At 68.0% G+C, this 109,191-nt stretch carries 117 protein-coding genes, 1 tRNA gene, 1 pseudogene and 1 riboswitch (1 of these 120 only partly in view); of the genes and pseudogenes, 54 read left to right on the forward strand and 65 right to left on the reverse strand.

Features of this window, described 5'->3' with window-relative positions:
- Positions 1-1,399, reverse strand: a 1,399-nt coding sequence (locus tag OCGS_RS08065; protein WP_052026155.1) for an ATP-binding protein, incomplete at its 3' end; no start/stop codon positions are given.
- 2 nt (positions 1,400-1,401) lie between these two features.
- Entirely contained in the window at positions 1,402-2,103 is a 702-nt protein-coding gene (locus tag OCGS_RS08070; protein ID WP_007426740.1) for a response regulator transcription factor, read from the reverse strand.
- Between the two features lie 249 nt (positions 2,104-2,352).
- On the opposite strand from OCGS_RS08070, the gene OCGS_RS08075 reads away from it, so the two are divergent.
- A complete protein-coding gene (locus OCGS_RS08075) occupies positions 2,353-3,951 on the forward strand; it encodes a phosphoenolpyruvate carboxykinase (protein ID WP_007426741.1) in 1,599 nt (532 codons plus the stop codon).
- Between the two features lie 3 nt (positions 3,952-3,954).
- Here OCGS_RS08075 and OCGS_RS08080 read toward each other — a convergent pair whose 3' ends face one another.
- On the reverse strand, positions 3,955-4,725 hold the full coding sequence (locus tag OCGS_RS08080) for a sulfite exporter TauE/SafE family protein (protein ID WP_007426742.1): 771 nt from the start codon (positions 4,723-4,725) through the stop codon (positions 3,955-3,957).
- 148 nt (positions 4,726-4,873) lie between these two features.
- Here OCGS_RS08080 and OCGS_RS08085 point away from each other — a divergent pair, with 148 nt between their 5' ends.
- Positions 4,874-6,559: an acyl-CoA dehydrogenase family protein gene (locus OCGS_RS08085; RefSeq protein WP_007426743.1), complete on the forward strand. Its 1,686-nt coding sequence runs from the start codon at positions 4,874-4,876 to the stop codon at positions 6,557-6,559.
- Positions 6,556-6,960, forward strand: a complete 405-nt coding sequence (locus OCGS_RS08090; protein ID WP_007426744.1) for an META domain-containing protein — start codon at positions 6,556-6,558, stop codon at positions 6,958-6,960. Before OCGS_RS08085 ends, OCGS_RS08090 begins: the two co-directional genes overlap by 4 nt.
- Here OCGS_RS08090 and recO read toward each other — a convergent pair.
- The 14 genes from recO to folK all read right to left on the reverse strand — a co-directional run bounded on the left by recO (position 6,945) and on the right by folK (position 16,970).
- Entirely contained in the window at positions 6,945-7,676 is a 732-nt protein-coding gene (recO, locus tag OCGS_RS08095; protein ID WP_007426745.1) for a DNA repair protein RecO, read from the reverse strand. The genes OCGS_RS08090 and recO overlap by 16 nt on opposite strands.
- 8 nt (positions 7,677-7,684) lie before the next feature.
- The gene (locus OCGS_RS08100; RefSeq protein ID WP_007426746.1) at positions 7,685-8,011 is read right to left on the reverse strand and encodes a DUF1491 family protein; all 327 of its coding nucleotides are present in this window, start codon (positions 8,009-8,011) and stop codon (positions 7,685-7,687) included.
- A gap of 12 nt (positions 8,012-8,023) precedes the next feature.
- Positions 8,024-8,932: a GTPase Era gene (gene era, locus OCGS_RS08105; RefSeq protein ID WP_007426747.1), complete on the reverse strand. Its 909-nt coding sequence runs from the start codon at positions 8,930-8,932 to the stop codon at positions 8,024-8,026.
- Entirely contained in the window at positions 8,929-9,612 is a 684-nt protein-coding gene (rnc, locus tag OCGS_RS08110) for a ribonuclease III (protein ID WP_007426748.1), read from the reverse strand. The genes era and rnc overlap by 4 nt, the downstream gene beginning before the upstream one ends.
- Entirely contained in the window at positions 9,609-10,397 is a 789-nt protein-coding gene (gene lepB / locus OCGS_RS08115; protein ID WP_007426749.1) for a signal peptidase I, read from the reverse strand. The genes rnc and lepB overlap by 4 nt, the downstream gene beginning before the upstream one ends.
- A gap of 67 nt (positions 10,398-10,464) precedes the next feature.
- Positions 10,465-10,938: a nucleoside deaminase gene (locus tag OCGS_RS08120; protein WP_007426750.1), complete on the reverse strand. Its 474-nt coding sequence runs from the start codon at positions 10,936-10,938 to the stop codon at positions 10,465-10,467.
- Positions 10,939-10,977: 39 nt separating this feature from the next.
- Complete coding sequence (acpS, locus tag OCGS_RS08125) at positions 10,978-11,391, reverse strand: holo-ACP synthase (protein ID WP_007426751.1); 414 nt, start codon at positions 11,389-11,391, stop codon at positions 10,978-10,980.
- A gap of 93 nt (positions 11,392-11,484) precedes the next feature.
- On the reverse strand, positions 11,485-11,922 hold the full coding sequence (locus tag OCGS_RS08130; RefSeq protein WP_007426752.1) for a PA2169 family four-helix-bundle protein: 438 nt from the start codon (positions 11,920-11,922) through the stop codon (positions 11,485-11,487).
- A gap of 68 nt (positions 11,923-11,990) precedes the next feature.
- Positions 11,991-12,323: a DMT family transporter gene (locus OCGS_RS08135; protein ID WP_007426753.1), complete on the reverse strand. Its 333-nt coding sequence runs from the start codon at positions 12,321-12,323 to the stop codon at positions 11,991-11,993.
- A gap of 9 nt (positions 12,324-12,332) precedes the next feature.
- Positions 12,333-13,079, reverse strand: coding sequence for a pyridoxine 5'-phosphate synthase (locus OCGS_RS08140; protein WP_007426754.1), 747 nt, complete (start codon positions 13,077-13,079; stop codon positions 12,333-12,335).
- Positions 13,076-13,732, reverse strand: a complete 657-nt coding sequence (locus tag OCGS_RS08145) for a DUF2062 domain-containing protein (RefSeq protein ID WP_007426755.1) — start codon at positions 13,730-13,732, stop codon at positions 13,076-13,078. The genes OCGS_RS08140 and OCGS_RS08145 overlap by 4 nt, the downstream gene beginning before the upstream one ends.
- A 46-nt stretch (positions 13,733-13,778) precedes the next feature.
- Entirely contained in the window at positions 13,779-15,923 is a 2,145-nt protein-coding gene (locus tag OCGS_RS08150; RefSeq protein ID WP_007426756.1) for a RelA/SpoT family protein, read from the reverse strand.
- A gap of 16 nt (positions 15,924-15,939) precedes the next feature.
- Entirely contained in the window at positions 15,940-16,290 is a 351-nt protein-coding gene (gene rpoZ / locus OCGS_RS08155; RefSeq protein WP_007426757.1) for a DNA-directed RNA polymerase subunit omega, read from the reverse strand.
- A gap of 122 nt (positions 16,291-16,412) precedes the next feature.
- The gene (gene folK / locus OCGS_RS08160; protein ID WP_007426758.1) at positions 16,413-16,970 is read right to left on the reverse strand and encodes a 2-amino-4-hydroxy-6-hydroxymethyldihydropteridine diphosphokinase; all 558 of its coding nucleotides are present in this window, start codon (positions 16,968-16,970) and stop codon (positions 16,413-16,415) included.
- Positions 16,971-17,110: 140 nt separating this feature from the next.
- On the opposite strand from folK, the gene OCGS_RS08165 reads away from it, so the two are divergent.
- On the forward strand, positions 17,111-17,680 hold the full coding sequence (locus OCGS_RS08165) for a LabA-like NYN domain-containing protein (RefSeq protein WP_007426759.1): 570 nt from the start codon (positions 17,111-17,113) through the stop codon (positions 17,678-17,680).
- An 18-nt stretch (positions 17,681-17,698) separates the two neighbouring features.
- Here the strand turns inward: OCGS_RS08165 and OCGS_RS08170 are convergent, their stop codons facing one another.
- Positions 17,699-18,151, reverse strand: a complete 453-nt coding sequence (locus OCGS_RS08170; protein WP_007426760.1) for a c-type cytochrome — start codon at positions 18,149-18,151, stop codon at positions 17,699-17,701.
- Positions 18,152-18,287: 136 nt separating this feature from the next.
- Here OCGS_RS08170 and ispH point away from each other — a divergent pair, with 136 nt between their 5' ends.
- From ispH to rnhA, 4 genes are all read left to right on the forward strand, one after another.
- Positions 18,288-19,238: a 4-hydroxy-3-methylbut-2-enyl diphosphate reductase gene (gene ispH / locus OCGS_RS08175; RefSeq protein WP_007426761.1), complete on the forward strand. Its 951-nt coding sequence runs from the start codon at positions 18,288-18,290 to the stop codon at positions 19,236-19,238.
- Positions 19,239-19,313: 75 nt separating this feature from the next.
- Positions 19,314-19,769 carry a DUF3429 family protein gene (locus tag OCGS_RS08180; protein ID WP_156801013.1) on the forward strand — a complete coding sequence of 152 codons (456 nt, stop codon included), beginning with the start codon at positions 19,314-19,316 and terminating at the stop codon, positions 19,767-19,769.
- Positions 19,766-20,368 (forward strand): class I SAM-dependent methyltransferase, encoded by a 603-nt coding sequence (locus OCGS_RS08185; RefSeq protein WP_007426763.1) that lies wholly within the window; start codon positions 19,766-19,768, stop codon positions 20,366-20,368. Before OCGS_RS08180 ends, OCGS_RS08185 begins: the two co-directional genes overlap by 4 nt.
- A complete protein-coding gene (gene rnhA / locus OCGS_RS08190) occupies positions 20,361-20,822 on the forward strand; it encodes a ribonuclease HI (protein WP_007426764.1) in 462 nt (153 codons plus the stop codon). Before OCGS_RS08185 ends, rnhA begins: the two co-directional genes overlap by 8 nt.
- Before the next feature lie 3 nt (positions 20,823-20,825).
- Here rnhA and fmt read toward each other — a convergent pair whose 3' ends face one another.
- The 4 genes from fmt to def (OCGS_RS08210) are packed head-to-tail and all read right to left on the reverse strand — an operon-like array spanning position 20,826 to position 23,183.
- Complete coding sequence (gene fmt, locus OCGS_RS08195; protein WP_007426765.1) at positions 20,826-21,725, reverse strand: methionyl-tRNA formyltransferase; 900 nt, start codon at positions 21,723-21,725, stop codon at positions 20,826-20,828.
- A complete protein-coding gene (def, locus tag OCGS_RS08200; RefSeq protein ID WP_007426766.1) occupies positions 21,725-22,225 on the reverse strand; it encodes a peptide deformylase in 501 nt (166 codons plus the stop codon). The genes fmt and def (OCGS_RS08200) overlap by 1 nt, the downstream gene beginning before the upstream one ends.
- A complete protein-coding gene (locus OCGS_RS08205; RefSeq protein ID WP_007426767.1) occupies positions 22,222-22,656 on the reverse strand; it encodes a hypothetical protein in 435 nt (144 codons plus the stop codon). The genes def (OCGS_RS08200) and OCGS_RS08205 overlap by 4 nt, the downstream gene beginning before the upstream one ends.
- Positions 22,653-23,183 carry a peptide deformylase gene (def, locus tag OCGS_RS08210; protein ID WP_040610830.1) on the reverse strand — a complete coding sequence of 177 codons (531 nt, stop codon included), beginning with the start codon at positions 23,181-23,183 and terminating at the stop codon, positions 22,653-22,655. Before def (OCGS_RS08210) ends, OCGS_RS08205 begins: the two co-directional genes overlap by 4 nt.
- Positions 23,184-23,280: 97 nt before the next feature.
- On the opposite strand from def (OCGS_RS08210), the gene OCGS_RS08215 reads away from it, so the two are divergent.
- Entirely contained in the window at positions 23,281-24,450 is a 1,170-nt protein-coding gene (locus OCGS_RS08215; RefSeq protein ID WP_007426769.1) for a MalY/PatB family protein, read from the forward strand.
- Between the two features lie 97 nt (positions 24,451-24,547).
- Here the strand turns inward: OCGS_RS08215 and OCGS_RS15075 are convergent, their stop codons facing one another.
- Positions 24,548-25,165 (reverse strand): hypothetical protein, encoded by a 618-nt coding sequence (locus OCGS_RS15075; protein WP_156801014.1) that lies wholly within the window; start codon positions 25,163-25,165, stop codon positions 24,548-24,550.
- A 154-nt stretch (positions 25,166-25,319) separates the two neighbouring features.
- A complete protein-coding gene (mbfA, locus tag OCGS_RS08220; RefSeq protein WP_007426770.1) occupies positions 25,320-26,297 on the reverse strand; it encodes an iron exporter MbfA in 978 nt (325 codons plus the stop codon).
- Between the two features lie 120 nt (positions 26,298-26,417).
- On the opposite strand from mbfA, the gene OCGS_RS08225 reads away from it, so the two are divergent.
- Complete coding sequence (locus OCGS_RS08225) at positions 26,418-27,035, forward strand: TetR/AcrR family transcriptional regulator (protein WP_007426771.1); 618 nt, start codon at positions 26,418-26,420, stop codon at positions 27,033-27,035.
- Between the two features lie 3 nt (positions 27,036-27,038).
- Here OCGS_RS08225 and OCGS_RS08230 read toward each other — a convergent pair whose 3' ends face one another.
- The 3 genes from OCGS_RS08230 to OCGS_RS08240 are packed head-to-tail and all read right to left on the reverse strand — an operon-like array spanning position 27,039 to position 29,406.
- On the reverse strand, positions 27,039-27,794 hold the full coding sequence (locus OCGS_RS08230) for an NYN domain-containing protein (RefSeq protein WP_007426772.1): 756 nt from the start codon (positions 27,792-27,794) through the stop codon (positions 27,039-27,041).
- Between the two features lie 11 nt (positions 27,795-27,805).
- Positions 27,806-28,279 carry a GNAT family N-acetyltransferase gene (locus OCGS_RS08235; RefSeq protein ID WP_007426773.1) on the reverse strand — a complete coding sequence of 158 codons (474 nt, stop codon included), beginning with the start codon at positions 28,277-28,279 and terminating at the stop codon, positions 27,806-27,808.
- Positions 28,276-29,406 carry an S-(hydroxymethyl)glutathione dehydrogenase/class III alcohol dehydrogenase gene (locus OCGS_RS08240; protein WP_007426774.1) on the reverse strand — a complete coding sequence of 377 codons (1,131 nt, stop codon included), beginning with the start codon at positions 29,404-29,406 and terminating at the stop codon, positions 28,276-28,278. Before OCGS_RS08240 ends, OCGS_RS08235 begins: the two co-directional genes overlap by 4 nt.
- A gap of 51 nt (positions 29,407-29,457) precedes the next feature.
- Here OCGS_RS08240 and OCGS_RS08245 point away from each other — a divergent pair, with 51 nt between their 5' ends.
- From OCGS_RS08245 to OCGS_RS08255, 3 genes are all read left to right on the forward strand, one after another.
- Positions 29,458-29,730 carry an I78 family peptidase inhibitor gene (locus OCGS_RS08245; RefSeq protein ID WP_007426775.1) on the forward strand — a complete coding sequence of 91 codons (273 nt, stop codon included), beginning with the start codon at positions 29,458-29,460 and terminating at the stop codon, positions 29,728-29,730.
- On the forward strand, positions 29,727-30,383 hold the full coding sequence (locus OCGS_RS08250; RefSeq protein ID WP_007426776.1) for a hypothetical protein: 657 nt from the start codon (positions 29,727-29,729) through the stop codon (positions 30,381-30,383). Before OCGS_RS08245 ends, OCGS_RS08250 begins: the two co-directional genes overlap by 4 nt.
- 184 nt (positions 30,384-30,567) lie before the next feature.
- Complete coding sequence (locus OCGS_RS08255; protein WP_420798912.1) at positions 30,568-30,894, forward strand: DUF2794 domain-containing protein; 327 nt, start codon at positions 30,568-30,570, stop codon at positions 30,892-30,894.
- On the opposite strand, the gene OCGS_RS08260 is transcribed toward OCGS_RS08255, so the two are convergent.
- From OCGS_RS08260 to OCGS_RS08270, 3 genes are all read right to left on the reverse strand, one after another.
- Positions 30,875-31,726, reverse strand: a complete 852-nt coding sequence (locus tag OCGS_RS08260) for a C40 family peptidase (RefSeq protein ID WP_007426778.1) — start codon at positions 31,724-31,726, stop codon at positions 30,875-30,877. The genes OCGS_RS08255 and OCGS_RS08260 overlap by 20 nt on opposite strands.
- Entirely contained in the window at positions 31,723-33,105 is a 1,383-nt protein-coding gene (locus OCGS_RS08265) for a leucyl aminopeptidase family protein (RefSeq protein WP_007426779.1), read from the reverse strand. Before OCGS_RS08265 ends, OCGS_RS08260 begins: the two co-directional genes overlap by 4 nt.
- A 124-nt stretch (positions 33,106-33,229) precedes the next feature.
- Positions 33,230-33,574 carry a hypothetical protein gene (locus tag OCGS_RS08270; protein WP_007426780.1) on the reverse strand — a complete coding sequence of 115 codons (345 nt, stop codon included), beginning with the start codon at positions 33,572-33,574 and terminating at the stop codon, positions 33,230-33,232.
- A 129-nt stretch (positions 33,575-33,703) separates the two neighbouring features.
- Between OCGS_RS08270 and OCGS_RS08275 the strand changes: the two genes are divergently transcribed.
- Positions 33,704-34,351: a carbonic anhydrase gene (locus OCGS_RS08275; RefSeq protein WP_007426781.1), complete on the forward strand. Its 648-nt coding sequence runs from the start codon at positions 33,704-33,706 to the stop codon at positions 34,349-34,351.
- Positions 34,352-34,583: 232 nt separating this feature from the next.
- Here OCGS_RS08275 and OCGS_RS08280 read toward each other — a convergent pair whose 3' ends face one another.
- From OCGS_RS08280 to argH, 4 genes are all read right to left on the reverse strand, one after another.
- Positions 34,584-35,606, reverse strand: coding sequence for an aspartate-semialdehyde dehydrogenase (locus tag OCGS_RS08280; protein ID WP_007426782.1), 1,023 nt, complete (start codon positions 35,604-35,606; stop codon positions 34,584-34,586).
- 75 nt (positions 35,607-35,681) lie between these two features.
- The gene (locus OCGS_RS15315) at positions 35,682-35,825 is read right to left on the reverse strand and encodes a hypothetical protein (RefSeq protein WP_007426783.1); all 144 of its coding nucleotides are present in this window, start codon (positions 35,823-35,825) and stop codon (positions 35,682-35,684) included.
- Positions 35,822-35,989 (reverse strand): hypothetical protein, encoded by a 168-nt coding sequence (locus OCGS_RS15080; protein WP_007426784.1) that lies wholly within the window; start codon positions 35,987-35,989, stop codon positions 35,822-35,824. Before OCGS_RS15080 ends, OCGS_RS15315 begins: the two co-directional genes overlap by 4 nt.
- A complete protein-coding gene (argH, locus tag OCGS_RS08285) occupies positions 35,986-37,386 on the reverse strand; it encodes an argininosuccinate lyase (RefSeq protein ID WP_040610811.1) in 1,401 nt (466 codons plus the stop codon). Before argH ends, OCGS_RS15080 begins: the two co-directional genes overlap by 4 nt.
- A gap of 20 nt (positions 37,387-37,406) precedes the next feature.
- Here argH and OCGS_RS08290 point away from each other — a divergent pair, with 20 nt between their 5' ends.
- From OCGS_RS08290 to phbB, 5 genes are all read left to right on the forward strand, one after another.
- Positions 37,407-37,955 carry a TlpA family protein disulfide reductase gene (locus OCGS_RS08290; RefSeq protein ID WP_007426786.1) on the forward strand — a complete coding sequence of 183 codons (549 nt, stop codon included), beginning with the start codon at positions 37,407-37,409 and terminating at the stop codon, positions 37,953-37,955.
- Between the two features lie 89 nt (positions 37,956-38,044).
- The gene (locus OCGS_RS08295) at positions 38,045-38,866 is read left to right on the forward strand and encodes an EAL domain-containing protein (RefSeq protein WP_007426787.1); all 822 of its coding nucleotides are present in this window, start codon (positions 38,045-38,047) and stop codon (positions 38,864-38,866) included.
- Positions 38,867-38,959: 93 nt separating this feature from the next.
- Entirely contained in the window at positions 38,960-40,135 is a 1,176-nt protein-coding gene (locus OCGS_RS08300) for an acetyl-CoA C-acetyltransferase (protein WP_007426788.1), read from the forward strand.
- Positions 40,136-40,164: 29 nt separating this feature from the next.
- On the forward strand, positions 40,165-41,004 hold the full coding sequence (locus tag OCGS_RS08305; protein WP_007426789.1) for a patatin-like phospholipase family protein: 840 nt from the start codon (positions 40,165-40,167) through the stop codon (positions 41,002-41,004).
- A 22-nt stretch (positions 41,005-41,026) separates the two neighbouring features.
- Positions 41,027-41,752: an acetoacetyl-CoA reductase gene (gene phbB, locus OCGS_RS08310; RefSeq protein WP_007426790.1), complete on the forward strand. Its 726-nt coding sequence runs from the start codon at positions 41,027-41,029 to the stop codon at positions 41,750-41,752.
- An 80-nt stretch (positions 41,753-41,832) separates the two neighbouring features.
- Here phbB and OCGS_RS14825 read toward each other — a convergent pair whose 3' ends face one another.
- From OCGS_RS14825 to OCGS_RS08320, 3 genes are all read right to left on the reverse strand, one after another.
- The gene (locus OCGS_RS14825) at positions 41,833-41,997 is read right to left on the reverse strand and encodes a YdcH family protein (protein WP_007426791.1); all 165 of its coding nucleotides are present in this window, start codon (positions 41,995-41,997) and stop codon (positions 41,833-41,835) included.
- A gap of 108 nt (positions 41,998-42,105) precedes the next feature.
- Positions 42,106-42,870: a tRNA1(Val) (adenine(37)-N6)-methyltransferase gene (locus OCGS_RS08315; protein WP_007426792.1), complete on the reverse strand. Its 765-nt coding sequence runs from the start codon at positions 42,868-42,870 to the stop codon at positions 42,106-42,108.
- Complete coding sequence (locus tag OCGS_RS08320; protein ID WP_040610812.1) at positions 42,851-43,063, reverse strand: putative signal transducing protein; 213 nt, start codon at positions 43,061-43,063, stop codon at positions 42,851-42,853. The genes OCGS_RS08315 and OCGS_RS08320 overlap by 20 nt, the downstream gene beginning before the upstream one ends.
- Before the next feature lie 53 nt (positions 43,064-43,116).
- On the opposite strand from OCGS_RS08320, the gene OCGS_RS08325 reads away from it, so the two are divergent.
- Complete coding sequence (locus OCGS_RS08325) at positions 43,117-44,109, forward strand: polyprenyl synthetase family protein (RefSeq protein WP_007426794.1); 993 nt, start codon at positions 43,117-43,119, stop codon at positions 44,107-44,109.
- Here the strand turns inward: OCGS_RS08325 and OCGS_RS08330 are convergent.
- From OCGS_RS08330 to OCGS_RS08340, 3 genes are all read right to left on the reverse strand, one after another.
- On the reverse strand, positions 44,106-44,927 hold the full coding sequence (locus OCGS_RS08330; protein WP_007426795.1) for a 4-(cytidine 5'-diphospho)-2-C-methyl-D-erythritol kinase: 822 nt from the start codon (positions 44,925-44,927) through the stop codon (positions 44,106-44,108). The two genes, OCGS_RS08325 and OCGS_RS08330, sit on opposite strands and share 4 nt — an antisense overlap.
- Complete coding sequence (locus tag OCGS_RS08335) at positions 44,917-46,608, reverse strand: tetratricopeptide repeat protein (protein WP_007426796.1); 1,692 nt, start codon at positions 46,606-46,608, stop codon at positions 44,917-44,919. Before OCGS_RS08335 ends, OCGS_RS08330 begins: the two co-directional genes overlap by 11 nt.
- Before the next feature lie 71 nt (positions 46,609-46,679).
- Positions 46,680-48,329 carry an electron transfer flavoprotein-ubiquinone oxidoreductase gene (locus OCGS_RS08340; RefSeq protein ID WP_007426797.1) on the reverse strand — a complete coding sequence of 550 codons (1,650 nt, stop codon included), beginning with the start codon at positions 48,327-48,329 and terminating at the stop codon, positions 46,680-46,682.
- 179 nt (positions 48,330-48,508) lie between these two features.
- Between OCGS_RS08340 and greA the strand changes: the two genes are divergently transcribed.
- Both greA and OCGS_RS08350 read left to right on the forward strand, forming a co-directional pair.
- Positions 48,509-48,979, forward strand: coding sequence for a transcription elongation factor GreA (greA, locus tag OCGS_RS08345; protein WP_007426798.1), 471 nt, complete (start codon positions 48,509-48,511; stop codon positions 48,977-48,979).
- Positions 48,980-48,994: 15 nt separating this feature from the next.
- Positions 48,995-49,984: a hypothetical protein gene (locus tag OCGS_RS08350; protein ID WP_007426799.1), complete on the forward strand. Its 990-nt coding sequence runs from the start codon at positions 48,995-48,997 to the stop codon at positions 49,982-49,984.
- A 3-nt stretch (positions 49,985-49,987) separates the two neighbouring features.
- On the opposite strand, the gene OCGS_RS08355 is transcribed toward OCGS_RS08350, so the two are convergent.
- Both OCGS_RS08355 and lysA read right to left on the reverse strand, forming a co-directional pair.
- Positions 49,988-52,510: a TIGR02302 family protein gene (locus tag OCGS_RS08355; RefSeq protein WP_007426800.1), complete on the reverse strand. Its 2,523-nt coding sequence runs from the start codon at positions 52,508-52,510 to the stop codon at positions 49,988-49,990.
- 51 nt (positions 52,511-52,561) lie between these two features.
- Positions 52,562-53,827 carry a diaminopimelate decarboxylase gene (gene lysA / locus OCGS_RS08360; RefSeq protein WP_007426801.1) on the reverse strand — a complete coding sequence of 422 codons (1,266 nt, stop codon included), beginning with the start codon at positions 53,825-53,827 and terminating at the stop codon, positions 52,562-52,564.
- Positions 53,828-53,891: 64 nt separating this feature from the next.
- On the opposite strand from lysA, the gene OCGS_RS08365 reads away from it, so the two are divergent.
- Positions 53,892-54,758 carry a DMT family transporter gene (locus tag OCGS_RS08365; protein WP_238538240.1) on the forward strand — a complete coding sequence of 289 codons (867 nt, stop codon included), beginning with the start codon at positions 53,892-53,894 and terminating at the stop codon, positions 54,756-54,758.
- Between the two features lie 9 nt (positions 54,759-54,767).
- Positions 54,768-55,454: an alpha/beta fold hydrolase gene (locus OCGS_RS08370; protein WP_007426803.1), complete on the forward strand. Its 687-nt coding sequence runs from the start codon at positions 54,768-54,770 to the stop codon at positions 55,452-55,454.
- 13 nt (positions 55,455-55,467) lie between these two features.
- Here OCGS_RS08370 and OCGS_RS08375 read toward each other — a convergent pair whose 3' ends face one another.
- Genes OCGS_RS08375 through OCGS_RS08385 form a run of 3 tightly spaced genes read right to left on the reverse strand, consistent with a single transcriptional unit; the run spans position 55,468 to position 57,251 of the window.
- On the reverse strand, positions 55,468-56,520 hold the full coding sequence (locus OCGS_RS08375) for a 5-(carboxyamino)imidazole ribonucleotide synthase (protein ID WP_007426804.1): 1,053 nt from the start codon (positions 56,518-56,520) through the stop codon (positions 55,468-55,470).
- Complete coding sequence (gene purE, locus OCGS_RS08380; RefSeq protein WP_007426805.1) at positions 56,513-57,016, reverse strand: 5-(carboxyamino)imidazole ribonucleotide mutase; 504 nt, start codon at positions 57,014-57,016, stop codon at positions 56,513-56,515. Before purE ends, OCGS_RS08375 begins: the two co-directional genes overlap by 8 nt.
- Position 57,017: 1 nt before the next feature.
- Positions 57,018-57,251, reverse strand: coding sequence for a YdcH family protein (locus tag OCGS_RS08385; protein WP_040610813.1), 234 nt, complete (start codon positions 57,249-57,251; stop codon positions 57,018-57,020).
- A gap of 140 nt (positions 57,252-57,391) precedes the next feature.
- Between OCGS_RS08385 and OCGS_RS08390 the strand changes: the two genes are divergently transcribed.
- Entirely contained in the window at positions 57,392-57,829 is a 438-nt protein-coding gene (locus OCGS_RS08390) for an Hsp20 family protein (RefSeq protein ID WP_007426807.1), read from the forward strand.
- A complete protein-coding gene (locus OCGS_RS08395; protein WP_007426808.1) occupies positions 57,826-58,053 on the forward strand; it encodes a DUF1150 family protein in 228 nt (75 codons plus the stop codon). The genes OCGS_RS08390 and OCGS_RS08395 overlap by 4 nt, the downstream gene beginning before the upstream one ends.
- A gap of 33 nt (positions 58,054-58,086) precedes the next feature.
- Here OCGS_RS08395 and OCGS_RS08400 read toward each other — a convergent pair whose 3' ends face one another.
- The gene (locus OCGS_RS08400) at positions 58,087-58,596 is read right to left on the reverse strand and encodes an SH3 domain-containing protein (protein ID WP_007426809.1); all 510 of its coding nucleotides are present in this window, start codon (positions 58,594-58,596) and stop codon (positions 58,087-58,089) included.
- A 117-nt stretch (positions 58,597-58,713) separates the two neighbouring features.
- On the opposite strand from OCGS_RS08400, the gene OCGS_RS08405 reads away from it, so the two are divergent.
- Positions 58,714-59,697 (forward strand): 2-hydroxyacid dehydrogenase, encoded by a 984-nt coding sequence (locus OCGS_RS08405; RefSeq protein ID WP_007426810.1) that lies wholly within the window; start codon positions 58,714-58,716, stop codon positions 59,695-59,697.
- An 11-nt stretch (positions 59,698-59,708) separates the two neighbouring features.
- Here OCGS_RS08405 and OCGS_RS08410 read toward each other — a convergent pair whose 3' ends face one another.
- Positions 59,709-60,407: a PAS domain-containing protein gene (locus OCGS_RS08410; RefSeq protein WP_007426811.1), complete on the reverse strand. Its 699-nt coding sequence runs from the start codon at positions 60,405-60,407 to the stop codon at positions 59,709-59,711.
- Positions 60,408-60,806: 399 nt separating this feature from the next.
- Between OCGS_RS08410 and rpsD the strand changes: the two genes are divergently transcribed.
- The 3 genes from rpsD (at position 60,807) to OCGS_RS08425 (ending at position 63,605) form a co-directional block, all read left to right on the forward strand.
- A complete protein-coding gene (gene rpsD / locus OCGS_RS08415) occupies positions 60,807-61,427 on the forward strand; it encodes a 30S ribosomal protein S4 (protein ID WP_007426812.1) in 621 nt (206 codons plus the stop codon).
- 178 nt (positions 61,428-61,605) lie between these two features.
- Entirely contained in the window at positions 61,606-62,694 is a 1,089-nt protein-coding gene (gene hisC / locus OCGS_RS08420) for a histidinol-phosphate transaminase (protein ID WP_007426813.1), read from the forward strand.
- Complete coding sequence (locus OCGS_RS08425) at positions 62,691-63,605, forward strand: prephenate/arogenate dehydrogenase family protein (protein ID WP_007426814.1); 915 nt, start codon at positions 62,691-62,693, stop codon at positions 63,603-63,605. The genes hisC and OCGS_RS08425 overlap by 4 nt, the downstream gene beginning before the upstream one ends.
- Before the next feature lie 42 nt (positions 63,606-63,647).
- On the opposite strand, the gene OCGS_RS08430 is transcribed toward OCGS_RS08425, so the two are convergent.
- Together OCGS_RS08430 and OCGS_RS08435 are read right to left on the reverse strand one after the other, a co-directional pair.
- Positions 63,648-65,552 carry a propionyl-CoA synthetase gene (locus OCGS_RS08430; RefSeq protein ID WP_007426815.1) on the reverse strand — a complete coding sequence of 635 codons (1,905 nt, stop codon included), beginning with the start codon at positions 65,550-65,552 and terminating at the stop codon, positions 63,648-63,650.
- A 576-nt stretch (positions 65,553-66,128) separates the two neighbouring features.
- Positions 66,129-67,394, reverse strand: coding sequence for a DNA polymerase IV (locus OCGS_RS08435; RefSeq protein ID WP_007426816.1), 1,266 nt, complete (start codon positions 67,392-67,394; stop codon positions 66,129-66,131).
- A gap of 102 nt (positions 67,395-67,496) precedes the next feature.
- Here OCGS_RS08435 and OCGS_RS08440 point away from each other — a divergent pair, with 102 nt between their 5' ends.
- The 4 genes from OCGS_RS08440 to OCGS_RS08455 all read left to right on the forward strand — a co-directional run bounded on the left by OCGS_RS08440 (position 67,497) and on the right by OCGS_RS08455 (position 70,897).
- On the forward strand, positions 67,497-68,369 hold the full coding sequence (locus OCGS_RS08440) for a TIGR01459 family HAD-type hydrolase (RefSeq protein ID WP_007426817.1): 873 nt from the start codon (positions 67,497-67,499) through the stop codon (positions 68,367-68,369).
- Between the two features lie 70 nt (positions 68,370-68,439).
- Positions 68,440-69,378: a bifunctional riboflavin kinase/FAD synthetase gene (locus tag OCGS_RS08445; RefSeq protein WP_007426818.1), complete on the forward strand. Its 939-nt coding sequence runs from the start codon at positions 68,440-68,442 to the stop codon at positions 69,376-69,378.
- On the forward strand, positions 69,375-69,854 hold the full coding sequence (locus OCGS_RS08450; RefSeq protein ID WP_007426819.1) for a YcgN family cysteine cluster protein: 480 nt from the start codon (positions 69,375-69,377) through the stop codon (positions 69,852-69,854). Before OCGS_RS08445 ends, OCGS_RS08450 begins: the two co-directional genes overlap by 4 nt.
- A complete protein-coding gene (locus OCGS_RS08455) occupies positions 69,854-70,897 on the forward strand; it encodes a threonine aldolase family protein (RefSeq protein ID WP_007426820.1) in 1,044 nt (347 codons plus the stop codon). Before OCGS_RS08450 ends, OCGS_RS08455 begins: the two co-directional genes overlap by 1 nt.
- On the opposite strand, the gene OCGS_RS08460 is transcribed toward OCGS_RS08455, so the two are convergent.
- Together OCGS_RS08460 and OCGS_RS08465 are read right to left on the reverse strand one after the other, a co-directional pair.
- Positions 70,887-71,675 carry an alpha/beta fold hydrolase gene (locus OCGS_RS08460; protein WP_007426821.1) on the reverse strand — a complete coding sequence of 263 codons (789 nt, stop codon included), beginning with the start codon at positions 71,673-71,675 and terminating at the stop codon, positions 70,887-70,889. The two genes, OCGS_RS08455 and OCGS_RS08460, sit on opposite strands and share 11 nt — an antisense overlap.
- A complete protein-coding gene (locus OCGS_RS08465) occupies positions 71,675-72,274 on the reverse strand; it encodes a 2-hydroxychromene-2-carboxylate isomerase (protein ID WP_007426822.1) in 600 nt (199 codons plus the stop codon). The genes OCGS_RS08460 and OCGS_RS08465 overlap by 1 nt, the downstream gene beginning before the upstream one ends.
- Before the next feature lie 103 nt (positions 72,275-72,377).
- Here OCGS_RS08465 and OCGS_RS08470 point away from each other — a divergent pair, with 103 nt between their 5' ends.
- Positions 72,378-73,397: a ribose-phosphate pyrophosphokinase gene (locus OCGS_RS08470; RefSeq protein ID WP_007426823.1), complete on the forward strand. Its 1,020-nt coding sequence runs from the start codon at positions 72,378-72,380 to the stop codon at positions 73,395-73,397.
- Positions 73,398-73,400: 3 nt separating this feature from the next.
- Here OCGS_RS08470 and mdoH read toward each other — a convergent pair whose 3' ends face one another.
- The 4 genes and pseudogenes from mdoH to OCGS_RS08490 all read right to left on the reverse strand — a co-directional run bounded on the left by mdoH (position 73,401) and on the right by OCGS_RS08490 (position 79,323).
- Positions 73,401-75,284, reverse strand: coding sequence for a glucans biosynthesis glucosyltransferase MdoH (gene mdoH, locus OCGS_RS08475; protein WP_007426824.1), 1,884 nt, complete (start codon positions 75,282-75,284; stop codon positions 73,401-73,403).
- Positions 75,272-76,804 (reverse strand): OpgD/OpgG family glucan biosynthesis protein, encoded by a 1,533-nt coding sequence (locus OCGS_RS08480; RefSeq protein ID WP_007426825.1) that lies wholly within the window; start codon positions 76,802-76,804, stop codon positions 75,272-75,274. The genes mdoH and OCGS_RS08480 overlap by 13 nt, the downstream gene beginning before the upstream one ends.
- Positions 76,801-78,012: pseudogene (locus tag OCGS_RS08485) on the reverse strand (OpgC family protein). Before OCGS_RS08485 ends, OCGS_RS08480 begins: the two are co-directional and overlap by 4 nt.
- 117 nt (positions 78,013-78,129) lie before the next feature.
- Positions 78,130-79,323 carry a CaiB/BaiF CoA transferase family protein gene (locus tag OCGS_RS08490; RefSeq protein WP_007426828.1) on the reverse strand — a complete coding sequence of 398 codons (1,194 nt, stop codon included), beginning with the start codon at positions 79,321-79,323 and terminating at the stop codon, positions 78,130-78,132.
- 196 nt (positions 79,324-79,519) lie between these two features.
- Between OCGS_RS08490 and rffA the strand changes: the two genes are divergently transcribed.
- The 13 genes from rffA to ggt all read left to right on the forward strand — a co-directional run bounded on the left by rffA (position 79,520) and on the right by ggt (position 93,178).
- Positions 79,520-80,659: a dTDP-4-amino-4,6-dideoxygalactose transaminase gene (gene rffA, locus OCGS_RS08495; RefSeq protein ID WP_007426829.1), complete on the forward strand. Its 1,140-nt coding sequence runs from the start codon at positions 79,520-79,522 to the stop codon at positions 80,657-80,659.
- The gene (locus OCGS_RS08500; RefSeq protein WP_052026158.1) at positions 80,656-81,612 is read left to right on the forward strand and encodes a glycosyltransferase family 2 protein; all 957 of its coding nucleotides are present in this window, start codon (positions 80,656-80,658) and stop codon (positions 81,610-81,612) included. Before rffA ends, OCGS_RS08500 begins: the two co-directional genes overlap by 4 nt.
- Complete coding sequence (locus tag OCGS_RS15220) at positions 81,609-81,998, forward strand: GtrA family protein (protein ID WP_007426831.1); 390 nt, start codon at positions 81,609-81,611, stop codon at positions 81,996-81,998. Before OCGS_RS08500 ends, OCGS_RS15220 begins: the two co-directional genes overlap by 4 nt.
- Positions 81,988-82,710 (forward strand): GNAT family N-acetyltransferase, encoded by a 723-nt coding sequence (locus OCGS_RS08510; RefSeq protein ID WP_007426832.1) that lies wholly within the window; start codon positions 81,988-81,990, stop codon positions 82,708-82,710. The genes OCGS_RS15220 and OCGS_RS08510 overlap by 11 nt, the downstream gene beginning before the upstream one ends.
- Positions 82,710-84,266, forward strand: a complete 1,557-nt coding sequence (locus tag OCGS_RS08515; protein WP_007426833.1) for a hypothetical protein — start codon at positions 82,710-82,712, stop codon at positions 84,264-84,266. Before OCGS_RS08510 ends, OCGS_RS08515 begins: the two co-directional genes overlap by 1 nt.
- A gap of 407 nt (positions 84,267-84,673) precedes the next feature.
- Complete coding sequence (locus OCGS_RS08520; protein WP_156801015.1) at positions 84,674-87,613, forward strand: calcium-binding protein; 2,940 nt, start codon at positions 84,674-84,676, stop codon at positions 87,611-87,613.
- 107 nt (positions 87,614-87,720) lie between these two features.
- Positions 87,721-88,134: a Fur family transcriptional regulator gene (locus OCGS_RS08525; RefSeq protein WP_007426835.1), complete on the forward strand. Its 414-nt coding sequence runs from the start codon at positions 87,721-87,723 to the stop codon at positions 88,132-88,134.
- Positions 88,135-88,137: 3 nt separating this feature from the next.
- Positions 88,138-89,037, forward strand: a complete 900-nt coding sequence (locus OCGS_RS08530) for a DMT family transporter (RefSeq protein WP_007426836.1) — start codon at positions 88,138-88,140, stop codon at positions 89,035-89,037.
- 31 nt (positions 89,038-89,068) lie between these two features.
- Positions 89,069-90,346: a phosphopyruvate hydratase gene (eno, locus tag OCGS_RS08535; RefSeq protein WP_007426837.1), complete on the forward strand. Its 1,278-nt coding sequence runs from the start codon at positions 89,069-89,071 to the stop codon at positions 90,344-90,346.
- Complete coding sequence (locus OCGS_RS08540; protein WP_007426838.1) at positions 90,346-90,933, forward strand: GNAT family N-acetyltransferase; 588 nt, start codon at positions 90,346-90,348, stop codon at positions 90,931-90,933. The genes eno and OCGS_RS08540 overlap by 1 nt, the downstream gene beginning before the upstream one ends.
- 106 nt (positions 90,934-91,039) lie before the next feature.
- A complete protein-coding gene (locus OCGS_RS15085) occupies positions 91,040-91,183 on the forward strand; it encodes a hypothetical protein (protein ID WP_007426839.1) in 144 nt (47 codons plus the stop codon).
- A gap of 16 nt (positions 91,184-91,199) precedes the next feature.
- Complete coding sequence (locus tag OCGS_RS08545) at positions 91,200-91,382, forward strand: hypothetical protein (RefSeq protein WP_007426840.1); 183 nt, start codon at positions 91,200-91,202, stop codon at positions 91,380-91,382.
- A gap of 68 nt (positions 91,383-91,450) precedes the next feature.
- Entirely contained in the window at positions 91,451-93,178 is a 1,728-nt protein-coding gene (ggt, locus tag OCGS_RS08550; RefSeq protein WP_007426841.1) for a gamma-glutamyltransferase, read from the forward strand.
- Between the two features lie 45 nt (positions 93,179-93,223).
- On the opposite strand, the gene OCGS_RS08555 is transcribed toward ggt, so the two are convergent.
- The 4 genes from OCGS_RS08555 to pdxH form a co-directional block, all read right to left on the reverse strand.
- Positions 93,224-96,859, reverse strand: coding sequence for a vitamin B12-dependent ribonucleotide reductase (locus tag OCGS_RS08555; RefSeq protein ID WP_040610835.1), 3,636 nt, complete (start codon positions 96,857-96,859; stop codon positions 93,224-93,226).
- A gap of 262 nt (positions 96,860-97,121) precedes the next feature.
- Positions 97,122-97,198 (reverse strand) — tRNA-Pro (locus tag OCGS_RS08560).
- Between the two features lie 40 nt (positions 97,199-97,238).
- Positions 97,239-97,697 carry a DUF192 domain-containing protein gene (locus OCGS_RS08565; RefSeq protein WP_007426843.1) on the reverse strand — a complete coding sequence of 153 codons (459 nt, stop codon included), beginning with the start codon at positions 97,695-97,697 and terminating at the stop codon, positions 97,239-97,241.
- A complete protein-coding gene (gene pdxH, locus OCGS_RS08570; protein WP_007426844.1) occupies positions 97,694-98,287 on the reverse strand; it encodes a pyridoxamine 5'-phosphate oxidase in 594 nt (197 codons plus the stop codon). Before pdxH ends, OCGS_RS08565 begins: the two co-directional genes overlap by 4 nt.
- Positions 98,288-98,377: 90 nt before the next feature.
- On the opposite strand from pdxH, the gene fabI reads away from it, so the two are divergent.
- From fabI to gpt, 3 genes are read left to right on the forward strand one after another with little or no spacing between them, the layout of a single operon-like run.
- Entirely contained in the window at positions 98,378-99,199 is an 822-nt protein-coding gene (fabI, locus tag OCGS_RS08575) for an enoyl-ACP reductase FabI (RefSeq protein ID WP_040610837.1), read from the forward strand.
- On the forward strand, positions 99,196-99,810 hold the full coding sequence (locus OCGS_RS08580; RefSeq protein ID WP_007426846.1) for a LysE family translocator: 615 nt from the start codon (positions 99,196-99,198) through the stop codon (positions 99,808-99,810). The genes fabI and OCGS_RS08580 overlap by 4 nt, the downstream gene beginning before the upstream one ends.
- A gap of 11 nt (positions 99,811-99,821) precedes the next feature.
- Positions 99,822-100,343: a xanthine phosphoribosyltransferase gene (gpt, locus tag OCGS_RS08585; RefSeq protein WP_007426847.1), complete on the forward strand. Its 522-nt coding sequence runs from the start codon at positions 99,822-99,824 to the stop codon at positions 100,341-100,343.
- Between the two features lie 15 nt (positions 100,344-100,358).
- On the opposite strand, the gene aroC is transcribed toward gpt, so the two are convergent.
- On the reverse strand, positions 100,359-101,462 hold the full coding sequence (gene aroC, locus OCGS_RS08590; RefSeq protein WP_007426848.1) for a chorismate synthase: 1,104 nt from the start codon (positions 101,460-101,462) through the stop codon (positions 100,359-100,361).
- Between the two features lie 75 nt (positions 101,463-101,537).
- Positions 101,538-101,636: riboswitch (TPP riboswitch) on the forward strand.
- Positions 101,637-101,665: 29 nt separating this feature from the next.
- On the opposite strand from aroC, the gene thiB reads away from it, so the two are divergent.
- Genes thiB through OCGS_RS08605 form a run of 3 tightly spaced genes read left to right on the forward strand, consistent with a single transcriptional unit; the run spans position 101,666 to position 104,851 of the window.
- Positions 101,666-102,649 (forward strand): thiamine ABC transporter substrate binding subunit, encoded by a 984-nt coding sequence (gene thiB / locus OCGS_RS08595; protein WP_193372857.1) that lies wholly within the window; start codon positions 101,666-101,668, stop codon positions 102,647-102,649.
- Positions 102,625-104,172, forward strand: a complete 1,548-nt coding sequence (locus OCGS_RS08600; RefSeq protein ID WP_007426850.1) for an ABC transporter permease family protein — start codon at positions 102,625-102,627, stop codon at positions 104,170-104,172. The genes thiB and OCGS_RS08600 overlap by 25 nt, the downstream gene beginning before the upstream one ends.
- The gene (locus OCGS_RS08605) at positions 104,159-104,851 is read left to right on the forward strand and encodes a thiamine ABC transporter ATP-binding protein (protein ID WP_007426851.1); all 693 of its coding nucleotides are present in this window, start codon (positions 104,159-104,161) and stop codon (positions 104,849-104,851) included. The genes OCGS_RS08600 and OCGS_RS08605 overlap by 14 nt, the downstream gene beginning before the upstream one ends.
- A 54-nt stretch (positions 104,852-104,905) precedes the next feature.
- Here OCGS_RS08605 and OCGS_RS08610 read toward each other — a convergent pair whose 3' ends face one another.
- The 5 genes from OCGS_RS08610 to mtaB form a co-directional block, all read right to left on the reverse strand.
- A complete protein-coding gene (locus OCGS_RS08610; RefSeq protein WP_007426852.1) occupies positions 104,906-105,712 on the reverse strand; it encodes a cytochrome c1 in 807 nt (268 codons plus the stop codon).
- 11 nt (positions 105,713-105,723) lie between these two features.
- A complete protein-coding gene (gene petB / locus OCGS_RS08615; RefSeq protein ID WP_007426853.1) occupies positions 105,724-107,067 on the reverse strand; it encodes a cytochrome b in 1,344 nt (447 codons plus the stop codon).
- A gap of 11 nt (positions 107,068-107,078) precedes the next feature.
- Complete coding sequence (petA, locus tag OCGS_RS08620; protein ID WP_007426854.1) at positions 107,079-107,639, reverse strand: ubiquinol-cytochrome c reductase iron-sulfur subunit; 561 nt, start codon at positions 107,637-107,639, stop codon at positions 107,079-107,081.
- A 173-nt stretch (positions 107,640-107,812) separates the two neighbouring features.
- Positions 107,813-108,415: a glutathione S-transferase gene (locus OCGS_RS08625; protein WP_040610839.1), complete on the reverse strand. Its 603-nt coding sequence runs from the start codon at positions 108,413-108,415 to the stop codon at positions 107,813-107,815.
- Between the two features lie 297 nt (positions 108,416-108,712).
- Positions 108,713-109,191, reverse strand: the 3' portion of a protein-coding gene (mtaB, locus tag OCGS_RS08630; RefSeq protein ID WP_007426857.1) for a tRNA (N(6)-L-threonylcarbamoyladenosine(37)-C(2))-methylthiotransferase MtaB. Its footprint extends 784 nt past the window's final position; the window shows 479 of its 1,263 coding nt (coding positions 785-1,263); its start codon lies off the right edge, out of view — the gene reads right to left on this strand; its stop codon occupies positions 108,713-108,715.

The following is a 109,191-nucleotide window of genomic DNA, read 5'->3' on the forward strand; positions in this document are numbered from 1 at the left end:
CGGTCGGCTGGATGTTCTCGGCCCAGATGACGCCGCCATGCGCCTCGACGATCTGCTTGGCGATGGACAGACCCAGCCCCGAATTGTTGCCGAACTGCGTCGCAGGGCGTTCCGAATAGAAGCGGTCGAAGATACGCGCCAGCGACTGGCCGGGTATGCCCGGCCCCGTATCCTCGACCACCGCCAGCACCCGGTTGGCCCGGCGGCGGACCCAGACGCGCACGGCATCCCCGTCCTCGCAAAGCGAAACGGCATTCGCGATCAGGTTGACGAAGACCTGCGCCAGCCGGCTTTCCAGCCCGTCGATCACGATGGGGCCCTGCGGCATGTCGGTCACGATTTCCATGCCCCGGTCGCGCGCCTGCCGTTCCATGTGTCCGCAAAGGGCCATCAGCATGGCTACCAGATCGAACGGGCGCTGGTCTTCCTTCACCAGCTCGCTGTCCAGGCGGGACGCGTCGGATATGTCACTGACCAGACGGTCCAGCCGCCGCACATCGTGGTCGATCACGTCGAGCAGAAGATGCCGCTGATCGTCCCGCCGCACCATCCGCAGCGACCCCGCAGCCGAGCGCAGCGAGGCGAGCGGGTTCTTCAGTTCGTGGGCCACATCGGCCGCAAAGCGTTCATTGGCATCGCTGCGATCGTAAAGCGCCGCGACCATCCCGCGCAAGGCACCCGAAAGGCGCCCGATCTCGTCGAGGCGGTCGGTCATGTCGGGGATCGACACCCGCAGCAACCCATCCGGCTGGACCGGCGCGTCGCGCCCGATCTCGGCGGCGTCGGCGAGATCGGACAGTGGCTTGGCGATGGCCGCTGCCAGCGTCAGACCCAGCCAGATCGACACCAGAAGCGTCACCAGCACGACGCCCAGGACGTTGCCGCGCGCGGCGGCGACCAAGCGGTCGATACCCGCCATGTCCGAAGACAGGACGACGACGCCCTGCCGGATCCCGTTCACGTAAATCGGGGCGGAAGCAGACAGGACGTCCGTGGTATCGGCAACGGGCGATCCGCCGGCCGGACCCGCGCCAAATGCCGCGACCGGACGGCCCTGGGCGTCATGGACGAATGCGGCGATGCCCTCGCCAAGAGGCAGCCCGGCAAACATGTCCCCGATCCGTGTCCAGTCGCCCGGCGCTTCGGTCAGGCCGCCGGCGGCGATTCGGGCGATCAGCGCCGCCTCGGCCCGCAGACCGGCCTGGCGCTGTTCGATCAGTGTGCCGCGGAACGGATCGAGCACGACGATCCCCGCCACAAGGACGAGGTTCGCCACAAGGTTGACCGCGATGATCTTTCGCGCCAGCGGCCAGCGCCGCAACCCGATGCCTGCCCGAATGCCGCCGAACGGCCCGACCCAGAGGCTGCGACGGACAGGCGGGACGGCGGTGCAGGTCACGGTCAGCCCTCGTTATACCGATAGCCGATCCCGTAAAGCGTCTCGATCGCCGTGAACGTGTCGTCCACTGCGCGCAGTTTCTTGCGAAGGCGCTTGATATGGCTGTCGATGGTGCGGTCGTCGACATAGACCTGATCGTCATAGGCGACATCCATCAACTGGTCGCGCGACTTGACGAAGCCGGGGCGCTGCGCCAGCGCCTGAAGCAGCAGGAACTCGGTCACGGTCAGCGATACGTCGTGCCCCTTCCATTCGACCGCGTGGCGCGCGGGATCCATCCGCAGATGGCCGCGCTCCAGGATGCGCCCCGTCTCGGCTTCAGACGGGGCGTCACCCGACAGCAATTCCTGCCGCCGCAGCAGCACGCGGATACGCTCGATCAACAGGCGCTGCGAAAACGGCTTGCGCATGTAGTCGTCGGCACCCATCCGCAGGCCCAGCACCTCGTCCACCTCGTCGTCCTTCGAGGTGAGGAAGATCACCGGCAGAGACCCCTTCTGGCGAACCCGCTGAAGCAGGTCCATCCCGTCCATGCGCGGCATCTTGATGTCCAGCACCGCGATGTCGGGCATCCGTCGGCTGAACGCGTCCAGCGCCTGTTGCCCATCGTTATATGTCTCGACATCGAACCCCTCGGCTTCGAGCGTCATGGCGACCGAGGTCAGGATATTTCTGTCGTCGTCAACAAGTGCGATCCGCGACATCGTATGAAGCCCCCAATGCTGATCCTGCGACCCTGGCGCGAATCGGCGCGCCGTCTGTCTCCTCTGACTAGCGCCGGAATGCTTAAGGGCGGCTGAACCCCGCCCAGGCCAACGGCCTGCCTTCGCAAAATGCGTTCTGGTTGCGCTAAAGCCGTGCCCGGCGGCTATCGCTTGGAAATGCGGTCGTGTTAATGACCGCGCGACCGCGCGACCCTTACCGACGCGCCTTTCAGCTCAGGAGCAGCCCCGATGACTCATGGACGCGTCAACCCCGATTGCAGGCTGGACGATCAGGGGATCACCGCCCTCGGCACGGTCCATTACAACCTGATGGAGCCGCAGCTTGTCGAAGCGGCGCTGGCGCGCGGCGAGGGGCAGCTGGGCCGGGGCGGCGCGTTCCTGGTCAGCACCGGCAAGCATACCGGCCGGTCCCCCAAGGACAAGTTCGTGGTCCGCACCCAAGCGGTCGAGGACGATATCTGGTGGGAAAACAACGCGCCGATGACCCCCGACGCGTTCGAGACGCTGCGCGCCGACATGGTCGCGCACATGCAGGGCCGCGACTACTTCGTGCAGGATCTGTTCGGCGGCGCCGATCCCGCGCATCGTCTGGATGTGCGTATCGTCACGGAACTGGCCTGGCACGCGCTGTTCATCCGCCACCTTCTGCGCCGTCCCGAACGGGACGCGCTGGACGGGTTCCGGCCGGATTTCACCATCATCAACTGCCCCACCTTCAAGGCCGATCCGCAGCGGCACGGTTGCCGGTCGGAGACCGTCATCGCGATCAACCTCGATGCGAAAATGATCCTGATCGGCGGCACCGAATATGCGGGCGAGAACAAGAAGTCGGTGTTCACGCTGCTGAATTATCTGCTGCCCGCCAAGGGCGTGATGCCGATGCATTGCTCGGCCAACCACGCGCCGGGCAATCCGGTGGATACGGCCGTGTTCTTCGGGCTGTCGGGCACCGGCAAGACAACGCTGTCGGCCGACCCGTCGCGGGTGCTGATCGGCGACGACGAACACGGCTGGTCAGACCGCGGCACCTTCAATTTCGAAGGCGGCTGCTATGCCAAGACGATCAACCTTTCGCGCGAAGCCGAACCCGAGATCTACGCCACCACCCACCGTTTCGCGACCGTGATCGAAAACATGGTCTATGACGACGAGACCCGCGCGCTGGATTTCGAGGATGACAGCCTGACGGCGAACATGCGCTGCGCCTATCCGCTTCACTATATCTCGAACGCGTCATCGACGGGGCTGGGCGGGCATCCCAAGAACATCATCATGCTGACCTGCGACGCGTTTGGCGTGCTGCCGCCCATCGCCCGGCTGACCCCCGCGCAGGCGATGTATCACTTCCTGTCGGGCTTCACCTCCAAGGTGGCGGGAACCGAGCGCGGCGTGACCGAGCCCGAGCCGACATTCTCGACCTGCTTCGGCGCGCCGTTCATGCCCCGCCGCCCCGAGGTTTACGGCGAATTGCTGAAGGCCAAGATCGCCAAGCACGGCGCGACCTGCTGGCTGGTCAACACGGGCTGGACCGGCGGCGCCTATGGCACCGGCAGCCGCATGCCCATCAAGGCGACGCGCGCGCTTCTGACCGCGGCGCTGGACGGCAGCCTCGCCAAGGCCGATTTCCGCAAGGATCCCAATTTCGGGTTCGAGGTGCCGGTCAGCGTGGACGGCGTGCCCGATCTGCTGCTCAGCCCGCGCCGCACCTGGGACGATCCGGCCTCCTACGACCGTCAGGCCGCCAAGCTGGTCGCGATGTTCGCCGCGAACTTCGCGCAATACGAGGCGCATATCGACGACGACGTGCGTGCGGTGGCCCTGGGCTGACGCCTAGCCCATGACGCCCTTGCGGATCAGGTTCAGCCCCGCCACCGCCAGCACCACCAGCGTGGCGCGGCGGAACCGGGCCTGGTCCATGCGGTCGCTGACCCAGAACCCCGCCCACATTCCCATCGCGGCGGGGATCAGCAGCATGGCCGAGAACGGGATCGTGGCGCGGTTCAGGATCCCCGATTGCAGGTGCCCCGCCAGCAGCGTGACCGATCCCAGGCCGTAGACCACGCCCTGCGCGGCCAGTTGCCGCGCCTTCGGCGTGTTCAGCGCCAGCAGATACAGCACGGTGGGCGGCCCCCATGTGCCCGCCAGCCCCCCCAGCGTCCCGGCCAGCCCGCCCACCAGCAGATCGAAGCGCACGCGTTTGTCGGGCGGCACGCGGAACGTGACGCCGGCAAGCTGGATCATCGACAGCGCGAAGGTCGGCACGCCCAGCACGACATACATGGCCCGCGCCGGGATCATCGTGACGAACTGCGCGGTCGCGAAGATGCAAAGGCAGACGATCAGGATATAGCGCCGAAAGTCGATCAGCGACGCCTTCGCCTCGGCCCAGCCGGCGCGCGCGGTCTGCAATGCGTTCGACATCACGATGGGCAGCACGACGCCCGCGACCACCAGCCGCGGCTCGATCAGGATAGACATGCCCGAGATCATCACCAGTGGCATGGCGAAGCCGACGGCCCCCTTGATGAAACCCGCCATCAGGGTGACGGCGATCGCGAAGATCAGCAGCGGAAGCGGAAGGAGTGTCAGAAGATGGTCCATCCCGGTGCTCTACCGCGTTGCGCGGCGAATGCCATGCGTTTCGGACACATCCTTGCGCCGGGCCGGTCCGCATCGGGGGCAAAACTTCTTGCGGGGAACCGGGGGCACCTTAGTCCCTTTTGCAGATGCAGCATCGAGGAGCGTACCGATGGCCCATGACGGACAGGACAGGATCGCCTTTGCCGACGACGCGTCGGAACTGATCGCAGCCACCGGATCGGCCCTGGCGCCGGTCGATGCGTTGGTCGCCGCGGCGCGGGTCGCCGTCCGCGCGACCGTCGCCGCGGACGGCGGCAAGGTGGATCCCGCCCTGCTGGACCGCCATCAGGCGGCAACGCACGGTCTGGCATGGTTCGCGACCTACGCCCAGTCGCTGCGGCAAATGCAAAGCTGGGCCGAAAAGTTGCACCAGTCGGGCGCGTTCGGCGAGGTCGAGCGGTTGCTGCATGTTATCGCCTTTGGTGAATACCTGTCGCAGATGTCGGGCGGCGTGCCGATCAGCCAGACCGAAATCGTGCGCCCCGCCGATATGGGGCTGGACGAGGCCGAGATCGCCGCCTTCCTGACGCCGCAGGTCAGGCAGTTGACGCGCGCCGGAAACACGCCCGCGAACCGCGCCCGGCTTGTCGATCTGATGGTCGAACGTCAGGCCGAAATCACGGTCGGCCGTTCGGGCCTCGACGACGAGCTTGAGATGATCCGCGAGCAGTTCCGCCGCTTCAGCGCGGAGAAGGTCGAACCCTACGCGCATGAATGGCACCTCAAGGACCAGCTCATCCCGATGGAGGTCATCGACGAGATGGCCGAACTGGGCGTGTTCGGCCTGACCATCCCCGAACAGCTTGGCGGTTTCGGGCTGTCCAAGGCGTCTATGTGCGTCGTCAGCGAAGAATTGTCGCGCGGCTATATCGGCGTCGGCTCTCTCGGCACCCGGTCCGAGATCGCGGCCGAGCTGATCCTGTGCGGCGGCACCGATGCGCAGAAGGAAAGCTGGCTGCCCCGGATCGCCAGCGGCGAAATCCTTCCCACCGCCGTCTTCACCGAACCCAATACCGGATCCGATCTGGGCAGCCTGCGCACCCGCGCCGTCCGCGACGGCGAGGATTGGTCGATCAGCGGCAACAAGACCTGGATCACCCATGCGTCGCGCACCCATGTGATGACGCTGCTGGCCCGCACCGATCCCGCGACCGACAATTATGCCGGGCTGTCGATGTTCCTGGCCGAAAAGACCCCCGGCACCGACGACGATCCCTTCCCGACCCCCGGCATGACCGGCGGCGAGATCGAGGTTCTGGGTTATCGCGGCATGAAGGAATACGAGCTGGCCTTCGACGGCTTCCGTGTCGCGGGCGACAACCTGCTGGGCGGCCAGGAGGGGCGCGGCTTCAAGCAGTTGATGGAGACGTTCGAAAGCGCCCGCATCCAGACCGCCGCCCGCGCGATCGGCGTCGCGCAATCCGCGCTGGACGTGTCGATGCGCTATGCGCAGGATCGCAAACAGTTTGGTCAGCCGCTGATCGCCTTTCCGCGCGTGTCGGACAAGCTGGCGATGATGGCGACCGAGATCATGATCGCCCGTCAGCTAACCTACTATTCCGCCTTCGAAAAGGATGCCGGCCGCCGCTGCGACGTCGAGGCGGGAATGGCCAAACTGCTGGCCGCACGCGTCGCCTGGGCCGCGGCCGACATGGGCGTGCAGATCCACGGCGGCAACGGTTTCGCGCTGGAATACCCGATCAGCCGGATCCTCTGCGACGCCCGGATCCTCAACATCTTCGAGGGTGCGGCGGAGATACAGGCGCAGGTCATCGCGCGAAGGATCCTGGCATGAGGGCGCGAAACGCGGCTTTGTCGACGGCAATCGCCGTGACCGCCCTGTCGGCCTGCGCCCCCGAACCGTCGGTATCGGCGCTGGTCGATCCGGGGATCGCCTATGCGCTGGTCAGCATCGAGGGCCGGCCGTTCCCCGCCACCGCGACGCTGACCTTCCCGGCCTCGGACCGGGTGGCGGGCCAGGGCCCGTGCAATTCGTTCGACGCGCAGCAGACCGCCCCCTATCCCTTCATCGAGATCGGACCACTGCGCACGACACGCATGGCCTGCCCCGATATCGAGGCCGAGATGCTGTATTTCGGCGCGCTCGACGCCGTGACGGTGGTGGAGGCGGCGGGGCCGCAACTGGTGCTGAACGCGCCGGGCGGGCCGCGAATGGTGTTTCAGGCGGAAAACTGACGCGCCATCCGCGCGATCAGTCTGGCACGGGCGGGCGGCAGCGGCCGGTCGCCCAGTGCGGGCACCAGCCGGCCCTCCAGAAAGTGCCCGGTCACGCGCAGCCCGTCCAGCAACTCGCCCGCGCTGGCCGGTCCCTGCCCCGCAAGGCAACCCGGCAGCGGCAACAGTCGATCCGCCCATCGGCCGGCCGCGTCGCGCGCGACCGCCCGCCCGGTCCGGGGCGAAACGAACGCCAGATCGTCGCGCGCGCCCGTGACCGCGCAGCGTTGCAGGTCCAGCCCGAAACCGACGCTGTTCAGCAGCCCCATTTCCCACCGCAGATAGGCAAGCGGCCATTCGTCCTCGTCTTCAAGCAGATCGAGCAGCGCCAGCGTCGCGGCGTAAAGGTGCGGCTGTCCTTCGCGTTCCGGCAGCGCATAGGCCAGCAGCGCCGTCGTGGCATCCAGCGCGGCCAACGCCAGCGGATCGCCCATCAGCCCCGCCCTGCTGCGCACCGCCTCGACCGTGAAGGCACCCAGATGATCCTCCAGCCGGGCGCGCCAGGCGAAAAGAAGCTGCCCGCCCGGCTGCAGCAACGGCGCCAGCCGCCGCCCGCCGCCGCCGCGCACGACCCCCGCATGGCGGCCCCTCTGCGGCGTGAAGGCATCGACGATCGCGTCGTTCTCGCCCAGGCGGCGAACGGACAGCACGATGCCTTCCTCGCGCCACTCGATCATCGACGCTCCTATTCCAGTCCGGGCGCATCCAGCATGTGACGGCCCTCGCGATCCTCGACCTCGATCACCCACAGGTCGGGATCGGTGCGCCTTTGCCCCGCGATGGCCCTGTCCACCTCGGCATCGGTGCCCGCCAGCAGTTCCATCCAGACGCGCGCCCCCGTCATCATGTCGAAACTGCGCTGATAGGCACGCGCCTGCCCGTCCAGTGTGGCGCATTTGACCAGCACCGCGCCCGCCGTCGCATCGCCCCGCGCCACGACGAAGGCCGGGATCCCCTCGGCGGCCAGACGGCGCAGATAGGCGCCGACCCAGAAATCGGCCGTCAGCCTCAAACCTTGCCCCGATCAGGCCCCATCGCCGAAATCCAGCCCGATCTCGCTGTATCTTTCGGCCTCGTCCAGCCAGCCGGGGCGAACCTTGACCTGCAAGAACAGGTGCACCTTGCGGCCCAGAAACGCGGCCATCTCGGCTTGCGCCGCTTCGCGCACGGCCTTGATCGTCTCGCCCTTGCGGCCCAGGACGATGCCCTTGTGACCGTCGCGGATCACATAGATCAACTGGTCGATCCGCGTCGATCCGTCAGCCCGATCCTCCCAGTTCTCGGTCTCCACCGTCAGCTGATAGGGCAGTTCCTGATGCAGCCGCAGCGTCAGCTTTTCGCGCGTCATTTCGGCCGCGATCATGCGCATCGGCAGATCGGCGATCTGGTCCTCGGGATAAAGCCACGGCCCCTCGGGCAGCGACCGGGCCAGCCAATCGCGCAGATCGTCCACGCCATAGCCCTTCTCGGCCGAAATCAGGAACGTCCGCGCGAAGGCGAAGCTGTCGTTCAGCTTCTGCGTCAATCCCAGCAGAACCGGCGCCTCGACACGGTCGATCTTGTTGATCGCCAGCACGACGGGCGCCTTCAGGTCACGGTCGCGCAGGGTGTCGAGGATGGCCACCACACCGTCCGTCAGGCCGCGATGCGCCTCGACCAGCAGGACGACGATATCGGCATCCCCGGCCCCCGCCCAGGCGGCCGCGACCATCGCCCGGTCCAGCCTGCGGCGGGGTGCGAAAAGGCCGGGCGTGTCCACGAAGACGATCTGGCTTTGCCCTTCCATCGCGACGCCGCGAATGCGGGCACGGGTCGTCTGCACCTTGTGGGTGACGATACTGACCTTGGCGCCGACCATCCGGTTCAGCAGCGTGGACTTGCCGGCATTCGGTTCGCCGATCAGGGCGACGAACCCGGCGCGGGTTTCGGTCATTGCGCCTCCAGTGCGGTCAGAAGGGCCCGCGCGGCCGATTGTTCGGCCATGCGCTTGGATTTGGCCGCGGCGCGGGCGGACTGGCCGCTGTCCAGCCGAACCTCGATGGTGAAAAGCGGCGCGTGGTCGGGGCCGTCGCGCGCCACCTCGACATAGGCGGGCGGCGTCTGTCCGCGCGCCTGCGCCCATTCCTGCAATGCGGTCTTCGCGTCGCGCGCGTCGGGTTCGACCGTCGCGATCCGGTCGCCCCAAAGCCGCAGGATCACCGCACGCGCCGCCTCGAACCCCGCATCGAGGTAGACCGCCGCGATGACCGCCTCCATCGCGTCGCCCAGCAACGCCTCCTTGCGGCGACCGCCAGACATCATCTCGGACCGGCCCAGCCGCAGCACATCGCCCAGGCCCGCCTGACGCGCGACGTCGGCACAGGTTTCCTTGCGGACCAGTGCGTTGAAGCGGGGGGCGAGCACGCCCTCGGCCGCGTCGGGGTCGGCAGCCAGCAGCGCCTCGGCCATCACCAGCCCCAAAACCCGGTCGCCCAGAAATTCCAGCCGCTGGTTGTCAGGCCGCGACGCGGTGGCGATGGATCCGTGGGTGACGGCACGGATCAGCAAGTCGGGCTTGCCGAATTCGTGCCCCAACCCGTCGGCGAAGGCCCGCTGTTCGGCGGACAGTTTCACACGATCTTCTCGAAGAAACGGTCTGGCCGCCATGTCCAGAAAAAGAACATCGACCGCCCCGCGGACGAGAAGATGACACGGTCGGCGCGGCCGATCAGGTTCTCGAACGGCACGAACCCCACGCCCATCGCGTTCGGGCTGACGCGGCTGTCGGTGGAATTGTCGCGATTGTCGCCCATGAAGAAATAATGCCCTTCGGGCACGGTGTAGACCGGCGTATCGTCGAGGCGCCCCTCGCGGATGTTCAGGATACTGTGACTGACGCCGTTCGGCAGCGTTTCGATGAACCGTTCCTTCAGGCAATCGCCGCCCAGACCCACGCCGGCATTGGCGCATTGCGGCAGGTTGCCCACAGGCCCCTGCTTCTCGAACGTCTCGACGAAGGTGCCGGCGGGTTCCTGCGGAACCTCCTCGCCGTTGATATAGAGGACGCCGCCCGTCACCTGCACGCGGTCGCCCGGCAACCCTATGAGGCGCTTGATGAAATCGGTGCCGGCGACCGGGTGGCGGAAGACGACCACATCGCCCCGCTCGGGCTCGGATCCCAGCCAGCGCCCGTCGATAAACTTGCACATCGAGAACGGGCACGAATGTTCGGAATAGCCATAGGCCATCTTGTTAACGAACAGGAAGTCGCCGACCAGCAGCGTATCCTTCATCGACCCTGACGGAATCCAGAACGGCTGAAAGAACAGGGTACGGAAAATGCCTGCAATCAGAAGGGCATAAACGATGGTCTTGACGGTTTCGAGCGCGCCGTCCTTGGTTTCCGCCCTGCTTGCCATTCCCGCCCTGCCCGATGCTGCAACCGGCGCTTATTGGGCGGCGCGGGGCATCGTGTCAAGCGACGGGTCATTCCTGTCCGTCGGCGTATAGCGGCAGGACGTCCGCTTCCATCGTGCCGCCGGACCAGCCGAAGGCGTCGTCGCAGGCCTTGGCGAAATCGCCGATTTCGAGGCCCTGGAACATGAAGTATTTCCCGGCGACATTGGCCTTTTGCGCGGCGAAAACCACGCGTTCGATGCCCGCGAAGCGCATGGCGGACAGGCACATCTCGCAGGGTTGCAGGGTCGTGACCAGCGTGGCGCCCTTCAGCGACGTGCGTTCAAGGTGTTCGCAAGCGTTTGTTATTGCGACCATTTCCGCATGGCGTGTCGGATCGTCCTCGGCCAGGACGTGGTTGTCGCCCCATGCGATCACCTCGTCGTCCATGACGATGGCGGCGACAATTCCGACGCGGGTGTCGGATTTCGCAAGGCCGTTGGCGCGGGTTATTGCGCGGGCGAGGGCGGCGGTTTCGGCTTCGGTGGGGGCGATTTGGGGCATGTCGGATCCTTGCTGAGGCGGCGGGAAACGCTTTGGAAGTCAAGGGGTTCCGCCGGTTGCGGGCAGCGCCTCGATGACCACAAAGGCCTGCGCCCAAGGGTGGTCGTCGGTCAGGGTGACATGCACGACCGCCTTGTAACCTTTTGGCGTCATTGAGGAAAGTCGGTCCCCGGCCCAGCCTGTCAGGTGCATGACGGGTTGGCCGGTGGGCAGGTTGGTGACGGCCATGTCGCGCCAGGCGATGCCCATGCGCAGACCGGTGCCCAAAGCCTTGGAGCAGGCTTCCTTGGCGGCCCATCGTTTGGCGTAAGTGCCTGCCACGTAACGCCTTCTTTCGGCGCGCGCCTGTTCTTCGGGGGTGAAGACGCGGTTGCGGAAGCGATCGCCGAAGCGGGCCAGCGTCCGTTCGATCCGCTCGATGTTGCACAGATCCGTGCCGATCCCGAGGATCATCGCACGGCCGAAACGTACAACTTGTACAAGTCAGAGGCCGAAACGTACAAGTCGCGCTGCGTTGCGGGACGGGACACGGATCGTCACACCGATTCAGAGCGCGGCACGGTGTTCGTCCTCCATCCGGTGGATGGCGTCGGTGACGGCGCGGCGCTGTTCCGAGAGCAGGGGCGCATCGGGGCCGGTCTGGGTCGCGGCGAGGGCGGCATCGTATTTTTCCAGCAGGTGCCGTTCGCCGCGCACGATCTCCTCGAGGATGGCGGCGTCGGAGGGGCCGCGCGCCATGTCCTTGAGGTTGAGGAACACGCGGTGCGCCCCGGCGAGGATCGTTCCGTCGTCGTCCATCGCGACGTCGTGGCCGGCAAGGGCGTGGCGGATGTCGGCGGCGAAGCGCGCGCGCTCGGCCTCGAGATCGCGCAACAGGGACTGGATGTGTTCGTCGTTGGCGCGCTGGTGAGCGTCGTGATAGCCGTCGCGGCTGTCGATCAGCGTCTTGTGAAGATCCTTCATGGCGTCGATATGGTCGGTCATCTGCGCGTCCTTCGGATTGGGCGTTCGCGGGTCAACGGGCTGGCGGGGGGCGCGGGTTCCACGCATGGTCAACGCGGCAGCGTATCCGACCACACGTTCAGCACCACGACCCCCGCCACGATCAGCGCCAGACCGACGAAGGCCGCGCCGTCGAGACGCTGGCCCAGCGCCCAGGACAGGGCGGTGACGGCCACGACCCCCAGCCCCGACCAGACCGCATAGACCACGCCCGTGGGCAGCACCCGCAGGGTCAGCGACAGAAGGTAGAACGCCACGCCGTATCCAAGCACGGTGACGGCGGCCGGCCCCTTGCGGGTGAAACCGTCGCTGGCGGCCAGCGCGGTGGTGGCGATCACCTCGGCCAGGATGGCGACGGCAAGCTGGATGTAGGTCGCCCGCATGGCCGCGCCCTAGTGCCTGCGCGCCGTTTCCATGACGCGGCGCATTTCGGCGATGGCGTCGGGCAGGCCGCGAAAGACGGCCTCGCCGATCAGGAAATGGCCGATATTCAGTTCGACGACCTGCGGCAGCGCGGCCACGGGCGGCACGGTGTCGTAGGTCAGCCCGTGGCCGGCATGCACTTCGAGCCCGAGGTCGGCGGCCAGTGCTGCCATCTCGGTCAGCCGCGCCAGTTCGTCCGCGGCATCGTCGGCGCGGCCTTCGGCATGGGCATCGCAATAGGCGCCGGTATGCAGTTCCACGACCTGCGCGCCGATCCGCGACGCGGTTTCGATCTGCGGGCGGTCGGCGGCGATGAACAGGCTGACGCGGCAGCCCGCATCGCGCAGCGGCGCGATGAAGCGGGCAAGCCGATTGTCGTCGCGCGCCACGTCGAGCCCGCCTTCGGTGGTGCATTCCTCGCGCTTTTCGGGGACGATGCAGACCGCGTGGGGCCGGTGATGCAGGGCGATGGCCTGCATTTCGTCGGTCGCCGCCATCTCGAAGTTGAGCGGCACGGTCAGGGTTTCCATCAGCCCTTCGATGTCGGCATCGGTGATGTGGCGGCGATCCTCGCGCAGATGGGCGGTGATGCCGTCGGCGCCGGCCTGAACGGCGATGCGGGCCGCGCGCAGCGGATCGGGCAGCGCCCCGCCGCGCGCGTTGCGCAAGGTGGCGACGTGGTCGATGTTGACGCCGAGGCGGAGGCGGTCGGTCATGGGCTGTTTCCTTCGTTGATCCGGGTCGCGGCCTTCAGCGCGGCCTGCCGGCGGCGCGCGAAGTCCTTTTTCATCCGCGCGATGCGGGCCTTCTGGTAGGCCGATATCACGGGCCGCGTCACGGCATAGGCCACAATCGCCGCGATGGCCCCCGGAATCAGCCCGCCGACCAGATAGGGCAGAAAGACATGGGTGAAAAACCCGTCGAGCTGCGTCCAGCCGACCGGATCGCCGGTAAAGAGGGCGCGCGCGTTCGACCAGAATTCGACCGAGACCTTGGAAAAGGCGGCGAAGGTTTCATGCAGCGGCATGGTGTGCGGCAGGCCCATCATCCAGCTTCCCAGCCGCACGGACAGCCCGGCGATGATCGGGAAGGTCAGCGGATTGCCGACGAAGGTGCCCAGAAGGGCCGCGACGACATTGCCCCCCATAGCCCAGGCCATGCCGCCCGCCAGCAGGAAATGCAGCCCGAAGAAGGGCGTGAAGCTGACGAAGGTGCCGGCCGCCACGCCGCGCGCGATCTTGTGCGCGGGATCGGGCAGGCGGCGCAGGCGGTAGGCCATGTAGAGGACGGCGCGGGGCCAGCCGCCGCGCGGCCACAGCCAGCGGCCGAACGTGGCCAGATAGCTTCGGGGCGTGCGCCGCTTGAACAATTCCGCCTCTCCAACTCGGGCCGTCGGCGATCGGTCTGGCTGCCGGTCAGGGTTTGCGCGACGGATCGCGGACCCGTTCGATGGTGGCCACGTCGCTGTCGGCCTCGAGCGCCAGCCATACGGCATGCATATGCTCTGACGAGCGCAGGTCAATGTCGATGAGGACGCGGAAGAAGTCCTGCTTGCGCTCGATGAAGCGCAGGTCGGAAATGTTAGCCTTCCGCGACCCGATCAGCGTGCAAAGCCGCCCCAGAACGCCCGCGTCGTTGGTGATCGTCATGTCGAAGGTCACGGTATGCACGGCGGGGTGGTTGCCGATGTGCCAGTGCAGGTCGATCCAGCGCTCGGGCTGATCCTCCATCTCGACCAGGACGGGGCAGTCGATGGCGTGGATGCGCACCCCCTGCCCGCGATAGGTGATGCCGACGATGCGTTCGCCCGGCACCGGCTGGCAGCACTGGCCGCGCAGGAAGGCCTGATCCTCCAGCCCGACGATGGCGGCGCGGGCGTCGATCTCGTCGCCCTGACGTTGGGCGAGTTCGGGATAGAGCGTGCCCAGAACGGTGCGCGTGTCGAGTTCGGCCGACCCGATGCGCGCCAGAAGCTCGTCGGCGGACCCGATCCCGAGCTGGCGCGCGGCGGTGCGCAACGCCTTGTCGGAGGCGCGCTTGCCCACGCCGTCGAAGGCGACGCGCGCCAGTTCAAGCCCCAGTCGGATGAAGCGCGCGCGGTCTTCCTCGCGCAGGGCGCGGCGGATGGCGGATTTGGCGCGGCCGGTGACGACCATGTCGATCCAGGTGGGCTGGGGGCGCTGGCCCTCGGCGGTGACGATCTCGCAGCTCTGGCCGTTCTTGAGGCGGGTCCAGAGGGGCACGCGCAGGTTGTCCACCTTGGCGCCGACGCAGCTTTCGCCGATGCGGGTGTGGATCGCATAGGCGAAATCCAGCGGGGTGGCGCCCTTGGGCAGCTTCACGACCTCGCCCTTGGGGGTGAAGCAGAACACCTGGTCCTGATACATCTCGAGCTTGACGGCTTCGAGAAACTCCTCGTGGTCGGAGGCTGATTCGAACTGTTCGGACAGCATCGCCACCCAGCGGGCGGGATCGACGGCGAACGGGTTCTCGACGCGCTGGCCGTCGCGGTAGGACCAGTGCGCGGCGACGCCGGCCTCAGCGACCTCGTGCATCTGGCGGGTGCGGATCTGCACCTCGACCCGCTTGCCGTCGCGGCCCGAAACGGTGGTGTGGATCGAGCGGTAGCCGTTCGATTTGGGCTGGCTGATGTAATCCTTGAAGCGGTCGGGCACGGCGCGCCAGCGCTGGTGGATGACGCCCAGCACGGCATAGCATTCCGACTCGGTCCCGACGATGATGCGGAAGCCGTAGATGTCGGAAAGGCGCGAGAAGCCGATCTTCTTCTCCTCCATCTTGCGCCAGATCGAGAAGGGCTTCTTCGCGCGGCCGTAAACCTCGCCCTCGATGCCGGCGCGGTCCAGTTCAAGGCGGATGTCGGCGGTGATCTTGTCGATCACGTTGCCCGCCTCGCGCTGAAGCTTGATGAAGCGGCGGATGATCGAGTTGCGGCCGTCGGGGTTGAGAACCTTGAAGGCCAGATCCTCCAGCTCCTCGCGCATCCACTGCATGCCCATGCGGCCCGCCAGCGGCGCGAAGATGTCCATCGTTTCGCGCGCCTTGCGCTGCTGGCCCTCGGGGCGCATCGATTCGATGGTGCGCATGTTGTGCAGCCGGTCGGCCAGCTTGACCAGGATGACGCGCAGATCCCGGCTCATCGCGATGAAGAGTTTGCGGAAATTCTCGGCCTGCTTGGACCGGGTGGAGGTGAGCTGAAGCTGCGTCAGCTTGGTGACGCCGTTGACCAGATCGGCGATTTCGGTACCGAACAGCCTTTCCACGTCCTCGTAGCTGGCGCGGGTATCCTCGACCGTGTCGTGCAGCAGCGCGGTGACGATGGTGGCGTCGTCCAGCCGCTGGCGGGCGAGGATGCCGGCAACGGCGACGGGATGGGTGAAATAGGGTTCGCCCGAATGGCGGAACTGCCCTTCGTGCATGCGCGCGCCGTAATGATAGGCGCGCCGCACGAGGTCGAAATCGGCGGTCGGGTGATAGGCGCGGATCCGCGCGATGAGGTCGGTCAGGTCCGCCGGATCGACAAGGGTTGCAACGTCGTCCATCCGGCCGGCCGCGTCCCTACTGGCGCTGCGCTTCCATCAGCGCGCGCAGCAGTTTTTCCTCGGACAGATCGTCCTGCGCGGGCCTGTCGGCCTCGGCCCCCATGAGAAGCGCCATGCGGTCCTCCTCGGGTTCGTCCACCTCGATCTGGGTTTGGTGCGATTCGATCATCCGTTCGCGCAAAGCCTCGGCGGGCTGGGTTTCCTCGGCGATCTCGCGCAGGGAAACGACCGGGTTCTTGTCGTTGTCGCGGGCCACGGTCGGGGGCGACCCGGCGGCGATCTCGCGCGCGCGATGGGCCGCGAGCATCACCAGTTCGAACCGGTTGGGAACCTTGTCGACGCAGTCTTCGACGGTCACGCGGGCCATTGGCATCTCCGGCAGTGGGCCGGACGCGGCGGGCGGACCCGTCGAACGCACGGCAATTTGGACAGAAGATCGTTCGCTAGACCAAAGATAGGCAAATGACAAGGCGATTGCAAACCCCCGCCCTACCAGGGCCGGATCGCGGCCAGATCGGCGGCAGGCAGCGCGTCGCGCATGGCGCGCACCGTCCGGCCCGTGACGGGGTGGCGCCAGTCGGGGGCGATGTCGGCCAAAGGCACCAGCACGAAGGCGCGGTCCTGAAGGCGCGGATGGGGCAGCACCAGGCCGTCGGGCGCCTCGGCCCGCTGGCGGGCGGCGGGCAGATCGTGCCAGCGGCGGAACGTGGCGGCGTCGGGCAGGACGGCATCGCCCGCCGCCAGCAGGTCGAGGTCGATGACCCGCGCGCCCCAGCGCCCGGTTCTGACGCGGCCCATCGCGCGTTCGACCCCGTGCAGGCGATCCAGAAGCGCGGTTGGCGCAAGGTCGGCCTTGCACAGGGCGGCGGCATTGGCGAAATCCGGCCCCGAACCGGGTGGAAAGGCGGGCGTGCGGTAGACGGGGCTGAGGGCGACAAGACGCAGCGGCGCGACATCCAGATGCGCGGCGGCGGCGGCGACCGTATCGCCCGGCGTCCGGCCGCCCATGGGCAGATTCGCGCCGATTGCAATGTAGAAGTCCGGCATGGCACCCCATTCGTCGCATTAAGTATCTTTTATACCACCTGACGCATTGCAGGGCAGGCTGACAGCCCTATCTTGGGTTTACCCCAAATCGCGCCGCCGTTCCTGTGGCCGCCGCGATGGACCGAAGGATACCGATACCGATGTTTTACCGCGACGAACGCCTTGCGTTGTTCATTGACGGAGCGAACCTTTACGCTGCGGCGAAGGCGCTTGGCTTCGACATAGACTACAAGCTGCTGCGGCAGGAATTCATGCGGCGCGGCAAGCTGCTGCGCGCCTTCTATTATACCGCGATGCTGGAGAGCGAGGAGTATTCCCCGATCCGGCCGCTGGTCGATTGGCTGCACTATAACGGCTATTCGATGGTGACGAAGGCCGCCAAGGAATACACCGACAGCCAGGGCCGCCGGAAGGTGAAGGGCAATATGGATGTCGAGCTGTGCGTCGATGCCATGGAACTGGCCCCGCGCCTAGACCACATCGTGCTGTTCTCGGGCGACGGCGATTTCCGCCCCCTGGTCGAGGCGTTGCAGCGCGCCGGGGTGCGCGTGTCGGTGGTATCGACCATCCGCAGCCATCCGCCGATGATCGCCGACGAGCTGCGCCGCCAGGCCGATACCTTCATCGAGCTGGAGGAGCTGCGCGAGGTGATCGGCCGCCCGCCGCGCGAGGATTCGACGCGCGAACCGGCCTCGTCGGCGACGACCTGACGCGGCGTTGCACCGGACCTAGCGCGACATGGCGTCGTGGCGGGCGACGATGTCAGCCGGCCACCGGGCCTTGATATAGGCAAGGACGGCGCGGATGTCGTTCTGGGACAGAACCCCCGCATAGCCGGGCATGTCGCTTTCATATCCCTGCCCCACCACGGCCGCGGTGCCCCGGCGCACGATGTCGATCAGCACCGTGTCGGGATGGTGCCAGGTATGCCCCGTCTCGTCGTGGGGCGGTGCGGGATAGCGCCCGTCCGGCCCCGGCTCGCGCCAGTTCGCCTGCCCTTCCAGATCGGCGCCGTGACAGACGGCGCATTCCGCGGCATAGACCTGCCCGCCGCGCGCGACGGCGTCGGCGTCGCGCCACGGGATCGCCCCCGCCGACGTGGCGGCGGTATCGGGCCAGAGCAAGACCGCGCCGGCCCCGGCGACGATCGGCAGGATTGCGGCGATCCAGATCGGTTTCATGGCGTTCCCCCCAGCTTGACCGGGCGTCTTCTGCCGACCCTCCGGCGCGGGAAGGCCAATCACGTTGCCGTCAGCGGCGCGCCACTGGACGCCGGGGGCCGCGTTGCCTAGTTTCGCCGGCGACAGGAGCCCGCGCATGACCCGACCGCCCCTTACGCTTTACATGGCCGCGCCGCGCGGATTCTGCGCCGGCGTGGACCGCGCCATCAAGATCGTCGAGATCGCGCTGGAAAAGTGGGGCGCGCCGGTCTTCGTGCGTCACGAGATCGTGCATAACCGCTATGTCGTGGACGATCTGCGCGCCAAGGGGGCGGTGTTCGTCGACGAGCTGGACGAGGTGCCCGACGACCGGCCGGTGGTGTTTTCCGCCCACGGCGTGCCGAAATCGGTCCCGGCCGAGGCGGCGCGGCGGCGGATGATCCATGTGGACGCGACCTGCCCGCTGGTCAGCAAGGTGCATATCGAGGCCGCGCGCCATCACGAGAACGGATTGCAGATGGTGATGATCGGCCATGCCGGCCACCCCGAGACGGAAGGCACGATGGGCCAGTTGCCGCCGGGCGAGGTGCTGCTGGTCGAGACGGCGGCGGATGTGGCGGACCTTGCGCCGCGCGACCCCGAGCGGCTGGCCTTCATCACCCAGACGACGCTGAGCGTGGACGACACCGCCGAAATCGTCGCGGCCCTGCGGGCGCGGTTTCCGTCCATCGTCGGGCCGCACAAGGAAGACATCTGCTATGCCACGACGAACCGTCAGGAAGCGGTGAAGGCGATGGCGTTGCATTGCGACGCGCTGCTGGTGGTGGGCGCGCCCAATTCGTCCAATTCGCGCCGCCTGGTCGAGGTGGGGCGCCGGGCGGGCTGCGGCTATGCCCAGCTTGTGCAGCGGGCGGACGACATCGACTGGCGGGCGCTGGACGGCGCGCGCGCCATCGGCATCACCGCCGGGGCCAGCGCGCCCGAGGTGCTGGTGAACGAGGTCGTCGCCGCCTTCCGCGACCGCTATGACGTGCAGATGCGCGAGGTCGAGACGGCGGTGGAGGATGTGGAGTTCAAGGTGCCGCGGATCCTGCGGGTGCCCGCGTGACGGCGGATGCCGCCCGGCGCGGCGGCTGACCGCCGGGTTGCGGCCGCGGCGGATCGGGGGCAGATCGGGACGATGATGCGCGCGACGAACATACCGCCGGCCCCGCTGGCCCTTGGACTGGCCGGATTGCTGCCCTTCGTGTGGGGCGTGCTGACGATGGTGTGGGATCCGGCGGCGGCGCTGACGCTGCGCTGGGTCGGGCCGAGATTCGCCGGGCCTTACGTGCAGCTTGCCTATGGCACGGTGATCCTGTCGTTCATGTCGGGCGTGCTGTGGGGGTTCGCCACCAGGGCGCGGGGCCGGATCGCGGCGACGGGCTATGCGCTGTCGGTGCTGCCGGCGCTTTGGGCGTTCTTCATGGTGGGCGGCGGGCCGGTTTCGGCGGCGATCTATCTGACGGCGGGGTTCGTCGGGCTGCTGGGCCTCGACTGGCTGTTCTGGCGGCAGGGGCTGGCGCCCGAATGGTGGATGCGGCTGCGGGTGCTGCTGACGGGGATCGTGGCGGTGTGCCTGCTGGCGATCGCATGGTGAGCGACCCCGAGACCCTGGCCTGCTATGCGCGGATGGCCGAGGATTACGCCGACCGTTTCAGCCGGGGCGAACCGGATGGCGACCTGTCGGCGTTCATGGATGCGCTGCCGGCGGGCGACGGGCCGGTGCTGGACTGGGGATGCGGGCCGGGCAATTCGGCCGCGATCATGGCGGCGCGCGGCATCCGCGCCGAGGCGACCGATGCCAGCCCGGAAATGGCCGCCATCGCGCGCGATCTGGGCATCGCCGTACGCGTCGAACCGTTCGAGGACCTGGTCTGGAGCGACCCCTATCGCGGGATCTGGGCGAACTTCTCGTTGACCCATGCGCCGCCGGACGACGTGCCGGACCTGATCGCGCTGGCGGCGCGCGCGCTGGCGCCGGGGGGTGTGCTGCATCTGGGGATGAAGACCGGGACCGGCACCGACCGCGACAGGCTGGGCCGGTTCTTCAGCTTCTGGAACGCGGACGATCTGGACCGCATGACGCAAGGTGCGGGGCTGGTGCCCTTCGCGGTGCGGCATGGGCGCGAACGGGGGCTGGACGATGTGGTGATGCCCTTCGTCATCCATCTTTCGCGCAGGCCCGTGGATGGCTGAGCTTTTCGCCTATACGGACGGGGCGTGCAGCGGCAATCCCGGCCCCGGCGGCTGGGGGGCGCTGTTGATCGCGCGCGACGGGGACCGCGTCATCAAGCAGCGCGACCTGAACGGCGGCGAGGCGGTGACGACGAACAACCGCATGGAGTTGCTGGCCGCGATCAGCGCGCTGGAAAGCCTGGCGCGGCCCAGCGACATCACGCTGGTGACCGACAGCCAGTATGTAAAGAACGGCGTGACGAGCTGGATCCACGGCTGGAAGCGCAACGGCTGGAAGACCAGCGCGAAAAAGCCGGTCAAGAACGAGGATCTGTGGCGGCGGCTGGACGAGGCGCAGGCGCGTCACCGGGTGACGTGGGCCTGGGTGAAGGGCCATGCCGGCCATCCCGAGAACGAGCGCGCGGACGAACTGGCGCGCGAAGGGATGGCGCCGTTCAAGCGCGCCAAAGCCTGAGCGTCAGGTCAGCACCTCGGGCAGCGGGCGGCCGCGCAGGATCTCGGCCGCCGGCATCGCGCCGCGGCCTTCGCGCTGGGCCTCGCGCACCTCGATCGCGCCAATGCCGCAGGCGATGCGGAAACCGTCCAGCACCTGCCCCGGCGCGCCCTGCCCCTGCACCGCGCGCGCGCGCAGCAGCTTGAGCCGTTCGTCGCCCGCCATGCACCATGCACCCGGATGCGGCGACATGGCGCGGATCTGGCGGGCCACATCCTGGGCCGGACGGGTCCAGTCGATGCGGGCCTCGGCCTTGTCGATCTTGGCGGCATAGGTCGCGCCCGTCTCGGGCTGGGGCATGTCGGGCAAGGCGCCCATACGGTCGAGCGCCGTCACGATCAGCGTGGCGCCCAGCACCGACAGCCGGTCGTGCAGGTCGCCCGCGGTGTCGTCGGGGCCGATGGGGGTGGTGGCGCGGGTCAGGACCGGGCCGGTATCCAGCCCCGCCTCCATCCGCATGATGCAGATGCCGGTTTCCGCGTCGCCCGCAAGGATCGCGCGCTGGATGGGCGCGGCCCCGCGCCAGCGCGGCAGAAGCGAGGCATGGATGTTCAGGCACCCCATGCGCGGCGCATCGAGGATCGGTTGCGGCAGGATCAGGCCATAGGCGACGACGACGCCGATATCTGCCCCGAGCGCCGCCATGTCGGCCTGCGCGGCGTCGGTTTTCAGCGTGGCGGGGCTGCGGACGGGAAGACCCAGCGCCTCGGCCCGCTGCTGGACGGGCGACGGGCGGTCGCGCTTGCCGCGTCCGGCGGGGCGGGGCGGCTGGGTATAGACGGCGGCGATGTCGTGCCCCGCCTGGACCAGAGCGTCGAGGGCGGGGACGGAAAAGGCGGGCGTGCCCATGAAAACGACGCGCATCAGGCCCCCTGCATCTTGGCGGCACGGCGCAGCAGCATGTCGCGCCGCGTCCGGCTGAGACGGTCGAAGAACATCCGCCCGTCGAGATGGTCGATCTGGTGCTGCACCGAGGTTGCCCAGAGATGGACGAAGTCGCGTTCCCGCACCGCGCCGCTATCGTCCAGATAACGGACGGTGACGGCGCGGGGCCGGTCGATGGCGGCCGAGACGCCGGGCAGGCAGGGGCTGGCTTCCTCGTGCGTGCGGGGCTGGGTGCTGGCGTGCAGGATTTCGGGATTGGCCATGCGGATCGCCTGGCCGCGCGTGTCGGACGCATCGACCACCGCGAGCCGCAGCATCACGCCGATCTGCGGCGCGGCGAGGCCGACGCCCGGCATGGCCTCCATCGTGTCGATCATGTCGGACCAGACGGCGCGGATTGCGTCGTCGATCGCGTCCACCGGGGCGGCGGGAATGCGCAGCCGCCGGTCGGGCCAGCGCAGGATAGGGCGGACCGTCATGCGGCCAGATAGCCCTGCGGATCGGGGTCTTCGCGCATCATGTGGTCGATCCAGCGCGCGCGTTCCTCGATCATCGGGACCATTTCCCAGACGCAGGCGGTCAGCGGACGCGGGGCCACGGGCGCGAAATCGCCGCCTTCGGACAGCGCCAGATGCAGGCAAAGCACGTCGCCATGCGCCCACCAGTGCAGCAGCAGCCACGTGCCCGCGCGGCCCCGGTGCAGCACGACGAAGCCCAGCCCGTGATCGTGGCCTTCGGCGGCCACGGCACCCGGCAGCGCCGCGTCCGCATAGGCGCGGGCCTGCACCAGAAGCGCGTCGGGCGCGGCCTGGCCCTGCACGTCGATCCACCAGACGCGCAGCGCCATGCCGCCGATGCGCCAGGGCGCCAGCGTCTCGGTGCGGCGGGGGGCGTGGACGGGCGGGGTCACGCCGTCGTCTCGCGCGCCTGTTCGCGCTTGAGCTTGACCATCTTGCGGGTGATGAGCTGCCGTTTCAGCGGCGTAAGGTAGTCGATGAAAAGCCTGCCGTTCAAATGGTCGATCTCGTGTTGGACGCAGGTGGCCCAGAGGCCCGAGAAGCGTTCGCGGTGCTGTTGCCCGTCAAGCCCCATCCACGACACATCGACCTCGGCGGGGCGGGTGACGTCGGCGAACTGGTCGGGGATCGACAGGCAGCCTTCCTCGTAGGTGCTGTCCTCGTCCGAGGTCCATTCGATGGCGGGGTTCAGCAGCACCATGGGGCGCGGGGCGGCGTCCTTGTCCTTGATGCAATCCATCACCAGCAGGCGCGCGTTCGATCCGACCTGCGGCGCGGCCAGACCGATGCCGGGCGCGTCGTACATCGTTTCCAGCATGTCGTCGGCCAGACGGCGCAGGTCGTCGTCGATGGCGCGCACCGGGTCGGCGCGCTTTTTCAGGCGGGGATCGGGGTGGATCAGGATGGAACGCAGGGCCATGCAGGCCATGTAGGCCACGGCCCCGCCGCGATCAATCGTCTTGGCAGGGGCCGGACGCGCGGCTAAGCCCGGACCGACCCGGATCAGGAGAACCGCCATGAGCTTCGACGACATCATCGACCGCCGCGGCACGCATTGCGTGAAATGGGACATGATGGAGGCCGCCTATGGCGTGTCGCCCGAGGGCGGCATCGCGATGTGGGTCGCCGACATGGAATTCCGGCCCCCGCAGGCGGTGCAGGACGCGGTGCAGGCGATGGCCGATCACGGGATCTACGGCTATTTCGGCGATGACAGCGGCTATCTGGACGCGATCCGCTGGTGGATGGAGACGCGGCACGGCTGGGCGGTCGATCCGGCCCATGTCTTCACAACGCACGGGCTGGTGAACGGCACGGCGATGTGCGTCGATGCCTTCACGCAGGCGGGCGACGGCGTGGTGCTGTTCACGCCGGTCTATCACGCCTTCGCGCGCGTCATAAAGGCGGCCGGCCGCCGCGTGGCCGAGCTGGAGATGCCGCGCGACGACGGGCGCTATGTGCTGGATTTCGACGCGTTCGACCGGGCGATGACGGGGGACGAGCGGATGCTGGTCTTCTGTTCGCCGCACAATCCGGGCGGCCGCGTCTGGACGCGCGAGGAACTGGAGGGCGTCGCGGCTTTCGCCCGGCGGCACGACCTGATCCTGGTCAGCGACGAGATCCATCACGATCTGGTCATGCCCGGCCGGCGGCACATCCCGATGGCGCTGATCGACGGGATCGCGGACCGGCTGGTGATGATGAGCGCCGCCACCAAGACGTTCAACATCGCGGGCGCGCATGTCGGCAACGTCATCGTCGCCGACGACACCCTGCGCAAGCGGTTCGCGCAGCGCATGGCGGCGATGGGCAATTCGCCCAATTCCTTCGGGCTGCACATGGTGACGGCGGCCTATTCGCCGGACGGCGCCGCCTGGGTGGACGATCTGGTGGCCTATCTGGACGGCAACCGGCGGATCTTCGACGCGGGCATCGACGCGGTTCCCGGCCTGCGGTCGATGCCGCTGGAGGCGACGTATCTGGCCTGGGTCGATTTCGCGGATACCGGCATGGACCGCGCCGAGGCCATCCGCCGGATCGAGCGCGACGCGAAGATCGCCGTCAACCACGGCCCGACCTTCGGCAAGGGCGGCGAAACCTTCGTCCGCTTCAACATCGCCGCCCCCCGCACGCAGGTCGAGGAGGCGGTAGAGCGGGTGCAGCGGGCGTTCGGGGATTTGCAGTAGGGGAAGTAAGGGAAGTAAGCAAGAAGCTGTATTCCGTAAATCGAGATACAAATTTCTCCTAAAAAATGCTTAGAAACTGCTTCAAGACAAACCGAACTCAGAGACCTAACCGTACTAGCTCATTGCGGAGGCGACTAAACCAACTACGCATAACTGCAGCGTCCACACTCAAACGCTCGTAAGATAATTCAGCCTTGCCTAACGCATCGTGAATATCAAGGCGTCCACGAGGAGCCATCGTAGTTGCGACTAATTTAATAAATTCAGCCAATCCAATGTCGATACGATCTACATCATCATGGCAGTCATAGCGAATCTTCCGCTCAACTTTTGAACCGATAGCTCTATTAATTCCTGTTTCGCAAAATTGCATTAGAACCCAAGAGTCTGGCCACATCTCTCGAAGCCGCCTACGAGCAACTACGTGATCAACGTCGTACTCCGCTAGAGTATACTCCCGATCGTCTAATTCTTCTAGCATTAGTTTTGCGTGTCTGCGGTAGTTTGCCTTATCTGCCTTCATCCAAACTTGCGTCAAAGAAGGATATTGGCAAAAGAGAAACCGTGCTTTTGGCAGATTACCCCCTGGCTTCTCAATAGTCGCTCTGTGGTTGTTTGCCCAACTCTCTAACGCATGAACATTTCTAAATGCCGCGGGCATATAGCCAAAAACTTCTAATGCCCCGGGTAGATCCATAAGATGGGTCAGATTCAAGTCGGGTATCTCTTCATATAAAGGACTTCTCGAAGCCAATGTTTTCTTCGCGTTATATTTTAGTCAAGAAAGACGCATGAATGGCAAATTAAATGTCACTGTACTTCTACATGGGCCTTCTGACGACCATCTTGCTATCGTGAACATCTATCCCTCACCCCGACCCGATCAATATCCCCGCCGCCAGCACCAGACCTCCGCCTGCCACCACCTGCAGTGTCGCGCGGAGGAAGGGGGTTTGCATCCAGCGGTTCTGGATCCAGGCGATGGCCCAGAGTTCGATGAAGACGACGACGAGGGCGGTGATCGTCGCGGTCCAGAAATGGGGGATGAGGTAGGGCAGCGCGTGGCCGAGGCCGCCGATCGTCGTCATCACGCCGGACGCGACGCCACGCTTGACCGGGCTGCCGCGGCCCGAGATCGCGCCGTCGTCGCTGGCCGCCTCGGTGAAGCCCATCGAGATACCGGCGCCCACGGAAGCCGCCAGCCCGACCAGAAACGTGTTCCACGTATCGCCCGTGGCGAAGGCCGCGGCGAAGATCGGGGCCAGCGTGCTGACCGATCCGTCCATCAGCCCCGCCAGACCCGGCTGCACCCAGGTCAGCACGAATTGACGGTGGCGGGTGCGTTCCTCGGCGTCGCGGGCATCGTCGCCCAGATGGTCGGCGGTCAGCGTCGCGGCCAGGTCGGAATGGCCCGCCTCGGCCGCCGCCAGATCGCCCAGCAGGCGGCGGGTGGACGCATCGGACGTGCGGGCGGCGGCGCGGGCATAGAAGCGGGCGGCGCCGGCCTCCATCGCCTCGGCCTCGTCGCGGATACGGTCGAGGCCGAGATTCCGCATCAGCCAGACGGGACGGCGGGCGTAGAAGCCCGAGACGTGTTCGCGCCGGATCAGCGGGATGACATCGCCGAAGCGGTCGCGGTGCAGGTCGATCAGGCGGCGGCGATGGGTGTCCTCCTCCTCGGCCATGGCGTCGAAGATCGCGGACGAGGCGGGATAGTCGGCGCGCAGCCGTTCGGCATACCCGCGATAGATGCGGCCGTCATCCTCCTCGGACGAGATGGCGAGCGCGAGGATCTCCTGCTCGGTCAGGTCGTCGAAGCTGCGGCGGGCGGACAGGACAGACAGCATGGCGGCGCCTTTGTTTAGAACGATTCCAGACTAGGACTTCGCGGGCCGGATGCAAGCCATGTCTGGAAGCGGGCGGCGCGCATCCCCATATCGGTCGTGCAACGGCACGAGGGGACAGGCATGGACGATGCGGCGATGACCGTCCGGCGCGGTCGGAAGTTCGATCAGGTGCTGGAAGGCGCGCGCGAGGTGTTCATGGCCGACGGGTTCGAGGGCGCCAGCGTCGATACCATCGCCCGGCGCGCGGGCGTCAGCAAGGCCACGCTTTACAGCTATTTCCCAGACAAGCGGCTGCTGTTCCTGGAGGTCGCGCAGACCGAATGCGCGCGCCAGTCCGCCACCGCCATCGAGGGGCTGGACATGCAGGCGGCGCCCGAAACCGTGCTGCGCGCGGCGGGGCGGCACATGGTGGGGTTCCTTCTGTCGCCCTTCGGACAGCGGGTGTTCCGCATCTGCGTGGCCGAGACCGACCGCTTTCCCGAGCTGGGACAGCGGTTCTGGGACAGCGGGCCGGGGCTGGTCGAACGGACGCTGACCGCCTATCTGCGCTGCGCCGTGGACCGGGGCACGCTGCGCATCGACGATCTGCGGCTGGCCGCGCACCAGTTCGCCGAATTGTGCAAGGCCGATCTGTTCCCCAAGCTGGTCTTCGGGATGCAGACCGAGTTTCGCGGCGACGAGATCGACCGCGTGGTGGACGGCGCGGTCGAGATGTTCATGGCGCGCTACGGCGTCTAGGGGTCAGTCCACCCGGCGCAGGTGAAGCTGGTTGCCGATTTTCTTCGTCTCGAAGCGTTTGAGATCCTGCACCAGATCGCTGAGCTTGCGCTTGCCGTAGGTTCGGGTGTCGAAATCGGGGCTTTCGGCGGTGATATACTGGCCGAGCTGGCCCAGCGCATACCATTCGTCGTCCTGCGCGATCTTGTCCATCGCGCGCAGGATCAGCGGCACGGCCTCGACCGGGGAAAGCTTGCCGGGGCTGGCTTCGGTCTGGGCGGTGGTGCCGGTCGCGGCCTTCTCGATCACCGGCTCGTCCACGATATTCTCGATCAGGATGAAGCGGTTGCAGACGTTGCGCAGGCTTTCGGGGGCCTTGCGCTCGCCGATGCCGATGACGTCGAGGCCCTGTTCGCGGATGCGGTTGGCCAGCGCGGTGAAATCGCTGTCGCTGCTGACCAGAACGAACCCGTCGAAGCGGCCGGTATGCAGGATGTCCATCGCGTCGATGACCAGGCCGATGTCGCTGGCGTTCTTGCCCACGGTGTTGGCGGTTTCCTGATGCGCCACCAGGCCGATGTCGCGCACGGTGCGCGACCAGTTGGCCAGCCGCCCCGACGACCAGTCGCCATAGACGCGGCGCAGCGCCGGTTCGCCAAAGCTGGTGATTTCCTGAAGGATCGGCGCGGCGAACTTGGCGGGGATGTTGTCGGCGTCGATCAGGACGGCGTAAAGCGGGCGGTCGCGATCGGGGCGGTCGCGGTGGGTGGTGGCGGCCATGAACGGACCCTTCAGAGAAAGCGGTGCAGGATCAGGGCGTCGGTCGGCCCCCGCTGCGGATGGCGGAAGGCGTGGGGCACGCGGCCCACGATGTCAAACCCGTAATCCCGCCAGATCGCCAGCGCGCGGACGTTGGACGCGACGACGAAGTTGAACTGCATCGCGGCGAACCCGCGCCCCCGCGCCCGACCGAGCGCATGGTCCAGCATCGCGCGCGCCACCCCCTGTCCGCGCGCGGCGGGCCGGGTGGCGAAGGCCGCGTTGCAGACATGATCGCCGTTGCCGCGCTGGTTGGCGCGCAGGTAGTAGCTGCCCAGATCGCCGCTTGCGATCCAGACCTCGTGCGCCGGATCGCCCCAATAGGCCAGCGCGTCGGCCCGCGTCACGTCGGGCGGCAGCGCATAGGTGTCGCCCGCCCGGATCGCGGGGCGCAGGACGGACCAGAGCGCGTCGCCGTCCCCCGGCCCCGCGCGTTCGATCCTCAATAGACGACGACGGCCCGGATCGAGCGGCCTTCGTGCATCAGGTCGAACCCCTTGTTGATCTCGTCCAGGGTCAGGGTGTGGGTGATCATCGGGTCGATCTCGATCTTGCCGTCCATATACCAATCGACGAATTTCGGCACGTCCGTGCGTCCCCGCGCGCCGCCGAAGGCCGTGCCCTTCCACGTCCGTCCGGTGACGAGCTGGAAGGGACGCGTCGCGATCTCGGCCCCTGCGGGGGCCACGCCGATCACCACCGACACCCCCCAGCCGCGATGGGCGCATTCCAGCGCGTTGCGCATGACCTTGACGTTTCCGGTGCAGTCGAACGTGTAATCCGCCCCGCCGATCTGGTCGTCACCGCGTTTGGTCATCTCGACGATCTGCGACACGACATTGTCGCCCGCCTCTTTCGCGTTGATGAAATGGGTCATGCCGAAGCGTTCGCCCCATTCCTTCTTGTCGTCGTTCAGATCGACGCCGATGATCATGTCGGCGCCGGCCATCTTCAGCCCCTGGATGACGTTCAGGCCGATGCCGCCCAGCCCGAAGACGGCGGCGGTCGATCCGATCTCGACCTTGGCGGTGTTGATGACGGCGCCGATGCCGGTGGTCACGCCGCAGCCGATATAGCAGATCTTGTCGAAGGGCGCGCCCGCGTCGACCTTGGCCAGCGCGATTTCCGGCATCACGGTATGGTTCGCGAAGGTCGAGCAGCCCATGTAATGATGGATCGGCGTGCCGTCGAGCATGTGAAACCGCGTCGTGCCGTCCGGCATCAGCCCCTGGCCCTGGGTCGCGCGGATCGCGGTGCAGAGGTTGGTCTTCTGCGACCGGCAGGACGGACATTCGCGGCATTCGGGCGTATAGAGCGGGATGACGTGATCGCCGGGCTTCAGCGTCGTCACGCCCTCGCCCACCTCCAGCACCACGCCGGCGCCTTCATGGCCGAGAATGACGGGAAACAGCCCTTCGGGATCTTCGCCCGACCGGGTAAATTCGTCGGTATGGCAGATGCCGGTCGCCTTGATCTCGACCAGCACCTCGCCCTTGCGGGGCGCGTCGAGTTCGACTTCCATGACTTCCAGCGGCTGACCAGCGGCAAGGGCGACGGCGGCACGGGTTCTCATCTGCGATCTCCGGTCTATGTTTCGGCGAACCCTGTCTTGAAGGAGCCCGACATGCAACACGTCACCGCCGCCCTTGCGGTCCTGCTGGCCGTCACGGCCTGCACGCCCGTCGCCAACCGGCCCGCCGCCAAGCCCGACCGCAACGCCTGCGGCGCCGATACGCGGCAGGATCTGGTCGGCGCGCCGCTGCCCGCGACCGTGATCGCCAACCCCGAGATCCGCGTCCTGCGGCCCGACAGCGCGATGACGATGGATTTCCGCGGCGAGCGTCTGAACGTCCAGGTGGATGCCGCGGGCGATGTCGTGCGGGTCTTCTGCGGATGAGGACGGGCCGGCGCGCGCGGCTGGCGGCGGTGCTGGCCGCCGCCCTGCCCATCGCAATGCCCGCCGCAATGCCCGTCGCTGCGGCCGAGTTCGACGTGCGGCTGGGCGACCGGGTGCTGGGGCGGATGACGGGGCTTGCCGACCGGCTGGCGATGCGGCTGGACAACACGCCGCTGGGCGTCGGCGACGGCGCGTTCGAGGGCGTGGTGACGCCCGACGGCACCTATGTCGGGCAGGGCGACGACCGGCGCATCACGGTGCTGTTCGAGGACGGCCGCCCGGTGACGACGCAGGTGGTGCCGCAATCCGAGGCGACGCCCGCCTCGGACCCCGCGACGGTGCCGTCCGACGTGCTGGACCCGGTATCGGGGTTCTGGCGGCTGGCCTCGGCGCGCGACTGTCCGGGCGGCTGGCGGATGTATGACGGGCGGCGCGCGGTGCAGGTGACGCCCACCGCCCGAAGCGTCGAGGGCGACAGCCTGGTCTGCGCGATGGATTACGCGGTGACGCACGGGCCGGGGCATCTGTCGCCCTTCCGGTTCAAGTCGATGCGGCTGGTGGCGCGATACGGCCTGTCGGGCGGCGCGGTGACGGGGCTGCGCGATCTGTCGGTCGCCACCGGCCCCTTCGTGGTGACGCTGACCGCGCGCTAGGCGGGCGGGCGGTGGCCCCGATGCCGCGATCTGGTGGGGGCACTGACGTCGCGGCACCGGGGTTATAGCGCTTGTCGCTATGGGCCCTTGATGGCGGGGCATTGCGGCGGCATCGGGGCCAAATCGCAGTCTTTTGCAGGCACTTGCCAAGGCCCGCGCCCTGCCCCACCTTCAGCCCATGACGATGCCCGTGATCCATGCCGCCGAACCCGACCGCGTCACCTTCGACCGCACCGAACTGAACACCATCCTCGGCCTTTACGGGCGGATGGTGGCGGCGGGCGAATGGCGCGATTACGGCCTGTCCTTCCTGCGCGACGTGGCGGTCTTTTCCGTCTTCCGGCGCACGGCGGAACATCCGCTCTACCGGATCGAGAAGCGGCCGAGGCTGCGCGCGCGTCAGGGGCAATACGCGGTGATCGGGATGGACGGCCAGATCCTCAAGCGCGGACACGAATTGCGCGCCGTGCTGCGGGTGCTGGAGCGCAAGCTTATCCGCGCGGTGGAGTGAGCGCGGGCCTGCGCCGGGAAGTCACGTCGCCGTCGCCGGCCCCCGCGATGCGCTGGACCGCCTGCGCGACGGGTTCGTAGCTGACGGCCATCGTATGCGCGTTGGCGTGGATCAGCACGTCGCCATCCACCGCCATCGCGACATGGCCGGGCCAGAACAGCAGATCGCCGCGCCGCAGGGGTTCGGCATCGTCCAGCGGGATGCCGGCGGCGCGCTCCTGCAAATCGGCATCGCCCGGACAGGGCAGCCCGCAAGCCAGCAGCGCCGCCTGGACCAGCCCCGAACAGTCGATCCCGTCCGACGAATTGCCGCCCCAAAGATAGGGCACCCCGAAGAAAAGCTGCGCCGCACCCGCCGGATCGGTCATCGGGCGGTTGGCGGGACGCAGATGGGCGCGGGGCACGAACAGCCCTTCGGCGGTTTCGAAGAACGTGCCGCTGGCCGCGACGATGGACAGGCCCGCGCCGAAAGACAGGCGCGCGACCTCGATCCGCTTCATGTCGGGCGCGGGATAGAGGTGACTGGCCGGTACGCCGACGACATGGCTGACCTGCGACGGCGGGCCGAGGGCCGCGAGCGCCACATAGCCGACATAGCCGTCGCGCGCGGCGGCGACGAAGGCCATGCCGCCGTCGCGGTCATAGACGGTGACGCCGGCGCCCATCAGAAGCTGACGGTCGCGGCGCGTGCCTTCGCGGTCGGCCCAGAGGTCGGTCAGCGGCACGCGCACGGCCGCGGCCTCGCCCCGCACGAACCGCTCGGCCTCGACCCGGCCGCGCAGATGGTCGGCGGCGACGCGGCCGTTGGCGGGCAGAAGCCGGCGGTCGGTCATCGCAGGATCGCCGGCAGCGCCCCGTAAAGCGCCCGCGCGCCCTGCCCCGCGCCGCCCTTGGGCCGGGCCGGGGCCGCGTCGGGCTGCCAGCCGTAGATGTCGAAATGCACATAGCGCACGGCGCCCTCGGCAAAGCGGCGCAGGAACAGGGCGGCGGTGATCGACCCGGCCATCCCGCCCTTGGGCGCGTTGTCGAGGTCGGCGATCCCCGGCTCGATCAGCGATTCGTAAGGATCCCAGAAGGGCAGGCGCCAGACGGGATCGGCCAGATCGCGGCCCGCCTGCGCGATGGCCTGCGCGATCGCGTCGTCGTCGGTGTAGAAGGGCGCCAGATCAGGGCCGACCGCGACGCGCGCGGCCCCGGTCAGCGTCGCCATCGACACCATCAGGTCGGGCGCGTCCGCGGCCCCCAGCGCCAGCGCGTCGGCCAGCACCAGCCGCCCCTCGGCATCGGTATTGTTGATCTCGACCGTCAGCCCCTTGCGCGATGTCAGGATGTCGCCGGGCCGCATCGCGTCGCCCGACACGGCATTCTCGACCGCCGGGATCAGCACGCGAAGCCGCAGCTTCGCGCCTTGCGCCATGATCAGATGCGCCAGCCCCAGCACCGTGGCCGCGCCGCCCATGTCCTTCTTCATCAGCGCCATCGACGCGCCGGGCTTGAGGTTCAGCCCGCCCGTGTCGAAACAGACGCCCTTGCCCACCAGCGTCAACGCCGGGCCGTCGCCGCCCCATGTCATCTCGATCAGGCGCGGGGCGCGGTCGGGGGCGGCGGCGCGGCCGACGGCGTGGATCATCGGGAACCCGTCGCGCAGGGTGTCGCCGCCGGTCACGTCGATCCGCGCGCCGTGCCGGTCGGCCAGATCGCGCGCGGCGGCTTCCAGCTCTGCCGGGCCCATATCCGAGGCGGGGGTGTTGATCAGGTCGCGGGTCAACGCCTCGGCCGCGGCCATCGCCTCGATCAGCGGCGCATCGACGCCTTCGGGCGCGACCAGCCGGGCGGCCGGGGCGGCATTCTTGGCATAGCGGTCGAAGCGATACCCGGCCAGCAGCCAGCCCAAAGCCGCCTCGGCCGCGTCGGCGGGCGCGATGCCGTCCAGCCGCCACGGCCCTTCGGGCAGCGCGGCGCGCGCGGCAGCTATGGCGAAACGCGTGCGGCGGCGCTGGCGCGCGTCCCCAAGACCCACCAGCGCGCCCTGCAGATCGCCCTGCGGTCCGGGGATCGGCACGGTCTGGCCCGCGCGGCCCTCGAACCGGGCGGCGCGGACGATGCGCGCCACGCGGTCGTCCTGTCCGGCCAGCCAGCCTTCGACCGCGTCGGGCGCAAGCGCAGTCAGCGGCAGCGCCGCGTCGGTCGGGGGGGCGAAGGTCAGCGGCATCGTATGCTCCGGGTCGGTCGGTCGCGCGGACCTTACACCGCCCGCCCCCGGACGCAACGCCGGGCGGGGCCGGTCAGCCCCCGGCACACCGCCCGCCCCCGGACGCAACGCCGGGCGGTGCCGGTCAGCCCCCCGCGCTTTCGCCGCCCCAGAACGCGATCAGCGCCGCGTCGCCCAAGCGCGACAGCCGCGCGACATTGGCCGCCAGCGCGGCGGGATCGTCGCGGCCGCACAGCACGCAGATCGTGCAGGCCACCCGCGCCAGCCGGTCCAGCCCCAGCCCCGTCGCGGTGACGGCCAGCGTGCGCGCGCCGGCCGCCACGTCCGCAACGCGGTGCCCCTGCCATGCCATCGTGACGCCGGCGATCTGCACTGCCAGATCGTCGATCGTCCCCTCGCCGCCCGATTCCGGCCCCGGCATGTCGGGCATCCCGCCCTCGACCGGACGCAGCCAGATGATTTCAGCCATTCTTCTTCTCCGCCCCGCCCGATACCTGGCATGGCAGGGCTAAGAAACCGTTGGTGGCGGCGGCAGAAATCCCTCGAATACCTGTCGAAATGCGCCTAGACGTTGACGCGTCACCAACCGGAGGATCCGATGGAGCCCGTGCGCCCGCTGCCGCAATACCTCGCCCAGCGCTATCATGGCTGGTATGCGACCACCTTCGCCGAGAACCGGTCGTGGTATCGACGGCTGGCCGACGAGGGACAGCGCCCGCGCGCCATGGTCGTCTCGTGCTGCGACAGCCGCGTGCACGTCACGTCGATCTTCGGCGCCGAACAGGGCGAATTCTTCATTCACCGCAACATCGCCAACCTTGTGCCGCCCTACGAACCCGACGGCGACCGGCACGGCACCTCGGCGGCGGTCGAATATGCCGTCAGCTATCTGCGCGTCGCGCATATCATCGTTCTGGGCCATTCGCGCTGCGGCGGGGTGCAGGGATGCTATGACATGTGTTCGGGCAAGGCGCCCGAACTGGACGAGAAGACGAGCTTCATCGGCCGCTGGATGGACATCCTGCGCCCCGGATTCGAGCGGTTGCCCGAAGGCGACGAGGCGACGCGCAAGCTGGCGCTGGAACACGAGGCGATCCGCGTGTCGCTGGAAAACCTGATGACGTTTCCGTTCATCCGCGACGCCGTGAAGGACGACCGGCTGAGCCTGCACGGCCTTTATAACGACATCGCCGAAGGCGGGTTGTGGACGCTGGAACCGCGCACGGACGAATTCGTGCCGGTCTGACAACGGCGCAAGGCGGCGGCGACCGCGCGGCGATGGCCGTCGCGCGGATGCCATTTGGCATCGTGAAAGACGTTGGAAAGGGTGCGCCCCAACGTCGCCAGCGCGGCAAGCCGTCCCTGCCGCGCCTTGATCAGCAACAGCGCCATCGCGTCCGCCCCGCATCGCCCCCGCGCGCAGGATGCCAGCCGGATATTGACGGGGCGTGAAGAAAACCCCGCCAATGCGCGCGGTGTCACCCCTTGCGAAGCACCTCGCGGCCCAGAAGCTCGGCGATCTGGATGGCGTTCAGGGCGGCGCCCTTGCGCAGGTTGTCGCTGACGCACCAGATGTTCAGCCCGCTGTCCAGCGTGCTGTCGGCGCGGATGCGGCTGATATAGGTGGCGTATTCGCCCACGCATTCGACGGGGGTGATGTATCCGCCATCCTCGCGCTTGTCGACGACCATGAGGCCCGGCGCCTCGCGCAGGATGTCGCGCGCCTCGTCCTCGTCCAGCGGATCCTCGAACTCGATGTTGATCGCCTCGGAATGGCCGACGAAGACCGGCACGCGCACGCAGGTCGCCGTCAGCTTGATGGCGGGATCGAGGATCTTCTTGGTCTCGGCCACCATCTTCCACTCCTCCTTGGTGTCGCCGCCTTCCAGAAAGACGTCGATATGGGGAATGACGTTGAACGCGATCTGCTTGGTGAATTTCGACGGCGGCTTGTCGTCAACGGGATTGTAGATGCTCTTGGTCTGGTCCCAAAGCTCGTCGATGCCCTCCTTGCCGGCGCCCGACACGGATTGATAGGTGCTGACCACGACGCGGCGGATGCGCGCGCGGTCGTGCAGCGGCTTGAGCGCCACGACCATCTGGGCGGTCGAACAGTTCGGGTTGGCGATGATGTTGCGCTTGGCATAGTCGTGGATCGCCTGCGGATTCACTTCGGGGACGATCAGCGGCACGTCGCGGTCATAGCGATAAAGCGACGAATTGTCGATCACCACGCAGCCCGCCCTGGCCGCGCGGGGGGCATAGGTTTTCGTCGCCTCCGATCCGACCGCGAACAGCGCAATGTCCCAGCCGGTGAAATCGAACTGGTCCAGATCGGCAGTGCGCAGGGTCTTGTCGCCGAAGCTGATCTCGGTGCCCATCGACTTGCGCGACGCCAGCGCCGCGATCTCGTCGACGGGAAACTCCCGCTCGGCAAGGATGTTCAGCATTTCGCGGCCCACATTGCCCGTGGCGCCGACGACGGCGATCCGATAGCCCATTTTGGTTCCTTCCGGTCCAGACGCGGCCTTCTAGCGCAGGCGCATCCGGTGCGAAAGGTCCGTCGCCCCGCGCGTTCAGAACGTGCCGCTGACGCCGATGCTGGCGGTGCCGCTGACCTCGATCCCGGCGGGGCGGATCGCGTCGGGGCGCGGTTCGGGCGGGCCGTCGGCGCCGCAGGCGGCCAGCAGCAGCGCGGCCAGAAGGGCGGCCCCCCTCATGGCGAGATCACCAGACCGACATTGCCGCTTTGCACGCCGATCTGCGGATAGACGCGCACGCCGTCGGGGGTGATGCCCACCCAGGCCCCGGCGCGCGGCTGCGTGTCCTGGCAGGCGGCCAGAAGGGCCGATGCGGCAAGTGTCAGGGCGGCAAGGCGGTTCATCCCAGACGGTCCTTCCAGACGGCGATCTGTTCGCGCACCCGCGCGGGCGCCGTTCCGCCATAGGACATGCGGCTGGCGACGCTGTTTTCAACGCCCAGCACGTCGAACACGCCGGATGTGATCGCGGGATGGACGCCGCGCATGTCGTCGAGCGTCAGGTCGGGCAGGTCGCAGCCCTTCGCCTCGGCCAGCGCCACCAGCGTGCCGGTGACGTGATGCGCGTCGCGGAAGGGCAGGTTCGCCTCGCGCACCAGCCAGTCGGCCAGATCGGTGGCGGTCGAGAAGCCCGCGCCGGCGGCGGCGGCCAAAGCGGCGCGGTCGGCGGTCATGTCGGCGACCATGCCGGTCATCGCCGCCAGCGCCAGCATCAGCGTATCGGCGGCGTCGAAGACCTGTTCCTTGTCTTCCTGCATGTCCTTGGAATAGGCCAGCGGCAGCCCCTTCATCACCGTCAGCAGCGCCACGTTCGCCCCCACGATCCGCCCGATCTTGGCGCGGATCAGCTCGGCCGCGTCGGGGTTCTTCTTCTGCGGCATGATGCTGCTGCCGGTCGAGAAGCGGTCGCTGAGCGTGACGAACCGGAACTGCGCCGACGACCAGATCACCAGCTCTTCGGCCAGCCGCGACAGGTGCATGGCGCAGATGCTGGCGGCGGCCAGGAATTCCAGCGCGAAGTCGCGGTCGGACACGGCATCCAGCGAATTGGCGCAGGGCCGCTCGAACCCCAGCGCGCGCGCCGTCATGTCGCGGTCGATGGCAAAGCCGGTGCCGGCCAGCGCGGCGGCGCCCAGCGGGCATTCGTTCATCCGCGCGCGCGCATCGGCCAGGCGGCCCGCATCGCGGCCCAGCATCTCGACATAGGCCATCATGTGATGACCCCAGGTGACGGGCTGCGCGGTTTGCAGATGGGTGAAGCCCGGCATCACCCAATCCGCCCCGGCCTCGGCCTGATCCAGCAACGCGCGTTGCAGCGCGCGCAGGCCGTCGATGCCCGCATCGCACTGGTCGCGCACCCAGAGGCGGAAATCGGTCGCCACCTGGTCGTTGCGCGACCGCGCCGTGTGCAGCCGCCCCGCCGCGTCGCCGATCAGCGCGCGCAGGCGGTTTTCGACGTTCATGTGGATGTCTTCCAGATCGGCGCGGAACGCGAACGATCCCGCCTCGATCTCTGACAAGACCGTGACCAGACCTTCCCTGATCGCGGCGACATCGCTAGCGTCCAGGATGCCCGTCGCGCCCAGCATCGCGGCGTGCGCCCGCGAGCCTGCGATGTCCTGCGCCGCAAGCCGCCGGTCGAACCCGATCGAGGCGTTGATCGCCTCCATGATTGCGTCCGGCCCGGCGGCGAACCGTCCGCCCCACATCGCGTTCTGTGTCCTGCCCGTGTCCTGCGACATGCGCGCCCCCCGGAGGTCGAATGAAAGGTCTGGTCGCCATCCTCTATCTGTCCGTCGCCATCGCTGCAAACGGGGCGCTGGCCGACGCGGTGCCCGACGCGCTGCGCGTGGGGGACATGAAGAAGCTCAACGTCCATGCCGATCCGAAACCGGCGGGCGACGCGGCTTTCGTCGATGCCGAAGGCGTCGAGCACCGCCTGTCGGACTGGAAGGGCAAGCATGTGCTGGTCAATTTCTGGGCCACCTGGTGCGCCCCCTGCCGCAAGGAGATGCCGGCGCTAAATGCGCTGCAGGCGCAGATGGGCGGCGAGGATTTCGAGGTCGTGACCATCGCCACGGGCCGCAACACCGTCGAGGGAATCGGCCGGTTCTTCGCGGACGAGGGCGTGACGCGACTGCCGGTGCTGCTCGACCCCACCCAGGCGCTGGCGCGGCAGATGTCGGTTCTGGGCCTGCCCGTGACCGTGCTGCTGGACCCCGAGGGCCGCGAGGTCGCGCGCCTGCTGGGCGATGCCGACTGGAACGGGCCCGAGGCGCGCGCGCTGCTGGAAGCGATGACCGGCGGCTGAACCGATTGTCCGCAATTCGAGAGGTTCACTTCTTCTTAGGCCAGACATGCGATCACCCTGCGAATTGGAAGTTCGCCGGGAGGCCCTCGATGAAAGACGTATCCGAAGACCCCGGCACGACCGATCCCGTCCCGTTCGTGTCGGGCCAGCGCGACGACGCGGTGCTGGCGATGGTCGAACGCGCGGTGGCCGACCACAACGTCATGCTGGCCTTCCAGCCCGTCGTTCCGGCCGGCCGCCACGACCGCCCCGCCTTCTACGAAGGGCTGATCCGCATTCTCGACGCGCGGGGCCGGATCATTCCCGCCAAGGACTTCATCCTTCAGGTCGAATGCCTCGAGCTGGGGCGCAGGATCGACTGCCTGTCGCTGGAATGCGGGTTGCGGGTGCTGCGCGAAAATCCCCGGCTGCGGCTGGCCATCAACATGTCGGCGCGGTCCATCGACCATCCCGGCTGGCTGGCGGTGCTGGAGGACGGGCTGCGCGACGACCCGACCATCGGCGAACGCCTGATCCTGGAAATCACCGAAAGCTCGGCCATCCAGATGCCCGACGCGGTTCAGGCATTCATGACCCGTCTTCAGGCCCGCGGCATCAGCTTTGCCATCGACGATTTCGGATCGGGCTATACCTCAATGCGGTATCTCAAGGATCTGCGATTCGACATCCTCAAGATCGACGGCCAGTTCATTCGCGGCATCGCCCGGTCGGCCGACAATCAGGCGCTGGTCAAGGCCATCGTGTCCATCGGGCGGCATTTCGACATGGTGACGATCGCCGAATTCGTCGAGACGGCGGAAGACGCGAAATATCTGGGCCAGATCGGCGTCGATTGCCTTCAGGGCTACTATTTCGGGGCGCCGACGATCCGCCCGCGCTGGGAACCCTGCCGCGAGGAACGCGCCGGCTAGGCTGCGCGCAGGCCGGTTGTGCCTGCGCGCGCGGCATCCTATCGTCGGGGCAACCGGGGCCGATCGCGCCCCATCCCGCAGCAGGAGCCACTGATGACCAATGTCGTAATCGCCTCGGCCGGCCGCACCGCCGTCGGCAGCTTCGCCGGCAGCTTCGCCGCCACCCCCGCCCATGAACTGGGCGCCGCCGTTCTGGAAGGCGTGGTCGAACGGGCGGGCATCGACAAGGCCGATGTCGACGAGACGATCCTGGGCCAGGTGCTGACCGCCGGCCAGGGCCAGAACCCCGCGCGCCAGGCGCATGTCAACGCGGGCCTTCCCATCGCCTCCTCGGCATGGAGCCTCAATCAGGTCTGCGGATCGGGCCTGCGCGCGGTGGCGCTGGGCGCGCAGCACATCCAGCTTGGCGATGCCGACATCATCGTCGCGGGCGGTCAGGAAAACATGTCGCTGTCCCCGCATGTCGCCAACCTGCGCGCCGGGCACAAGATGGGCGACATGAAGTTCATCGACAGCATGATCAAGGACGGTCTCTGGGACGCGTTCAACGGCTATCACATGGGCCAGACCGCCGAGAACGTCGCCGAGAAATACCAGATCGGCCGCGACCAGCAGGACCAGTTCGCCGTCGCCAGCCAGCAGAAGGCCGAGGCGGCGCAGAAGGCCGGCCGCTTTGCCGACGAGATCATCCCCTTCACCGTCAAGACCCGCAAGGGCGACACGGTGGTCGATCAGGACGAATACGTCCGCCACGGCGCCACCATCGAGGCGATGCAGAAACTGCGCCCCGCCTTCGCCAAGGACGGCACCGTCACGGCCGGCAATGCCAGCGGCATTAACGACGGGGCCGCCGCCGTGCTGCTGATGCGCGACGACGAGGCCGAGCGCCGCGGCATCACCCCGCTGGCGCGCATCGTCAGCTATGCGACGGCGGGACTGGACCCGGCGATCATGGGCGTGGGGCCGGTCCATGCCAGCCGCAAGGCGCTGGAAAAGGCCGGCTGGAAGGCGTCCGATCTGGACCTTGTCGAAGCGAACGAGGCGTTCGCGGCGCAGGCCTGCGCGGTCAACAAGGAAATGGGCTGGGATCCCGAGATCGTCAACGTCAACGGCGGCGCCATCGCCATCGGCCATCCCATCGGCGCATCGGGCGCGCGGGTGCTGAACACGCTGCTGTTCGAGATGAAGCGCCGCGATGCCAAGCGCGGGCTTGCGACGCTGTGCATCGGCGGCGGCATGGGCGTCGCCATGTGCGTCGAGCGGCCCTGACGGCGGGGACCGCAGGACGGCAGGCCCCGATGGCGCGGCTGACACCGCCGTATGACCAGCTTGTCTTTTCGGGCGGCGGGACGCGGTGTTTCTGGCAAGGCGGCCTGCTGCATGTGCTGCGCGATGCGATCGGGCTGGACCCGGCGCGCATCGCCGGCGTATCGGGCGGCGCGCTGTCGGCCTGCGGTTTCATCTCGCGGCGCGGGACCGTCGTGCGCGAAACGATGATCGAGGCGTTCAAGGACCAGGACCGCAACCTGCCGCTGCACGAACCCTTCGACGGCGAGCCGGGCAATTCCCCCCACCAGCAAATCTATCGCAAGGTGGTGGAAACGGTGCTGGACGCCGATGCGCAGCGCCGGATCGCCAATGGCCCGGCCTTCGAGATTGTGATCGCGCGGCCGCCCGATTCGAACTGGGCCAAGCTGTCGGCCACCGCCGTCATGGCCGCCTACGAGGCCGATCTGGCCGTCCGGTCCACGCCGCATCTGTCCTGGGCCGAAAAGGCCGGCCTAACGCCCGAACGGGTGGATGCGCGCGCCGCCGCGGCGGAAGGGCGGCTGATCGACCTCGTCTGCGCCGCGGCCACGATCCCGCCTGCTTTCGATCCGCCGCTCTGGGACGGGAAACCGGCCATCGACGCCGGCATGACCGATCAGGCGCCCGTTCCACAGCCGGACGAAGGCACCACGCTGATTCTGCTGACGCGCCGCTTCCGCAACATCCCCGACATTCCCGGCCGCACCTACCTGCAACCGCAGGACGAGGTGCCGGCCGACAAAATCGACTTCACCGATCCCGACAAGCTGCGCCGCACCTGGGCGATGGGCGAGGATGCGGCACGCGCGCTGCTGGCGGACATGGACTAGTTTCAAGAGGAGGAGAGACGACATGGCAAGAACGGCATTGGTCACGGGGGGCACCCGCGGAATCGGGGCGGCGATTTCGGTCGCGCTGCGCGACGCGGGCTATGACGTTGCGGCGAATTACGCCGGCAACGACGAGGCGGCGAAGAAATTCGCGGACGAGACGGGGATCAAGGTCTTCAAGTGGTCGGTCGCCGATTACGACGCCTGCAAGGACGGAATCGCCAAGGTGGCCGAGGCGCTTGGCCCGGTCGAGGTGCTGGTCAACAATGCCGGCATCACCCGCGACGCGATGTTCCACCGCATGACCCCCGACCAGTGGCGCGAGGTGATCGACACCAACCTGACCGGCGTGTTCAACATGACCCATTGCGTCTGGGGCGCCATGCGCGACGCCAAGTTCGGGCGCGTCGTCAACATCAGTTCGATCAACGGCCAGAAGGGCCAGGCCGGTCAGGCGAATTACAGCGCCGCCAAGGCGGGCGATCTGGGCTTCACCAAGGCGCTGGCGCAGGAAGGCGCGCGGGCCGGCATCACCGTGAACGCGATCTGCCCCGGCTATATCGGCACGGAAATGGTGCGCGCCATCGACGAGAAGGTGCTGAACGAACGCATCATCCCGCAGATCCCCGTCGGCCGCCTGGGCGAGCCCGAGGAAATCGCCCGTTGCGTGGTGTTCCTGGCGGGCGAGGATGCGGGCTTCATCACCGGTAGCACGATTTCGGCCAATGGCGGCCAGTATTTCGCCTGAACGAAAAGGACCGGCGCGGTCGATGCCGCGCCGGTCCCCAGTTTGCGGTCAAGTTCGCCTTTCGGGCGAATCGATCCGGATCAGTGGCTAAGACGGTCGATCTGTTCCTTGAGCCGCAACTTCTCGCGTTTCAGTTCGGTGATTCGAAGGGCGTCGGTGCCGGGACTGCGCTGCGCGTCCTCCACCATGTCCGAAAGATTTTGGTGTTTCTTCCGCAATTCCGAGACATGAGCGTCCAATGACATCGCCATCCTCCTTCGTTTCGGGTGCCGTCAGGGTAGTCCATCACATTTAGGTGGGTCTGTCACCAATACCAGTGCACGAATTGGATTCAGTTTGTCCGCTAACTGACGTTACGGCAGCTTTTCGCCACAACGCAGGGCAGAATACACCTTTGGCGTGTAATCCTCGGCATCTTGGCCATGCGTCGGCCCGTAATGCAGGATCAGGGGCGCCGCCAGCCGCAGCGGCGCGCGTCCGCCCTTGCGCCCCTGCACGACGACCAGCGTGGCGTCGCGCCCGGCGCGCGGGCAAAGCGGCCGCACGACGATGCTGCCCAGATCGCCCGCCATCGGCGTCAGCAGGTCGGCCAGCCGGTCGGCGCGCTGAATCACCGTCATCCAGCCCCGCGGTGCCAGACGCCGCGACCCGGCGGCGATCCAGTCGGCCAGCGGCGTATCGCCCGCCAGCGCGGTGTCGCGGCCAGAATCGCGGGCGGCGGTTCCCTGTCGCCGGTCGAAGAACGGCGGGTTGGCAATGACGTGATCGAACCGCCGCTGGCGCAGATCGGGCGGCAGCGCCCGCAGGTCGGCGGTGACGATCCGCGCGGCAATCCCGTTCAGCGCGGCGTTGCCGCGCGCCAATTCGGCATAATGCGGCTGTATCTCGACCCCGGTCAGGTCCAGCCCGCCGACACGCGCGCCGAGGCAGAGCAACGCGGCACCGCCGCCGCAGCCCAGTTCCAGCACGCTGTCGCCGGCCCGCGCCGGAACGAAGGCCGCCAGAAGCACCGGGTCGATCCCCGCGCGATAGCCCCGGCGCGGCTGATCCAGCCGCAGCCTGCCGCCCAGGAACGCGTCGCGCGTCAGGCCGCCGGCATCATCCCAGGGCGATGTCATTGTCGCGCAGCACGGCGCTGGCACGGAAATGATCGCGCGCGGCCACCATCAGCCGTCGGGGCAGGATCCCGATCGACCCTTCCAGGACACTCATATGGACGTCCAGTTCGAACCACTCTATTCCCTCGCCCTGAAGAAGCGCCTTGGCGAAGGCGATGGAGGTCGGGTCGCTGCTGCGCATCAGTTCCTTCATGCCGGCACATAAGGTCGCCGCCCGAGGTTTGTCGAGGCTATGACGGAACGCGCATGACCCAGCAATTGCAGATAACGCCCCTCGACCGTCTGGCGGCGGCGCTGGCCGAGCCGCTGGAAGGGGTGGGCGAAACGATCCGCGCGCGCATGGTCAGCGAACACGCCCCCCGCATCCCCGAAGTGACCGAGCATCTGATCGGCGCGGGCGGCAAGCGCATCCGCCCGATGCTGACGCTGGCCGCGTCGCGCCTGTGCGGCTATCGCGGCATGCACGACGTGCGGCTGGCCGCCACGGTCGAGTTCATCCATACCGCGACGCTGCTGCATGACGACGTGGTCGATCAAAGCGGCCAGCGGCGCGGGCGCCCCACGGCCAACCTGCTTTGGGACAACAAGTCATCGGTGCTGGTGGGCGATTACCTGTTCGCCCGCGCCTTTCAGCTGATGGTCGAGACGGGCAATCTGCGCGTGCTCGACATCCTGTCGAACGCCGCCGCCACCATCGCCGAGGGCGAGGTTCTGCAACTGACCGCCGCCAGCGATCTGGCCACGTCCGAGGCGACCTATCTCAAGATCGTGCGCGGCAAGACCGCCGCGCTGTTTTCGGCGGCGACGGAAACGGGCGGCATCATCGCGGGCGCGGACGACGAGGTGGTCGCCGCGCTGCATGTCTATGGTGACGCGCTGGGGATCGCCTTCCAGATGGTCGACGACCTGCTGGACTGGCAGGGCGACGACATCGGCAAGAATACCGGCGACGATTTCCGCGAACGCAAGATGACGCTGCCGATCATCCGCGCGGTCGCGGGGGCCGAAGGCGACGACTGGGCGTTCTGGGCGCGCACCATCGGCAAGGGCCGGCAGGAAGACGGCGACCTGCATCGCGCGCGCGCCCTGATCGACGCGCAGGGCGCGCTGGAATCGGTGCGCAAGGACGCGCTGGGATGGGCCGACCGGGGGCGCGAGGCGCTGACGCGCTGCCCGCCGGGCGATCTGCGCGACATGCTGGCCGATCTGTCGGATTACGTCGTCGAACGGATCCGCTAGGCCAGGACCGGCGCGGCGGCGACCCACCACCGGGGCTGCCGGGCCCCGATGCGACCGGCCGCGCGCGCGGCATCCGCCTGCGTGGCGTAAAGCCCGAAGCATGTGGCGCCCGACCCCGACATGCGCGCCAGCAGACAATCCTGCGCTGTCAGTTCGGCCAGCGTGTCGCCCACCGCCGAAGCCAGCCGCATCGCCGCCGGTTGCAGGTCGTTGCGGCATCCCGCCAGCCAATCGGCCAGGTCCCGCGCATTGGTCCAGGGCCGCATCCTCGGCAGGGGCGAACCGGCGGCGCCCTGCAACGCGGCGAAAACGGCCGGCGTGGACAGCGCGACGCCGGGATTGACCAGCACCAGATGCGCTTGCGGCAGCGGCGGCACCGCATCCAGCCGCTCGCCAATACCCCGCATGCGCGCGGGCCTGCCCGCCAGGCAGACCGGCACGTCCGCCCCCAGCGCGCCCGCATCCGGCACGGCGCGACCGTCCATCGCCGCCAGCGCCCGCAGCGTGGCGGCGGCATCCGCCGATCCGCCGCCGATGCCGGACGCGACGGGCAGGCGCTTGGTCAGCGTCAGCGCGGCCGCCGGCCCGCCCGTCGCCCGTGCCGCGCGCATCACAAGGTTGTCGTCGCCCGAAGGCACCCCGCCGGTCATCGGCCCCGCGACCGTCAGCGACCAGTCGTCGGCCGGTTCCGCGCGCACGGTGTCGCCGATGCCCGCGAAGACCACCAGCGAATCCAGCAGGTGATAGCCGTCGGCGCGGCGGCCGGTGACATGCAGGCAAAGGTTGATCTTGGCGGGCGCTTCGGCCTCAGCCGTCATTCGCCACCTTCAGCGGATCGGCGCCTTCCTCCTCCAGAACCGCGTCTAGCCCCAGTTCCAGCTTCCGGCGGATGCGGTCGGCGTCGATGTCTTCCTCCGACGCGTTGTCGGCGAAGGACAGCGCGCGCGACCACTGGAACCGCGCCTCCAGATGACGGCCCACCGCCCAATAGATGTCGCCCAGATGATCGTTCAGCACCGGATCAACCGGCGTCAGCTGCACCGCGCGCTCCATCGGCGCGACCGCCTCGTCATAGCGGCCCAGCTTGTAGAAAACCCAGGCCAGGCTGTCGACGATATAGCCGCTGTCGGGCCGCGCGGCGACGGCGCGTTCGATCATGTCCAGCGCCTCGTCCAGCTTCTCGCGCCGCTCGACCAGCGAATAGCCCAGATAGTTCAGAACCTGCGGCTGATCGGGGTTCAGGTCCAGCGCGCGGCGGAAATCGGCCTCGGCCGCGGGCCAGTCGCCGGTGCGTTCGGCGGTGACGGCGCGGGCGAAATAGACCACCCATTGCGACGCCTGCGGGGTGTCGAACAGCGCGACCGCGCGGTCATAGGCATCGCGCGCCTCGGCGAACCTGTCCAGATCGCGCAGCGCGTCGCCAAGTTGAGCCTGCACCACCGCGATATCGGGGCGGTCCTGCGCCAGCCGCCGCAGCACCTCGATCGCGGCATCCTTGCGGTCGGCCTTCAGCATCGCCTCGGCCCGGCCGAGTTCGGCCGCGATATGCGCGGGGCCGTCATTGGGAATGGCGGCATAGGTGGCGATGGCCAGATCGTATTGCCCCATCTCGTCCAGCAGGGCGGCGCTCAGCAGGGCGGCCTCGACGTGATCGGGGCGCAGTTCCTGTGCAGCGCGCGAATAAAGCAGCGTATAGCCGCGCGCCACCTCGTCCGCCAGGGCGGCGGCGATGTCATGCGCGGCCTCGGCCATGCCCGCGCGCGCATCGGGCGCCACGGTGAAATCCAGCGTCTCGCCCGACGCGGCCCGGTCGCGCAGATCGGCCAGCATCGGGTCCAGATCCGGGCCGAACCCTTCCAGCAGCACGCTGACCGCGCGGTCCCCCTGGCCCAATTGCGTCAGGATCTGCGCGCGCGCGATCAGCCCGCGCCGCGTCAGCCGCAGATCCTTTTCCGCCGAAAGCAGCGCCTCGGCCTCGTCGAAGCGGCCCAGCGACGCCAGCGCCAGCGCCTTGTGATAGATGCCGTAAGCCTGCACCGCGCCGTCGCCCGCCAGATCGTCGAACGCGGCCAGCGCGTCGTCGGTCCGTTCGGCCCCCAGCAGCGCCCAGCCCCGCGCCAGCCCGTCGAAAAGCGGCCCGACGCTGCGCCCGGCCTCCAGCTCGTCCAGCAAGTCCGTCCACGCGCCGTCGCGGGCGGCGACCGTCGCCAGCGCCAGGTTGGCGATCTGATTGTCGGCGCCCGTCTCGACATAGCGGCTCGCGGCGGCGGCGGCGCTGTCGAAATCGCCCAGCGACATGTGCGCGCCGATCAGCCCTTCCAGCATCTCGCGGTTGGTGGCGTCCCTGCGCACGCCCTGCGCCAGATAGCGCGCGGCCTCGGCGAAATCGTTGCGGATCTGCGCGTGCCGCCCGGCAAGATAGGCGCCCGCATCCTCGCGCTCGCCCCCGGTGGCGACGGTCGGCAAAAGCAGGGCTAAGGCAAGGGCAAGACGGTGCATCGGCAATCCTTTCGGGCGTCATGGCCAGATGACGCTAGGGGCCGCCCGCGCCGCTGACAATCGCGCAACGATCACATGTTGGGATAGTTCGGCCCGTCCCCGCCCTGCGGCACCGTCCAGACGATGTTCTGGCTGGGATCCTTGATGTCGCAGGTCTTGCAATGCACGCAGTTCTGGAAATTGATGACGAACCGCGTGTCGCGCCCTTCCTCGGTCACGAATTCATAGACCCCGGCCGGGCAATAGCGTTGCGACAGACCGGCATATTTCGGCAGGTTCACCGCGACCGGGATGGCCGGATCCTTCAGCTTCAGATGCGCGGGCTGGCTTTCCTCGTGATTGGTGAACGAAAACGCCACGTTGGTCAGCCGGTCGAAGCTCAGCGTGCCGTCGGGCTTGGGATAGTCCAGTTGCTTGTGGTCGGCGGCGTCGCCGGTGGCCGCGGCATCGGTCTTGCCGTGCTTCAGCGTGCCCAGCAGCGAAAAGCCCGCGGTGTTGCACCACATGTCGAACCCGCCCAGCGCCAGCGACGCGGTCAGCCCGTATTTCGACCAGATCGGCTTGACGTTGCGGACGCGGCGCAGGTCGCGGCCGATGGGCCCGCTGCGCACCGCCGCATCGTAATCGTCCAGCACGTCGCCCGACCGGCCCGCGGCGATGGCCTCGTGCGCGGCCTCGGCGGCGGCCTTGCCCGACAGCATGGCGTTGTGGTTGCCCTTGATGCGCGGCACGTTGACCATCCCGGCGGCGCATCCCAGCAGCGCGCCGCCCTGAAAGGCGACCTTGGGCAGCGATTGCCACCCGCCCTCGCTGATGGCGCGCGCGCCATAGGCCACGCGCTTGCCGCCTTTCAGCAGCTCGGCCACCATCGGATGATGCTTGAATTGCTGGAACGCCAGATAGGGGTTCACGTATGGGTTGGCGTAACCCAGATGCACCACGAACCCGACATAGACCTGGTTGTTGTCGAGGTGATAGATGAACGACCCGCCGCCCGCATCGCTGCCCAGCGGCCATCCCATCGTATGCGTGACCGTGCCGGGGCGGTGCTTTTCCGGGTCGATCTCCCACAGCTCCTTCATGCCCAGGCCGTATTTCTGCACGTCGCTGTCGGCATCCAGACCGTAGCGCGCGATGACCTGCTTGGACAGCGATCCGCGCACCCCCTCGCCCAGCATCACGTATTTGCCGTGCAGCTCCATCCCCGGTTCGTAATTCGGGCCTTCGCTGCCGTCGGGGTTGCGCCCGAATTCGCCCGCGACGACGCCCCTGACCGCGCCCTCGTCGTCGAAGACAAGTTCCGAACAGGACATGCCGGGGAAGATTTCCACCCCCAGCTCCTCGGCCTGCTCGGCCAGCCAGCGGCACACATTGCCCATGCTGACGATATAATTGCCGTGATTGTTCATCAGCGGCGGCATCACGACATTGGGCACCCGCGCCTTGCCGCTTTCGCCCAGAAAGAAGAAATTGTCCTTGGCCACCTTCACCGTCACCGGCGCGCCGCGATCCTTCCAGTCAGGCAGCAGCGCGTCCAGGCCGCAGGGATCCAGCACCGCGCCCGACAGGATATGCGCACCCACCTCGGAACCCTTTTCCAGCAGCACGACGCTGCGTTCTGGATCGAGCTGCTTGAGGCGGATCGCCGCCGACAGGCCCGCCGGCCCCGCGCCGACGATCACCACATCGTATTCCATCGCTTCGCGGGCGGTCTGGGACATTGCGGCTTCCTTGTTGGCGTGTCGTCGTCCGATGTAGGGGCCAGCGCCCCGCCGCGTCAATTGCGACACGGCGTTACGCCCCGGCGCGCGCGGACGGCCCCGCCCTTGACTTTGCGCGTCCCCCCTTGATTAACAAGCCCCAGTCCTTCCGCATTCCCAGCACGAAAACGGCCCCCCACATGGAAAAGATACCGCTGACCCGCGCGGGGCAGACCGCGCTCAATGCCGAGTTGAAGCAACTCAAGTCCGAAGAACGCCCCGCCATCATCGCCGCCATCGCCGAGGCGCGCGAACATGGCGACCTGTCCGAGAATGCCGAATACCATTCCGCCAAGGAGAAGCAGTCCTTCATCGAGGGCCGCATCAAGGAAATCGAAAGCATCCTGTCGCGGGCCGACGTTATCGAGACCGGCAAGATGTCGGGCGCCATCAAGTTCGGCGCCGAAGTGACGCTGCTGGACGAGGATACCGACGAAGAGCGCACCTATCAGATCGTGGGCGAACCCGAGGCGAACCTCGAAGCGGGCAAGTTGAACCTGCGCTCGCCGCTCGCGCGCGCGCTGATCGGCAAGGACGAGGGCGACACCGTCGAAGTGCGCACCCCCGGCGGCGAAAAGTCCTATGAAATCCTGCGCGTCGTCTGGCGCTGAACGCGAAGGCCGCGCATGTCGAACCGCGATCTTCTGGACCGGCTGCGCGGCGTCTGGCGCAGGCGCGCCGGCGCCGACCTGGCGGGCACCGTCGCCGGCGGGCTGGCGGTTCTGTGGGCCGTGGCGGCGGCGATGCTGCTGGTCTGGCCCGGCAATCGCGGGCTTGGCGACACGATCTTCTATGTGACCGTGCCCATCGCGGTCCTGCTGCCGCTAGCGCTGGCCTGGGTCGGCATCACCGTCGGCCGCGCCGCCCGCCACAGCGCGGCCGCGCTGGCGCGTCTGACCCGCACGCTGGACGCCATCGAAAGGCGCGCGGGCGTGGCCCCCGCGCAGCCCGATACGCCCGATCTTTCCGCGCGGCTGGACCGCATCGCCGACACCCAGCGCAAGATCGAGGCGACGCTGGCCCGCCTCGCCGCCACGCGCGCCGACCGGCCTGCCCCCGCCGCTTCTGCCCCTGCCGCCCCGCAGCGCGCGGCCGCCGACACGGCGCAGCCCGCGCTGGGCATCGACGCCCCGCAGGAGGCCCCGGCACTGGGCATCGACGATCTGATTGCCGCGCTGCAATTTCCGGTCGATCCGCAGGACCGCGCCGGGTTCAGGGCGCTGCGCCGCGCCCTTCAGGACCGAAGCGCGGCGCAGGTCGTGACCTCGGCGCAGGACGTGCTGACGCTGCTCAGCCAGGATGGCATCTATATGGACGACCTGCCGCCCGATGCGGTCGATCCCGCGCTCTGGCGTCGTTTCGCACGGGGCGAACGCGGCCCGGCCATCGCCGGCATCGGCGCGATCCGGGAGGAGGCCGCGCTGGACAAGGCGCGGCGGCGGATGCGCGGCGACACGATCTTCCGCGATACCTGCCACCATTTCCTGCGGCTTTTCGACCGCACGCTGGCCGGGATGGAACCGCAGGCCGACGACGCGCAGATCGCCCGGCTGGCCAATACCCGCACGGCGCGCGCGTTCATGCTTCTGGGTCGGGTGGCGGGCACCTTCGACTGACCGTCAGAACCGGTCCAGCAGACGCCGCAGATAGTCGCGCTCGGCCTCGGGGCGGGCGCGTTCGCCCGACCGGCGGCGGATCTCGTCCAGCAATTCCTCGGCCCGGCGATGCACCTCGTCGCGGCCCAGAAGGTCGCTATCCGATCCCATCCGCCCGTCCAGGCCCGCCTCGCGGCCCAGCGGGTCCGAGGCGCGGCCCTGCGGATCGCCGGCCTCGGCCCGGCCCTCGGCCCCCTGGCGGTCCTGCGCCATCGCTTCGCCCAACTGGCGCATCCCCTCGCGCAAAGCCTCCATCGCGTCGGCCTGCCGGTCCAGGGCGCGGGCGGTGTCGCCGTCGCGCAGCGCATCCTCGGCGCCTTCCATCGCCTCGCCCGCCCGACCGAGCTGGTCGCGCGCCGCGTCCCCTTCGGGCGTGCCCGCGCCCGGCAGATTGCCCTGCTGGCGGCCCAGCTCGTCGCGCAGCGCCTGCTGACGCTCGGCCAGCGACCCGCCGCCCTCGCCCTCGCCCTCGCCCGGCTGTCCCTGCCCCGGCTGCCGTCCCTGTCCCTGCTGGCCCGGCTGTTGCCCCGGCTGCTGGCCCTCGCCGAATTGCCGCTGCAAATCGCGGAAGGCGTCGTCGCTCAGCCCCTGCTGGTCGCGCAGGGTCTGTTGCAGATCGTCCATCGCCTGCTGGCCTTCGCCGGGCTGCCCCTGCCCCTGCCCCTGGCCCTGGCCCTGCGTCACCTGCATGTTCTCCATCATGCGGTTCAACTGCTCCAGCAGCGCCTGCGCCTCGGCCATGCGGCCCTGCTCCATCAGCTCCTGGATGCGGTCCATCATCTGCTGAAGCTGGTCCGGCGTGATCTCCTGCATCTCGCCCTGCGCCTGTTGGCTTTCGCCGCCTTCCGACTGCTCGGCCAACTGGCGCATGTAGTCCTGCATCGCCTCGCGCAGTTCCTGCATCAGTTCGGCGATCTCGCTTGGGTCGGCGCCGTTCTCCATCGCCTCGGCCAGACGGTCCTGCGCGCGGCGCAGGCGTTCCAGCGCGTCGGCCAGATCGCCGTGTTCCAGTTCCTGCGCGATGTCCCACAGCGCCTGCGCGATCTCGTCCTGCCGCTCGGGCGTCAGCGGCGTCACGCCCAGCCCCGCCTCAAGCCGCCGGATCGCGACCCGCAACCGCAGATAAAGCGTATGGGACCGGAACACCCCCTCGGGCTGCCACGAAATCGCGCGCAGCACATCGGCCACGCGGCGGGCATTGTCGCGCGACCACAGCAGGTCGCGCCGCTGCTCGATCACCGCCTGCGCCACTGGATCGAAGAACCGCAATCCCGCCAGATCGCCGCGCACCGGATCCGAGGCACCCGTCTGGCCCATCGCATCCGTCACCTCGAACGTCATCGTCACGGGCAGGTTCGCCCAGGGGTGGCGGCTGAAATCCTCGACCAGCGCGCCCTCGAACGCGGCACGGTCGCCGGTGATCGGCAGGGGCAGATCGACCACCAGCGCATCGCGCGGGTCGGGATCGGCGGCAAGGCCGTGGCGGCGGTCGATGGCGGCTTCGTCCAGCGTCACGGTCACGCGCCCGGCGGTCACGCCGTAATCGTCCGACGCGGTGAAGGGCTGGCGGAACTGCCCGCCCTCGATCCGTTCGGCGGGTTCGGTCACGGCGATGGCAGGCGGCGCGTCGGGGATCACGGCCACGTCCCAGGCGCGGCCCCCCGCCCCCTCGATCCGCAGAACGCCGTCCTGCACCACCTCGAAATCGCGCGAGGGCGCGCCGTCCTCGACGGGGGACGCGGTGCCGCCCGACACGGTTTCCACCACATCCAGCGCGCCCACCTCGCCGTAAAGGCGCAGCGTCACGCGGCTGTCCTCGGGCACGTCGATGGCGCGGGAATCGAGATCGGCAAGATAGAGGCTGGGCAGTCCGGTATAGGACGGCGGCTCGATCCAGCCTTCCCAGGCGGGACCGGCGGCCAGCGCGGCACCCGGCCGGCCCGGCGTCATCTCGGCCACCGTGCCGACGCGCAGCACCGACCCCCAGATCGCCGCCACCGCGAACAGCAGCAGCGCGGCATAGCGCAGCGCGAAGGGATCGCGCCCGGCCAACCGCAGATCGGGCCGCACGGCGCGCGCCCGCCACACGCGGTCGGCCATCCGCGCGACATGCGCGTCCCAGACCGCGCGCGACGCGGCATCGTCGCCGCCGATGGCCTGGTGGTCGGTCAGCACCGTGATGGGCCGCCCCGGCAACGACCGGTCCAGCCGGTCCAGCGCGTCGGCATCGGACGGCCAGCGGAACCGCCGCGCGCCATGCCAGACGGCCGCAAGCGCCCCGGCCCCGACCGCCAGCGCGGCCGCCCAGACGGCCTCGACCGGGGCGGCCTCGTGCCAGCCCAGCATCAGCGCGCCCAGCACCGCCAGCCCCAGCGCCCAGAGCGGCCAGAAGGCGCGCGCCGCGCGTTCGGCGGCCATCCCGGCGCGCGTCAGCGTCAGGGGGCGGCGCAATCCGCGCAGGGCGTCGTCGGACAGGGGACGGGACATCGACCTCGACCGGCATCTGCCGTGTGGCGGCCCGATGCGGACCATCCCGCGTTAGAGCCAGGCGGGGATGGTATCGCGTTCGATCATCTCGTCAATCGTCGGACGGGCGCGGATGACGGCGAATTGATCCCTGTCCACCAGCACCTCGGGGATCAGCGGGCGGGAATTGTATTCGGACGCCATCACCGCACCGTAGGCCCCCGCGCTGCGGAACGCCACCAGATCGCCCTCGCCCAGCGGCGGCATCGGCCGCGCCCGCGCGAAGGTGTCGCCGCTTTCGCAGACCGGCCCGACGATATCCACCGCCGCCCGGTCCACCCCCGGCGCGGGCTGCACCAGCGGCACGATGTCGTGATGCGCGCCATACATCGACGGGCGGATCAGGTCGTTCATCGCCGCGTCGAGGATCAGGAAATCGCGGTCCTCGCCCTGCTTGAGATAGATCACCGACGCCACCAGCACGCCCGCGTTCCCGGCGATTAGCCGGCCCGGCTCGATCTCGATCTGGCAGCCCAGATCGCCCAGCGTGCGGCGGATCATCGCGCCGTAATCGGAGGGCAGCGGCGGGGCGGCGTTGTCCTGCACGTAAGGGATGCCCAGCCCGCCGCCCAGATCCAGCCGGTCGATGGCGTGGCCCTGCGACCGCAGCAGCCGCGTCAGCTCGGCGACCTTGGCATAGGCCGCCTCGAACGGGGCGAGGTCGGTCAGCTGGCTGCCGATATGCACGTCGATCCCCACCACCCGCAACCCCGGCATCCGGGCCGCTTTCGCATAGACCTGCGGCGCGCGGGCGATGGGGATGCCGAACTTGTCCTGCCGCCGACCGGTGGCGATCTTCTCGTGCGTGCCGGCATCGACGTCGGGGTTCACGCGCAGCGTGATCGGCGCGACCGTGTCCATCTGCCGCGCCACCCGGTCCAGCGCCTCCAGCTCGGGCTCACTCTCGACGTTGAACTGGCGCACGCCGCCTTGCAGGGCGCGCGCCATCTCGTCCCGCGTCTTGCCCACGCCCGAGAACACGATCCGCTCGCCCGGAATGCCGGCGGCCAGGGCGCGCGCGTATTCGCCGCCCGATACCACATCCATCCCCGCGCCCATGTCGCCCAGCAGCTTCAGCACCGCCTGGTTGCTCAGCGCCTTCATCGCATAGCAGATCAGATGGTCCATCCCGGCCAGCGCCTCTGCGAAGACGGTATAGTGCCGCCGCAGCGTCGCTGTCGAATAGACATAGACCGGCGTGCCGACCGAGGCGGCGATGTCGGCCAGCGCCACGTCCTCGGCCATCAGGATGCCGTCACGATAAAGGAAATGGTCCATGTCATGCCTTGTCCGACCGCGCGCGCCGGGTGATAGCAGGCTGGGGCGGGAACGCAATTCGACGATGACGGGACACGACATGCGCGGCCGCTGGCGCACCACGATGCTGACCGCGCTGGCGATGGTGGCCTTCGCCGCCAATTCGGTGCTGAACCGCGCCGCGCTGGCCGACGCGCTGATCGACCCGATGGCCTTCGCGGCGATCCGGCTGGCGGCGGGGGCCGTCACGCTGGGGGCGCTGGCCACGGCCCTGCGCGGCCGCGCCTGGCTGACGCGCCTGCGCCCCGCGGGCGCGCTGGCGCTGGCGCTTTACGTCACCGGCTTCTCGGCGGCCTATCTGCGGATGGATGCGGGCGCGGGGGCGCTGATCCTGTTCGGCGGCGTGCAGGTGACGATGTTCGCCGGCGCACTGGCTTTGGGCGAATCCGTGCCCGCCCGCCGCTGGATCGGCGCGGCGCTGGCGCTGGCGGGGCTGGCATGGATGCTGCTGCCCGGCGCGGGGTCGGTGCCGCCCGTCTCGGCCGCGCTGATGGCGCTGGCGGCTTTCGGCTGGGGGCTTTATTCGCTCATGGGCCGCGCCGGGACCGACCCGCTTTCGGCCACCGCCGCCGCCTTCGCCGGGGCCGTGCCGCTGGGGCTGGCGGCGTTCTGGGCCGCGCCCGCCGCCCTGCCCGCCCGGCCCGAGGGCATCGCGCTGGCGGTCCTGTCGGGCGCCGTCACCTCGGGGCTGGGCTATGCGCTGTGGTATGCCGTGCTGCCGCGCCTCGGCCCCGCCCGCGCGGCGCTGGCGCAACTGACGGTGCCGGTGATCGCCGTCGCGGGCGGCACGCTGCTGCTGGCGGAAATCCCCGGCCCCCGCCTGGCGCTGGCCTGCGCGCTTGTGATCGGCGGCGTCGCCTTCGGGCTGTCGGGGCGGCGCGGCGCGCGCTAGATTGCCGCCATGCGCGCCCTTCTCGCCCTTGCCCTTCTGCTGCTGCCCCTGCCCGCGCTGGCGGGCGATTGCGTGATCCTGCTGCACGGTCTGGCGCGCACGGCGGCGTCGATGCAGGTCATGGCGGTGGCGCTGGAGCGCGAAGGCTATGACGTCATCAACGTCGATTACCCCTCGACCGACCGCGCCATCGGCCCGCTGGTCGATCGCACGATCCCCGATACCGTGGCGGCCTGCGGCGACCGGCGCGTGCATTTCGTGACCCATTCGATGGGCGGCATCCTCGTGCGCGCCTGGCTGGAGGACAACCGCCCCGCCATCATGGGCCGCGTGGTGATGATGGGACCGCCCAATCACGGCACCGAACTGGTCGATGCCTTCGGCGATCTGGAACCCTTCGCCTGGCTCAACGGCCCGGCGGGGCTGCAACTGGGCACCGGCCCCGACAGCGTGCCGAACCGCCTCGGCCTGCCCCGGTTCGAGCTTGGGGTGATCGCCGGGAACCGCTCGCTCAACCCCGTCTATTCGACGTTGATCGAGGGGCCGGACGACGGCAAGGTCTCGGTCGCGTCGACGCGCATCCAGGGCATGGACGATCACATCGTGCTGCCGGTGACGCATACCTTCATGATGATGAATCCGCTGGTCATCCGGCAGGTGCTGGCCTTCCTGCGCGACGGGCGTTTCGCCCGCTGACGCGACGGTTGATTCACCCGCCGACGCGGCGGTTCACATGCCCCATCTTGCGCCCGGCGCGCATCTCGGCCTTGCCGTAAAGATGCAGCGCGCAGGCCGGGTCGCGGGCCAGATCCGGCACGCGGGACACGTCGTCGCCGATCAGGTTGGTCATCACCATGTCCGAATGCCGCGCGCCGTCGCCAAGGGGCCAGCCCGCCACGGCGCGGACATGCTGCTCGAACTGGCAGATCGTGCATCCGTCCTGCGTCCAGTGGCCCGAATTGTGCACGCGCGGCGCGATCTCGTTCACGATCAGACCGCCTTGCACGACGAAGAATTCCACCCCCAGCACGCCGACGTAATCCAGCGCGTTCAGGATGCGCCCGGTCTGGATCACCGCATCGGTCAGGACGCTGCCCGGCAACCCGGCGGGAACGGTCGTGGTGCGCAGGATGCCGCCCTCGTGGACGTTGCGCCCCGGATCGAAACAGGCGACGCTGCCGTCCGGCCCGCGCGCCCCGATGACCGAGATCTCGGCCTCGAACGGCACCACGCCTTCCAGGATCGCGGGCGCATCGGGCAGGTCGGCCTCGGCGGACGTGACCCGCATCTGCCCCTTGCCGTCATAGCCGAAGCGCCGGGTCTTCAGGATCGCCGGCGCGCCCACCCGCTTCAGCGCCGCCGCGAACGCGGCCCGGTCCGGCACGTCGGCATAGGGCGCGCAGGCCAGCCCCAGCCCGGTCAGCCAGTCCTTTTCCGTCAGCCGGTCCTGCGACACGCGCAGCGCCTCGCGCCCCGGACGGATGGCGCACAGCCCTTCCAGCAGATCCAGCGCGGCGGTCGGGATGTTCTCGAACTCGTAGGTCACGACATCGACGGCCGCGCCGAAGGCGCGCAGCGCCTCGGCATCGTCGAAGGCGGCGCAGGTATGATGCGCCGAAACCTCGGCCGCCGGGGCGTCGGGCGCGGGGTCGAACACATGGCACCGCAGCCCCAGACGCGCCGCCGCCAGCGCCAGCATCCGGCCCAACTGCCCGCCGCCCAGGATCCCGACGACCGCCCCGGGTGCCAGCGGCTCAGCCATCTTCCGGCACCTCGGGGATCGAGGCCGACAAGGCCGCGCGCCAGGCCGCGATTCGTCCGGCCAGCGCCGCATCGCCCAGCGCCAGGATCTGCGCCGCCATCAGCCCGCCATTGGCCGCGCCGCCGATGGCCATGGTGGCGACCGGATAGCCGCGCGGCATCTGCACGATGGAATAGAGGCTATCCAACCCGCCCAGGGCGCGCGTCTGGACCGGAACGCCGATCACCGGCAGGCAGGTCTTGCTGGCCAGCATGCCGGGCAGATGCGCCGCCCCCCCGGCCCCGGCGACGATGACGCGGATGCCGCGCGCATCCGCGTCGCGCGCATAGGACCACAGCCGGTCCGGCGTGCGGTGCGCCGATACGATCCGCGCCTCGTGCGCGACGCCAAGCGCGTCCAGCACATCCGCCGCCGCGCGCATCGTCGGCCAGTCCGACTGGCTGCCCATGACGATGCCGACGATGCCGGCCGCCGCGCCGCTGTCGCCCTGCGCCATGTCAGGCGATGATATCGGGGGTCAGCTGATCCTCCAGCCGCGCGATGGCGTCCTTCAGCATCAGCTTCTTGCGCTTCAGCCGTTGCAGCGTCAGCATGTCGGCCCGTCCGCCTTCCTGCAACGCGCGCACGCTTTCGTCCAGATCGGCGTGTTCGCGGCGCAGCATCTGCAACTTGATGCGCAGCACCTCGTCGGTCTGCATCCGGTGTTCGTGGCGTGGGGGCTCGGCGTTCATGGCGTCATACTGCCCCGTCCCCCCTCCGCGCACAAGCGCGGGTCTTGCGGCGCGCGGGCGCGCTTCCCATATTCACGGACAACGACGGCTGCCGCTTCAGGGGCCGTCGCGCACAGGTCGCTTTCGAAAAGGACGTGCCGATGACGAAGATGGCTTTGGGCTCCCATCCCTTCCTTCTGGGGTTCGAACAGCTCGAACGGCTGGTCGAACGCACCGCCAAGGCGGATGCGGGCGGCTATCCGCCCTACAACATCGAACAGGTGGGCGACGGCGCCTACCGGATCACGCTGGCCGTGGCCGGTTTCGCCGAACGCGACCTGTCGATCACCCTCGAGGACCGCCAGCTCGTCGTCCGTGGCGCCCAGTCCGAGCCCCAGGAAGACCGCCTGTTCCTGCATCGCGGCATCGCCGCACGGCAGTTTCAGCGGACCTTCGTTCTGGCGGACGGCGTTGAGGTGACGGGGGCCGGGTTGGAAAACGGTCTTCTGCATCTCGATCTGAAACACGCCCTTCCCGAACGCACCGTGCGCAGGATCGAGATCACCGACGCCCCCAGGGGGCAGAAAGGCAAGCCATGACCCATCATCAGCAGAGTTTCGCCGAAGGCGCGGACAACATCGTCTATATCCGCCCCGTCAACGTGTCCGAACTGCCGACCGAGGTGCAGCAGCAGGCCGACGGCCTGGAACGCATCTATGCCGTGCACTCGGCCACCGGCGATCGGCTGGCGCTGGTCCGCGACCGCGACCTCGCCTTCATCGTCGCGCGGCAGAACGACATGGCGCCGGTCAGCGTCCACTGACGGTCCGGCCCCGGTCCAGGCCGGGGCCGCCGGTCAGTCCAGCACCTCGTCCGCGCCGACACCCCAAAGCGCGTCCTTGCGCACCCATCCGCGATAGCCGTCGGCGCGCATCTGGCACCAGTCCGGCCCGCATTCCCCCAGCCGCCCGATCACCCCCCGCTGCGCCTTGGCGACGGGCCGTCCACTGGCATCGGGCGATGTCATCAGCGCCACCTCGTCCGCCTCGACCAGCGCCGTGCGCACCCCCGACAGCAGCGAATAGTGGATCCAGCCGCCCACCCCGTCGCGGTCGCGCACGCGCCGCCAGTGCCCGTATTCGGCGGTGATTTCCAGCGGCAGGTCGCGCCGCTTGTAGACCCAGTCGATCCGGTGGCTCAGCGACGGGCCGCGCCGGACGTTCCCCTCGGACGCCTTCAGCGACACGAATCGCGGCAGCGGCAGGTTGGTGACGGGGCCGCGTCCTTCTTCGGCCGCCGTGGCGGGCAGCGCCAGACAGATCGCCAGGGCCGCGCGCAGGCAGCCGCGTAAAATCGAATCGTGCATCTTCCGTCCGCTCGTCGGCACCGTCGCCGCCGGGGTCTTCCGGCCTTGTGCCATGCCCCGTTTGGCGGCACGTTGCGCGCGAGATCGACAAATGAAAAGACCGAAAGGACAGGCACGATGGCGCAGCGGTTGAGTGTGGTCGCGACGCGACGTTTGCCCGCCCCGGTCGAGGCGCGCCTTGCCGAACTGTTCGACCTGCGCCTGCCGGACGAGGACCGCCCCACCACCCGCGACGACCTGCTGCGCGCCGTCGCCGATGCCGATGTCGTGGTGACGACCATCACCGACAAGGTCGATGCGGCGGTGCTGGCACGGGCCGGCGACCGGCTGAAGCTGATCGCGCATTACGGCGCCGGCGTCGATAACATCGACGTCGAATCGGCGCGGCGGCGCGGCATCCTCGTCTCGAACACCCCCGGCGTCACCACCGACGACACCGCCGACATGGCCATCGCCCTGATGATGGCCGTCACCCGCCGCATCCCCGAAGGTCTGTCGGTGATGCAGCAGGGCGCATGGGAAGGCTGGGGGCCGACCGCGTTCCTGGGCCGCCGCATGACCGGGCTTCGGCTGGGCATCCTCGGCATGGGGCGGATCGGCCAGGCCATCGCCCGCCGGGCCCGCGCCTTCGGGATGGAAGTGCATTATCACAACCGCACCCGCCTGCGCCCCGCGACCGAGGAAGGTCTATCGGCGACCTATCACGACAGCCTCGACCGGATGCTGGCGCGCATGGACATCGTCAGCGTCAACTGCCCGCACACGCCCGGCACGTTCCATCTGCTGAACGCCCGGCGGCTGAAACTGCTCAAGCCCGGCGCGGTGGTCATCAACACCTCGCGCGGTCAGGTCATCGACGAAAACGCCCTGGCACGCGGGCTGGAATCGGGCGAAATCGCCGGCGCGGGGCTCGACGTGTTCGAGAACGGGGTCGAAATCAATCCGCGCCTGCGGGATCTGCCGAACGTGGTGCTGCTGCCGCATATGGGCTCGGCCACCATCGAGGGCCGGATCGAGATGGGCGAAAAGGTGATCCTGAACATCAAGACCTTCGCCGACGGCCACCGCCCTCCCGACCTCGTGGTGCCCGGCCTGACCTGAGGCGGCGTCCCTCAGAACGTCTGCGCGCGGCCTTCGTCGGTCACGTCGGTCTTGTAGACCAGCGCGCAGAACCGCAGCCCGGCATTGCACGTCACCGGCTTCATCAGGCAGCGGATCGTGCGCCGGCCCTCGTCCGGCCGTTCGACGGCAAACCGGTATTCCTGCGGAACCCCCGACAGGCAGGCCTGCAAATGGGGCAGCGCGCGGCGCTCGTATTCCTCGGGCCCCAGCACGTCGCGCAGGTGACGGCCGATCATCTGCACCTGCGAACGTTCGTGAAACCGCGCCTCGGACCGGCTGGCGGCAAGATAGCGATGATCGGTCCCGATCGCGAACAGCCGCTCGGATGCCTGCGTGACATAGACCGACAGCCGCCCGCCATCGGCCAGCGCGCCCTCGGGCATCCGTCCCTGGCGCGGCGAACGCCCCGTGGCGGCGGTCTGCAAATGGTCCATCAGCCCCGCCGCGATCTGCATGTCGTGCCGTCCCGCCCCCGTCCGGCCCAGCATCGTCGCCCGGCGCATGAAGAACGCGATCTTCTCGCGGATCTCGGGCAGCCCCTCGGGCTCGTAGCGTTCGACCTGCTGCAAAAGGATGGCCGACCGGCGCAGCAACTCGGCGCGAAGTTCGGGCGCGGTATTGGCCGCCATCGACGCCTGAAGCTGCGCGTCCGTGAACATCAGGTCCGAAATCAGTGAAACGATCTGCATGGTTTTCCTCTGGCTTCGGACGGTTCGGTGGAACGCGGCGGTTTCTTCTAAAACTTTGTATAAGTCGATTACCCCAATCCCCCCGCGCGTTCCCGATTCCCGGTCTGATTGCGGACAATTTGCTTAATATATGAAAGTCTTGGAAACAGTCGGCGCAAAGGTGTCGGATCATGCCGCATGTTGCATCAATGGCTGACACGACGCGGCCTGCCCTGGCTGATTCCCCGCCATTCGGCCGTGGGTCGCTGCCGCGTTGACACGGCCGCCGCAGGGTCTATAAGCCGCGCTTCGTCCCGGTCCTGCCGGACTATTGGTGTTGGCGGCCCCCGCAAGGGGATGCCTGTCGGGGGTTCGCCCCAAAGGACAACGCCCTTTTGAACGCTCGAAAGGAGATCAGCCGTGACCAAACGCACGTCTGCCAAGTACAAGATCGACCGCCGCATGGGCCAGAACATCTGGGGCCGTCCGAAATCCCCGGTGAACCGCCGCGAATACGGCCCCGGCCAGCATGGCCAGCGCCGAAAGGGCAAGGTGTCCGATTTCGGCCTTCAGCTTCGCGCCAAGCAGAAGCTCAAGGGCTATTACGGCGACCTGACCGAAAAGCAGTTCAAGCGCATCTTCGTCGAGGCCGAGCGCGTGCGCGGCGATACCGGCGAGAACCTGATCGGCCTGCTGGAACGCCGTCTGGATGCGGTCGTCTATCGCGCCAAGTTCGTGCCGACCATCTTCGCCGCCCGCCAGTTCGTGAACCACGGCCACGTCACCGTGAACGGCCAGCGCGTCAACATCCCGTCCTATCGCGTCAAGGAAGGCGACGTGGTCGAGGTGCGCGGCAAGTCCAAGCAGCTCGTCTCGGTGCTCGAGGCGGTGGGTCTGGCCGAACGCGACGTGCCCGACTACATCGACGCCGACCATTCCAAGATGACGGCCACTTTCGTGCGCACCCCCGCCTTGGGCGACGTGCCCTATGCCGTCCAGATGGAACCGAACCTGGTCATCGAATACTACGCGCAGAACTGACGGTTCTCTTACGCGAATCTTACGGTTTTCATACGGCCGCTCCGATCCGGGGCGGCCGTTTTCGCATGGCGCATGGCGTCGCCGCACCACATCGCATCCGCCTGCCCACAAGGGCCGGCGCGGCCATTCCCATCGCCCCGGCACGGCCCTATAGGGGCCGGGACTGGAAGGATCGCCCATGACCCACGCAATCGAACCGAAGGCCGGAATCCTGGAAATCGCCCCCTATCAGGGCGGTGCCAGCCACGCCGAAGGCGTCGCCGATGTGGTCAAGCTGTCCTCGAACGAGAACCCTTTCGGCGCCCCCGAAAGCGCCCGCGAGGCGCTGCGCAAGACCGCGCATCTGCTGCACCGCTACCCGCCCACCGACCACCGCGACCTGCGCCGCGCCATCGCCGACGTGCACGGCCTGGACGCCGACCGGATCGTCTGCGGCGCCGGAAGCGACGAACTCATTCATATGCTATGCGTTGCCTATACAGGCCCCGGCACCGAAGTGATCCATACCGAACACGGCTTTGCCATGTACAGGATCAGCGCGCTGGCATCGGGCGCCACACCCATCGAGGTGCCCGAGCACGAGCGCAAGGTCGATATCGACGCGATCCTCGACGCGGTCAGTTTCCGCACCCGGCTGGTCTTCATCGCCAACCCCGCCAACCCCACCGGCACGATGCTTGGCAGCAACGAGATCGGCCGCCTCGCCGCCGAATTGCCCGAACACGTGCTGCTGGTTCTGGACGGCGCCTATGCCGAATACGTCGAAGGTTACGACGGCGGCGCCCGACTTGTGGACAAGCGCGAGAATGTCGTGATGACGCGGACCTTCTCGAAGATCTACGGCCTGGGCGGCCTGCGTGTCGGCTGGGCCTACGGCCCCGCCCCCGTGATCGACGTCCTCAACCGCGTCCGCGGCCCCTTCAACCTCGGCCTCGCCCAACTGGAAGCCGCCGAAGCGGCGGTGCGCGATCAGGATTTCGTCGATCGCTCGCGCCAGGAAAACGCGCGGATGCGGACATGGCTGGCCAAGGCTCTGGCGGAGCTCGGCGTGCCGTCGGACACTTCGACCGCCAACTTCGTGCTGGCCCGGCTGGACAGCGCCGAGGAAGCGGATGCCTGCGAGGCCCATCTGCGCGCCAACGGCCTGCTGGTGCGCAAGGTGGCGGGCTACAAGCTGCCCAATTGCCTGCGCATCACCGTCGGCGACGAAGCGTCGTGCCGCCGCGTCGTCCATGCCATCGCGGGGTTCAAGGGACAGGACGCATGAACGCCCCCTATGACCGCGTCGCGCTGATCGGGCTGGGCCTGATCGCGGGGTCGATGGCGCTGGCCATGCGCCGCGCCGGGATGACCGCCGAGATCGTGGGCACCGCCCGGTCCGCCGAGACCCGCGCGGCCGCCGAACGCCGCAGCTTCTGCGACCGCGTCGTCGTGACCGCGGCCGAGGCTGTGGCGAACGCCGATCTGGTCGTTCTGGCGGTCCCGGTGGGCGCTATGGCCGCCGTCGCCGCCGAAATCGGCCCGCATCTGATGCCCGGCGCAACCGTCACCGATGTCGGGTCGGTCAAGCGCGCGGTGATTGACGACGTGGCCCCGCACATCCCCCCTGGGGTGCATTTCATCCCCGGCCACCCGCTGGCGGGCACCGAACGGTCCGGACCCGATTCGGGCTTTGCCGAACTCTTCGACAACCGGTTCTGCCTGCTGATCGACGAGGGCGCCGATCCGCAGGCCCTGACCCGGCTGGCGGATTTCTGGAAGGCGCTCGGCGCGCAGGTCGAAACGATGGATGCCGATCATCACGACCGCGTGCTGGCCGTCACCAGCCACACGCCGCACCTCATCGCCTATACGATGGTCGGGGTGGCGGACGATCTGCGCCGCGTGACCGACAGCGAAGTCATCCGCTATTCCGCCGCGGGCTTTCGGGACTTTACCCGCATCGCCGCCAGCGATCCGACGATGTGGCGCGACGTGTTCCTGAACAACCGCGAGGCGACGCTGGAAATCCTCGGCCGCTTCACCGAAGAACTGTTCGCCCTCCAACGCGCGATCCGCAAGGGCGACGGCGACCATCTGCATGCCTATTTCACCCGCACCCGCGCCATCCGGCGCGGCATCGTCGAGGCGGGACAGGATACCGACGCACCCGATTTCGGCCGCGGCGGCCGAAGCTGACCCTGCCGCCGCTCAAGGGCGGCGGGGCCGGCATTTCCGCGGTTAATCCGCCGCGCCTTGCCGCGGATAGCCCAGGGGGCGCATCGCGTCGCGGATTTCGTCCAGGATCCTCGGATCGTCGATGGTCGCGGGGGCGGTGAACGTGTCGCCGTCCGCCACCCGCGCCATCGTCGCGCGCAGCGTCTTGCCCGACCGCGTCTTGGGCAGCCGTTCGACCACAACGGCCAGCTTGAACGCCGCCACAGGCCCGATCTGATCGCGGACAAGCTGCACGCATTCGCGCGCAATCTCGTCGTGGTCGCGGTTCCGGCCCCGAACCAGCGTCAGGAACCCCATCGGCAACTGGCCCTTCAGGTCGTCCCGCACCCCGATCACGGCACATTCCGCCACGTCGGGATGGGTGGCGATGACCTCCTCCATCAGGCCGGTCGAGAGGCGGTGCCCGGCGACGTTGATGACATCGTCGGTGCGCGCCATGATCCACAGATAGCCGTCATCGTCCTTCATCCCGGCATCGCCCGTCTCGTAATAGCCGGGAAACGTGGACAGATAGCTTTTGCGGAAACGCTCGTCGGCGTTCCACAGCGTCGGCAGCGTGCCGGGCGGCAGCGGCAGCTTGATGGCGATGGCGCCCAGCTCGCCCGGCTGTTTCTCGGTCCCGTCCTCGGCCAGGATGCGCACGTCATAGCCCGGCATGGCGACGGTGGGCGATCCGATCTTGACGGGCAGCGGTTCGATCCCCGTGGGGTTGGCGGCGATGGCGAATCCCGTCTCGGTCTGCCACCAGTGGTCATAGACCGGCACCCCCATCACCCGGCCTGCCCATTCGATCGTGTCGGGATCGGCGCGTTCGCCCGCCAGATACAGCGCACGCAGGCAGGATATGTCGTAATCCTTCAGCGCCTCGGCATCCAGGTCTTCGCGGCGGATGGCGCGCATGGCGGTGGGCGCGGTGAAAAAGCTGCGCACGTTATGTTCCGAGATCACCCGCCAGTAGGTGCCGGCATCGGGCGTGCCCACCGGCTTGCCCTCGAACACCACCGTCGTGTTGCCGTGGATCAGCGGGGCATAGCAGATATAGCTGTGGCCGACGACCCAGCCCACATCGGACGCGGCCCAGAACACCTCGCCCGGATCGACATTGTAGACGGCCTTCATCGTCCAGTTCAGCGCCACCAGATGCCCGCCCGTCGCGCGCACCACGCCCTTGGGCTGCCCCGTCGTGCCGGAGGTATAAAGGATATAGGCCGGATGATTCGCCTCGACCGGAACGCAGCCGGCGGGGGTCGCGGCGGCGACGGCCTCGGCCCAGTCGTGATCGCGCCCCTCGATCAGATCGGCGCGGCAGGCATCGCGTTGCAGCACGATACAAAAGTCGGGCTTGTGCGTGGCTTCCTCGATGGCGCGGTCCAGCAGCGGCTTGTAGGGCACGGTGCGTCCCGGCTCGATCCCGCAACTGCCGGCCAGCACCGCCTTGGGCCTGCAATCGTCGATGCGCGTGGCCAGTTCGTGCGCCGCGAAGCCGCCGAAGACGACGGAATGGATTGCGCCGATGCGGGTGCAGGCCAGCATCCCGATCAACGCCTCGGGCACCATCGGCATGTAGATGACCACCCGGTCGCCCTTGGTCACGCCCCGTTCGGCCAGGGCGCCCGCCAGCGCCGCGCAGCGCGTTTGCAGCTCGGCATAGCTGATGCGGGCCTTGTTGCCGGTGACGGGGCTGTCCCAGATGATCGCGGTACGGTCGCCGTGACCGTTGGCGACATGGCGGTCCACCGCGTTGTGGCAGGTATTGACCATCCCGTCGGGGAACCATTCGTAGAAAGGTGCGCGGCTGTCGTCCAGGGCGCGGGTCGGGAACCGGTCCCAGTCGATGGCGCGCGCGCGCTCCATCCACCAGCCTTCGGGATCGGCCTGCCAGGCCGCATAGGTTTCTGCGAACGTCATCGGATCCTCCACCCGGTCTTTCGCCAGTGTTACGCCGCGCCGCCGACAGGCCGCAAGATCGCATGCCGAATGTCGGAATCGGACATTTGCGTCGCGAACCGGCTAGCGCGGCGGCGACGGGGCTGGAAAGCTGCGGGCGCGGACCTGGAAGGGGTGCCGCGACAAGGAAACCGGACATGCCGAAACGTAACAAACCGACCGCCAATGCCGCCAAGTCCAGCTGGACCGACAGCGGAACCCCCACCAAGGCCGCCGCGCAGGGTGCCCGCAGACCGCCACGGCGGGGCAAGTGACGGGCGGACCGGCAGGCAGTCGGTTTGCGACATCCCTGCCGGTTTCGGGCGCGACGGCTTGCGTCGCCTTGCCCATCCTCCATCGTGCGGGGCCGTCATGCCGCGATCCCCGCTTCAACAAGGTCATCACGCCATGGGCGACAAGAATCCCAAGAAAAAGATGAAGGCCGCGAAGCCCGCAGCCAAACCCGCTGCGGCCGCCCCCGCGGCGGACAAGGCCAAGACCGCGCCGAAGAAGGGCGCGAAATAACCCGGCGGTCCTGTCCCGCAACGGGCGGGACCGTCAGCGCAGCGCGCGGCCCTTGACGATGGCCGCGTTCCCCCAGCGTGCGCGGATCGCATCCGCCGCGCGTTCGGCACGGGCACGCGCGGCCGCGTGCGGATCCAGCAGATCGCCGGACGCAACTGCCGAATCGGCGGGCTTGAGGTCGGACAGCCCCACCCCCAGCAGCCGGAACGGCCCGCGCGCCGCCACCGGGTCGAACAGCCCGCGCGCGGTGCGATAGATCGTGTCGGCGATCTGCGTGGGCGCGCGCAGCGTCAGGCGGCGCGACAGCAGGCTGTGATCGGCGCGCTTGAGCTTCAGCAGCACGACGCCGCCGACCAGCCCCTTGGCCTTGGCGCGGCCCGAAACCTTTTCCGACAGCCGCCAGATATGACCGTCCAGCACATCGGGATCGCCGGTATTCTCGTTGAACGTCGTCTCGTTGCTGATGCCCTTGACGGGGGTGTGCGCCGACACGCGGCGACGATCCTCGCCGCGCGCCAGATGCCACAGGCGGTCGCCGGTGCCGCCGAACCGCTGGATCAGGTCGCGGCGGTCCCAGCGCAGCAGGTCGGCGAAGGTGCGGATGCCGGCGGCGTCCAGCGACCGCTGCGTGACCTGCCCCACCCCCCAGATCAGGCGCACGGGCTTGTCGCGCAGGAACGCCGCCGTCTCGGCCCGGCCGATGACGGCAAAGCCGCGCGGCTTGTCCAGATCGGACGCGATCTTGGCCAGAAACTTGTTGTGCGACAGCCCGATTGACCCGGTGATGCCGATTTCGGCCTGCATCCGCCGCACCAGCCGCGCCAGCATGATTGCGGGCGGCGCGCCGTGCAGCCGGGCGGTGCCGGTCAGGTCCATGAACGCTTCGTCCAGACTCAGCGGCTCGACCGACGGCGTCAGTTCGTCCATCAGGGCGCGGACGGCGCGACTGGCCTCGGCATAGGCGTCGAAGCGCGGCCGGACGATCACCGCTTCGGGGCACAGCTTCAGCGCCTGGAACATCGGCATGGCGCTGCGCACGCCCTTGATGCGTGCGATATAGCAGGCCGTCGTCACCACGCCGCGCCGCCCGCCGCCCACGATCACCGGCTTGTCGCGCAGGGACGGATCGTCGCGCTTTTCCACGCTGGCATAGAACGCGTCGCAATCCATGTGCGCGATGCCCAGATCGAACAGTTCGGGATGGCGCAGCAGCCGCCTGCCGCCGCAGGCCGGGCAGCGGCGCGCGGCCTCGGGCAGGTCGTCGAACGGCGTCAGGCAATCGCGGCAAAGGCTCGGCATGTCCCATTCTAGCGTGCCGCGCGCCCGGCGCCATCCCGCGATCGGCCTTTGCCCGCGCCGCGATCCGTGGCAAAGCAGCCCGGTTGCCCGAAGGAACCTGCCATGACCCAGATCATCCATCACCTGTCCGAAATCGCGTCGTCCTACGACGCGTTGTTCTGCGATCTGTGGGGATGCTTGCATAACGGCGTCACCGCCTTTCCCGAGGCGGTGGCCGCCTTGCGCGACTTCCGGCAATCCGGCGGCGTCGTCGTGCTGCTGACCAACGCGCCACGGCCCCGCGCCTCGGTGGCCGAACAGATCGCCGGCATGGGCGTGCCCGAGGATTGCTGGGACACCATCGCCACATCGGGCGACAGCGCGCGCGCGGCGATGTTCATGGGGGCCGTCGGCAGCGACATCTTCTTCATCGGCGAGGATCGCGATACCGGCTTTTTCGAACCGATGGCGATCGTTCCCGATCCCGTCCCCATCCGCCGCGTGCCGCTGGAACAGGCCGAGGGGATCGTCTGCACCGGCCCCTTCGACGCGCTGGCCGACCCCGAGGTGCTGCGCCCGCAGCTTCTGTATGCCAAGACCAAGGGGCTGACGATGCTCAACGCCAATCCCGACATCGTGGTGGACAGGGGCGACGTGCGCGAATGGTGCGGCGGGGCCGTCGCCGCGCTTTACGAAAGGATGGGCGGCAAGACGATGTCCTTCGGCAAGCCGCATCCGCCCGTCTATGACCTGGCGCGCCGGCGGCTGGCGGAATTGGGCCGCGACGTGTCCGACGACCGCATCCTGGCCGTGGGCGACGGCATCGCCACCGACATCCAGGGCGCGCAGGGCGAGGGACTCGATTCGCTGTTCGTGACGGGCGGTCTGGCGGCGCTGGAAACCGCGACCGACGTTCATCCCGGCGAGGAAGACCTGCGCCGCTTTTTGTCCGCCAACCCCGTTTCGCCCACCTTCGCCATCGGCAAGCTGCGCTGACGCCATTGCAGGCGGGAACGCGGCGGCCTCACGGCTTGCGCGCCTCCGCCGCGGCGTCTATCGCCCGATCATGCGGATCTTGCGCGACTATACCGGACTGGACGGCGACGACCGGGGCGCCAGCGTCGCCATCGGCAATTTCGACGGTGTGCATACCGGCCACCGGACCGTCATCGCGCTGGCCACCGACAAGGCGGCGCGCCTCGGCGTGCCTTCGGGCGTTCTGACGTTCGAGCCGCATCCGCGCCAGTATTTCGCCCCCGACACGCCGCCTTTCCGGCTGATGAACGCCGAAGCGCGCGCGAACCGGCTGGCCCGCCTGGGGGTGCAGCGACTTTACGAGTTGCCCTTCGACGATGCGCTGGCGGGCCTATCGGCCGAAGCGTTCGCGCATGACGTGCTGCATCGCGGGATCGGGGCGCGACACGTCGTCATCGGCGCCGATTTCCGCTTCGGCAAGGGTCGCGCGGGCGACGCCGCCGCCATGCAGCGCTTCGGCGACGACATGGGCTTCGCCGTCACCATCGCCCGAATGGTCGAAACGAACGGCACGGACGTCTCCTCGACCCGCATCCGCGAGGCGCTGAGCGACGGGCGCCCCGCCGATGCCGCCGCCATGCTGGGCCATCTGCACCGGATCGAGGGGCCGGTCCTGCACGGGGCCAAGCGCGGCCGCGAATTGGGCTATCCGACCGCCAACATGTCCATTGCCGGGCTGCATCCGCCGGCGCACGGCGTCTATGCCGTCACGGTGGAAATCCTCGACGGACCGCAGGCGGGGCATTACGGCGGCGTGGCGTCGCTGGGCGTGCGGCCGATGTTCGGCGTCAACGAAGCCAACATCGAAACCCACATCTTCGACTTCATCGGCGATCTTTACGGCCGCCACCTGTCGGTCGGGCTGGTCGCCTGGCTGCGCGGCGAGGAAAAGTTCGGCTCGCTCGACGCGCTGATCGCGCAGATGCACGACGACAGCGCCCGCGCCCGCCGCATCCTGGCCGCCGCATGAAACCGAAGGCGGACCCGATACGCCGCGACGTGGGCCGTCCCCGTTTCTGGGAAACCGTGCCGCTGGACCGCATGACCCCCGCGGAATGGGAGGCACTTTGCGACGGTTGCGGCAAATGCTGCCTCAACAAGCTGGAGGACGAGGAGACGGGAGAGGTCGCGCTGACCCGCATCGCCTGCCGCCTGCTGGACGATTCCACCTGCCGTTGCGCGCACTACCCGATCCGCAAGCAATTCGTCCCCGAATGCGTCGTGCTGACCCCCAGGACGCTGCCGAGATCGGCCTACTGGATGCCGCGAACCTGCGCCTACCGGCTGCTGCACGAAGGCAAGCCGCTGTTCGACTGGCATCCGCTGCTGACCGGCGATCCCGAGAGCGTGCATCGCGCCGGCATCTCGCTGCGCGACCGCACCATCCCCGAATTCGAAATCCCCGAAGAGGACTGGGAAGATCATATCATAGACGAGCCGACCTGATGCACTTCGCGTCCGACAATTCCGGCCCCGTCCACCCCGCCATCGTCGAGGCGCTGGTCCGCGTCAACGAAGGCCACGCCATGCCCTATGGCGCCGACGCCGCAACGGCCGATGCCGTCGCCCGCATCCGCGACCTGTTCGAGGCGCCCGAGGCGGCCGTTCATCTGGTCGCCACGGGCACGGCCGCGAACGCGCTGCTGCTGGCCACGATGTGCGCGCCGTGGCAGACGATCTTCTGCGCCGACATCGCGCATGTGGCGATGGACGAATGCGGCGCGCCCGAATTCTTCACCGGCGGCGCCAAGCTGTCGCTGGTCCCGACCGAGCATGGCCTGATGACCCCCGATGCGCTGGAAACGCGCATCGCCGCCGCGGCGCAAGGCGTCGTGCACAGCGTGCAGCGCGGCCCGGTCACGATCACCAGCGTCACCGAATGCGGCACGGTCTATTCGCCGGATGCCCTGCGCGACCTGACCGGCGTGGCGCAGGCGCATGGTTGCGCGGTGCATCTGGACGGCGCGCGCCTTGCCAACGCAGCCGCCGCGCTGGGATGCAGCCCGGCCGACATGACGTGGAAGGCGGGCGTCGATGCCGTCAGCTTCGGCGGCACCAAGAACGGGCTGATGGGGGCCGAGGCCGCGATTATCTTCGACCCCGCCCTTGCCTGGCAGTTCGAGCTGCGGCGCAAGCGGGGCGGGCATCTTTTTTCCAAGCACCGCTATCTCGGCGCGCAGATGGCGGCCTATCTGACCGACGATCTGTGGCTGACGATGGCAGGCAGCGCGAACCGCGCGGCGGCGCGTCTGGCGCAAGCCATCGCCGATCTGCCGGATGCGCGGCTGCTGCATCCCTGTCAGGCGAACATGGTCTTCGCCGAATGGCCCCGCGCCGCGCATCGCCGCGCACTGGCGGCGGGTGCCGCCTATTACCCTGCGGGGTCGCTGGATGGCCCCGACGACGAACCCGTGGCGGCAAGGATGGTCTGCGACTGGTCGGCCAGCGACGCGGATACCGACCGCTTTGTGGCCCTTCTCAGGGGCTGAGGAACGCCCGGATCGCCCCCGCGACCGCGTCGGGGTGGGAAATCGGCACCATATGCCCCGCCCCGTCGACCACGACCTCGCGCGTGTCGGGCAGGCGGTGGGCCAGCCGGGCATGGATCGCCGCCATCACCGGCTGCGTCCGCGATCCGCGGATCAGCAAGACGGGCGCGCCGACCGCCTCCAGCCGGCCGGGCGTCAGAACGCCGCCGCTGTCCTCCTCGATGCCGGGGCGCTGCGCCGCGACCATGCCGATGCGCGCGGTCATGTCGTCCCGCTGCGCGTCCGACATCGCGTCCCACGGCGCCCCGCCCCAGACGCCGATGAAGGCGCGCGCCGCCGCCCTGTCGCAGCCTTGAGCCAAGGCCGCCGCGAACGGGGCCATCCGCGCCTCGTGCGCCGCATGTTCGGGCGTGCCGCGGGCCGCGGCGAAGAAGACCGGCTCGATCAAAGTCAGGCTGCGCACGGTCTCGGGCCGCTCGACCGCCAGCCGCAGCGCGACCGTCGCGCCGAAGGAATGGCCGATCAGGTCGGCGGGGCCGTCGCAGAACGTCGCCGCGACTTCGGTTGCGCGGCGCTGGAAATCGGCGCCGTCCCAGTCGCTGCCGCCATGCCCCGGCAGATCGGGCATGGTCATCTGCAACAGATCGTCCAGCCGTGCTGCGACCGGCGCCCAGGCCCGTCCGCGCGCCAGCGAACAATGCAGCAGCAGAGCCGCGCGCGGCCCCTGCCCCGCTACGTCCCAATGCGTGCGCAGCCCGGCGCGCCGCCCCTCGGGCATCAGGCGGCGTCGGACAGGTGCCGGTCCAGCGCGTCCAGCCTGTCCTGCCCCCAGAAACGCTGGCCGTCGCCGGTGATGTAGAAGGGCGCGCCGAAAACGCCCGCGCGCACCGCCTCGTCCAGATTGCGGGCATAGATGTCGGCTCCCGTCATCAGCCCGCGATCCGCAAGGGCCGGATCGAACCCCGCTTCGGCCAGGCAATCGCGGATCACCGCGTCGTCGGCGATGTCGCGGTCGTCCGCCCAGACCGACCGGGTGAACGCCTGCACCAGCGCGCCCAGATCGCCGCCGCCCGCCTGCTGCGCCGCGATCAGCGCATAGGCCGACGGCGCGGCGTTGGTCGGCCAGTGACGCGGTCGCAGGTTCAGCGGCTTGTCCAGCGCGCGGGCGGTCCGTTCCAGATCCTGCAATCGGTATTCCTGCCGCGACGGATGCCGGTCCTTGGGCGGCAGCCCGCCCGTCAGCGCGAAAAGCTGCATGATGTCCAGCGGCTTGTAGGTGACGGTCGCGCCGTGCCGCGCCGCGATTTCCTCGAACCGGGTGCCGGCCAGATAGGTGAAGGGCGACAGCGTCGAAAAGTAGTAGTCGATATGTGTCATCGTCGCCCTCTCGCGGTTTGCCAGAGCCTAGTCGCGTGCTAGGCGGTGTCAACGCGGCGAATCCGGGATGCGGAGGCCGCCATCGCAGCCGCCCGAGGATCCCATGCCCACCAGTTCCGAGCCGAAGCTGATTGCCGGCAACGCCAACCCGACGCTGGCCCGCGCCATCGCCAGGCGGATGTCGATGCACCGGGGCGTCAGCGTCGGGCTGGTCGATGCGCGGGTGGAACGGTTCAACGACCAGGAAATCTTCGTCGAGGTCTACGAGAACGTGCGCGGCGAGGACATGTTCGTCATCCAGCCGACCAGCAATCCGGCCAACGACAACCTGATGGAACTGCTGATCATGGCCGACGCGCTGCGCCGGTCCTCGGCCGCGCGGATCACCGCCGTCATCCCCTATTTCGGCTATGCCCGGCAGGACAGGCGCACCAAGGCCCGCACGCCGATCACCGCCAAGCTGATCGCCAACATGATCGTCGAATCGGGGATCGAAAGGGTGCTGACGATGGATCTGCATGCCGCGCAGATTCAGGGGTTCTTCGACATTCCGGTGGACAACCTCTATGCCTCGCCCGTCTTCGCGCTGGATATTCGCAACGCCTTTCGCGGGCGGATGGACGACCTGATGGTGGTGTCGCCCGATGTCGGCGGCGTGGGGCGCGCGCGCGAACTGGCCCAGCGGATCGGCGTGCCGCTGTCCATCGTGGACAAGCGCCGCGAAAAGGCCGGCGAGGTGGCCGAGATGACCGTCATCGGCGAAGTGGCCGGCAAGACCTGCCTGATCGTGGACGACATCTGCGACACCGCCGGAACGCTGTGCAAGGCGGCCGACACGCTGATGCAGGCCGGCGCGACCGAGGTTCACGCCTATATCACCCACGGCGTGCTCAGCGGGCCCGCCGTCGAACGGATCGGCAATTCGTCGATGAAAAGCCTGGTCGTCACCGACAGCATCGAACCCGCGGGTCCGGTGCGCGCCTGCCCCAACATCCGCATCGTTCCGACCGCGCCGATGTTCGCGCAGGCGATCCTGAACATCTGGAACGGCACCAGCGTCAGCTCGCTGTTCGACCCCAAGGCGCTGGGGCCGATCTACGAAGGGCTCTACGAAGACGCCTGAGCGTCAGGCCGCGATCCGGTCGGGATCGGCGGCGGCGTCGCGCATCCGAGCCCGCCAATGCGTCGCCATCGTCACGATCCGCGGCTCGTGCGTCATCTCGGGCGTGCACAGCAGCCGCGCCGTGCGCGACGACGCCGCGACGTCCCGCCCGCCCAGCCACGACAGCGGCACGGCCAGCAGCAGCGACGCCGCGATGGGCAACAGCCAGACCGAGATCAGACCGGCCCCCAGCCCCGCGACCAGCAGCGCGCCCAGCAGCGTCTCCAGCGCGTGAAAGCGCACAAGCTGCAACCAGCCGATCGGCCCCTGCCCGCGCAGCGGCGTCCAGTCGCCGCCCAGCCCGGTGACGGACCGCAGCACGGCGACAAGCTGCTGGATCATCAGCACCGGCGCGATGGCGACGGCCATCGCGATCTCCAGCGCGAAGGATTGCCAGAACCGCCCGGCCCCGCCCCAGGCGTCGTAACCCGAAGGCTGGCGCGCCAGCGCGAAGGCCGCCATCAGCTTGGGGCTGAGCAGCGCCAGATACATGAAGACCAGCATCCCCAGCCCCTGCTGCCCCGAAATCTCGGGCCAGACGGGCATCGTCGGGTTGGCCGGCGTGAAATAGGCGATGACGTTGGCGTCCTCGCCGTTGCCCAGGATCGCCCAGATCACCAGCAGGGCGAACCATGCAGGCGCCATCAGATAGGCCATCGCCCCCGCGAACAGATGGAACCGCGAAACCGGATGGAAGCCCCGCGCGCATAGCAGCCGCAGATGCTGCAGGTTGCCGTGGCACCAGCGCCGATCCCGCAGCGCGTATTCGACCAGGTTCGCCGGGCTTTCCTCATAGCTGCCGGCGATGCGCGGCAGGAACCTGACCGCCCAGCCGGCGCGGCGCAGCAGACCCGCCTCGACGAAATCGTGGCTGAGGATCAGCTTGCCCTCGCCGCGCAGCGCGCGCAGACGCGGCAGACCCGCGCATTGCGCGAAGGCGCGGGTGCGGATGATGGCGTTGTGGCCCCAGTAATTGCCTTCCTGCCCGGCCCAGCTCGACAATCCCTCGGCCAGAAGCCAGCCATAGGCGCCGCTGGAAAACTGTTGCAGCCGCGCGAAAAGCGTCCGCGCCCGGATCAGGCGCGGCAGCGACTGGATCAGCCCGGCAGACGGATCGGCGGCCATCTCAGCGGCCAGCGTCTCCAGCGCCTCGGCGCTCATCAGGCTGTCGGCGTCCAGAACGATCAACGCGTCGTAACGCCCGCCCCAGCGGCCGATCCAGTCGGCCAGATTGCCGATCTTGCGGTCGGTGTTCAACGTCCGGCGGCGATACCACACCGGCAGCGGCGCATCGCGGCGCAGGCGGGCGAAGGCGCGTTCCTCCTCGGCGATGACGTCGGGGTCGCGGCTGTCGCTCAGCACGAAGAACTCGAAGGCGTGATCGCCCTTCAGACCGGCGATATCCTCCAGCATGGCCGCGGCGTTGCCCATGACGGCCTCGGGCCGCTCGTTATGAACGGGCATCAGCAGCGCGACGCGCAGGGGTTGCGCCAATGGGGGGGCCGCCGCCGGGGCGGATGCCAGGGCGCGCGTCGCCAGCCCCAGCGCTGCCGTGGCCACCCCGAAGCTGATCCAGAAGAAGGTGAAGCCGACCAGGCCGATCAGCGCCCGTTCGATCCAGCCCAGCCCGCCCGCGTCCAGCCAGACGACCAGCGCCGCGACCATGCCCGCCGTCAGTGCCGCCGCCACCGTCAGCACCGTCGCGCGCGGCGCCCAGACCTGCCGCCCCGCTTCCCAGGCCGGCGCGTTCTCGTCGCGGTAGCGGCGGCCGAAATCCTGCCCCCGATGCGCCAGCGGTGCCTCGGGGGGCATGACGCAAAGCGGGGGGATCGCTGTCAGATGGTCCATCGGTAAAGCCATACCTCGGAAATGCGCCGCGATTCCCTGTCGATCTCGGCCCGCATCTCGATCGACTTCAGGTCGGCAGCGTCGAACGTGAATGCAAGACGCGGACCGCCTGTTTCGGGGTTGCGCTGCAACTTCGTCGCCAGCAGCGTCCCGCCGCTCAACGTGACGCGGGTGACGAGGCCCGCCATGTCGGCATCGCTCAGGTCGTCCCCCTGAAAATCGACGGTGACGACATGGCCGCCATTGGGCGACGCACCGATCCGCGTCTGCGTGACGATCAGTTCCGGCCGGTCGCCCTGCGGCGCGGGGTCCGCCCCCCAGTCCAGCCGATAGGCATGGCGATGGGGCACGCCCGGCTCCAGCGGATCCGCAGGCTGCCAGAAGGCGACGATATTATCATACCATTCGCGGTCGGCCGGAATCTCGACCAGCTTGACCGCGCCCTTGCCCCAATCCCCCTCGGGCGTGACCCAAAGGCCCGGACGATCCTGATAATGCGCTTCCAGATCGGCGTAATCGCCGAACCGCCGCGGCCGCTGCATCAGCCCGAAACCGCCCACCCCCCTGTCCAGGAACGCGCTGATCTGCAATTCGCGCGGATTGGCCAGGGGCCGCCACAAAGGTTCGCCGTTGCCGTTCAGGATGGCCAGGCCGTCGCTGTCATGCACGGCGGGGCGGTAATCGTCGAACCGGTTGCGGTTCGTCTCGTCGAACAGGAACATGCTAGTCAACGGCGCCAGCCCGACAGTTTTCAGCGTCTTGCGGGGGAACAGGGTGGCGCGCACGTTCATGCCGGTGACATCGCCCGGCGAAATCTCGAACCGGTAGGCCCCCGCGACGGACGGCGAATCGAGCAGCGCATGCACGACCAGAACCGTCGCGCCCGGCTGCGGCCTTTCCAGCACGAAGCGGGTGAAATCGGGAAATTCCTCGCCCTCGGGCGTGCCGGTGCCGATGGCAAGACCGCGCGCTGACAGGCCATAGGTCAGCCCCCGCGCGATGGCCCGGAAATAGCTGGCCCCCTGAAAGACGGCGAATTCGGTATAGATCCCCGGCCGGTCCAGTTCCGACCGCAACCGGAAGCCCGAGAACCCCACCGTGTCGTCCACCGGCAGCGACGGCGCCTTGTCGGTGCGGTCGTATAGGTCGAGGTCGAACAGGATCTCGCGCGCCTCATTGCCCTCGGCCACGTCGATGCGGACGGCGCGGCGGAAATACAGCCCCGGATGCAGCAGATCGACGCGCACCGGCAGATCGGTGCCGTTCCACAGCGCGTCCTTTTCCCGGAACCAGTAAAGGCGGTGCTGGTCATAGGTCAGGTCGGTCCATTCGCGCGGCAATTCGGGCCGCGCCTTCCAGGGACGGCTGGCCAGATCGGCGGCGACGGGTTCCAGCCCGTCCGGCCCGAAGGGCTGCGGCGGCCCGAAGCGGATCGGCACGCCGGGCCGTTCCTTCGCCCCCGCGGGCCGCGCGGCCATGCAGGCCGCCGCAAGCGCAAGAAAGGAACGTCGGTCGATCATGGCGTCCGTCTCCAGGGTTGTGACTTGAACCAGCCGACCGCATAGGCCACCCCGACCAGCGCCGCCAATCCCAGGGCGTTCAGGACCAGCGGAATGGCGCCTGCGGTGCCCGCCACGTCCAGCGCCACGCCGATCAACTGCGCCAGCACCATCGAGAAGACGAAGACCGCCAGCGATTGCTGTCCCACCTTGATCGTCGCCGCCAGCAGCCCCGACCACACCGTCGCCGCCCATCCGCCGCCGCGCGCGCGCAAGCGGGCGCCGTCCGGCCCGGCGGCCGCCCAGGCCAGATAGGCCAGCGCCAGGAAATGCGCATAGCGCAGCAACCCGAAATCGGTCTTGTCGATGGCCGCGCCCAGCGCCACGCGCAGATCGCGCAGCGGCTCGAACGCGCGCAGGAACTGCCAATGCGCCAGCGGCAGGCTGGCCAGCACGACCGCAAGGCAAACGGCGATCAGCCATCCCCTGACGGGCGGCGCCGGAATCCAGCCGCGCATCAGCGCAAAGCCGGTGAAGAACACCAGTTGCCAGGCGAAGGGGTTAAAGAACCAGCGCCGTTCCGACCACGGCTCGGCCGGCAGGCCCATCAGGTCGAATTGCGCCAGCCCCTAGATCCCGCAGACCAGCGCAACGGGCGCCCAGACGCCCAGTCCGCGCGCCGCCACCACCAGCGGCATCAGCGCCAACAGCCCCAGATACATCGGCAGGATGTCGAAATAGTTGGGCACATAGCGCAGCGTCATCAGCGCCGGAAGCTGCGTCGCCGGATCCTTGAAGAACGGCACCAGGTTCAGGTTGCCGATATAGGACCGTCCGAACGCCCCCGTCGCGTCCAGCATCGCCATCAGCGCGGCGGTGGCGACGAACAGCCCGATATGCGCCCAGTAGATCTGCCAGATCCGCTGGATCGTCCGCGCCGTCCCCATTACCCAGCCGCGTCTGGCAAAGATGCCGCCGAAGGCGATGGCCGACGCCATGCCCGAACAGAAGACGAATATCTCGGTCGAATCGGAAAACCCGAACCGCCCCGGCATCCACTTGGCCAGCGGATTGCGCGGAACATGCGCCACAAGGATGACGAACATCGCCACGCCGCGGAAGAAGTCCAGCCGGATGTCGCGGCCCTTCGCGGCCGCGCCTTCGATCGACGCAGTCGGCACCGGCCAGCGGCCGCCGGAAATGTCGGGCGAATCGGCAATAACGGTCATGGCGATCCAGAAGGCCTCCGGCGTCCCGGCCACCCAAGCCGCGCCGTCGGCGCGCCATTACCACGCCGCCGCGAATGCGCAAGCGGTTACGCAGCGCCCCTGGTTCGCGGACCGATCCTAGCCGGCCTTGGCGCCCTCGCGGCCCAGCACGGTCTGCAATATCTCGTCGGTATCGGCCCCGAAGGCACGCGGCGCCAGGCGATAGCTGACAGGCGTCGCCGACAGCTTCAGCGGGTTACCCAGCATCGTCACATAGCCGCGCGCCGCGCCGGGCACGTCCATCCGCACGGTCATTTCGCGGGCGCGGGCCTGATCGCTGCCAAGCGCCTGACCGATATCGTTGACCGGCCCCACGGGCACCTTGCGCCTTTCCAGCCCGGCGATGACCTCGCCCGTCGTGCGGTCGCGGATCGCCGGAACGATGCGGTCGTAAAGGTCGGCGCGGTTCTGCGCCCGCGCGGGGTTGGTCGCGAACCGCGCGTCGCCGGGCAGGTCCGGCAGTCCCAGAAAGTCGCTGAACCGCGCGAATTGCAGATCGTTGCCGACCGCGACGATGACATGGCCGTCCGATGTCGCGAACACGTCGTAGGGCACGATGTTGGGATGCCCGTTGCCGCGCCTGACGGGCAGCTCGCCGCTTTCCAGATAATTCGTCGCCTCGTTCACCAGCCACGCCATCTGCGTATCGACCAGCCCCACATCGACATGCTGCCCCTCGCCGGTGCGGTCGCGGTGGCGCAAGGCGGCCAGGATGCCGGTGCAGGCATACATGCCGCAGACGATGTCGGCGACGCCGACGCCCACCTTCATCGGCGCGCCGTCGGGTTCGCCCGTCAGCGACATGATCCCGCCATAGCCCTGCGCCATCAGGTCATAGCCCGGCTTTTCGCGGTTGGGGCCGGTCTGTCCATAGCCCGAGATCGAACAGTAGATCAGGCCGGGATGCCGCCGCAGCATCGTTTCGGCGTCCAGCCCGTATTTCGCCAGCCCGCCGGGCTTGAAATTCTCGATCACCACATCGGCCTTGGCGGCAAGCGCGCGGATCGTCTCCTGCCCCTCTGCGCTGGCCAGATCGACGGCGACGGAATACTTGTTGCGGTTGGCGGCCACGAAATAGGCCGACATGTCCAGCGGCCCGTCGCGGCCCGCGATCATCGGCGGGCCCCATGTGCGCGTGTCGTCGCCGTTCGTCGCCGGATTCTCGATCTTCCAGACATCCGCGCCCAGATCGCCCAGCAACTGCGTACAGGTCGGCCCCGCAAGGATCCGCGTCAGATCGAGAACCCTGATTCCGTCCAGCGCGCCCGCCATTCCTGCCTCCTTCTTTCGCAGCACCCTTGCAATGGCAGGCGGGGCCGGATGCGTCAACTCGGGCGGGGTTGCGGCCTGCACAACCTTGGCGGTATTGCAGCGCCACCCGAACTTGCCGAAAAACAGGAACGCGCCCTGTTACCTTGTCGGACTTTCCTGCTAGGGACGGCGGGCGGCGTCAGCAGAAAGCTCATGGATGGTCACGGTTCCGTTCAACACTCCGACCCTCATCGGGAACGAGATCGCCTATATCCGCGAGGCGATCCGCCGGGGTCAGCTTTCGGGCGATGGCCATTTCACCGCGCGGTGCCAGAAGCTGATCGAGGATCTGACCGGCGCGCGCAAGGCGCTGCTGACCCATTCGTGCACCGCCGCGCTCGAGATGGCCGCCATCCTCTGCGATCTGGGTCCGGGGGACGAGGTGGTGATGCCGTCCTTCACCTTCGTCTCGACTGCCAATGCCGTGGTGCTGCGCGGCGCCACGCCGGTCTTCGTCGATATCGACCCGGCGACCCTCAACATCGACCCCGCCCGCGTCGCCGATGCGATGACGCCGCGGACCAGGGCCGTCTTCGCTGTGCATTACGCGGGCTTTCCCGCCGATATGGACGCGCTGCGCGACGCCGCCGCGCCGCATAACGCCCTGCTGGTCGAGGATGCGGCCCAGGCGCTGGGGTCGTTCTACAAGGGCCGGCCGGCCGGATCGCTGGGCGACATGGCGGCGTTCAGCTTTCACGAAACCAAGAACATCATCAGCGGCGAGGGTGGCGCGCTGACCCTCATGCGCCCCGACCTGATCGAGCGGGCCGAGATCATCCGCGAAAAGGGCACCGACCGATCCAAATTCTTTCGCGGACAGGTGGACAAGTATTCCTGGGTCGATCTCGGCTCGTCCTTCCTGCCGGGCGAGCTGATCTCGTCCTATATGTGCGCGCAGCTCGAATCGGCGGAAGTCATCAATACCCGCCGCCGCGCCGTCTATGGGCATTACATGGACGCCTTCGCCGATCTGGCGCAGACCGGACGCATCGCGTTGCCGCGCCAGTCCAACGCGGTGACGGGCAACGGCCACATGTTCTATCTGCTGATGCGCGATCTGGCCGACCGCACCGCCTTCATCGACCATATGCGCGCGGCCGAGATCATCACCCCGTTCCATTACGTGCCCCTGCACAGCGCGCCGGCCGGGCGGCGCTTCGGGCGCACGCATGGCGGCATGGACGTGACCGACCGCATTTCCGACACGCTGGTGCGGCTGCCGGTGTTCTTCGATCTGGGCGCCGGCATCGAACGGGTGATCGACGCGGCGCAGGGCTATTTCCGGGCCAACCCGTGACAGACGCACCCCTGATCAGCGTGGTCAGCCCGGTCTATGGCTGCACCGATTGCCTCGAATCGCTGGTGGACGCCATCCGCGCCGCCTTCGATGGCACCGGCATCACATGGGAGGCCGTTCTCGTGGACGATCGCGGGCCGGACGCGCCCTGGCCGCTGATCTGCGAACTGGCCCGCCTCGACGACCGCGTGCGGGGCATCCGGCTGGCGCGCAACCACGGACAGCATCTGGCGATCTGGGCGGGGCTGGGGGCGGCGCGCGGCCAATGGGTCGCCGTCATCGACTGCGACCTTCAGGACGATCCCGCGACCATTCCCGTCCTGCTGGACCGCGCCCGTGCCGAACCCGACACGCAGGCCGTCGTCGTCGATCGCGGCACCTGGCGCGACAGCCGCTTCCGCCGCCTGGCCTCGCGCGGGTTCTATCGCCTGATCGACCTGCTGGGCGGCGTGAACCTGAACAACAATATCGGGAATTTCGGCCTTTATTCCCGCCGCATGGTCGATGTGCTGCTGCAATACCGCGAACAAGAGGTGTTCCTGCCGGTCATGGTCGCGCAGACCGGGCTGAAGCGGACGTTCCACAGCGTCGACAGGTCTGGTCGCGCGGCGGGCGAAAGTTCCTACAACCTGCTGCGGCTGCTGCGGCTCGCGGTGGCCATCGTCGTGCGGTTCTCGGACCGTCCGCTCAAGCTCAGCGTGATCGCGGGGCTGCTGTTCAGCACGTTTTCGGCGCTGATGTCGCTGGTGATCCTCGTCGCCTGGGCCATCGGGGCCTTCACCGTGCCGGGCTGGACCAGCATCGTGCTGTCGGTCTGGTTTCTCAGCGGCCTGATCCTGGCGGTGCTGGGCGTGCACGGCTTCTATCTGGGCCGCGTCTTCGCCGAGGTGCAGCGCCGCCCGCGCATCCTGGTCGATTGCGAAACCGGCGATGCCGAAGGACAGCGGCCGTGACGGGCGGGCTGGGGCGCATCGGACGATACGGGATCGTCGGCATCGGCAGCAACCTCTTTTGCTACGCCGTGTTTTTGGGCCTCATCGCGGCATCGGTCCCGGCCGTGCCCGCATCGGGCGGCGTCTATATCCTCGGCCTCACGATCAGCTATCTGCTCAACCGAAGCTGGAGCTTCCGGTCGCGCGGCAGCCATGCCAGCGACCTGCCCCGCTTCCTGCTGGCCTACGGGATCGGGCTGGTCTTCTCGCTGGTCAGCATGTGGGTGCTGATCCGCTGGATGCACCCGGCCTTCGCGCAGATCGTCACCACGCTGGCCGCCGCGCTGGTCATCTATACCAGCCTTACAATCCTGAAGTTCGGAGGATCGCCGCATCATGCCGATTGAGATGAACGCCCTCGAAACCGACCGCTTCGGCGTGCCCTGCGCGCGCATCGCCGATCCGGCCGCCCCGCTAGACGCGATCGACGCCGCCGCCCGCGCCCAGGGCGTGCGGATGCTCAGCACCCGGATCGACGTGTCGAACCTGCCGCGCGTCCACGCGCTCGAATCGGATGGATTCCGGCTGATGGATACGCTGGTCTATTACGGCCGGTCGCTGACCGACTGGACCGAACCCGCGCCGCGCCGGCCCTTCGACATCCGCCGCGCCCGCCCGCAGGACGCCGACGCGGTCGAGGCTGTCGCGCGGTCGTCCTTCAAGGGCTATTACGGCCATTACCACGCCGATCCGCGGCTGGATAACGACAAGGCCGACGCGGCCTATGTGGAATGGTCTGGCAACAGCATCCGTGCACTGACGGATCGCCTTACAGCCGCCATCGTTACGGTCGAAGATGAAATCGTCGCCTATGCCACGCTGCGTTTCAATACCGACATCCAGGCCGAGATGGTGGTCGGCGGCGTTGCCCCGCATCACCAGGGGGGTGGTTTATATGCCGCGATGGTCGCCCGCTCGTTGAGCTTCATGCGCGATGACGGAGCAACCGAGTTCATCCTCTCGACTCAGATCAACAACTATGCCGTTCAGAAGGTCTGGGCGCGGTTCGGCCTGGCGCACCGCTACAGCTATTACACGTTCCACAAATGGTTCGACTGATGCGGCCCGCCATCGGCTGGACGAATGCCGCGCTGCGCGCCGTGCTGGCGCTGGGCATCGCCGCGTTCGTCCTGTTGACGCTGATCGGTCTGACCGGCATCGTCTATGACAACCAGCATTTCGGCGACACGTCCTTCATCTTCGGCGCGGCCTGGCGGGTCTATACCGGCATGCAGCCCGGCATCGACTTCGGCCATTTCTACGGCGGCTTCACCTCGGGCGCGATTGCGCTGGCCATGCACCTGTTCGGGCCGACGATGCATGCCTGGGCGCAGGCCGCGCTGATGCTGTTCGCCGCCGCCTGGGGCATCGCCATCGCGATCTGCTGGCGCCACGTCTCGGCGACGATCTGGCTTTCCGCCGGTCTGCTGCTGGCGGCGCTGCTGTTCACGCTGCATCCTCTGGAAGTATCGCAATCCGTCACGCGGATCTGGTCGGCGCATTCGTTCCTCTACAACCGCATCGGGCTGGCGCAGGCCATCCTCTGCGCGCTGTTCGTGGCCTTCCGCTCCGAAACCCGCCGGCGCGAGGCCGCGACCGGCCTGTTGCTGGGCATCGTCTGCGTCGCGGCGGCCTATACCAAGCCCACCTTCGTCATCCTCGCCCTCGCCCTGCCGCTGGCGCTGATCGTGCAGCGCCGCTGGTCCGCGATCCTCGGCGTCGGCCTCGGCATGGTCGGCACGCTCGCCCTCTTCGACCCCGACCTGCGGCAATACCGCGCCTCGTGGAATTACGTGCAGGCCAGCGTCGGCACGCGCGAGGACAGCGAGATCGTCAGCCTGATCCGCAAGTCCGTGCAGATCCTGCTGGCGCAGCCGGTCGCCGTGACGCTGCTGGCCGCCGCGCTGATGGCCGCATGGCGGATCCTGCGCTTCGGCCCCGCGACGGTGGCCGGGCTGGCCATCGTCTTCGCGGCGGCCACCGGCATGGCGGCGACGATGGGCGGCGGCGGGTCGCTTGGACAGATGGCACTGCCCCTGATCTGCGCCGCGGCGATCTGCCTTGCGGGCATCGCCGCCGACGGCCTGTCGCTGCGGTCCTTTCCGATGGCCACGTCGCTGGTGCTGCTGGCCGCGTTCGGCGGGCCGCATCTGCTGAACCTCGCCGGCGCCACGGCCGAGGCGCGCCAGTTCCGCGATGCCCCCCTTATCGCCACCGGCCCCTATGCCGCCTATCACGTCACCACCGACAACGAAGACGCCAACAGCGCGCGCCAGTATGCGATGCTGGCCGACGGTCTGGAGGCGCTGGCGGCAATGGGTGCCGGCGCGGATACGGGCATCGTCGCCGACAACGGCGTTTCGTTCGAATTCGCCATGCTGGCCCGGCCGGTAGGCGGCTTCCCGCTCTGGCCCCGGCCGAATTCGCCGGAATTCGCCGGCGATCCAGTGCTGGACCCGGCCATCGACGTGGTCCTTCTGGCCCATGCCCCTACGGAGATTCGCGCGGTTCTGCGCGATGCCTTGCCGGGCGCGTTTGATCTCTGCCGGCGGACCGTTTATTGGAACGTCTACACCAGACGGGGTGCGCGCTGGGCGACCTGCACGGCAAGCTGACACGCCATGTCGGTTGCCGCACCTGCGGCAAATATGCCCCGTGACTTCGGGTATTGTTTGCGCTGACATGACAATGGCCGTCTAACACGGGAATTGGCAACGAACATCGTCATTCCCATCAAGCAAGAATAAGGCTAGACCTTTCCGATATTGCGGAAATCCGATCTAAACCCGAGGTTGACATATTGCCATCTGATAACACCCACGCGCGAAATATCCGCTTTGGCCGAAGGCTTCCCTGCCTTCGTTCCAAGAACCTCTGTACGGAAATACGCGCGCCGGATGAATGAGATTCCGAAAATCCTAGCCGGTTATAGAATTACCACACAAATGCCATAGGCCATCCGCACCGTGGGCCGATCGAACTCAGGTCGTTCATGTCGAACGCGGGCCGAAGGAAGCTGAACATGTCAGACACGAATGTTGCGAATGCTGCTCAGGGCAATTCCAACCCGACACTCTCGATGAATATCCACAGTCCGGTCGATTACGCGCCGGGCCAGCATTTCATCGACATGATGAAGAACATGCGCGCGTGGCAGGCGCACAAGCCCGGCGTGTGGGACGGACTGGACCAGAAAGAGTTGCAGAAGCAGGGCTATCTGGACGCCGACGGCTGGGTGAAGGAAATCCCGCCCGGCATGGAAAGCGTCGGCACCATCTTCTCGTGGCAATACATCCCCGAAGAAAACTATCGCCTGGCCGGTCGGTATGTGCTGGAATACGAAGGCGAAGGCACCATTACGATCGGCGCCACCAGCGACCGCATCAAGATCGTCTCGCGCGAACCGGGCAAGATCGTGTTCGAGGCGAATGCCACCGGCAAGATCTTCCTGCGGATCACCGAAACCGACCCCGAAAAGACCGGCGACTATATCCGTAACATGACGATGGTTCACGAAGACAAGCTCGACCTGTTCGAAGCGGGCGCCGTCTTTGATCCGGTCTATCTGGAAACGCTCAAGGATCTGCGCGAGATCCGGTTTATGGGCGTGATGGGCGCCAACAATTCGAAGGAAGAAACCTGGGACGAACGCGCCACGCCCGACGGTCCCAACATGGGCCGCATGTCGGTCGAGGATATGGTGCGGCTTGCAAACGAGGTCGGCGCCGATCCGTGGTTCACCATCCCCCACCGGGTTGACGAGACGTGGATCCGCAACTTCGCCGAATACGTCCGCGACAATCTGGATGACGGCCTGGTCGCCAAGTTCGAATATTCCAACGAGATCTGGAACTGGGGATTCTGGCAGACCCAGGAACTTCTGTGGGATGCCCGCGTGGAATGGGCGGGCTACGAAGGCCAGGGCGGCTTCTTCCCCGGCTATGTCGCCAAAAGGGCCACCGAAGTCGCCGCGCTGATAAAAGAGGTGTTCGGCGAGGAAAACGCCGACCGCGTGCATGCGGTGCTTGGAACGCAGACGGCCAATATCGGCTTCACCCAGCAGATGCTGGAATCCAAGCTGTGGAAGCAGATCGACCCCGAGGGATTCATCGATCCGGCCTCGGTCTTCGATTCCATCGGCGTGACGACCTATTTCGGAAACTCCACCGTCGGCAAGGCCGCCTATCGTGACGAGCTTCTGAAGGCGATCGCCGATCCGAACGTGGACGCTTTCCAGTATCTCGCCGACAAGCTGATGGATCCGAATTACGAAAGCTCGATCCCCTTTTATGACAAGAAACTTGCGATCCAGAAGCAGTTCGCCGACAAATACGGTCTCGACCTGGTGGCCTATGAAGGCGGTCAGCACGTCCACCACGCTTTCGGCGTCCGCGATCTGACGGCCGAGCAGAAAGTCATCCTGACCGAATTCATGGGTGAATTCATGCGCAGCCCGCAGATGGCCGACCTGTATCAGGCGTCATGGGACAGCTGGATGAAATACGGCGACGGTCCCTATATGCAATTCCTCGACATCACCATGAATTCGGTGAACGGAATGTGGGGCCTTTACGAAAGCACCACCGACCATTCGCCGCGGTCCGATCTGCTGGAAAAGCTGAACGCCGAAACCGCGGCCTGGTGGGACGAGGATGGCGGCCAGCGCTATCAGCACGGCGTCATCGAACGCGGCACCGAAGGCGACGACAGCCTGATCGGCACCGACAAGATCGACTATCTGCTGGGCGGCGGCGGCGACGATGCGTTCACCCCCGGCAAGGGCGACGACGGCATCAACGGCGGCGACGGCATCGACCGGGTGATCCTGTCCGAAGCCATCGGCCTTTATACCCTGGTGGCCGAGGGCGAGGGCTATCGTCTCACCGGGCCGGACGGCACGAAATATCTTGTCGGGATCGAGCTTTTGCAATTCGCGGGCGGCCCCGCGTTCGACATCGCCGAATTTGCCGACCGGCGCGCGGCGGCGGGCGAAGGATCGGGCGGCGACACCCAGATGCCGCCCCCGCCCGATCCGAAGCCCGAACCAAAGCCGGAACCCGAACCCGAACCCGAACCCGAACCGGGCGACGGCAATACGGGCGGCGGCAATAGCGGGGGCGACGGCGACGCGTCCGCGGGTGGCGACGACGGCGCGCCGGTCGATCCGGGCGGTCCCGATCTGGGTCTGACGTTGACGATGGGCCTCGGCGACGGCGTCGTCGCCGCCACCCCCGACACGGTCGTGCAGATTGAAGGCGCCGCGGGCAGCCAGAAGGGCGTCTTCATCATGGCGCTGCATTCGGGCGGCGGCACGGCGCGCGAGATGGGCCAGTCCCGTGGCGAATGGGCGCATTCCATCTTCGAGATGGGCGCAACGGCCGAGTTCGACGGCAGGACGGTCGAGGCATCGTATTGGAGCCTCAACGACGACGTGGCCGAGAAGGGCGGCGATCCGCTGACCGGATCGGCGCTGGACACCGCGCTCAGCTTCGGCGCCATCGTCCAGAACGTGGGCGAGATCACGGCGACCGATCGCGGCGACAGGTTCTTCGGCCGCGAGGAAGCCAGCATCGTGCACGGCCGCGCCGGCAACGACTGGCTGTTCGGCGGCGCCGGAGAGGACGCGCTGTTCGGCGATGACGGTCGCGACAGCGTCATCGGCGGGTCGGGGAACGACACGATCGATGGCGGGGCCGGCAACGACCGCCTGATCGGCCAGGCCGGCAGCGACACCTTCGTCTTCGGCAAGGGCAGCGGCCGCGACGACATCATCGACTTCGCCGCCGAAGACCGGCTCTATCTGGGCGACCTTCTGCAAGCCGGGCAAACGCTGGCCGATGTCGCGTCGGAAAAGCGCGGCGGGCTGGTGCTGTCCTTCGGAGACGAGAAGATCACGTTCAAGGATCTCGACGGCGACGATCTGGCCTGGCTGACCGAGACCGTGATCACCGACTGGGGCTGATGCCCCGGACGGGCCGGGCATGTTCGCCGGACATGCCCGGTCCGACGGGTCTGGCCCTCGGCGCGCCGCTGACCTAGACCGGGGGCAGCACGACGCGGGACGCGCCCATGACCGAACCCATCCTCGACCGCTGCGCCGAACGCGGCCTGCGCATGACGGACCAGCGGCGCACCATCGCGCTGGTGCTTCAGGACAGCCGCGACCACCCCGATGTCGAAACCGTCCATGCCCGCGCCGCCGCGCGCGATCCGCGCATTTCCATCGCCACCGTCTATCGCACCGTCAAGCTGTTCGAGGAGACGGGGATCCTCGAAAAGCACGAATTCGGCGACGGCCGCGCCCGCTATGAGGATGCGGAGCGCGACCATCACGACCACCTGATCGACATGCAGTCTGGCCACGTCATCGAATTCGTCGACCCCGAGATCGAGGCCCTTCAGGACCGCATCGCCGCCCGTCTGGGATACGAGCTGCGCGGTCATCGGCTGGAACTCTACGGTGTTCCCGCGAAGAAGCGCTAGGCGGTGGAAAACGCGCGCGGCATCCTGCTTCTGATCGCCTCGATGGCCGCTTTCGCGGTCGAGGATGCGTTCGTCAAGACCGCCTCGGCGATGCTGGGGCCGGGGCAGATCATGGCGACGCTGGGCGTGGGCGGCGCGCTGGTCTTCGCGCTGGCCTGCCGTCTGCGCGGCCGCCCCGTGCTGACGCGCGACATCCTCGATCCCGCCGTGCTGCTGCGCAACGGCGGCGAAATGGTCGGCACGCTCGGCTATATCACCGCGCTGACGCTGATCCCGTTGTCGCTGGCCACCGCCATCCTTCAGGCCGGTCCGCTGATGGTGACGGCGGGTGCGGCGCTGTTCCTGGGCGAAATCGTGGGCTGGCGGCGGTGGATGGCGGTGGTCATCGGGCTGGCGGGCGTGCTGGTCATCCTGCGCCCCGGCCTCGACGGGTTCGATCCGCTGGCGCTCTGGGCGGTGCTGGGCGTCACCGGGCTCGCCATGCGCGATCTGGCCACCCGCCGCGTGCCCCGCCGGGTGGACGCGATGCAGCTTTCGGCCTGGGCCTTCGCCGGGCTGGTTCCCGTAGGACTGGCGGTGATGGCGGTCAACGGCACGGCGTCGATGCCCGACGGCCCGGCGGTGCTGGCGCTTTTCGTGGCGCTGGTCTTCGGCTGCATCGGCTATGCGACGCTGACCGCGTCGATGCGGATGGGCGACATCGCCGTCATCATCCCGTTCCGCTACACGCGCCTGGTCTTCGCGCTGGTCATCGGCATCGCCGTCTTCGGCGAACGGCCCGACCTGCTGACGCTTCTGGGCGCGGCGATCGTCGTGCTGACGGGCCTTTACGCCTTCGTGCGCGAACGCCAGCTCTCGCGCCGCGCCGCCGCCCGCCTTTCCCCCGGCCCCGCCCCGCGCTAGAAGGCCGCGACCGCATCAGGGAGCGACAGGCATGGCCACCATCATCGACATCATCGGACGCGAAATCCTCGACAGCCGCGGCAACCCCACGGTCGAGGTGGACGTGATCCTCGAAGACGGCACGATGGGCCGCGCCGCCGTTCCCTCGGGCGCCAGCACCGGCGCGCACGAGGCCGTGGAACGCCGCGACGGCGACAAGGCGCGCTATATGGGCAAGGGCGTGCTGGACGCGGTGGCCGCCGTCAACGGCGAACTGGCCGAGGCGCTGGCAGGCTTCGACGCGACCGAACAGGAAGCCATCGACGCCACGATGATCGACCTCGACGGCACCCCCAACAAGTCGCGGCTGGGCGCCAACGCGATCCTGGGCGTCAGCCTGGCCACCGCCAAGGCCGCCGCCGATTATACCGGCCAGCCGCTTTTCCGCTATGTCGGCGGCACCGCGGCGCGCACCCTGCCCGTGCCGATGATGAACATCGTCAATGGCGGCGAACATGCCGACAATCCCATCGACATCCAGGAATTCATGATCATGCCGGTCAGTGCGCCCGACATACGCGAGGCGGTGCGCATGGGGTCCGAGATTTTCCACACCCTGAAAAAGGATCTGACGCAGGCCGGCCTGTCCACCGGGCTGGGCGACGAAGGCGGTTTCGCGCCCGACATCTCCTCGACGCGCGAGGCGCTGGATTTCGTCCTGCGGTCGATCGAGCGCGCGGGCTACACCCCTGGCGACGACGTGATGCTGGCGATGGATTGCGCCGCCACCGAGTATTACCGCGACGGCAAGTACGAGATGACGGGCGAAGGCGCTTCGCTGACGTCGCAGGAAAACGTCCGCTACCTCGAAAGTCTGGTCGCCGATTATCCGATCCTCAGCATCGAGGACGGCATGGCCGAGGACGATTGGGACGGCTGGAAGATGCTGACCGACGCGCTGGGCGACCGGGTGCAGCTTGTGGGCGACGACCTGTTCGTCACCAACCCCGCCCGTCTGGCGCAGGGGATCGAGCGCGGCTGCGCCAATTCGATGCTGGTCAAGGTCAACCAGATCGGCACGCTCAGCGAAACGTTGGCCGCCGTCGATATGGCCCATCGCGCGCGATACACCAACGTCATGTCCCACCGCTCGGGCGAGACCGAGGATGCGACCATCGCCGACCTCGCCGTCGCCACGAATTGCGGCCAGATCAAGACCGGCAGCCTTGCGCGGTCGGACCGGCTGGCGAAATACAACCAGTTGATCCGGATCGAGGAAATGCTGGGCGAAACCGCCCGCTATGCCGGGCGCGCGATCCTGCGCGGCTGATGCTGGGCGACGGCCTGCATGACGTGCCGCCGGGCAAGCTGGCGGCCGTCGTCACCCATCTGCGCCGCGACGCGCCCCCCGATGCGCCGCCGCCCCCGCCGCCCGAGGGGCTGTCGCTGGCCCGGGCGCACCGCCTGCCCCTTGCCGATTACCGCGCCGTCTTCCGCACGGTCGGGCGCGACTGGCTCTGGACGTCGCGGCTGGCGATGGACGACGCGACGCTGGCCGCCATCGTCCACGACCCGCGCGTCGCCGTGCATCCCGTCCTGCACGAAACCCGCCCTGTCGGCCTGGTGGAGCTGGATTTTCGCCGGCCCGGCACCTGCGAGCTTGCCTTTCTCGGCCTCGTCCCGTCGCAAACCGGGCGCGGCGCCGGCCGCTGGCTGATGGCCGAGGCGCTGCACCGCGCCTTCGCCAGCGCGCCCGAACTGACGGTCCATACCTGCACCCTCGACAGCCCCGCCGCGTTGCCCTTCTACATCCGCGCGGGCTTCCGCCCCGTCCGCCGCGCCGTCGAAATCTTCGACGATCCCCGCGCCGCCGGCCTCCTCGACCGCCAGGCCGCGCCGCAGATCCCGCTGCTCTAGTTGCGAGAAAGTCGCATTCGCAACAGGGACCGCCCCTTGCAGAATCCTCTGCGTTTGCGCTGACATGCCCGCCCCGCGTAATCCAGTCTGGACAGGGAGAAGAACCATGAAAAACAAGACCGCAACATTCGTTCTGCTGGCCGCGGCCGCCCTCGCGCTTGCCGGCTGCAACACCGCTGTCGGCGTCGCCAAGGATACCTGGGGCGGCACCAAGTTCGTCGGCAACCAGATCATGGGCGACGATTCTTGACAGGGCACCTTCCGGCATGAAACCGCTTTCCGCCACGGCGGCGCTGTTCGTTATCGGCATCGGCCTTGCCTTGCCGGGCTGCGCCGTCGTCCGCGTTCCGGTCAAGGTCGCCGGCACGGTGGTCGGCGGCACCATCCTGGCTGTCACACGCGGCCCGGCCCGGCCGGCCGACCTGAACGGAAGGCCGCGCGGCGGCTGACGCCCCGGCTGGACGCCACGTCACCCCCTCGCTACGCTTCGCGGCATCAGACCGCAGGGGGGTTCACCATGAAACGATCTTTCGCAGCCGTGACCGGCGCCGCATTGGCGCTGGTCCCCATCGCCGCCACCGCGCAAGAGGCGGCGATCTACAGCGGCATGGACCGCATCCATCCCGCCTGGGCCGAAAACGGCATGGTCGTCGCGCAGGAGGAGGTCGCCGCCGAAGTCGGGCGCGACATCCTTCAGGCCGGCGGCAACGCCTTCGATGCGGGCGTCGCCGTGGCCTTTGCGCTGGCCGTGACCCTGCCGCGCGCCGGCAACCTGGGCGGCGGCGGCTTCATGATGGTCCACGACGCCGAAACGGGCGAAACGAAGGCCATCGACTACCGCGAAATGGCCCCGATGAGCGCGGACCGCGACATGTTCCTCGACGAGGCGGGTGAGGCCGACAGCGAAAAGTCGCGCTATACCGGCCTCGCCACCGGCGTTCCGGGCACGGTCGCGGGGATGCAGATGGTGCTCGACCAATACGGCACGATGACCATGGCCGAAGTGCTGCAACCCGCCATCGCCCTGGCGCGCGACGGCATCACCGTCACCGCCGACCTGGCCGACAGCCTGATGGCGCTCGAGGACCGGCTGAAGAAATGGCCCGCCTCGGCCGCGATCTTCTATAAGGAAGACGGATCGTTCTATCAGCCCGGCGATACGCTGGTGCAATCCGATCTGGCCGACACGCTGCAACGCATTGCCGATCAGGGGCCGGACGGGTTCTATACCGGCGAAACCGCGCAGGCCATCGTGGATGCGGTGCAGGCCGCGGACGGGCGCATCACCATGGACGACATGGCCGGGTATCGGGCGATCAGCCGCGATCCGGTCAGCGGCACCTATCGCGGTTACGACATCGTCTCGATGCCGCCGCCGTCCTCGGGCGGGATCCACATCATCCAGATCCTCAACACGCTTGAAGAATACCCCATCGGCTATCTGGGCCACAATTCGGCCGAGACGATTCACCTGATGGCCGAGGCGATGAAGCGCGCCTATGCAGACCGTTCCGAATATCTGGGCGATCCCGACTTCGTGGACGTGCCGCAGGCCGAACTTACCTCCAAGGACTATGCCGCCGACATCCGCAAGGGCATCTCGACCGGACGCGCCACGCCGTCCGAACAGATCAAGCCGGGCGATCTTGCCCCCTACGAAAGCGACCAGACCACGCACTATTCGATCGTGGATAGGGACGGCAACGCGGTCGCCAACACCTATACGATCAACTTCTCCTACGGGTCGGGGATGGTCGCGGACGGCACCGGCGTCCTGATGAACAACGAGATGGACGATTTCGCCGCCAAGCCGGGCGTGATGAACGCCTATGGCCTGATCGGCGGCGACGCCAACGCCGTCGAGCCGGGCAAGCGCCCCCTCTCGTCGATGAGCCCCACCATCGTGATGAAGGACGGCGAGGTTTACATGGTCACCGGCAGCCCCGGCGGCAGCCGCATCATCACCACGGTGCTGCAACTGATCTTGAACGTCATCGACCACGACATGAACGTGGCCGAGGCGACGGTCGCCCCCCGCATCCATCACCAGTGGCTGCCCGAGGTTCTGCGGATTGAGGAGGGCCTCAGCCCCGACACCATCGCCATCCTGGAATCCAAGGGCCATGTGGTCGAGGTGATGGAAACCATGGGGTCGGCCCAGTCCATCGTGGTCGAGGACGAAAGCGGCCTGCGTCTGGGCGGCGCCGATACGCGGCAGACCAGCTCGGCCGCGCGCGGCTACTGACCCGCCGCGGCGCCCCGCCACCCATCGGCGGCGGGGCGTGTCGCTTCAGCTACAGCCGCTGGTGCCGCCGCAGGTGTTGCACTTCATGCACGTGCCGTTGCGCACCAGCGTATAGTTCCCGCATTCGCCGCAAGGATCGCCCTCGTATCCCTGCATCCGCGCCTTGGCCCGCGCATCCAGCCCGGTTTCCGTGACCGTCACCGTGCCCGTCGTGATGCCCGTCGTGATGGCGGTCTCGGCCACCAGCGTCTGCACCGACCCCTGCACCGACCCCTGCGCGCCCCCTTGCAGCACCATCAGCTCGGGCGGCATCCGGTTGCGGGTGAAGCCCGCGCTCGCCACCTGCCGCAGCACCTCGATCGCGTCGCTGGTGCGTTCGGGCGCGTCGCGGAAGTTGCGCACGCCCTCTTCCTCGCCCCGGCCCAGATCGTCGAAGCTGACGCCCGCCGGCTTCACATGCGCCAGATCGCTGCGATCCAGATAGCTGACCGCCAGCTCGCGGAAGATATAGTCCAGGATCGAGGTGGCGTTCTTGATCGCCTCGTTGCCCTGCACCGTGCCCGCCGGCTCGAACCGGGTGAAGGTGAAGGCGTCCACGAACTCCTCCAGCGGGACGCCGTATTGCAGGCCGACGCTGATCGCGATGGCGAAGTTGTTCATCATCGCGCGAAAGCCCGCCCCCTCCTTGTGCATGTCGATGAAGATTTCGCCCAGCTTGCCGTCGCGGTATTCGCCCGTCCGCAGATAGACCTTGTGCCCCCCGATGATCGCCTTCTGCGTATAGCCGCGCCGCCGCTCGGGCAGCTTTTCGCGGCCGCGCGCCACTTCGCGCACGATGATCTTCTCGACGATCTTCTCGGCCAGCACGGCGGCCTTCTCGGGGGTCGATCCGGCGGCCAGAACCTCCTCGGCCTCCTCGTCGCCGTCCACCAGGCTTGCCGCTAGCGGCTGGCTCAGCTTGCTGCCGTCGCGGTAAAGCGCGTTGGCCTTGACGCCCAGCGACCACGACAGCTCATAGGCCGCCTTGCAATCCTCGATGCTGGCGTCGTTGGGCATGTTGATCGTCTTGCTGATCGCCCCCGAGATGAAGGATTGCGCCGCGGCCATCATGTGGATGTGGCTGTTGACCGACAGATAGCGCTTGCCGGTCTTGCCGCACGGATTGGCGCAGTCGAACACATGGTAGTGCCTGGGGTCCAGATGCGGCGCGCCCTCCAGCGTCATCGTTCCGCAGACATGATCGTTCGCCGCGTCGATGTCCTTTTTCGAGAATCCCAGATGCCGCAGCAGGTCGAAGGCCGGATCGTTCAGCTTCGCCTCGGGGATGCCCAGCGTCTCGCGGCAGAACTCGGCGCCCAGCGTCCACTGGTTGAAGACGAAGCGGATGTCGAAGGCCGATGGCAGCGCCGCCTCGATCTTCTCGATCTGCGCCGCGCCGAAGCCATGCCCGATCAGCGCCGTCTGCGTGATGCCGGGCGCGTTGCCCAGCGACGCGTGGCCGACCGCATGGCCGATGATCTCGGCGATCTGGGCGCTGGAATAACCCAGATTCTCAAGCGCCGCGGGGACCGAGCGGTTGATGATCTTGAAATATCCCCCGCCCGCCAGCTTCTTGAATTTGACCAGCGCGAAATCCGGCTCGATCCCGGTCGTGTCGCAATCCATCACCAGCCCGATCGTGCCGGTGGGCGCGATGACGCTGACCTGCGCGTTGCGGAACCCGTGCGCCTCGCCCAAGGCCAGCGCCTCGTCCCACGCCTCAACCGCCAGCGACAGCAGCGCCTTGTCGGGGCAATGCGCGTGGTCCAGCGGCACCGGCTTCACTGCCAGCCCCTCGTACCCTTCGGTCCGTCCATGGGCCGCGTTGCGGTGGTTGCGGATGACGCGCAGCATGTGGCCCGCATTGCGTGCATGGCCCGGAAACGCGCCCAGCTCGGCCGCCATCTCGGCGCTGGTGGCATAGCTGACGCCGGTCATCAGCGCGCTCAGCGCCCCGCACAGCGCGCGGCCCTCGGCGCTGTCGTAACCGTGGCCCATATTCATCAGCAGCCCGCCGATATTGGCGTAACCCAGCCCCAGCGTGCGGAAATCATAGCTGCGCTGCGCGATCTCGCGGCTGGGGAACTGCGCCATCGTCACGCTGATCTCCAGCGTCAGCGTCCACAGGCGCGTCGCATGCATGTAATCCTCGGCCTGGAACGCGCCGTCCCTGAGGAAGGTCAGCAGGTTCATCGACGCCAGATTGCAGGCGGTATCGTCCAGGAACATGTATTCGCTGCACGGATTGCTGCCCCGGATCGGCCCGTCCTCGGGGCAGGTATGCCAGGCATTCACCGTGTCGTGGAACTGGATGCCCGGATCCGCGCAGGCCCAGGCCGCATGGCCCACCTGTTCCCACAGGTCGCGCGCCTTGACGGTCTTGGCGACCGACCCGTCGGTGCGGTTCAGCAACGCCCAGTCCGCGTCGTCGCGCACCGCTTGCAGGAACGCATCCGTCACCCGGATCGAGTTGTTGGAGTTCTGCCCCGATACCGACGAATAGGCTTCCGAATCCCAGTCCGTGTCATAGGTCGGGAACATGATGCTGTCATAGCCCTGCCGCGCGTAATCCAGCACCCGCTTCACATAGGTTTCGGGAATGGCGACCTTCTTGGCGGCCTTCACCGCATCCTTCAGCGCGCCGTTCACCTTGGGGTCATAGGCATCCTCGGCCCGCCCGTCCCAGGCGCCGATCGCGGCGAAAAGCGCGTTCAGCTTTTCCTCGTGCATCTTGCTGCCCGCGACGATGCTGGCGACCTTCTGCTCCTCGATGACCTTCCAGTTAATGAACTGCTCGATGTCGGGATGGTCGGCGTCGCAGATCACCATCTTGGCCGCGCGCCGCGTGGTGCCGCCCGACTTGATCGCGCCCGCCGCCCGGTCGCCGATCTTCAGGAACCCCATCAGCCCGCTGGACTTACCGCCGCCCGACAGCTTCTCGCCCTCGCCGCGCAGGCTGCTGAAATTGGTGCCGGTGCCGCTGCCGTATTTGAACAGCCGCGCCTCGCGCACCCACAGATCCATGATGCCGCCATCGTTCACCAGATCGTCGCTGACCGACTGGATGAAGCAGGCATGCGGCTGCGGATGTTCATAGGACGAGGTCGAGGCCGTCAGCTTGCCGGTCTTGAAGTCCACATAATGATGCCCCTGCGCCGGCCCGTCGATGCCGTAGGCCCAGTGCAGCCCGGTATTGAACCATTGCGGGCTGTTGGGCGCGGCGCGCTGGGTGGCCAGCATGACGCGCATCTCGTCGAAATAGGCGCGTGCGTCTTCCTCGGCGGTGAAATATCCGCCCTTCCAGCCCCAATAGGTCCAGGCCCCCGCCATCCGGTCGAAGACCTGCCGCGCCGACGTCTCGCCGCCCAGCGTGGCGCCCTCGTCCGCGACCGACCGCCACAGGAATTCGGGCACGCCCTTTTCCTTCACCCGGCGCAGCCTGTCGGGCACCCCGGCCTTGCGGAAATATTTCTGCGCGATGACGTCGCTGGCCACCTGACTCCACGTCGCAGGAACCTCGACCTCGTCCAGCCGGAAAACGACCGTGCCGTCCGGGTTGCGGATCTCGCTCGCCGTCTTGGTGAAGGCGATATCGGCATAGGCGTCCTGCCCGGCTTTGGTGAATCTGCGGTCGATCTTCATGGCCGTGCCCATCCTTCGCTGTCATGTTCGGGTCAGCCCCCAAGGAGCCTGCGGGTGACACCATATATAGCGTCCGCCCGCTCTACCCCCACAACCTGACGCGTCTTTTACGACTCCGCAACAGCATTGTTCGCTTGACGGCGGGCCGATCCGGTGGGCCGTCCGGGCCGCGACTCGAAGGTTAACGGCCGCCTGCCCGCGAATTGTACGTTTCGGGCCGCGAACTGTACAAATTGTACATTGGGACGGGGTCGGTCGGCATTGGTCGGGGCGAGAGGATTCGAACCTCCGACCCTCTGCTCCCAAAGCAGATGCGCTACCAGGCTGCGCTACGCCCCGACGCGCGATGACTAGCGGCTGCCGCGCCGCATGGAAAGCCTTATTCGCAAGGCCAGACGGCCAGATCCTGCGGCAGGCCGGGATGCCGAAGCTGCGATCCTTCGGAAATGCCCAACTGCCCCGCCAACCCGCCATTGATCTCCAGCACCGCCAGAACACCGTCCCCGCCGGGAATCGGAGTCTCGTCCAGCGGCACCGCGTTCTCGTGGATCCGCCGCACGATTCCATCCGCACCGACGAAGATCATATCAAGCGGGATCAACGTGTTACGCATCCAGAACGACGCGCGCTGCGGCTGTTCGTAGATGAAAAGCATCCCCGCGCCGCGCGGCATCGACGGGCGATTCATCAGCCCCTGCGCGCGCTCGGCCGGATCGTCGGCAATCTCGACCGCGAAAGCCGCCTGCCCCCAGTCGCCCCGCAATTCGACCCGCCCCGGCTGGCACGCCGCTTGCGCGCAACCGGACCACAGCGCCAGAAGAAAAGCCAGCCGGATCATGGGTATAGCCTCTGGCGCGTCCAGCCGGCCCCGTCGCGGGACCACCGTTCGCGGTCATGCAGCCGATATTCGCCGTCCTTCCAGAACTCGATCTGCCGCGGCCTGATGCGAAAGCCGCCCCAGAAATCCGGCCGCGGCGGATCGTCCCCGAACCGCGCCTTCGCGTCCTCGACCGCGTCGACCAGCGTCTGCCGCCCGTCCAGCGGCCGCGACTGCCGCGACGCCCAGGCGCCCAGCCTGCTGCCGAGCGGCCGGCTGGCGTAATAGGCATCCGCCTGCGCGTCCGGCACCCGTTCGACATCGCCCCGCGCCCGGACCTGCCGTCGCAGGGTCTTCCAGTGCAGCACCAGCGCCGCTTGCCCCGTTGCTGCGATCTGCCGGCCCTTGGCACTGTCGAGGTTGGTGAAGAACACGAAGGCGTCCCGCTCGACCTCTTTCAGCAGGACGATCCGCACGTCGGGCATCCCGTCGGCATCGACGGTCGCCAACGCCATGGCATTGGGATCGTTGGGTTCGGACGCCTCCGCCTCGGCCAGCCAGTCCGACGTCAGGGCGAACGGATCGGTCGCGTCGAAAATGCTGTCGGCCATGCTTTCCTCCGGGTCGGGGCATGACTTGATGCACTGCGCGCAATCGCCTAAAGCCCACGGACAGGCGTGAAAATGGGCGAGGGGCGCGGAATGTCAAACGGTTTGATGGCGGGCAAGCGCGGCCTGATCATGGGGCTTGCGAACGACAAGTCCATCGCCTGGGGCATCGCCAAGGCCTGCGCCGATGCGGGCGCCGAACTGGCCTTTTCCTATCAGGGCGACGCGCTGCTCAAGCGGGTGAAGCCCCTGGCGGAAAGCATCGGGTCGGATTTCGTGCATCCCTGCGATGTCGGCGACGCCGACAGCCTCGATGCGCTTTTCGCCGCCATCGGCGAACGGTGGGGCCATCTCGACTTCGTGGTCCATGCCATCGGCTTTTCGGACAAGGACGAGTTGCGCGGCCGCTATATCGACACCAGCCGGGCCAATTTCGCCATGTCAATGGACATTTCCGTCTATTCCTTCACTGCGATGATGCAGCGCGCCGAAAAGCTGATGACATCGGGCGGATCGGCGCTGACGCTGACCTATTACGGCGCCGAGAAAGTGATGCCGCATTACAATGTCATGGGGGTCGCCAAAGCCGCGCTGGAAGCATCGGTGCGCTATCTGGCCGAAGATTTGGGCCGGGACGGCATCCGCGTGAACGCCATCAGCGCCGGCACGATCAAGACGCTGGCCGCGAGCGGCATCGGCGATTTCCGCTATATCCTGAAATGGAACGAGCTGAACGCGCCCCTGCGCCGCACCGTCACGCAGGACGAGGTGGGCAAATCCGCGCTCTATCTGCTCAGCGATCTGGGCAGCGCCGTGACGGGCGAGGTTCTGCATGTCGATAGCGGCTATCACGTCATCGGCATGAAGAACCCCGACGCACCCGATATCACCCGCGCCGTCAAGGACGCCGGATGACGCTTGCCGCCTTCATCGGCGTCGCGCTCGTGCATCTTCTGGCCGCGATCAGCCCCGGCCCGTCCTTCGTGCTGGCCGTCAGGACCGCCGCGACCGAAGGGTTCCGCCCCGCCGCCGGGCTGGCGCTGGGATTCGGGATCGGCGCGGCGCTGTGGGCCTTCGCGGCCCTGGCGGGGCTGTCGCTGCTGTTTCAGGTCGTGCCGCCGCTGTTCTTCGTGGTGAAACTGGCGGGCGGACTGTTCCTGATCTGGCTGGCGATCGGGATGTGGCGGCATGCGGCCGACCCGATGCCGGTCGTCGATCCGGGCCGCGCACCGCGCCGCCTGTCATCCGCCGTCCGCCTGGGCCTAGCCGCGATGCTGGCCAACCCCAAGCCCGCGATCTTCTTTGGCGCGGTCTTCGTGGGCCTCGTTCCCGCGGCGGCGGACCTGTCCGACAAAGCCATCGTGCTTTTCAACATCCTTTGGGTGGAAACGCTGTGGTATGTGCTGGTGGCCCGGATCTTCGCCCTTCCGCGTGCCCAGGCTGCCTATGGCCGAATGAAGAAATGGGCCGACCGCTCCTTCGGAACGATCCTCGGCGTTCTGGGCGTCGAGGTGGCATTGATATAGAAAGGCCGCGCATGACCGACCGCCTGCCCCATGAAAAGGGTTTCCACGTCAGTTGGGACCAGATCCACCGCGACAGCCGTGCGCTGGCATGGCGGCTGGACGGGCTGGGGCCGGATGGCGGTGCGGGGGCCAGGGGCGGCGGCTGGCGCGCCGTGGTGGCGATCACGCGCGGCGGCATGGCGCCCGCGATGATCGTGGCACGCGAACTGGACATCCGCAGCGTCGATACGATCAGCGTCAAATCCTATGACCACCAGCAACAGGCCGAGGCGACGATGCTGAAATCGCCGGACGCGCAGTTGATGGGCGACGGCACCGGCATTCTGGTGGTCGACGATCTGGTGGACAGCGGCAAGACGCTGGAACTGGTCCGCAGGCTCTATCCGAAGGCGCATTTCGCCACGGTCTATGCCAAGCCGCAGGGCCGCGCGCAGGTCGATACCTTCGTGACCGAGGTCAGCCAGGACACCTGGATCTTCTTTCCGTGGGACATGGCGCTGCAATACGCGCCGCCCTATCGCGGCAAGGATTGACCGGCGCCCCCGACTTCAGCCGATCCGTCCGCGCGGGCCGTCGCCGATCTGGGCGCGGTGCATCAGCAGATGGTCCAGCATCACCGCCGCGGCCATCGCCTCGGCCACCGGGACGGCCCTGATGCCGACGCAGGGGTCGTGGCGGCCCTTCGTCACCACCTCGGTCGGTTGGCCGGTCCGGGTGATGCTGCGCCGGGGCGTCAGGATGGAACTGGTGGGCTTCACCGCGATCCGCAGCACGATGTCCTGCCCCGTCGATATGCCGCCAAGGATGCCGCCCGCATGATTGCTGGCATAGACCGGGCCGTCCGGCCCCATCGTGATCTCGTCCGCATTGGCGCTGCCGGTCAGGCCGGCGGCGGCCATGCCCTCGCCGATCTCGACGCCCTTGACGGCGTTGATGCTCATCATCGCGGCGGCAAGGTCGGTGTCGAGCTTGGCATAGACCGGCGCGCCGAGGCCGGGCATCGCGCCCGCAATGCGGATCTCGATCATCGCGCCGACGCTGTCGCCGGATTTCCGCAGCTCGTCCAGGTAGCCCGCCCAGACCTGCGCCGCCTGCGCGTCGGGCGTCCAGAAGGGATTGCGGGCGATCTCGGCCGGATCGGACCGGGCGCGGTCGATGACATGAGGCCCCATCTGCACCATGCTGGCGGTCACAGTCATCCCCGGCGCCAGATCGGCCAGAACCGCGCGCGCCACCCCGCCCGCGGCGACCCTCGCGGCGGTTTCGCGCGCGCTGGACCGCCCGCCGCCGCGCGGATCGCGGATGCCGTATTTCTGCCAATAGGTGATGTCGGCATGGCCCGGACGGAACGTGTCCGCGATGGCGCCGTAATCCTTCGACCGCTGGTCGGTATTGCGGATCGCCAACTGGATCGGCGTGCCGGTCGTTTGCCCTTCATAGGTGCCCGACAGGATTTCCACGGCATCCGCCTCGCGCCGCTGGGTGGTATAGCGGTTCTGCCCCGGCTTGCGGCGGTCCAGCCAGACCTGGATCGCCGCCTCGTCCAGCGCGATGCCGGGCGGGCAGCCGTCCACGGTCGCGCCCAGGGCCGGCCCGTGGCTTTCGCCCCAGGTGGTGACGCGGAACAGGCGGCCATAGGTGTTGTAGCTCATGCGCGGGTCGTAGCGGCGGCGCGGCGCGGTCTCAAGCCGAATCGCCTTGCAGCCGTGGGGGCGCGCGGCTAGCGTCGGACTACCTCGGGGTGCCCTTGACGGGCTGAGATGCGATGCGAACCCGTAGAACCTGAACCGGTTAGGACCGGCGGAGGGAAGGTCAGCCATTCCTCGGCCCCGACCCCGTCCGGCTTGGAGGAACGATGCGTTTGACGATGATCGGGCTGACCCTGTCGGCGTCCCTGCCCGTCCATGCCCAGGATCGCCCTGTGCTGGATGTCTATACCTATGACAGTTTTGTCGCCGAATGGGGGCCGGGCCCGGCGCTGGAACAGGCGTTCGAGGCGCAATGCGCCTGCGACCTGCGCTTCACCGCCATAGGCGACGGCGCGGCGATGCTGGCGCGGCTGCGGCTGGAAGGCGCGCGGACGAAGGCGGATGTCGTCGTCGGCCTCGATACCGCGCTGATGGCCGAGGCCGGGGCGACCGGCCTATTCGCGCCGTCGGGGATCGGTAATGTGGACTGGGCGCTGCCTGTCGATTGGACCGACGACACGTTCGTTCCCTACGACTGGGGCTGGTTCGCCTTCGTCCACGACCGCGACTTCGATCCGCCCGCCAGTTTCCGCGATCTGGCGCAGTCGGATGCGTCGATCCTGATCCAGGATCCGCGTTCCTCGACCCCCGGTCTGGGGCTGCTGCTGTGGGTCAAGGCGGCCTATGGCGACGAGGCGCCCGACATCTGGGAGGGGCTGGCGGACAACATCGTCACCGTGACCAAGGGCTGGTCCGAAGCCTATGGCCTGTTTCTGGAGGGCGAGGCCGACATGGTTCTGTCCTATTCCACATCTCCCGCCTACCACCTGATCGCCGAGGGCGACGACAGCCGCGCCGCGGCGGCGTTCGACGAAGGGCACTATCTGCAAGTGGAGATCGCGGCGGCGCTTGCCGGGTCCGACCGGCCCGACCTCGCGCGCGACTTTCTTCGTTTCCTGACGACCGACGCGGCGCAAGGCGTTCTGCCGACGACGAACTGGATGTATCCCGCCGTCATGCCCGAACAGGGGCTGCCGGACGGGTTCGCCAGCCTGCCCAAGCCTGACCGAACGCTGGAGATCCCCGCCGAAGACGTTCCCGCGATCCGCGATCAGGCCTTGCAGGAATGGCTGTCCGCCCTCGCCCGCTGACCGTCGCAGGAGTCGCCGTCGCCGGCATCGTTTTCCTGCTGGTGGCGGGCACCATCGCGGCAGTTGCCGTGCGGGCCGATGGCGGTGCCGGGCTGAGGCCGTCCGACCTGGCCGCCATCCGGTTCACATTGTGGCAGGCGGTCCTTTCCGCGATCCTCAGCGTCGGGCTGGCCGTTCCGGTCGCACGGGCGCTGGCGCGCCGCCGGTTTGCCGGGCGCAGGCTGCTGGTGACGCTGCTGGGCGCGCCCTTCATCCTGCCGGTGATCGTCGCGGTGCTGGGTCTGCTGATGGTCTTCGGCCGCGGCGGCTGGATCAACGCGGCGGGCACGGGGATGGGCCTTCCGCCCGTCAGCATCTATGGCCCCTGGGGTGTGGTGCTGGCGCATGTGTTCTTCAACCTGCCGCTGGCGGTGCGGCTGATCCTGCAAGGCTGGCTGGCCGTCCCGTCCGAGCGGTTCCGCCTGGCCGCGTCGCTGGGACTGGGCCCTTGGGCGACGTTCCGGCTGATCGAGTTGCCGATCCTGCGCGGTATCGTTCCGGGTGCGGCGCTGATCGTGTTCCTTGTCTGCACGACAAGCTTTGCCGTGGCGCTGGCGCTTGGGGGCGGGCCGCGCGCGACGACGATCGAACTGGCCATCTATCAGGCGTTCCGCTTCGATTTCGACCTTGGACGCGCGGCGCTGCTGGCCCTGGTGCAACTGGCCGTGACGGTCGCCGCCGCCACGCTGGCGCTGACGGTGGCCCTTCCCGACACGCTGGGCGGCGGGCTGGACCGGCATGTGGCGCGCTGGGATCTGGCCCGGCGGTGGCCGGACGGCATCCGCATCGGGCTGGCCGCGCTGTTCCTGCTGCTGCCGCTTGCCGCGCTGATCCTGCGGGGGGTGCCCAATCTGGCCGGGCTGGACACCAGCGCCTGGCTGGCTGCGATGCGATCCGTAGTGACGGCGATGGGGGCCACGGTGCTGACGCTTTGCGCCGCGCTGCCCGTCGCGGTGGCGATGCAGCGGTTGCGATGGGGCCGCGTCGTCGAAGGGCTGGCCAGCCTCGCCATCGCCGCGTCGCCGCTGGTGGTGGGGACGGGGTTGTTCATCCTGATCTTCCCGCTGGTCGATCCGGCGCTGATGGCCCTGCCCGTGACCGCGCTGGTCAACGCGGCGATGGCGCTGCCCTTCGCGATCCGCGCAATCGGGCCGCAGGTCGCGCAGACTGAAGCCCGCTATGGCCCTCTGGCGGATTCGCTGGGATTGACCGGCGCCGCGCGTCTGCGTCTGCTGATCCTGCCCCGGCTGTGCCGTCCGCTGGGTTTTGCCGCGGGGCTGACGGCCGCACTGTCGATGGGCGATCTGGGCGTCGTGGCGCTGTTCGCGGATGGCCGCAGCGAAACCCTGCCGCTGCACCTTTACCGGCTGATGGGTGCCTACCGGATGGACGACGCGGCGGGCGCAGCGGTGCTGTTGCTGGCGCTCAGCCTCGGGGCGTTCTGGGCCTTAGACCGTGGGGGGCGCGTCGATGCTGGCGCTTGAGAATGTCGTGATCCGATTGGACGATTTCGGCCTGCGGGCTGACCTTGCCGTTCCCCCGCAGGCCCGCGTCGCCGTGATGGGGCCGTCCGGCGCGGGCAAGTCCACGCTGCTGGGGGCGATCGGGGGGTTCGTGCTCCTCTCGGGCGGTCGGATCGCCTTCGACGGGCAGGACATCACCACGCTTCACCCGGCGGCGCGGCCGGTCGCCACGATCTTTCAGGACAACAACCTGTTCCCGCATCTGACCGTCGCGCGCAACGTGGCGCTTGGCATCACCCATCGCCGCCCCGATACCGCGACGCGCGCGCGGGTGGCAGACGCGCTGATGCAGGTCGGACTCGACGGTTTCGGCGACCGGCTGCCGGGATCGCTGTCGGGCGGACAGCAGGGGCGGGCGGCGTTGGCGCGGGCGCTGGTGCGGGACAAGCCGCTCTGGCTGCTGGACGAACCGTTCGCCGCCCTCGGGCCGGGCCTGCGCGCCCGGATGATCGCGCTGGTCGATGCAGTGGCCGCGCGGGCCGGGGCGACGGTGCTGATGGTCACGCACGATCCGACCGATGCGGCGGCATTGGGGGGCGAGATCGTTGTAGTCGCGAATGGCATGGCCGCCGCACCCAGGCCGGCGGCGCGTCTGCTGGCCGATCCGCCACCGGCACTGGCGGCCTATCTGCGCCGATAGAAAAAGGCGCGCCCCGCCGGGGGACGCGCCTTGGATCGTGATGGACCCGCCGGATCAGACGCTTCGGTCGTGCTCCAGCTTGCGCTTGTAGGGCGCCCAGATCCGCTTGTTGGTCAGGTAGAGGAGCGCCGACAGGATCACCAGCATGATGACGCCGACGAACCCCGCTTCCTTGCGCGCGTTCAGCTTGGGTTCCGCCGTCCACATCATGAAGGCCGACACGTCCGCCGAAATCGCGCTGATGTCGTTCGGGCTGCCATCCGCGAATTCCAGGTCCTCGCCATAAAGCGGCGGGGCCATCGCGATCCAGCCGCCGGGGAAGATGTGGTTCTCGTAAAGGATGGCGCCGGCTTCTTCTTTCGTCTCGCCGGTATAGCCCATCAGCAGGGCATGGATGTATTCCGGCCCGCCCATGCCCTTGACAAGTTGATTGAGACCCAGACCGTAAGGCCCGTGAAAACCGGCCCGCGCCTTGGCCATCAGCGACAAATCGGGGGCGTTGGCCAGCGCCGACCGGGGAAAGTGATCGGTCGGGATGGCGGTGCGGAAGTCCCCCTGCCCGTCGTTCAGTTCGGGGTCGAACACCTCGTAGAAGGCGGCATAGGCGCGAACCTGATCCTCAGGCAGTTCGGGACCGCCTTCTTCGCCCAGCGATCGGAACGAAACGAATTTCATTCCGTGGCAGGCCGAACAGATCTCGGTATAGACCTGCAACCCGCGCTGAAGCTGCATCCGGTCATAGCTGCCGAACGGCCCTTCGAACGGAAAGGCGTAATCCTCGACATGAGCGGTTTCGGCAGCGGCACCGGCCTGGACGATGCCGAGTGTCAGCAGGGCCGAGAGAGCGAGCGTCTTGAACATCTGTTTCTTCCTTACTCGGCCGGGTTCACGACGGTCGTGGTGCCGCCCGTATTCGGGGCATAGTGCGCGGCGTAATCCTCCTCGATCGTCGCGGGCTGTTGCAGCGGCTTCTCGAACACGCCCAGCAACGGCAGGATGACCAGGAAATACGCAAACCAGTAGGCCGACGCTATCAGCGAGATCGTGGCATAAGGTTCGTCGGTCGGCATCGCCCCCACCCACATCAGCACGAAAAAATCGACCAGCAGCAGCGCGAACCACCACTTGAATTGCGGACGATACCGGCCCGACCGGACCGACGACGTGTCGAGCCAGGGCGCCAGCGCCATCACCAGGATCGCGCCGAACATCGCCAGCACGCCGAAGAACTTGGCGTCGATGATGCCGCCGGTGATCCAGTTGGCCGCAATGACAACCCAGACGTCGCCGGTGAAGGCCCGCAGGATCGCGTAGAACGGCAGGAAATACCATTCGGGCACGATATGCGCGGGCGTCGAGAGGGGGTTCGCCTCGATATAGTTGTCGGGGTGGCCCAGATAGTTGGGCATGAACCCGACAATGGCGAAGAACACCACCAGGATCACGGCCAGCGCGAACAGGTCCTTCATGACGAAATAGGGCCAGAACGGCAGGGTATCGCGCTGGGCCGCTTCCTTGCTGGTGCGGCGCACCTCGACCCCGGTGGGGTTGTTGTTGCCCGTGGTATGAAAGGCCCAGATATGCACCGCCGTCAGACCCGCCAAGATCATCGGGAACAGATAGTGCAGCGAGAAGAAGCGCGTCAGCGTGTAGTTGTCCACCGCCGGTCCGCCCAGGAGCCAGGTCTGCAACCCTTCGCCGATGAACGGGATCGCGCCGAACAGGCCGGTGATGACGGTGGCGCCCCAGAACGACATCTGCCCCCAGGGCAGGACATAACCCATGAAGGCCGTCCCCATCATCAGCAGATACATCAGGATGCCGATGATCCAGGTGACTTCGCGCGGTTCCTTGTAGGAACCGTAATAGAGGTTGCGGAAGATATGCGCATAGACCGCGACGAAGAACAGCGACGCGCCGTTGGCGTGCATGTAGCGCAGCATGTGGCCGCCGTTGACGTTGCGCATGATGTGTTCGACCGACGCGAAGGCGAGGCTGGTGTCGGGCGTGTAGTGCATGACCAGCACGATGCCGGTGACGATCTGAAGCACCAGCGTGAAGGTCAGCACGATCCCCCAGATCCACATCCAGTTCAGGTTGCGGGGGGTCGGGATCATCAGGGTGTCGTAAAGCAGCCCGACGATCGGCAGGCGCTTGTGCAGCCAACGCTCTCCGCTGGAGTTCGGCTGGTAATGGTCGTGCGGTATTCCGGCCATGTCGTGTTTCCTTACCCCAGAACGATGGTGGTTTCGTCGACGAATTCAGCCACCGGAACCGGCAGGTTCTTCGGCGCGGGCCCCCGGCGGATCCGCCCGGCGGTGTCATAATGCGATCCGTGGCACGGGCAGAACCAGCCGCCGAAATCGCCCGCGTCGCCCAGCGGCACGCAGCCCAGATGCGTGCAGACGCCCATCATCACCAGCCAGTCCTCGCGCCCGTCCAGCGTGCGGTTCTCGTCCGTGGCGGGGGCGGTTCCGTCGATGTTGGCGTTCTCGGCAAAAGGATCGGGCAGGCTGCTGACATCCACCGCGCGGGCCTCGAGGATCTCCTCCTCGGTGCGGCGGCGGATGAAGACGGGTTTGCCCAGCCACTTGACGGTCAGCTGCGTGCCCGGTTCCACCCCGCCGACATCGACGCGGATGGAGCTGAGCGCCTGAACGTCCGACGACGGGTTCATCTGATCGACCAGCGGCCATACGGCGGCACCGGCGACGACGACACCGGCCCCGGCCGTCGCGTAATAGAGGAAATCGCGGCGCGTGCCGTGCGGATCGTCTGTATGCGACATCTATGCATCTCCATCCTGATGCGCGCTGCGGCGGCGCCGGCCCGCGCATGTCCAATTCGGCCGCCCCCGCAGGGTCCGGTCATCTTCCCCGGCTGTCTAGCGGGCAAGTCGGGCACGGTCCAGCGGACAAACCGGCGCATAGTGCCGTTTCGCCACAGGACACCGGCAAAAAATCAGGCGTCGGGGCGCGTCGCCGCCATGGCGGGCCGGGCGGCGAACCGTGCGTCCCATGCGGCCAGACCGGGGCGTTCCTGCCGCCAGTCGCGGTCCGCATGGCGGAAATCGAGGTATCCCAGCGCGCAGCCCAGCGCCACCTGCCCCATATCCAGCGGCCCGCCCAGATGGCTGAGCCAGCGCGCCTCGACCGCGTCCAGCGCGCGCGCGATCTTCGACCACTGGGCTTCGACCCAGTCCCCGAATTGCTTTTCGGCGGGGCGCACGCGACCCTCGTAGACCATCAGCACCGCCGCTTCCATGATGCCGTCCGCCGTCGCCTCCAGCGTCAAGACATCGTAAAGCCGCGACGGCGGATAGAGCGTCTTCGCCGCCCGGTCGTCGAGATAGCGGCAGATCACCCGACTGTCATAGAGCGCCGGACCCTCCGGCCTGACCAGTACCGGGATCTTGCCCAGCGGATTGACCGCCGAGGCGGAACTGCCCGCGACGGGGTTCGCGGTGATCGTCACGACACGTACCGCGTCCTGCTGGCCGGTCTCGTGCAGCAACACCCGGACCTTACGCGCGAAGGGCGAAGCGGGGTTCTGAAACAGTTCCATCATGTCGTGCCATACCTTTTCGCCGATACCCTGTCCGGTCTGCGCCATCCGCCGCCCCGTGACAAGGGAACCGGCAACCGCAGCCGCCGTTCGGTTGCGCCGCAATGTCGGCGCGGGACTGGGCGTTGACCGTCATCCGCGTCCATATCGGGGATCGGCATGGGGCTGATGACGCGACGGACCGGCCTCGGCACCGCGCTGTGTTTCCCGATCCGCGGGCATTTCACAATCGGCCGGTTTTCGCTGCCCCTGCCGTGCAGCGCCGTCCTCCCCGGCCGCGAGGCGGGTGACTGACCGTCAGACGAGCCGCGCCGTCAGCCTTGCGCCGTCCCGACCCGCGATCCGGGCCTTGACGATCCGTCCGACCGGCTGCGGCACCTGAAACGCGACTTCGGCAAAATGCTCGGTCCGTCCCATCGTCGGGCTTTCCATCAATACCGAATGGACGCGGCCTGTCTGCGCCTCAAGATGCCGGGACGCGGCCGCCTCTCCGGCAGCGCGCAAACGGGCGGCGCGGTCGCGGATCCTCGCACCGTCGATGGCGGGCATCTTCGCCGCCGGGGTGCCCTGCCTGGCCGAATAGGGGAAGACATGCAGCCATGTCAGCCCGCAGGCGTCGATCAGCGACAGGCTTTCGTCGAAATGGGCGTCCGTCTCGGTCGGGAAACCGGCGATGATGTCGGCGCCGAAGGTGATGTCGGGGCGCAGGCGCCGGGCCTCGTCGCAGAACGCGACGGCGTCGGCGCGCAGGTGCCGGCGCTTCATCCGCTTCAGGA

It is taken from the genome of Oceaniovalibus guishaninsula JLT2003, assembly GCF_000299575.1.
Taxonomy (GTDB): domain Bacteria; phylum Pseudomonadota; class Alphaproteobacteria; order Rhodobacterales; family Rhodobacteraceae; genus Palleronia; species Palleronia guishaninsula.

Excerpts from the sequence above, each read along its gene's own strand:
- OCGS_RS08070 (WP_007426740.1), bottom strand. The coding sequence starts at position 2,103 with ATGTCGCGGATCGCACTTGTTGACGACGACAGAAATATCCTGACCTCG.
- OCGS_RS08075 (WP_007426741.1), top strand. The coding sequence starts at position 2,353 with ATGACTCATGGACGCGTCAACCCCGATTGCAGGCTGGACGATCAGGGG.
- OCGS_RS08080 (WP_007426742.1), bottom strand. The coding sequence starts at position 4,725 with ATGGACCATCTTCTGACACTCCTTCCGCTTCCGCTGCTGATCTTCGCG.
- OCGS_RS08085 (WP_007426743.1), top strand. The coding sequence starts at position 4,874 with ATGGCCCATGACGGACAGGACAGGATCGCCTTTGCCGACGACGCGTCG.
- OCGS_RS08090 (WP_007426744.1), top strand. The coding sequence starts at position 6,556 with ATGAGGGCGCGAAACGCGGCTTTGTCGACGGCAATCGCCGTGACCGCC.
- recO (WP_007426745.1), bottom strand. The coding sequence starts at position 7,676 with ATGATCGAGTGGCGCGAGGAAGGCATCGTGCTGTCCGTTCGCCGCCTG.
- era (WP_007426747.1), bottom strand. The coding sequence starts at position 8,932 with ATGACCGAAACCCGCGCCGGGTTCGTCGCCCTGATCGGCGAACCGAAT.
- lepB (WP_007426749.1), bottom strand. The coding sequence starts at position 10,397 with ATGGCAAGCAGGGCGGAAACCAAGGACGGCGCGCTCGAAACCGTCAAG.
- OCGS_RS08120 (WP_007426750.1), bottom strand. The coding sequence starts at position 10,938 with ATGCCCCAAATCGCCCCCACCGAAGCCGAAACCGCCGCCCTCGCCCGC.
- acpS (WP_007426751.1), bottom strand. The coding sequence starts at position 11,391 with ATGATCCTCGGGATCGGCACGGATCTGTGCAACATCGAGCGGATCGAA.
- OCGS_RS08130 (WP_007426752.1), bottom strand. The coding sequence starts at position 11,922 with ATGACCGACCATATCGACGCCATGAAGGATCTTCACAAGACGCTGATC.
- OCGS_RS08135 (WP_007426753.1), bottom strand. The coding sequence starts at position 12,323 with ATGCGGGCGACCTACATCCAGCTTGCCGTCGCCATCCTGGCCGAGGTG.
- OCGS_RS08140 (WP_007426754.1), bottom strand. The coding sequence starts at position 13,079 with ATGACCGACCGCCTCCGCCTCGGCGTCAACATCGACCACGTCGCCACC.
- OCGS_RS08150 (WP_007426756.1), bottom strand. The coding sequence starts at position 15,923 with ATGGACGACGTTGCAACCCTTGTCGATCCGGCGGACCTGACCGACCTC.
- rpoZ (WP_007426757.1), bottom strand. The coding sequence starts at position 16,290 with ATGGCCCGCGTGACCGTCGAAGACTGCGTCGACAAGGTTCCCAACCGG.
- folK (WP_007426758.1), bottom strand. The coding sequence starts at position 16,970 with ATGCCGGACTTCTACATTGCAATCGGCGCGAATCTGCCCATGGGCGGC.
- OCGS_RS08165 (WP_007426759.1), top strand. The coding sequence starts at position 17,111 with ATGTTTTACCGCGACGAACGCCTTGCGTTGTTCATTGACGGAGCGAAC.
- OCGS_RS08170 (WP_007426760.1), bottom strand. The coding sequence starts at position 18,151 with ATGAAACCGATCTGGATCGCCGCAATCCTGCCGATCGTCGCCGGGGCC.
- ispH (WP_007426761.1), top strand. The coding sequence starts at position 18,288 with ATGACCCGACCGCCCCTTACGCTTTACATGGCCGCGCCGCGCGGATTC.
- OCGS_RS08180 (WP_156801013.1), top strand. The coding sequence starts at position 19,314 with ATGCGCGCGACGAACATACCGCCGGCCCCGCTGGCCCTTGGACTGGCC.
- rnhA (WP_007426764.1), top strand. The coding sequence starts at position 20,361 with ATGGCTGAGCTTTTCGCCTATACGGACGGGGCGTGCAGCGGCAATCCC.
- fmt (WP_007426765.1), bottom strand. The coding sequence starts at position 21,725 with ATGCGCGTCGTTTTCATGGGCACGCCCGCCTTTTCCGTCCCCGCCCTC.
- def (WP_007426766.1), bottom strand. The coding sequence starts at position 22,225 with ATGACGGTCCGCCCTATCCTGCGCTGGCCCGACCGGCGGCTGCGCATT.
- def (WP_040610830.1), bottom strand. The coding sequence starts at position 23,183 with ATGGCCCTGCGTTCCATCCTGATCCACCCCGATCCCCGCCTGAAAAAG.
- OCGS_RS08215 (WP_007426769.1), top strand. The coding sequence starts at position 23,281 with ATGAGCTTCGACGACATCATCGACCGCCGCGGCACGCATTGCGTGAAA.
- mbfA (WP_007426770.1), bottom strand. The coding sequence starts at position 26,297 with ATGCTGTCTGTCCTGTCCGCCCGCCGCAGCTTCGACGACCTGACCGAG.
- OCGS_RS08225 (WP_007426771.1), top strand. The coding sequence starts at position 26,418 with ATGGACGATGCGGCGATGACCGTCCGGCGCGGTCGGAAGTTCGATCAG.
- OCGS_RS08230 (WP_007426772.1), bottom strand. The coding sequence starts at position 27,794 with ATGGCCGCCACCACCCACCGCGACCGCCCCGATCGCGACCGCCCGCTT.
- OCGS_RS08240 (WP_007426774.1), bottom strand. The coding sequence starts at position 29,406 with ATGAGAACCCGTGCCGCCGTCGCCCTTGCCGCTGGTCAGCCGCTGGAA.
- OCGS_RS08245 (WP_007426775.1), top strand. The coding sequence starts at position 29,458 with ATGCAACACGTCACCGCCGCCCTTGCGGTCCTGCTGGCCGTCACGGCC.
- OCGS_RS08250 (WP_007426776.1), top strand. The coding sequence starts at position 29,727 with ATGAGGACGGGCCGGCGCGCGCGGCTGGCGGCGGTGCTGGCCGCCGCC.
- OCGS_RS08255 (WP_420798912.1), top strand. The coding sequence starts at position 30,568 with ATGCCCGTGATCCATGCCGCCGAACCCGACCGCGTCACCTTCGACCGC.
- OCGS_RS08260 (WP_007426778.1), bottom strand. The coding sequence starts at position 31,726 with ATGACCGACCGCCGGCTTCTGCCCGCCAACGGCCGCGTCGCCGCCGAC.
- OCGS_RS08265 (WP_007426779.1), bottom strand. The coding sequence starts at position 33,105 with ATGCCGCTGACCTTCGCCCCCCCGACCGACGCGGCGCTGCCGCTGACT.
- OCGS_RS08270 (WP_007426780.1), bottom strand. The coding sequence starts at position 33,574 with ATGGCTGAAATCATCTGGCTGCGTCCGGTCGAGGGCGGGATGCCCGAC.
- OCGS_RS08275 (WP_007426781.1), top strand. The coding sequence starts at position 33,704 with ATGGAGCCCGTGCGCCCGCTGCCGCAATACCTCGCCCAGCGCTATCAT.
- OCGS_RS08280 (WP_007426782.1), bottom strand. The coding sequence starts at position 35,606 with ATGGGCTATCGGATCGCCGTCGTCGGCGCCACGGGCAATGTGGGCCGC.
- OCGS_RS15315 (WP_007426783.1), bottom strand. The coding sequence starts at position 35,825 with ATGAGGGGGGCCGCCCTTCTGGCCGCGCTGCTGCTGGCCGCCTGCGGC.
- OCGS_RS15080 (WP_007426784.1), bottom strand. The coding sequence starts at position 35,989 with ATGAACCGCCTTGCCGCCCTGACACTTGCCGCATCGGCCCTTCTGGCC.
- argH (WP_040610811.1), bottom strand. The coding sequence starts at position 37,386 with ATGTCGCAGGACACGGGCAGGACACAGAACGCGATGTGGGGCGGACGG.
- OCGS_RS08290 (WP_007426786.1), top strand. The coding sequence starts at position 37,407 with ATGAAAGGTCTGGTCGCCATCCTCTATCTGTCCGTCGCCATCGCTGCA.
- OCGS_RS08295 (WP_007426787.1), top strand. The coding sequence starts at position 38,045 with ATGAAAGACGTATCCGAAGACCCCGGCACGACCGATCCCGTCCCGTTC.
- OCGS_RS08300 (WP_007426788.1), top strand. The coding sequence starts at position 38,960 with ATGACCAATGTCGTAATCGCCTCGGCCGGCCGCACCGCCGTCGGCAGC.
- OCGS_RS08305 (WP_007426789.1), top strand. The coding sequence starts at position 40,165 with ATGGCGCGGCTGACACCGCCGTATGACCAGCTTGTCTTTTCGGGCGGC.
- phbB (WP_007426790.1), top strand. The coding sequence starts at position 41,027 with ATGGCAAGAACGGCATTGGTCACGGGGGGCACCCGCGGAATCGGGGCG.
- OCGS_RS14825 (WP_007426791.1), bottom strand. The coding sequence starts at position 41,997 with ATGTCATTGGACGCTCATGTCTCGGAATTGCGGAAGAAACACCAAAAT.
- OCGS_RS08315 (WP_007426792.1), bottom strand. The coding sequence starts at position 42,870 with ATGACATCGCCCTGGGATGATGCCGGCGGCCTGACGCGCGACGCGTTC.
- OCGS_RS08320 (WP_040610812.1), bottom strand. The coding sequence starts at position 43,063 with ATGAAGGAACTGATGCGCAGCAGCGACCCGACCTCCATCGCCTTCGCC.
- OCGS_RS08325 (WP_007426794.1), top strand. The coding sequence starts at position 43,117 with ATGACCCAGCAATTGCAGATAACGCCCCTCGACCGTCTGGCGGCGGCG.
- OCGS_RS08330 (WP_007426795.1), bottom strand. The coding sequence starts at position 44,927 with ATGACGGCTGAGGCCGAAGCGCCCGCCAAGATCAACCTTTGCCTGCAT.
- OCGS_RS08335 (WP_007426796.1), bottom strand. The coding sequence starts at position 46,608 with ATGCACCGTCTTGCCCTTGCCTTAGCCCTGCTTTTGCCGACCGTCGCC.
- OCGS_RS08340 (WP_007426797.1), bottom strand. The coding sequence starts at position 48,329 with ATGTCCCAGACCGCCCGCGAAGCGATGGAATACGATGTGGTGATCGTC.
- greA (WP_007426798.1), top strand. The coding sequence starts at position 48,509 with ATGGAAAAGATACCGCTGACCCGCGCGGGGCAGACCGCGCTCAATGCC.
- OCGS_RS08350 (WP_007426799.1), top strand. The coding sequence starts at position 48,995 with ATGTCGAACCGCGATCTTCTGGACCGGCTGCGCGGCGTCTGGCGCAGG.
- OCGS_RS08355 (WP_007426800.1), bottom strand. The coding sequence starts at position 52,510 with ATGTCCCGTCCCCTGTCCGACGACGCCCTGCGCGGATTGCGCCGCCCC.
- lysA (WP_007426801.1), bottom strand. The coding sequence starts at position 53,827 with ATGGACCATTTCCTTTATCGTGACGGCATCCTGATGGCCGAGGACGTG.
- OCGS_RS08365 (WP_238538240.1), top strand. The coding sequence starts at position 53,892 with ATGACGGGACACGACATGCGCGGCCGCTGGCGCACCACGATGCTGACC.
- OCGS_RS08370 (WP_007426803.1), top strand. The coding sequence starts at position 54,768 with ATGCGCGCCCTTCTCGCCCTTGCCCTTCTGCTGCTGCCCCTGCCCGCG.
- OCGS_RS08375 (WP_007426804.1), bottom strand. The coding sequence starts at position 56,520 with ATGGCTGAGCCGCTGGCACCCGGGGCGGTCGTCGGGATCCTGGGCGGC.
- purE (WP_007426805.1), bottom strand. The coding sequence starts at position 57,016 with ATGGCGCAGGGCGACAGCGGCGCGGCGGCCGGCATCGTCGGCATCGTC.
- OCGS_RS08385 (WP_040610813.1), bottom strand. The coding sequence starts at position 57,251 with ATGAACGCCGAGCCCCCACGCCACGAACACCGGATGCAGACCGACGAG.
- OCGS_RS08390 (WP_007426807.1), top strand. The coding sequence starts at position 57,392 with ATGACGAAGATGGCTTTGGGCTCCCATCCCTTCCTTCTGGGGTTCGAA.
- OCGS_RS08395 (WP_007426808.1), top strand. The coding sequence starts at position 57,826 with ATGACCCATCATCAGCAGAGTTTCGCCGAAGGCGCGGACAACATCGTC.
- OCGS_RS08400 (WP_007426809.1), bottom strand. The coding sequence starts at position 58,596 with ATGCACGATTCGATTTTACGCGGCTGCCTGCGCGCGGCCCTGGCGATC.
- OCGS_RS08405 (WP_007426810.1), top strand. The coding sequence starts at position 58,714 with ATGGCGCAGCGGTTGAGTGTGGTCGCGACGCGACGTTTGCCCGCCCCG.
- OCGS_RS08410 (WP_007426811.1), bottom strand. The coding sequence starts at position 60,407 with ATGCAGATCGTTTCACTGATTTCGGACCTGATGTTCACGGACGCGCAG.
- hisC (WP_007426813.1), top strand. The coding sequence starts at position 61,606 with ATGACCCACGCAATCGAACCGAAGGCCGGAATCCTGGAAATCGCCCCC.
- OCGS_RS08425 (WP_007426814.1), top strand. The coding sequence starts at position 62,691 with ATGAACGCCCCCTATGACCGCGTCGCGCTGATCGGGCTGGGCCTGATC.
- OCGS_RS08430 (WP_007426815.1), bottom strand. The coding sequence starts at position 65,552 with ATGACGTTCGCAGAAACCTATGCGGCCTGGCAGGCCGATCCCGAAGGC.
- OCGS_RS08435 (WP_007426816.1), bottom strand. The coding sequence starts at position 67,394 with ATGCCGAGCCTTTGCCGCGATTGCCTGACGCCGTTCGACGACCTGCCC.
- OCGS_RS08440 (WP_007426817.1), top strand. The coding sequence starts at position 67,497 with ATGACCCAGATCATCCATCACCTGTCCGAAATCGCGTCGTCCTACGAC.
- OCGS_RS08445 (WP_007426818.1), top strand. The coding sequence starts at position 68,440 with ATGCGGATCTTGCGCGACTATACCGGACTGGACGGCGACGACCGGGGC.
- OCGS_RS08450 (WP_007426819.1), top strand. The coding sequence starts at position 69,375 with ATGAAACCGAAGGCGGACCCGATACGCCGCGACGTGGGCCGTCCCCGT.
- OCGS_RS08455 (WP_007426820.1), top strand. The coding sequence starts at position 69,854 with ATGCACTTCGCGTCCGACAATTCCGGCCCCGTCCACCCCGCCATCGTC.
- OCGS_RS08460 (WP_007426821.1), bottom strand. The coding sequence starts at position 71,675 with ATGCCCGAGGGGCGGCGCGCCGGGCTGCGCACGCATTGGGACGTAGCG.
- OCGS_RS08465 (WP_007426822.1), bottom strand. The coding sequence starts at position 72,274 with ATGACACATATCGACTACTACTTTTCGACGCTGTCGCCCTTCACCTAT.
- OCGS_RS08470 (WP_007426823.1), top strand. The coding sequence starts at position 72,378 with ATGCCCACCAGTTCCGAGCCGAAGCTGATTGCCGGCAACGCCAACCCG.
- mdoH (WP_007426824.1), bottom strand. The coding sequence starts at position 75,284 with ATGGACCATCTGACAGCGATCCCCCCGCTTTGCGTCATGCCCCCCGAG.
- OCGS_RS08480 (WP_007426825.1), bottom strand. The coding sequence starts at position 76,804 with ATGATCGACCGACGTTCCTTTCTTGCGCTTGCGGCGGCCTGCATGGCC.
- OCGS_RS08490 (WP_007426828.1), bottom strand. The coding sequence starts at position 79,323 with ATGGCGGGCGCGCTGGACGGAATCAGGGTTCTCGATCTGACGCGGATC.
- rffA (WP_007426829.1), top strand. The coding sequence starts at position 79,520 with ATGGTCACGGTTCCGTTCAACACTCCGACCCTCATCGGGAACGAGATC.
- OCGS_RS08510 (WP_007426832.1), top strand. The coding sequence starts at position 81,988 with ATGCCGATTGAGATGAACGCCCTCGAAACCGACCGCTTCGGCGTGCCC.
- OCGS_RS08515 (WP_007426833.1), top strand. The coding sequence starts at position 82,710 with ATGCGGCCCGCCATCGGCTGGACGAATGCCGCGCTGCGCGCCGTGCTG.
- OCGS_RS08520 (WP_156801015.1), top strand. The coding sequence starts at position 84,674 with ATGTCAGACACGAATGTTGCGAATGCTGCTCAGGGCAATTCCAACCCG.
- OCGS_RS08525 (WP_007426835.1), top strand. The coding sequence starts at position 87,721 with ATGACCGAACCCATCCTCGACCGCTGCGCCGAACGCGGCCTGCGCATG.
- eno (WP_007426837.1), top strand. The coding sequence starts at position 89,069 with ATGGCCACCATCATCGACATCATCGGACGCGAAATCCTCGACAGCCGC.
- OCGS_RS08540 (WP_007426838.1), top strand. The coding sequence starts at position 90,346 with ATGCTGGGCGACGGCCTGCATGACGTGCCGCCGGGCAAGCTGGCGGCC.
- OCGS_RS15085 (WP_007426839.1), top strand. The coding sequence starts at position 91,040 with ATGAAAAACAAGACCGCAACATTCGTTCTGCTGGCCGCGGCCGCCCTC.
- OCGS_RS08545 (WP_007426840.1), top strand. The coding sequence starts at position 91,200 with ATGAAACCGCTTTCCGCCACGGCGGCGCTGTTCGTTATCGGCATCGGC.
- ggt (WP_007426841.1), top strand. The coding sequence starts at position 91,451 with ATGAAACGATCTTTCGCAGCCGTGACCGGCGCCGCATTGGCGCTGGTC.
- OCGS_RS08555 (WP_040610835.1), bottom strand. The coding sequence starts at position 96,859 with ATGAAGATCGACCGCAGATTCACCAAAGCCGGGCAGGACGCCTATGCC.
- OCGS_RS08565 (WP_007426843.1), bottom strand. The coding sequence starts at position 97,697 with ATGATCCGGCTGGCTTTTCTTCTGGCGCTGTGGTCCGGTTGCGCGCAA.
- pdxH (WP_007426844.1), bottom strand. The coding sequence starts at position 98,287 with ATGGCCGACAGCATTTTCGACGCGACCGATCCGTTCGCCCTGACGTCG.
- fabI (WP_040610837.1), top strand. The coding sequence starts at position 98,378 with ATGTCAAACGGTTTGATGGCGGGCAAGCGCGGCCTGATCATGGGGCTT.
- OCGS_RS08580 (WP_007426846.1), top strand. The coding sequence starts at position 99,196 with ATGACGCTTGCCGCCTTCATCGGCGTCGCGCTCGTGCATCTTCTGGCC.
- gpt (WP_007426847.1), top strand. The coding sequence starts at position 99,822 with ATGACCGACCGCCTGCCCCATGAAAAGGGTTTCCACGTCAGTTGGGAC.
- aroC (WP_007426848.1), bottom strand. The coding sequence starts at position 101,462 with ATGAGCTACAACACCTATGGCCGCCTGTTCCGCGTCACCACCTGGGGC.
- thiB (WP_193372857.1), top strand. The coding sequence starts at position 101,666 with ATGCGTTTGACGATGATCGGGCTGACCCTGTCGGCGTCCCTGCCCGTC.
- OCGS_RS08600 (WP_007426850.1), top strand. The coding sequence starts at position 102,625 with ATGGCTGTCCGCCCTCGCCCGCTGACCGTCGCAGGAGTCGCCGTCGCC.
- OCGS_RS08605 (WP_007426851.1), top strand. The coding sequence starts at position 104,159 with ATGCTGGCGCTTGAGAATGTCGTGATCCGATTGGACGATTTCGGCCTG.
- OCGS_RS08610 (WP_007426852.1), bottom strand. The coding sequence starts at position 105,712 with ATGTTCAAGACGCTCGCTCTCTCGGCCCTGCTGACACTCGGCATCGTC.
- petB (WP_007426853.1), bottom strand. The coding sequence starts at position 107,067 with ATGGCCGGAATACCGCACGACCATTACCAGCCGAACTCCAGCGGAGAG.
- petA (WP_007426854.1), bottom strand. The coding sequence starts at position 107,639 with ATGTCGCATACAGACGATCCGCACGGCACGCGCCGCGATTTCCTCTAT.
- OCGS_RS08625 (WP_040610839.1), bottom strand. The coding sequence starts at position 108,415 with ATGGAACTGTTTCAGAACCCCGCTTCGCCCTTCGCGCGTAAGGTCCGG.